Source organism: Jatrophihabitans sp. GAS493, assembly GCF_900230215.1.
In the GTDB taxonomy this organism is placed as follows: domain Bacteria; phylum Actinomycetota; class Actinomycetes; order Mycobacteriales; family Jatrophihabitantaceae; genus MT45.
Map to the genome: position 1 here is coordinate 3,555,403 of NZ_LT907982.1, position 115,343 is coordinate 3,670,745.

Consider the following 115,343-nt stretch of genomic DNA (forward strand, 5'->3'; position numbering starts at 1 on the left):
ACGGGTGGCCGGCGACGGGCCGACCGACCGGGAACGGCGGGAAGTCATTGGGTGATCCTACGGCCGACGAGTCTCGCGGGATGTCGCGACGAGGGCGATCGGCACGGTGGTGATCGCCGCGGCGAGGCCGAAGGACGCCGCGTAGCTGTGAGCATCGGCGACGGCCCCGGCGCAGAGCGGCCCGGCGAAGCTACCGACGTCGCCGGCCATCTGATACGTCGCGACCACGGTTCCGCCGCGGCCGCCGACGATGTCACCGAGCATTGCCCCAGAGGCGACCGAGAGCGCGGCACCACTGACTCCGAGCAGCGCCATCGCCAGTAGCAGCCCGACGGCGTTGGGCAGCAATGGGAGTGTCGCCAGGCCTACTCCACCCATGGCCAATCCGAAGATGAGCGCCGGCCGGCGCCCTTTGGTGTCGACGTAGCGGCCGAATGGCAGCAGCAGAGACCCGCTGACGACGCTGACGACGAAGAAGCCGATGTAGGTCCAGATGGAACTGAGACCGAGGCGGTCGGCCACGAAGAGCGGCACAAGCGCCGAACGCGTGCCGATAACCGCCCAGTCTTCGGCCAAATTGACGACCAGGGTCGCCCGGTACGCCCGGTCGCGCAGGGCCGTGCCGAGCTTGAGCACCGGGCCGTCCCGCGAGTCAGATTTGGCCGCCAGCGTGCTGGTGCGCAGCGCCCACAGGCCGACCCAGCCGGCGAACACCAGCGTGCCGGCATACAAGAAGAAGGGAGCACGGAGCGACACCGAAGCCACCACCCCCAGCGCCGGGCCGGCTATCGCCCCGAGCAGGAAGCCGCCGCCGAAGACGCCCTGGGCTCGGCCGCGAAGATGCCCGGGGGTGACCCGGATCAGCAGACTGGAGGCGCTGACGCTGAACATGATCGAGCCGACGCCACCGGCACCACGCAGTGCGAGCAATTGCCAGTAGCTCTCGGAGAATCCCGCCATCAGGCTGGAGACGGCCACGACGGCGATTCCGGTGGCTAGCATGATGCGCTCACCGAAGCGGTTCACCAGCCGACCGGTGAACGGCGCTGCGATCAGCCGAGCACCGGCGAAGACGCTGATGACCGCACCCGCCGCGGTTCGGCTTACCCCGAACTGCCGGGCGAAGAGCGGGATCGCCGGTGCCACCACACCGAAGCCGAGCGCCACCAGAAAGGCGACGGCAGCCAGCGCCAGCACCTCACTCGGCAGCCCGGCCAGCGCCACTGGGCGGCGGAAGCGAGGTGTGTGCGGGACGGGTGGGACAGCGGCTAGGTTCGGCCGGAGCGGATCGTCGGGCACTGAAGTCAGCGCGGAAGCCAGGCGTCGGGGGCGTCGACCATCTTGCGCACGTGGGCCGGCAGCTTACCGTTGAGAACCTGCTGCAGGGACGTCTCATCCAGGACTCGGCGCAGGCTGGCCCGGACCGCGACCCACACCTCAGGCAGATGCTCGGCCACACCGGTGTAGCTGGTCTCGTTGGGACGCAGCCCGCGGACCTCGGCCAGCGGCCCGTCAACGGCGCGGATCACGGCACCGAGGGTGATCTCGCTGGCCGGGCGAGCCAACGCGTAGCCGCCCTCCGCCCCCCGTTGACTGCGCACGATGCCGGCCCGACGCAGCTCACCGAGAATCGCCTCGACGAACTTGCGCGGAAGATTCTGCTCGCCGATGATCACGTCGACCTTGACCAGATCGGGCGCCCGCGCAGCTAAACCCAGTAGCGCGCGTACCGCATAGTCAGTCTTCGCCGAGATCTCCACAGATCCATCTTCGCAAACCCTAGCGGAAAATGGGGAATGCCTCGCCCATCAGTTGCTCGAAAGCGTGACGGTCTCCGGTCCGGCGAGCGTCGTCGCATGCGGCGCCTCACGGAGCCAGACTGTCTTGCCGACCTCGAGCCCGAGGGAATCGGACTGCTCCTTGTTCAGCTGAACCCAACTCTCGCCGCCCCCGCACTCGAGCTCCACGCGTACCTGGAATCCGATGCGCTGCAGCCGGGTCACCAACGCGGCGGAGGACCCCGTGCGGTCATCGGCCAGCACCTCGATGTCGTGTGGACGAACCAGCTTCCCGCCCAGCTTCGTTACCGGGCCGAGAAAACTCATCACGAAATCGTTCACGGGGTGGTCGTAGAGCTCATTCGGCGAGCCGACCTGCTCGATGACCCCGTGATTGATCACCACCAACTCGTCCGAGACCTCGAGCGCCTCCTCCTGGTCATGCGTGACGAAGACCGTGGTGACATGAACCTCGTCGTGCAGGCGGCGCAGCCAATCGCGCAACTCCTTACGCACTTGCGCGTCCAGGGCGCCGAACGGCTCGTCGAGGAGCAGCACCTTCGGCTCTACGGCCAACGCCCGGGCCAACGCCATCCGCTGACGCTGACCGCCGGAGAGCTGGGAGGGAAGTCGATCCGCGAACTGGTCCAGGTGCACGAGTTCGAGGAGCTCGTGCACGCGCTTGTTGATTTCGTCCTTGGGGCGCTTTCGGATCTCGAGGCCGAACGCGACATTGCGAGCCACCGTCAGGTGCTTGAAGACGGCATAGTGCTGGAAGACGAAGCCGACGTTGCGCCGCTGCGGCGGCAGGGCGGTGGCGTCGTTGCCCTCGATCTCCACCGTCCCGGAGTCGGGGCTCTCCAGGCCGGCGATGATCCGCAGCAGCGTCGACTTCCCGCCGCCACTCGGCCCGAGAAGCGCCGTGAGCTCGCCCGTTCGAACCGAGAGATTGATATTGTCGAGGGCAACGAAGTCACCGAATCGCTTGTGAATATTGCGAACTTCGATGCTCATGCCGACTCCTGCTTGGGGCTAATGATCGTGATGGCGATGATCGCGACAATGGCGACCGCAACCAGAACAAAGGTGATCGCATATGCCGCGTCGGTCTGCTGCGAGTATTCGTAGAGATTGTCGATCCGCAGGGTGGCGGTCTCGGTACTGCCCTCGATGTTGCCGGAGACGACCAGCACCGCGCCGTACTCGCCCAGCGCGCGGGCCAGGCTCAGCACGACCCCGTATGCGAGGGCCCAGCGGATGGTCGGCAGCGTGATCCGCCGGAAAGTCACGAATGAGCCGGCACCGAGGCACTGGGCAGCCTGCTCCTGCTCTATACCGGCCTCTTCGAGTACCGGCACGACCTCTCGCACGACGAGCGGTAGGGAGACGAAGACGGTGGCCAGCACCATGCCCGGGATCGCGCCTATGATGCTGAAGTTTGCGTCACTCAACGGCGTTGCGAACCATCCGTTCGGGCCGTAGACGAGGATCAGCGCCAATCCGACCACAATCGGGGAGATCGCGATGGGCAGGTCGATGAATGCCGATAGCAGTCGACGGCCGGGGAAGCTGTAGCGCGCCAGCAGCAGCCCGACGCCCACCCCGAAGATGGTGTTCAGGATTACGGCCAGCACGGCGATGATCGCCGTGAGTTTGAAGGCGTGCACGGTCAGCGGATCGGTGAGCGAGCTCAAGACTTCGCTCAGTCCGGGCTTGAAAGTGCGCCATACGACCAGAAGTAGTGGGACCAAGACGAGGATCCCGACATAGCCGACCGCGATGACCCGCAAGACGTTGCGCCCGGCACGGCTCTGACGGCGTGCTCGCGGTGCCGGTGTGGCGGCGCTTTTCACATCGGTCGCCAAATCGGCGTCGACGGTTGCCCTAGCCACGCCGGTTGACCCGCCGTTGCACGATCTCGAGCAGAATCAGTACGACGGCACTGGCCAGCAGCAGCAGCGTGGCAATGGCCGCGGCCTCACGGACGGACTGCGTCGGGTTGTCGGCGTCCTGCAGCTTTCCGTAGATGATGGCCGAGGCGATCTCGGTCTTGAACGGCAGGTTGCTCGAGATGAGCACGATCGAGCCGTACTCACCGAGCGCGCGGGCGAATGACAGCGACGTACCGGCCAGAATCGCCGGCAGGATCGACGGCAGGACGACGCGTCGGAAGACGGTGAAGGGACCCGCACCGAGCGATGCCGCCGCCTCCTCCACATCCTGATCCATATCGATCAGGACGGGCTGAACGGTCCGCACCGTGAAGGGAAGCGTGACGAACAGCAGGGCGACGAATATTCCGACCCGGGTGCCGACTAGGTGCACGCCGATCGGGCTGTCACCGCCGTAGAGCGTGAGCATGACCAGGCCGGCGACGATCGTCGGTAGCGCGAACGGCACATCAATGACCACGGCGACCACCCGCTGGCCCGGGAAGGAGTCACGCACCAGCACCCAGGCGATCAGCGTTCCCATCACGGCATTGACCACCGCGACTCCCAGCGAGAGGCCAACGGTAAGCCGAAAGGCACTGAGCACCTCGGGGCTCGTGATCGCATCCCAGAAGCCCTGCCAGCCGTCACTGAAACCCTTTCCCACGACGGCGGCGAGCGGCAGCAGCACGACCAGACTCAGCCAGAGTACGGCGATGCCAAGCCCGAGGCCCGACCCCAGCCGCAGTCGACTGCTCTCCGTGGAGTGGGATTTCCGACGCCAACGACGCGGCGCAGCAGAGGGCTGCACCGCGTCAGTGGCTTCTATCGTGTTGAGCGCCATCCTCAACGAAATCTATCAAGCGGGTAGAGCACGGTCAGCCGGTCTTCTCGATCTGGGTTACCAGTCCGTCGGTACCGAAGAACTTGGCGTTGACCGCCGTCCATCCACCGAGGTCGGCGATCGTGACCAGGTGCTTCGGGGTCGGGTACGGGTTCGCCGGGTCGTTGGCGCCCTCAACTGTGCCAACCGGAGTTCCGGTCACGACCGGCCGGAAGCCCTTGCTCGCGAAGATCTTCTGACCGTCGGTGCTGAGCAGGAAGGTCAGGAAGTCCTTGGCCTGGGTCGGGGCTGTCTTGGTGACCGCGGCCGGGTTCTCGATCAGCATCGTCTCGTCGGGAACGATGTAATCGAGCGACTTGCCGGCCTGGCGCGATGCGATCGCCTCGTTCTCGTAGGAGATGAGGACATCGCCGGTTCCGCCGAGGAACTGAGTGGTGGCGACGGCGCCGCTGGAGGCCCGGCTCACGACGTTGCCGAAGAACTTGGTGAGGTAGTCCTTGGCCTGTGCCTCGGTTCCACCGGCAGCCTCGACGTGGGAGTAGGCGGCGAGAATGTTCCACTTCGCCGAACCGGAGGAGGCCGGATCCGGGGTGACGATCTTGACGCCAGGCTTGATGAGGTCATCCCACCCGGTGATGTGCAGCGGGTTGCCCTTGCGGACGGAGATGACGACCACGGAGTCGGAGACGAGGCCCTTGGTCTCACCGGAGTCCCAACCGGCGTCGACGAACTTGGGGACGAGCTTGGTGAGGTCAGGGGTGACCGAGAAGGCGACGTAGTCGGCCTTCACCGTTCCGGCGCTGACGTTCTTGCTCTGGGTACCACTGGCCCCGTAGGAGGTCTTCCAGGTGACGCCCTTACCAGCGGGAGTCTTGCCGAATGCAGCCTGCAGCGCGTCGTAGGCCGGCTTCGGTACCGAGTAGGCGACCAACTTCAGCTCGGTAGAGCCCGAACTATTGGTGGCCGAACTCGACGAACAGGCGGTCGCCCCGAGCGCGACGATGGCGGCTGAGGCGACCAGCGTGGTGAGCTTTCGGTAGCTGCGAAAGCGAGTTCCTGTCATCGAGCACATACCCCTCAAGATTAATTCCATGGAGCCCATGTTGTCCATCGGCATACAAGACAATAGCCGAAATTTCATCCCGGATGAACAATGGGGTGAGCGAGGTTGGTCACGAGGCCCGGCAACGCCGAAGCGCCGGCGGGAAGACTCTCCCACCGGCGCTTCGAAGGTGCTACAGGCGGCTACAACTCAGTTCGGCCGCCCAGCAGCGATGCTGTTCAGGCGTCGACCGTCTCCGGCTCGGCCGAGTTGGCCGTGGCGGCGTCCTCGGAGACCAGCACCAGGCTGATCTTGCCGCGGGCATCGATCTCGGCGATCTCGACCTGGATCTTGTCGCCGACGTTGACGACATCCTCGACCTTGCCGATGCGCTTGCCGTTGCCCAATTTGCTGATGTGGATCAGGCCGTCCTTGCCCGGAAGCAGGGAGACGAAGGCACCGAAGGCGGCCGTCTTGACGACGGTGCCGAGGAAGCGCTCGCCGACCTTCGGCATCTGCGGGTTGGCGATCGCGTTGATGCGGTCGACCGCCGACTGGGCCGAGAGGCCGTCGGAGGCACCCACGTAGATGGTGCCGTCGTCCTCGATCGTGATGGAGGCGCCGGTCTCGTCCTGAATGGCGTTGATCATCTGCCCCTTCGGGCCGATCACCGCGCCGATCTTGTCGACCGGAATCTTGACGACGGTGACCCGCGGAGCAAATGGGCTCATCTCGTCCGGCTCGTCGATCGCCTCGGCCATGACGTCCAGGATGTGCAGGCGAGCCTCGCGGGCCTGGGTCAGCGCGGCGGCCAGAACGTCGGACGGGATGCCGTCCAGCTTGGTGTCCAACTGCAGCGCGGTCACGAACTGCCGGGTGCCGGCGACCTTGAAGTCCATGTCGCCGAACGCGTCCTCGGCTCCGAGGATGTCGGTCAGGGCGACGTACTCGGTGACCCCGTCGACGGTGTCGGAGACGAGACCCATGGCGATGCCGGCGACCGGCGCCTTCAGCGGCACACCTGCGTTGAGCAGGCCGAGCGTTGAGGCGCAGACCGAACCCATCGAGGTGGAGCCGTTGGAGCCGAGGGCCTCGGAGACCTGGCGGATCGCGTACGGGAACTCGTCGCGGCTCGGCAGAACCGGAATGAGGGCCCGCTCGGCCAGCGCACCGTGGCCGATCTCGCGACGCTTCGGCGAGCCGACCCGGCCCGTCTCACCGGTGCTGTACGGCGGGAAGTTGTAGTTGTGCATGTAACGCTTCGACTTCTCCGGCGACAGCGTGTCAAGCTTCTGCTCGAGGCCGAGCATGTTCAGCGTCGTGACACCCAGGATCTGGGTCTCGCCTCGCTCGAAGAGGGCCGAACCGTGGACACGTGGGACGACCTCGACCTCGGCCGAGAGGGTCCGGATGTCGCTCAGACCACGACCGTCGATGCGAACCTTGTCGCGCAGGATGCGCTGGCGCACCTGCTTCTTGGTCAGCGCGCGGTAGGCGGCGCCGATCTCCTTCTCGCGGCCGACGAACTGCGGACCGACGAGCTCCTTCGCGACGTCCTTGAGGCGATCGAGCTCGGTCTCGCGCTCCTGCTTGTCAGCGATGGTGAGCGCCTGGGCGAGCCCGGTCGCGACCTCGGCCGACACGGCGTCGAGCACGTCGTCCTGGTAGTCCAGGAAGACCGGGAACTCGGCGACCGGCTTGGCCGCAGCCTTCGCCAGTTCGGACTGGGCCCGGCACAGCTCTGCGATGAACTTCTTGCTGGCCTCCAGGCCCTCGGAGACGACCTCTTCGGTCGGGCGGGTGGCCCCACCGTCGATGAGGGCGATCGTGTTCTCGGTTGCCTCGGCCTCGACCATCATGATCGCGACGTCGCCGGAGTCGAGCACACGGCCGGCGACGACCATGTCGAAGGTGGCCTGTTCGAGTTGGCTGTGGTTCGGGAAGCCGACCCACTGACCCTCGATGAGGGCGACGCGGGTGGCGCCGATCGGTCCGCTGAACGGCAGGCCGGAGATCTGCGTCGAGGCCGATGCGGCGTTGATCGCCACGACGTCGTAGAGGTGATCCGGGTTGAGGGCCATGACGGTGATGACGACCTGGACCTCGTTGCGCAGGCCCTTCTTGAAGGTCGGGCGCAGCGGGCGGTCGATGAGACGGCAGGTGAGGATCGCGTCCTCGCTCGGGCGTCCCTCGCGACGGAAGAACGAGCCCGGGATGCGTCCCGCGGCGTACATGCGCTCTTCGACGTCGATCGTCAGGGGGAAGAAGTCGAACTGATCCTTGGGCGTCTTGCCCGCGGTGGTGGCCGACAGCAACATGGTGTCGTCGTCGAGGTACGCGACGACCGAACCCGCGGCCTGACGGGCCAGACGGCCGGTCTCGAAGCGGATGGTGTGGGTACCGAACTTGCCGTTGTCGATGGTGGCAACGGACTCTGTGACGCCGTCGGCGTCGGTGTTGGTCTTGAGCTGTTCGCTCATCTAGACCCCTCTCTTTGTGCCGGGCAGCGATCTGCCCAACAGGTGAGCCGGGGCGGGTGCATTTGCAGTCGTGACGCGCATCGGGTGATGCCGGCTCGCCGGGTAAAGCTACTCAGCGAACCCGGTCTTCGATCGAAGCTCTCGCCTACATCTGTTGAGGCGGCGGGAGCCACTACCGAGGACCGGAATTGTTGTCGGCTGGCGAGCAGTGTCACGGCGATCGCAAAGCAACCGCGTCCGGCAGTGAATATTCATTTTTCATGGTGCGGCGCCGTCGACGCATATCTCGGGCGCGTAAAGCGACGCCTCCGTCGGCGATGCCGGCGGAGGCGTCCAGACAGCTAGCGGCGCAGACCGAGCCGCTCGATGATCGACCGGTAACGGTTGATCTCGGTGTCGTGCAGGTGGTTGAGCAGCCGGCGGCGCTGGCCGACGAGCAGCAGCAGGCCACGACGGGTGTGGTGGTCGTGCTTGTGAGTCTTGAGGTGCTCGGTGAGGTCACTGATGCGACGCGAGAGCAGGGCGATCTGCACTTCAGCCGAACCCGTGTCGCTCTCGTTGGAGCCGTACTCGATTACGATTTGCTTCTTGACGTCGCTGGCGAGAGCCATGACTTCCTTTCTGCGTGACAGACCCCTGGTCGGCCACGATTCGGCTGATGCAGGCACGCCCCGCCGGTCGGAATCACGGCAGGCACGAAACGCGCTCCACATACGAGTGCAACATACTTCACGTCGCACTCACTCCACAGATTACCAGTCGGACGGATCAGTTCGCGCCACAGGCCGTGCAGCTGGCCGGCTCAGGACGGCTCAGCGCTGAGGATTTCCCGGGTCTGCCGCACGTCGGCGTGCATCTGGGTCACTAGTTCCTCGATCGATTCGTACTTCTCCATGCCGCGCAGGTGCTCGACGAATTCGACCCCCAGTTGATCGCCGTAGAGATCTCCTGCGAAATCCAGGACAAATGCCTCTATTCGCCGATTCTGTACCTCAAATGTGGGGTTCGTTCCGACCGAGATGGCCGCCGTTCCCAGTGGCGCGCCGGGAACGGTGCGGCCACGCTCATCCAGGCGCACCACCCGGCCCGCGTAGACCCCGTCGGCCGGTAGCGCCGTATACGGGGCAACCCGAAGATTTGCCGTCGGGAAGCCGAGTTCGCGCCCGCGCTGATCGCCCCGCTCGACGATTCCGTCTACCCGATGCGGCCGGCCGAGGGCACGGGCGGCGGCCCGCACGTCGCCGGCCTCGACACACGAGCGGACGTAGGTGGCGCTGATCGGTCCCTGATCCTCGGTCAGCAGTGCGGCCGCGGCGGTGGTGAAGCCGAAGGTCCGCCCCAGCCCGGCCAGCGTCTCGATGGTGCCGGCCGCTTTGTGTCCGAAGCGGAAGTTCTCACCGACGATGACGCCGGAGGCATGCAGCGACTCGACGAGCGTGTTGTGCACGAATTCGGCCGGCGGCAGCTTGGAGAACTCAAGGGTGAACGGCAGCCCGAAGAAGACGTCGATCCCGAGGTCGGAGACCAGTTCCGCCCGCCGGGCGAGGGTGGTCAGGGCCGGCGGATGCGAGCCTGGGCGAACCACCTCGGAGGGATGGGGAACGAAGGTCATGAGCACGCTCGGGACACCGCGTTCGGCGGCGAGCTTCACGGCCTCACCGATGATCTGTGCGTGGCCACGGTGCACCCCGTCGAATACACCGATGGTCGCCACGCAGCGACCCCAGCCGGTGGGGATTTCAGAGACGCTATGCCAACGCTGCACGCTGCCAGCCTACTGGCGTCGCCCCCGGGCGCCGACATCCGCGCAGTCGACCGGGCCGAAGCGGGCGGCCGATGTCTCAGCCGCGAGCGTTGAAGACGAGGACCGGCTGGGCCCGGCCCTTCATCTCGCGTAGCAGCCCGGAGACGGTGTCGTCGGGCGCGGTGACCGCGTACGTCCCCTCGATGCCTGCCGGCTCGATGGACTGCCCGTAGGTGAGGGTGGTCGCCTGCTGCTCGGTAATCGGACGCACCGGGAAGGCCAGCTCGACCGCCTGCCGCAGCGGTAGCGTCACCGGGTCGGCCAACTCGGCCAACTCAGCCAGCGTCTGGGCATCGTCAAGGGTGAAGGGACCGACCCGGGTGCGCCGCAGCGCGGTGAGGTGGCCGCCGACGCCGAGCGCCCGCCCGAGGTCACGGGCCAGCGCACGGATGTAGGTGCCCGAACTGCACTCGACCTCGACCTGCACGTCGAGCAGATGCCCGGCCGGCCGCGTATAGGAGAGCGCGGTGAAGCGTGACACGGTCACCGGCCGAACAGGCAGTTCGACCGCCTCTCCGTCTCGGACCCGCTTGTAGGCGCGTTCACCGTTGACTTTGATCGCCGACACCGCCGACGGGGCCTGCATGATGTCACCGCGCAATGGTGCGAGCGCTGCCTCGACGTCGACCTCACTGACCCTCGATGCGTCCCCCCGGTCGAGTAGCTCGCCCTGGGCATCGTCGGTGATCGTCGACTCCCCCAGCCGGATGGTGGCCGTGTAGGCCTTGTCGGCGAGCACGAGGTGATGCAGCAACCGGGTTGCCTTCTCGATACCCAGCACCAGCACCCCGGTCGCCATCGGATCGAGAGTTCCTGCGTGGCCGACCCGCCGGGTGTGTGCGAGCTTGCGCATCCGGGCCACGACGTCGTGGGACGTGCAATCGGAATCCTTGTCGACGATGACCAGCCCAGAGGTCGCGTCGCTGTCGCGCTTAGCCATCGATCGACCGATTTCGGTTGCCATTCATGCCGGTTCTCCTGTTCCCGTGATCAGCCAGCGGTCGGTGCGTACCCGAAGCAGCATCCCGACCAGCCGGACCAGGATGAACATGGTCAGGCCGAACCACACTCCACCGATCCCCCAGTTCCAACGCAGCGACGCCAGCGCCAGCGGGGTGAAGAAGCCAACTGCGGCGATCAGCGTCAAGGTCCGCATGAACCCAACGTCTCCGGCACCGATGAGCACGCCGTCGAGCGCGAACACCAGCCCAGCCGCCGGAAGCATACCGACGAACCAGGGCCAGAGCAGATGCACCTGATGCAGCACCGCGGGATCGGTCGTGAAGAGGGCGGGTATGGCGAACCATCCGGCGGCCATCAGCGCGGCGAAGCCGCAGCCGGCGATCAGGCCGTATCGGCCGACCTGCCAGGCCGTTCGCCGGGCCAGGGCTGCGGCCGAAGCGCCGAGCGCCGCCCCCACCAGCGACTGCGCGGCGATGGCGAAGGAGTCCAGTACCAACGCGCTGAATTCCCACAATTGCAGGCCGATCTGATGCGCGGCAATCTGAGCTGTACCCATTCTGGCCGCCACCGCGGCGGCGCTCAGAAAGGCGATCTGAAACCCGATCGATCGCACCAGTAGGTCGCGACCGAGCGCGGTCTGCAGGCGCATCACTCGCCACTCGGGTCTGGTCGAGGCGGCGCTGGAACGGAGCGCGCGGAGGAAGAGCAGCGCCCCGATCACCTGGGCGGTGACGTTTGCGATGGCTGAGCCGCGCAGCCCCAACCCGACCGGATAGACCAGAATCGGGCAGAGAATCGCTGACACGGCGTTGGCGATCAACACGATACGAACCGGTTGCCGTGTCTCCTGCACACCGCGCATCCAGCCGTTTCCGGCCAGCACCAGGAGCACTCCCGGCAGGCCCAACACAGCGATTCGAAACCAGGATTCGGCCGCGTCGGCGACGGCGGCGTCGTGGCGGCTGCCGGCCAGCAGCAGCACCGCCGGATGGGCCAGCAACTCCCCCACCACGACCGCGCCGCAACCGATGATGATCGCCAGCCAGGAAGCCTGGACGCCTTCGTTGACCGCGGCGGCCCGATCCCCGGCTCCGAACCAACGGGCGGCACGGGCGGTGGTGCCGTACTCGACGAACATGCCGAGCAAGAGGGCCAGGCCCATGAGCGCGCCGCCGATCCCCAGCGCCGCCAGTTGCTCACTACCTAGATGCCCGACGACCGAGGTGTCCACGAGAAGGTAGAGCGGCTCGGCGGCGAGGACGACAAACGCCGACGCCGACAGCGACAGCAACCGGCGGGTGGAGACCCCAGTCGCCGCCTCGCTGCCGCTCATAGCGGTCGGTACATGATGAGCAGGTCCACGAAGCCCGCCGCCGGGTGACGAAACCCGCCCGGAATGACACCGACGGTGCTGAAGCCGAGATCGAGGTACAGCGCGATCGCGTGAACATTGGTGGCGGCGACGGCGTTGAACTGCATGCCGTGATAGCCGAGCTCGCAAGCGCGCTCGAGACTATGAGTTACCAGCTGCCGCCCCACTCCGTGGCGGCGGGCCCCGGTCGCCACCATGTACGACCCGTTGGCCACATGCGAGCCTGGCCCCTGCTGGTTCGGTGAGATTCGATAGATCCCCAGCGGCGTCGGCGAACCGCGATCTTCCGCGATCCACACCTCGCCGGAGCCGAGCCAGGCCCGCTCCGCGGACGGGGAGTCGGTCGCCGGGTCGTAGGTATACGTATCACCGGCGGCGACCACGCCCGACCAGATCGGCCAGATCGCCGGCCAGTCAGAGGCCCCTGCGCGCCGCAGCTGAACTGAGCTCATTCTTCGTCGTCGACGACTTCCCGAGGCTTGCGATACGGATCGGCGTCACCGGCATAGCTGGCACCCATCCGCGCCCGGTCCAACTCGGCGTCGGCTTGGGCGGCGACCGTCAGCAGGTCGTCGATGTGTTTGGCCGTCTCCGGAACGGCATCCAGGATGAAGGTCAGGGTGGGGGTGAACCGCACGCCGGTCAGGCGTCCAACCTCGGTACGCATGACGCCCTTGGCCGACTCCAGCGCCATCGCCGACTCCCGCTGAGCATCCTCATCGCCGAACACGGTGTAAAACACGGTGGCATCGTGGAGATCGCCGGTCATTCGGACGTCGGTGATGGTGACCATACCAAGGCGTGGATCCTTGATCTGTGTCTCCACGAAGGTAGCGACGATCTGCTTGATTCGCCCCGCGAGGCGTCGTGCCCGACCCTGGTCAACCATCGTTCTTCCTTTCAGTCCAGATCATCATCGTCGAGAATCCGGTGTCGCGCCTGCAATATTTCCACCTCGGGAAACGAGGCGAGGAGGCGTTCGCAGTTCTCCAGAACCTCTCGCACGTGCGCGTGCTCACCCGCCACCACAGCCACTGACACCTCGGCTCGACGGTGCAGTTCCTGGTCGCCGGTCTCGGCCGCCGCCACATCGAAACGCTTGCGCAGCTGGCTGATGATCGGGCGAAGCACGGAGCGCTTCTCCTTCAGCGAATGAACATCACCGAGTAGCAGATCGAAGGTTAATGTTCCGACTACCACGTGACGCCCTCCTGCTCACGGACGGACCGGCCGTGTCCGTGCCGGCCGCTGGGATGCAACGGCCGGCACGGTTCACAGAGCGATCTGGCTCAGCTGCGCGCCTTCTCCTGTAGTTCGAACGTCTCGATGACGTCTTCGGGCTTGATGTCGTTGAACGACCCAAGACCGATACCGCACTCGAAACCGTCGCGGACTTCGGTCGCGTCGTCCTTGAACCGGCGCAGCGACTCCACCGTGAGGTTGTCGGCCACGACGACGCCGTCACGGATGAGACGCGCCTTGCTGTTGCGTCGGATCGTGCCCGAGCGGACCAACGAACCGGCCACGTTGCCGATCTTCGGCACCCGGAAGACCTCCCGGACCTCGGCCGTGCCGAGCTGCACTTCGTGGTACTCGGGCTTGAGCATGCCCTTGAGCGCAGCCTCGATCTCGTCAATCGCCTGGTAAATGACGGTGTAGTAGCGAATGTCGACGCCCTCACGGTCAGCGAGCTCACCGGCCTTGCCGGCCGGCCGGACGTTGAAGCCGATGATGACGGCATCCGAGGCGATCGCCAGGTTGACGTCGTTCTCGTTGATGGCACCGACGCCGCGACCGATCACCCGCAGTGAGACCTCGTCGGCGGTGTCGCCGATGTCGATCCCGACCAGGGCATCTTCGAGTGCCTCGACGGAACCGGAGACGTCACCCTTGATGATGAGGTTGAGCTGCTGCACCTCACCGGCGGCCAGTGCCTTGTCGAGGTCGTCGAGCGAGACTCGACGACGGGTCGAGGCCAGCTGGGCGTTCCGCTCGCGAGCGGCTCGGCGGTCGGCGATCTGACGGGCGATCCGGTCTTCCTCAACGACGAGGAAGGAGTCACCGGCACCCGGCACGGAGGTCAGACCCAGAACCTGGATCGGACGCGACGGGCCAGCGAAGTCCAGCGTCTCACCGTGCTCGTCGAGCATCGCCCGGACCCGGCCGAAGGCGTCACCGGCGACGACCGAGTCACCCACGCGCAGCGTTCCGCGCTGGACGAGCAGGGTGGCCACCGGGCCACGACCGCGATCCAGGCGGGCCTCGATCACGATGCCCTGAGCATCCTGATCGGGGTTGGCCCGTAGGTCGAGCGACGCATCCGCGGTCAGCAGCACTCCTTCGAGGAGACCGTCGATGTTCAACCCGGCCCGCGCGGAGACGTCGATGAACATGGTGTCGCCGCCATACTCCTCAGCGACCAGACCGTATTCGGTGAGCTGCTGCCGAACCTTCTGCGGGTTCGCGCCTTCCTTGTCGATCTTGTTCACGGCGACCACGATCGGGGCACCAGCGGCCTGCGCGTGGTTGAGCGCTTCGATCGTCTGCGGCATGACACCGTCGTCGGCCGCCACCACCAGCACGACGATGTCAGTGGTGGAGGCACCACGGGCACGCATGGCGGTGAACGCCTCGTGACCCGGGGTGTCGATGAAGGTGATTGCTCGCTCAGTGCCCTCGTGCTCGACGTGCACCTGGTAGGCACCGATGTGCTGGGTAATGCCGCCGGCCTCGTCCTCGATGACGTTGGTCTTGCGAATCGCATCGAGAAGACGCGTCTTTCCATGGTCGACGTGGCCCATCACCGTGACGACCGGCGGCCGGGCGACGATGAGATCGTCCGCACCCTCGTCCTCACCGAAGGTGAGGTCGAAGGACTCGAGAAGCTCACGGTCCTCGTCCTCCGGGCTGACGACCTGGATCACGTAGTTCAACTCGGCGCCGAGCAACTGCAGCGTCTCTTCGTTGACCGACTGGGTAGCGGTCACCATCTCACCGAGGTGGAAGAGGACCGTCACCAGCGCAGCTGGGTTTCCGTCGATCTTCTCGGCAAAATCGGTGAGCGAGGCGCCGCGCGGAAGGCGCAGCACCTCTCCACTGCCACGGGGAACCTGCACGCCGCCCAGCGAGGGCGCCTGCATGTTGTCGAACTCCTGGCGACGCTGCTTCTTGCTCTTGCGCCCACGGGCCGGACGACCACCCTGGCGACCGAACGCGCCGGCGGTACCAGCGCCGCGACCGCGACCACCCGGTCCACCGGGACGTCCACCGCCGCCGCCACCGCCACCGGGGCCGCCACCGGGACCGCCGCGGAAACCGCCGCCACCAGGCGCGCCACCGGGCGCTCCGCCCGGAGCACCGGCACCGCCGCGGTAGTTACCGCCGCCGCCACCGGGACCACCGGAACCGGGACGACCGGCACCAGCCGGACCACCCGGACGACCGGCGCCGGGAGCGCCGGGGCGACCCGGACCACCCGGACCGCCGGGACGCTGACCACCGAAGCCACCCGGACCGGGGGCACCGGCACCGCGGCCGGGCATTGAGCCTGGACTCGGGCGCGGCGGCATCATGCCCGGGTTCGGACGGGGCCCGCCGGAACCGGCGCTGCCGCCGGGACGAGCGGCCGGGCGCGGCGGCATACCGGGCGTGGGCGCGGCGCCGGCCGGGCGCGGCGCAGCTGGACGGGTGCTGGGTGAACTACCCCCCACACCGAAGGGGTTATTGCCGACTCTGGGGCCGGGGCGCGGGCCGGCGGCCGGACGAGCGGAGGGAGCCTCGGCGACCGGAGCCGCCTCGGCGGCGACGGGCGCCGGTGCCGGTGCAGCGGGTGCCTCCGGCGCGGCCGGAGCTGGGGCAGCAGCCTCGAACGCCGGTGCGGGAACGACCGGAGCCGTCTCGACGACGACCGGAGCGGCCGGGGCGGGAGCGGGCGTCGGAGGGGCCGACACCGCGGCCTCGACCGGAGCCGGGGCTGGTGCCGGGACGGCCTTCTTAGCCGGAGCCTTCTTCGCCGGTGCGGCGACAGCGTCCGGGAATGCCTCCCGAACGCGGCGGGCTACAGGTGGCTCGATCGTGGAGGATGCACTCTTGACGAATTCGCCGATCTCGCCGAGCTTGGCGAGAACATCTTTGCTGGTAACTCCGAGCTCTTTTGCGAGCGCGGACACGCGGGTCTTGCCGGTCACTGGACTCCTTTAGTAGGGACCGGACGGCAGAGCCGCGCGATCCCGTTAGATGGGGAACTTACTCATTGCTGGCGCTTCATCGAGTGCCCATAGCTTCGTTGCTCACTTTCGCGAGACGATCTGACGGCCGCCACGAACGTTTGCCGGGCGGGGTGTAGCCGGTGTTGCAAATTCAGTGCTTCTCTGCAGCGGGTACCTCGACAGCGTCATGGCTGATGCTGTCGACGTACTCATTCACAGACCTGCTGTCGATGATTCCGCTCAGGCGCAGGGCCCGACCGAATGCACGACGCCGGTCCGCGAGAGCAACGCACTCCGCGGTGGGGTGCACCCATGCACCTCGTCCGGGGAGACGGTGACGCGGATCGACGACGACGAGCTGGACAGCCGGATTCGCGGCGGAACTCGAGGACGCCAGCCCTGCGACAACGCGTAGCAGACCAGCGGTCTCCGAACGAGAACGACACCCGACGCAGGTTCGGATCGGCTGTGACGTCACGGCGACATCACTGGGATATCCTCCGCGAACCTCGAGCCGAACCGAGCCAATCTGAGCACTACAGCGCGTCAGGGCCACCGACGAGCGGAGGACCGTTGTACAGCTTACTCCTCGCGGTCGGGCGTGTCGTCGCCCTGATCATCGTGCCCACGGTCGCCGGAGCGCGCCGCTGGCGTAGCGGCGGCCTCGGAGTCGCTGTGGATGTCGATTCGAGCGCCGGTCAGACGCGCGGCGAGGCGGGCGTTCTGCCCCTCCCGGCCGATCGCCAGCGACAGTTGATAGTCGGCCACGACCACACGAACCGCCTGAGTGGCCTCGTCGACGATCTCGCTGCTGATGGCGTTCGCCGGTGACAACGCGTTGCCGACGTAGACGGCCGGGTCGGCATTCCAGTCGATGATGTCGATCTTCTCGCCGTGCAACTCGGCGACCACGTTGCGAACCCGCTGCCCCATCGGGCCGATGCAGGCCCCCTTGGCGTTGAGCCCGACCACGTCGGTGCGAACGGAGATTTTGCTGCGGTGACCGGCCTCCCGGGCGACCGCGACGATCTCGACGCTCTCGTCGGCGATCTCCGGCACTTCGAGCGAGAAGAGCTTGCGGACGAGGTTCGGATGCGTGCGGCTGAGCGTGACCTGGGGCCCTCGCATTCCCCGAGTCACCCCTACGACGTAGCACTTGAGTCGGGTGCCGTGGCTGTAGTCCTCGCCCGGAACCTGCTCGGACTGCGGGAGGATCGCCTCCAGCTTTCCGATGTCGACCAGCACCATGCCCTTGGTGGCGGCCTGCGCATCGGCCTGAATGACTCCGGTCACGATGTCACCCTCGCGGCCCGAGAACTCACCGAAGGTCAGATCGTGTTCGGCGTCCCGCAGGCGCTGAATGATGACCTGCCGGGCCGTCGCCGCGGCGACCCGCCCGAAATCGAGCGGCGTGTCGTCGTACTCCTCCTCGATGGAGCCATCCGGGCCGAGATCCTGGGCCCAGACCGTGACGTCACCGCTCTTGCGGTCGATGTCGACCCGGGCATGCGGCATGGAGTGGGGGGTGTGCCGGTAAGCGGTCAGCAGTGCCGTCTCCAGCGCCAGCATGATCGTCTCGAAGGGGATCTCCTTCTCCCGTTCGATGCTGCGCAGAGCGGCGATATCAACGTTGACCATCAGTCTTCCTCAGTTTCGTCGTGCTCTGTTTCGTCGTGCTCTGTTTCGTCGTGTTCTGTCTCGTCGTCGGCCAGGTCGTCGCTGTGCTCTGCACCAATGTCGCTGTGCTCTGCATCAAGATCGTCCGCGTCCGACCCGACGTTGTCCAGATCAGCGGCCGCGCCCCGATTGAATTCGACCTGAACCCGTCCCGGACCGAGATCGCCCCAGCTCAACGAGCGCGTGGAACCGTCACAGAGCAACTCGACTCCCCCGCTCCCGGCGCTGCTTACCCGGCCCACGAGTTCGGTTCCGTCCACCGTCACCTTCACCAGCCGGCCGGCAGCCCGGCGCCAGTGCCGCGGTTCGGTGAGCGGGCGGTCGACGCCGGGCGAGGTCACCTCGAGCACGAACGGCTCGTTGAATTGACCGCCGGCCGATGTGTCGTCGTCCAGGGCGTCGGACAGAAGTCGGCTGACCGAGGCGATCGCGTCCAGATCGATTCCACCGTCGGCATCGACGACGACGCGCACCAGGCTGCGTCGTCCGACGGACTTCACCGTCAGTTCCTCGAGGTCATACCCGGCCTCAGCCACGACGGGAGACAGAACCTCCCGCAGTTGATCGCGAACCTTCGCCGACCGTGCATCGGGTGGGCCAGCCTTCGCTGCTGACATCACAACGCTCCCTCGGGTGTGCAGTTGTACAGGACTAACACCGGCCACCGGCCCAGCACCGGTGACGATTGGCATTGAGCTTATGCGACTCTGCGACACTGTTGAACGAGATGACCGACATTTCCCCGCCGCCGGACCCCGAGAGGTCGGACGCAGCGCCGGTTCTGGAGCCGGGGCCAACGCCTGCCGGGCGGGTCACCCGTCGCTGGATCCTCGGTTCGACCGCGCTGCTGGTAGCCACCGCAGCCGGGGTAGCGGCCGGGCTGCGGCAACCGTTCGGCGGGTCGAATCCCTTTGATCGCCATGTCTCGCTGCCTGCCCCGCCGCCTTCGCTGGTGAGCGCGGCCGCCCGGGAGGCACAGCTGGTCGCCTCGCTTTCAGCGGCCCGAACTGCCTCGCCATCGGACTCCAGGCTGGCCCAGCTGCTGGCCGATCACCGGGCCCATGCGTCGGCGCTGGCCGGCGTACTGGCCCAATACTCGCCGGCCGAGCCCACGCCGAGCGCCGAACCGGCCGTGACCGGTACCGACGACGCGGCACTGCGAGCGCAGGAGGAGGCCGCGCAGTTGGCGGCTGCGCAGGAGTCTGCCGTGCTCGACGGCGAGTCGGCCGCTCTCCTGGCGAGCATCTCGGCCTGCGAGGCGAGCCACGTCGAGATACTTGGCGCCGCGAATGTCTAGCTCGCGAGGCGGCGCCCGATGACCGTGACTGAGAGTCTGCAGTCGCTGCTGGCCGCCGAACACGCCGCTGTCTTCGGCTATCGCCGTCTCGGGCCGCACGTCACCGACTCCTCAGGCCGGGAGCTGGCCCGCAGCTGTGAGGCGGCCCACCGGGCAGTTCGCGACGAGCTGACCGCCGCGTTACTCGCGGCCGGGGAGGTGCCGGTTCGACCGCTGGCCGACTACCCGCTGGCCGAGCCGCTGGCCGGCCCGCTAGCTGCGCCTCAAGCTGCGGTAAGTCTTGAGCAATCCTGCGCCGTAGCAGCCCGTCTGCTGCTGCTGAGCGCCGCGACGCCAACTGCAGCCCCGACAGCGACGCAGTTGAAGCGGCTGCGGGTGACGGCGCAGAGCGAGCTGAGCGACAGTGCGGTACGGGCCACCCGATGGCGGATTCGCTACGAACCCCACCAGGCGACGGTGGCATTCCCCGGCATCGGGTAACGCGTCAGAAGAGAATCGTCGTGAGCGTCGCGACCGCTCGCATACCCAGCCGGTCATAGAGGCGGCGGGCCGGGATATTGAAGTCGTTGACGTACAGGCTCGCGCTCGGGGCCAGCTTCAGCGCGTACTGGACGACACCAGCCATCGCCGCCCCGGAGATGCCGTGCCCGCGCAGGTCAGGCCGTACCCAGACCCCCTGAATCTGACACGTCTCGGCTGAGACCGCGGCGAGTTCGGCTTTGAAGATCACCTGCCGGTTGGCGTCGGTCAGGACCAGCGCCCGTCCGGCCGCGATCAACGAGGCGAGCCGCTCGCGGTAGGCGGCCCGGGTCATATGCAGGAACGGCGACAGTCCGAGCTCTTCAGTAAACATGGCCGCAGCCGCGGGGAGGTAGTTGTCAAGGTCCGCGATGACAGCCGGGCGCAGTGCTGCATCGACGAGTTCCGCGTCCACCGACGTCACGACGAGCAGGGGTTGCTGCTGACGGATCAGGCGCGGGCGCGCCCAAGCAGCGGCGAGGATGCTCCACAGCGGGGTCAGGACCTCACGACGCCCCACGACGGCCGAGCAGATTCGAGGATGTTCGGCCAGATGGTGGGCGAGCGGGGCGATCGCCCGCTCGTCCGTGCCGAACGGCATGAGGTTGCCTCCGTTGAAGCACCCGCCAACCAGCCGGCCCCCGATCTCCACGCCGATCAGAGAGCCGGCGAGCCCGGCGCCGTCGAGGTCGCTGACCTCGCGTAGCCGAGCCCCGACCACCGCGTTCACGATCGGGTCGGCGGCCACGAGTCCCTGGACGTCGTCCAGATCCGAGTTACCCAGCAACCGGACCCGCACCTTTGGCGGAGTGCGGGTCGACACCGAGACGTCGGGTCGGGTGATTGTCACGCCAGCGACACTACCGGCGCTTGTGCCAGATCGCGGCGCGCCGCGATCGACTGGCGAGGCTGATCGACCGGGGATCGGCGGCGGAACGGGTGGAACTGGGTCTAGGAGACGGCGACCGAAGGCGGCCCGGAACCGACGCCGGCCGCGCTCATCTCCTCGGCCATTCGCATCGCTTCTTCGATCAGAGTCTCGACGATCTGCGACTCCGGCACTGTCTTGATGACCTCACCACGGACGAAGATCTGCCCCTTGCCGTTGCCGGAGGCGACGCCCAGATCCGCTTCGCGCGCCTCACCGGGGCCATTCACGACACAGCCCATGACGGCTACCCGCAGCGGAACCTCAATCCCCTCCAGCCCGGCGGTCACCCGCTCGGCCAGTGTGTAAACGTCGACCTGAGCCCGACCACACGATGGACAGGAGACGATCTCCAGACGCCGCTGGCGCAGGTTGAGCGACTCGAGGATGGCCAGGCCAACCTTCACCTCCTCCACCGGCGGAGCCGAGAGCGAGACGCGGATCGTATCGCCGATTCCGCGCGACAACAGCGCACCGAAGGCGACCGACGACTTGATCGTCCCCTGGAACGCCGGTCCGGCCTCTGTGACTCCAAGATGCAGCGGGTAGTCGCAACGTTCGGAGAGCAGTTCGTAGGCCTTGACCATCACGACCGGGTCATTGTGCTTCACCGAGATCTTGAAGTCCCGGAAGTCGTGTTCCTCGAAGAGAGCCGCCTCGTTCAGGGCCGACTCGACGAGCGCCTCGGGCGTCGCTTTTCCGTACTTCGCCAACAGTCGCTTGTCCAACGAACCGGCGTTGACGCCGATACGCAGTGAGGTTCCGGTGGCGGTGGCGGCCCGGGCGATCTCGGCGATCTTGTCGTCGAATGCCTTTATGTTTCCCGGGTTTACCCGCACCGCAGCGCAGCCGGCGTCGATGGCGGCGAAGACGTACTTGGGCTGGAAGTGAATGTCGGCGATCACCGGGATCTGACTGTGCTTGGCAATCTCCGGTAGGGCATCGGCGTCGTCCTGGGAGGGAACGGCCACCCGGACGATGTCGCAGCCAGTGGCGGTGAGCGCCGCGATCTGCTGAAGGGTCGCGTTGACGTCAGAGGTCAGGGTCGTCGTCATCGACTGCACCGAGATCTGCGCGTCACCACCGACGGCCACCGAACCGACCTGGATCTTGCGGGTCTTGCGGCGAGGGGTGAGAACTGGCGGCGGTCCGGCGGGCATTCCAAGAGAAACAGTCACGGGTTCAGTATCCGCCTCCGAATAGGGTGCTGCATTCAGCTGATGGTGACCGGTTTCACGATGTCGGCGTACATGATCAGCAGTGTCACCACGATCAGCACCGACGCCACCGCGTAGACGAACGGCAGCATCGCGGCTGTGTCGACGTAGATGGGCTTGCGCGGAGCGGGCGCGTCGTCGACGAGGAGTGGCGAATCGGGGTCGGCCGCGCGGGCCCGAGCGCGAGCCCGAGCCGCGGCGCGGTCCTGCAGTCGAGCGCGTCCGCGCTTGGCTGCCTCGACCAGGGCACCGGCCACGTGACCACCGTCGAGGGGCAGCAGCGGCAACAGGTTGAAGAAGAAGAGCAGGAGATTGATGCTGGCCAGCAGGCTGATCAGGATGTAGATCTTGTCCTGCACGTCGAACTGGTGACTGGCCGCAACCTCTCCTCCGATTCGCCCGATGCCGACAACACCGACCGCACCCTCGGGGTCGCGCGCCTTACCTTCGAAGACGGTGTCCCACACGCTCTCCACCCGACTGGGGTAGTCACCGATGACACGTACGCCCTGGGCGATCTGGCTGACGACTTGGCCCGGCACTTGGTTAATCGGCGTAGCTGCGTAGTAGTTGTGGATGGTCGGCGACACCCCGATGAAGCCCGCGACCTTCGTCTTGGTGCCGTCGGCGTTGGCGTACTTGACGTTCTCCACCGGCGTGATGGTGACGGTGCGCGATGCCCCGTCCCGGGTGATCGTCATGGAGACCGGCTGGTTGGCCGACCGTTCGATCACGGAGACCGCGTCGGTCCAGGAGGCGACCGCGACACCGTTGATCGCGGTGAGCTGATCACCGGGCTGCAGCACTCCGTAGGCCGGCGAGGTGGGGGCAGTCGTTGGGCAGGTGTCGGAGTTGGCCGCCGCGTCGGTCGCCTTCACCACGCACTGGCTGACACTGCCCACGGTCGTGGTCGCGTCCTGGTGCTTCTGGCCGAGACTGACCGCGAGCAGCAGCGTCAGCACCAGATAGATCACGAAGTTCATGGTCGGGCCGCCGAGCATGACGATGATCTTCTTCCCCGGAGTCAGCCGATAGAACTGACGATCCTCATCTTCGGGGGTGACTTCGTTGCGACTCGTGGCCCGGAAGTCCTCGACCGCGGTCGCCATCCGCTTCGGCCACCGGGAGACCTTGCCGTCGGCCCGCGGCGGGACCATCCCGATCATCCGGATGTAGCCGCCGAGCGGAATGGCCTTGACCCCATACTCCGTATCACCGCGCTTGCGTGACCAGAGGGTAGGGCCGAAGCCGACCATGTACTGGGTGACCTTCACGCCGAACTTCTTGGCCGGCACCATGTGCCCAACCTCGTGCAGCGCAATAGAGCCGAGCAGGCCCAGAGCGAAGATCAACACGCCTAGCGCGTACAGCAAAACGTCACCTTTTCTTGCTCAGAGCAGTCTGCGCTTGACGGCGCGCCCATCTCTGCGCAGCTTCTATCTCCTCGACGGTACCGGGAACCGAGCCGGTGTGCTCGTCGGCCAACCAGCGTAGGAGCACCAACTCGATCAAGGTGACTATGTCAGTGAATCCAATGCGCCCGCTGTGAAATGCCCCTACGAGTTCCTCATTGGCGGCATTGAAGACGGCGGGTGCACAAGCACTGGCCTCACCGGCCAGTCGAGCCAGCTCGATGGCCGGGAAGACCTCGTTGTCCACCGGCTCGAACGTCCAGCTCTGGCGCTGACTCCAGTCGATCGGCCGGCTGGCCCCCGGCACCCGGTCCGGCCAGCCCAGCGCCAACGCGATGGTGAGTCGCATGTCCGGCGGGGAGGCCTGCGCGATGGTGGAGCCGTCGACGAACTCGACCATCGAATGCACGATCGACTGCGGATGCGTGACCACCGAGATCTGCGAGTAGGGCACGTCGAAGAGCAGGTGGGCCTCGATGAGCTCCAGACCCTTGTTGACCAGGGTCGCCGAATTCGTGGTGATCAGCGGCCCCATCGACCAGGTCGGATGGGCCGCCGCCTGCTCCGGCGTCACCGTGGCGAGTTCGGAGCGGCTACGGCCACGGAACGGCCCGCCGCTGGCCGTCAGAATCAATTGCCGCACCTCGGCCCGGGTGCCCGAACGCAGGCATTGGGCAATTGCCGAGTGTTCGGAGTCCACCGGCACCAACTGCCCCTCCTTGGCCCGGGAGGTCACCAACTCCCCGCCGGCCACCAGAGACTCCTTGTTAGCCAGGGCAACCGCCTGGCCGGCGTCCAGCGCAGCCACGGTGGCTCGTAGCCCCTGGTGACCGGCGACCGCGTTGAGGATCACGTCCGCATCGAGGGTGGCCAGTTCGACGATCGTCTCGCCCCCGCTCACCACCTGTGGCCGCGGCGTGTCAACCGGCCAGTCACGCTCGAGGAGAGCAACGAGTTCCTCCCTGGCCTCGGGCCGGCTCACGCCGACCGCGGTCACCCGGTGGGCGATGGCCTGAGCGGCCAGACTTGCGACGTCCGCGCCGCCGGCGGCCACCGCAACCACCTGGAATCGATCGGGCGCGGCGGTCGCCACGTCCAGGGCCTGCGTGCCGATAGAACCGGTCGAGCCGAGAACGACGACGCGTCGAACAGTCATCCCGCCATTGTGGCTGATCACCCCGCGCCCGGCGATGGGGTGGCCGGACGAGGTTGGCCCACTCCCGACCTCGACCGCTGTGGGCGCGATGAGATACTGAGCCAGATAGCGATTTCCAGACGGGAGTATTCAGGTGCCACTCAAGCCAGGTAGCGAACCGGCCAATGTCGGATCACCTGAGGACTACTCGGCCGACCACCCCGCTGAGCACCCCTCCGACTGGGGCTGGCACGGCGAATGGGGTGTGTGGCGTCAGATCGGCGGCTGGATCTCCGCGCTGATCCTGGTTCTCATGACCACCGCCACGCACTACAACGCGGCCGGCGAGATCGCCCTTCTCAGCACGGCAGCGTTGCTGGTTGTGGGTCTCATCTGGGACATCCAGCGCCAGCGCACTGCCTGGCGTCGGTAGGCGCCAGCCGGGAGACCCGGACGGTCAGCGTCGGTAGACCCGGCAGGTCAGGCCGGAATCTCCTGCAGTCGCCAGGGCGACTCGTAGTCCTTGGCCAGCAAGGTCAGGAACGGAACGGCGTCGAACGCCTCCGGGCCGAGCACGCCGACGCCTGACCACAGGCCGCTGCTGATCAACTCGAGCGCGACGATCGGATTCACCGCAGTCTGCCAATTGGCCGCCTGGGCGCCGTACTCCTGCAGTGACCATTCGTTGTCAACCGCGCGGTACAGGTAAGTCGACCGGGGTCGACCGTCCTTACCGGTGCCCCGCACCCAGAGCCCCGAGCAGGTCTTGCCCCGAGCCAGTTTGCCCAGCCCGGCCGGGTCGGGCAGGCAGGCGGCGACCACATCCCGCGGCGAGACGAGCACGCCGTTGACCACCACCGGCTCGCGGCGATCCAATCCGAGCTTGCGCAGCGTGCGTAGCGTGCTGACGAACTCGGCGCCGAGCCCGTACTTGAAGGTCACCCGCTTTGCCTCGACCCAGCGCGGGATGAGCAGGACCTCCTCGTGCTCGACGTTCACGCATTCGATCGGCCCTATGCCTTCAGGAAAATCGAAGATCTCGGCCTCGCTGAAGGGCTCGGTGGTGAACCAGCCGCGATCTCGCTCAAAGACGACGGGAGGGCTCAGGCACTCGTCGATTGCCGTCCACATCCCGTGCACCGGGGCAATGTCGCGTCCATTGATGTTGAGGTTCGCCGCGTCCCGCACTCCTGCCTCGTCGATCTCATCGAAGAGGTGGTCACTGGCGTAGCGGGCGAAGACATCAGCCAGGCCGGCCTCGACCCCCATACCGAGCAGGGCCAGCTGGCCACCCTGCGCCCACTCCTCGGCCAGTGCGAACTGCTCATCGCCCAGTTTGACGCCGGTCTCTCGGTAGGGGTGGACCGGATGCGGTTTGGACGAGGAGATCGCCATGTCAATGTAGAGGGTCCGGCAAGCCAGTGCCGCCCGGAAGGTCGGCATCGTGGACCGCGGATCGGTTACCCCCACTACCGCGTCGATCCGGTGCTCGGAGATGGTCGCTTCGACTGCCCGCTGGTTGGAGGCGTCGACCTGCGCTGCAGAGAAGCGCAGGTCGCGCGTGGACGCGGCCGCAGCCTCAGCCCGGAAGAGGTCGTAGTCGCCGATCACGACGGCCTCAGCAAATGAACGCCGGGCGAGAATCCTCGCTGCGGCGCAGCCGACCCCGCCCGCGCCGAGAAGAAGCACCCGCATGCCTCCATGAAAGCACCAATGTCAATGGATTCCATCGGCGAAACAAAGTTGGAACACGGAAACCCTTGCATCATGTCTGAAAAGCTGCGATAAACGCACAACGGGAGATCTTGCTCGACGAGAACGATGGAGATGCACCGATGACCACCGAAGCAGTACCGCACGACACCGTGTCCTCCGATGACGGGGGCAAAGGACTCAAGACCGGGGCGATCGGGCTCGCCTCCAGCATCGTCATCGGCGTCGCCTCAACGGCGCCGGCCTATAGCTTGGCCGCCACTCTCGGCTACATCGTCATCCTGGTCGGACTGCAGGCGCCGGCGATCGTAGTGCTGGCCTTCGTACCGATCCTCTTCGTCTCCATCGGGTACCAGCAACTGAACAAGCGCGAGCCCGACTGCGGCACCACCTTCACCTGGGCCACCAAAGCCTTCGGCCCCAAGACCGGCTGGATGGGCGGCTGGGGCATCATTGCCGCCGACCTGCTGGTGATGGCCTCGCTGGCCCAGGTAGCCGGGCAGTACGTCTTCCTGCTCTTCGGGGCCGAGGGGATCGGAAGCAACTCAAGCAGTGTCTGGGTGCTCATCGTCGGCCTGCTGTGGATGGCTGTGATGACCTATATCTGCTACCGCGGCATCGAGGTCTCGGCCCGGATCCAGCAGGCGCTGCTCTCCCTCGAGGTTGTCGTGCTGGTGATCTTCGCGGTTACCGCGCTGGTGAAGGTGTACGGCTCGAATCCGCCGGCCACGGCGATCCACCCCGCACTCTCCTGGTTCAACCCCTTCCACGTAGCAAGCGTCAGCACGTTCTTCCAGGGCATCGTGCTCATGCTCTTCATCTACTGGGGCTGGGACTCGGCGGTCTCGGTGAACGAGGAGACCAAGGACCGCGACAAGACTCCGGGGCGCGCCGCGATCATCTCCACCGTGCTGCTGCTGGTCACCTATGTCATCGTGACGCTGGCCGCGCAGTCGTTCGCCGGTGTCGGGGAGAAGGGAATCGGTCTCTCCAACCCGGACAACTCGACCGACATCCTGAGCGTCGTCGGCAACGCGGTCTTCGGAACGACCGGCTTCGGCGCGGTGATGGGGAAGCTGCTTATCCTGCTGGTGCTCACCTCGGCGGCGGCCTCCACCCAGACGACGATCCTGCCGACGGCTCGCACCAGCCTTTCGATGGCCGCCTTCAAGTCGATCCCCGGGCGCTTCGCGCACATCCACCCGAAGTACCTGACGCCGACTCAGTCGACGGTCTGGATGGGCGGCCTCTCGGCCCTCATCTACCTGGCGATGAACTTCTACTCCGACGGAAACCTCATCGCAGATGCGGTCACCGCCATCGGAATGATGATCGCCTTCTACTACGGACTCACCGGCTTCGCCTGCACGTGGTACTACCGCCGCGAGCTCTTCGACGATGCCTACAGCTTCTTCATGAAGGGCCTCATCCCGCTGCTCGGTGGGATCATGCTCTTCGTTGGACTGGTCCTCACCGTCGTCCAGGACTGGAAGCCGGAGAACAGCTATGTAGTCTGGACCACCCCTTGGGGCTGGGTCATCGGGTGGGCCTTCCTACTGGGCGTCGGCACAGTGATCGTCGGGGTGGTCCTGATGCTCATCTGCGCCCGGGTCTACAAGCCGTTCTTCGCGGGGCTGACGCTGAATCGCGATACCCCGATCTTCCTGGCCGAGGGCGAGCCGATCACCGTCGCGCACCTTCTTCCGGACGACCAGACGGACTCCGTGGTGATCGCGTCGGACTTCTCCAACCTGCCGCACGGCGCGGCCGCCATCGACCCGCTCACCGGCGAGGAGCGCCGCAAGGACTAGCGGTCTTGCGGGACCTGCGTCAGCGGCCGTCGAGCAGCGGCTGGCGCCGGTCCCAGGTGGTGCCGTCGGCGGCATCGCGCCGGCGCCGGGCGATGCCGGAGAGCACTTCCAGAACGACCCGATTGGCCAGGAACGAGGTGATCTCAGCATGGTCGTAAGGCGGCGACACCTCAACGACATCGACACCCACCACCGGCAATTCATAGGCGATTCGCCGAACCGAGTCCAGCAATTGACGCGCGGTGAGACCGCCGGGTTCGGGCGTTCCGGTGCCAGGCGCGTGCCCGGGATCGCAGACGTCGATGTCAACGGAGAGGAAGACGCCGTCGCAGTCGTCCGTCGCGATGACGAAGGCCTCGGTGAGGCAATCGTCGAGGCCGCGTGTCGTTATCTCGGTCATCTCATAGGAGCGCATCTGCTGGTCGGCCATCCAGTTCAGCGTCTCCGGCGGTGGCCAGTACCCGCGCAGGCCGATCTGCAGAAAGCGGTCTCCGCGCAGAGCGCCGGACTCGATCAGGCGTCGCATCGGCTGACCGTGCCCAACCAGCGATCCGAAAGTGATGTCACCGGTGTCGGCATGGGCGTCGAAGTGAATCATCGATACGCGCCCCTGGCCCAGATGCTGGGCCACTCCGGCGGCGTCCGGCCAGGCGATCGTGTGGTCGCCACCGAGAATCAACGGGATGGCACCAGTTCGGGATACGGCGTAGACCGCCTCCTGCAGGTCACGCACCGATCGCTCGGCATCGCCGGAGAAGAGTTCTACGTCGCCGGCGTCGTACACCCGCAGATCCTGCAGTGCGTCCACCCGCATCGCCAGCGACGGCCGGGAGCCGTCATGGGGGAGGTAACAAGACTGGCGGATGTACTGCGGCCCGAACCGTGTCCCCGACCGGTGGGACGTGCCCCCGTCGAAGGGGGCGCCGAGGATGACCACATCGGCGTCGGCGAAGGTCTCCGGCTCCGCCCAGTCGCAGCGATCGACGCCGAGAAACGTGATGTCCGGTCCGAATTGCGCGCCATATCGTGCCATCACAGGAACCTACAGGAAGCATGCGCCTCGCAGCGGACCCGAGGCCCACAGACGGTTTTCGTGTTCGTTCAGCGTCCATACGATAGATTCAGCGGAAATTTATGCCTCCGGCAACGAATTCGCTTGCACACCGTCGACAGAACAGGAAGACTCAGGTCATGGCACGTAATCCGGCCCGGACAGAACTCGATGAAGTGAACCGAGCCATCATCGCCCAACTCCAGGAGGATGGGCGGCGGCCGTACGCCAGCATCGGAAAGGCCGTCGGACTCTCCGAGGCAGCGGTGCGGCAGCGCGTCGGCAAGATGGTCGAGTCCGGAGTGATGCAGATCGTGGCGGTCACCGACCCGACCCAGGTCGGCTTCGATCGTCAGGCGATGATCGCGATCACGGCCTCAGGCGACCTCGAGGCGCTGGCCGCGAAGCTGGCCGAGATCCCCGAAGTCGTCTACATCGTCGTGATCGCCGGTGGGTTCGACATTCTGGCCGAGGTCGTCGTAGCCGGCGACGACCACCTGCTGCGACTGGTCAACGGCCAGATTCGCGCCATTCCCGGTGTCACTCGAACCGAGACCTTTCTCTACCTCAAACTCGCAAAACAAACCTATGACTGGGGTGCACGATGACCACTACACCGGAGACCACGACCATGGCCGCTTCGGCCAACATCGACGCGGCGGCGCTGGACGCGAAGGCCCACGACCACCTCTGGATGCACTTCACCCGCCACTCCTCCTATGCCGAGTCGCCCGTACCGACCATCGTGCGCGGCGAAGGTTCTTATATTTACGACATAAACGGGCGTCGCTATCTCGATGGACTCTCCGGTCTCTTCGTCGTGAACGCAGGCCACGGACGTCGCGAACTGGCGGAGGCGGCCTACAAGCAGGCCAGTGAACTCAGCTTCTTCCCGCTCTGGTCCTACGCGCACCCGCCGGCTATCGAACTGGCCGATCGACTCGCTGACTACGCCCCCGGCGACCTGAACAAGGTCTTCTTCACCACCGGGGGCGGCGAAGCGGTGGAGACCGCGTGGAAGCTGGCCAAGCACTACTTCAAACTCATCGGAAAGCCCATGAAACACAAGGTTATCTCGCGCGCCATCGCCTATCACGGCACGCCGCACGGTGCCCTGTCGATCACCGGAATCCCCGAACTGAAGCAGATGTTCGAGCCGCTGGTCCCCGGCGCCCACAAGGTGCCGAACACCAACTTCTACCGGGCACCGGAGTTCGGCGACGACCTCAAGGAGTTCGGCCGCTGGGCAGCCGACGCGATCGAGCAGGCGATTCTCAACGAAGGTCCGGACACGGTGGCCTGCGTCTTCCTCGAACCGGTACAGAACGCCGGTGGCTGCTTCCCGCCGCCGCCCGGGTACTTCCAGCGTGTCCGCGAGATCTGCGACCGCTACGACGTGCTGCTGGTCTCCGATGAGGTGATCTGCTCCTTCGGGCGGCTCGGCCCGATGTTCGCGTGCGACAAGTTCGACTACATCCCGGACATGATCACCTGCGCGAAGGGGATGACCAGCGGCTACTCCCCCATCGGTGCTTGCATCGTCAGTGACCGCATCGCTGAGCCGTTCTGGCAGGGCGACACGATCTTCCCGCATGGCTTCACCTTCGGCGGGCACCCGGTCTCGGCCGCGGTTGCGCTGGCCAACTTCGACATCTTCGAACGTGAGGGGCTCAACCAGCGGGTACTCGACAACGAGCAGGCGTTCCGGGCCACCCTGGAGAAGCTCAACGATCTGCCCATCGTCGGCGACGTCCGCGGCGACGGATACTTCTACGGAATCGAGATGGTCAAGGACAAGCACACCCGTGAGACGTTCAACGACGACGAGGCCGAGCGACTTCTGCGTGGTTTCCTCTCCAAGGCGCTCTTCGAAGCCGGCCTCTACTGCCGGGCCGACGATCGCGGCGACCCGGTGATCCAGCTGGCGCCGCCGCTGATCTGCGGCCAGGGCGAGTTCGACGAGATGGAGCAGATTCTGCGCTCTGTACTCACCGAGGCATGGACGCGGCTGTAGCAAACGCCGAAGAACTACCGTAGATCCCAGAGGCTGTGGAACGACATCGGAGGCGCTATGAAGGTCGGAATTCCCCGCGAGATCAAGAATCACGAGTACCGGGTGGCGATCACGCCGGCCGGGGTGCACGAGCTGGTGACGAACGGCCATCAGGTCATCATCGAGCGCGATGCCGGAGTCGGTTCCTCGATTCCGAACGAGGACTACACGGCGGCCGGGGCGAAACTCCTCGATTCAGCCGATGACATCTGGGCCGACGCCGACCTGGTGCTGAAGGTGAAGGAGCCGATCGCCGAGGAGTATCCCCGCATGCGGCGCGATCAGGTGCTCTTCACCTACCTGCATCTGGCCGCCTCCAAGCCGTGCACCGATGCGCTGCTGGCCGCCGGTACCACGGCCATCGCCTACGAAACCGTGCAATTATCGGATCGTTCGCTGCCGCTGCTGGCCCCGATGTCCGAGGTGGCCGGCCGCCTCGCGCCGCAGGTCGGCTCGTATCACCTGATGCGTCAGGGCGGCGGCCGCGGCGTGCTGATGGGTGGCGTGCCCGGGGTCTACGCCGCTCGCGTCGTCGTCATCGGCGCCGGGGTCTCCGGCCAGAACGCGGCGGCCATCGCGATCGGCATGCAGGCCGAGGTGCTGCTGCTGGACCGCAACGTCGCACGGCTGCGGCAGATGGACGCGATCTACCAGGGCCACTGCCAGACCATCACCTCCAACAGCTACGAGATCGAGAAGGCGGTGCTGGATGCCGACCTGGTGATCGGCGCGGTACTGATCCCCGGGGCAAAGGCGCCGACGCTCATCAGCAACGAGTTGGTGTCGCGGATGAAGCCCGGGTCGGTGCTGGTCGACATCTCCATCGACCAGGGTGGCTGCTTCGAGGACTCACGCCCCACCACCCACGACGACCCGACCTATCAGATCCACAACTCGATCTTCTACTGCGTCGCAAACATGCCGGGCGCGGTCCCGCACACCTCGACCTACGCCCTCACCAATGTGACGCTGCCCTACGCACTTGAGTTGGCCAATCAGGGCTGGCGGGATGCGTTGCGCAGCGACCCGGCGCTCGCCCTGGGGCTCAACACCCACGAGGGCGCGGTCACCAACGAGCCGGTGGCCGCGGCCCAGGGTTACAGCAGCGTCTCCCTCGCCGACGTCCTCGGGTAGTCGATGTCGCTGCGGGATCTCTCGCTCTGGCACGAGACGGTGCCCGGATCGCTGCAGCCACGGGCCGCGCTGGACAGCGACCAGCGCGTGGACGTGGCGATCGTCGGTGCCGGCTACACCGGGCTCTGGACGGCGTACTACCTGCTCGAGAGCGATCCTTCCCTGCGGATCGCCATAGTCGAGTCCGAGATCGCCGGATTCGGCGCATCAGGTCGCAACGGTGGCTGGTGCTCGGCGCTCTACCCCGTCGGTGCCGCGTCGATGGCCCGTGAGCACGGGAAGGCCGCAGCCGTCGCCCAGTTGGCAGCGATGCGGTCAGCCGTCGACGAGGTGGTGCGGGTCGATGCCGTGGAGGGTCTGGACGCCGACGTGACGCGAGGTGGCACCGTCGTGCTGGCCCGCTCGGCCGCCCAGTTGCATCGGGCCCGCGACGAGGTCAGCGAGGCCGCGGACTTCGGCATCGACCTGCAGCTTCTCGACGCCGAAGCCGCCCGCGGCCGGCTGGGGGCCTCGGAGGTGTTGGGCGCGACATTCACCCCCGACTGCGCCGCGCTGCACCCGGCCAAGCTTGCTCGCCGGCTGGCCGAGGTCGTCGAGTCCCGCGGCGCGACGATCTATGAGATGACAGCGGCAACCAGCATCGAACCGGGCGCCGTTCACACCGCACGAGCGACCCTGCGGGCCGACACGGTGATTCGGGCCACCGAGGGATTCACCCCGCGGCTGCCGGGGTACCGTCGCGCCCTCGCCCCGATCTACTCGCTCATGATCGCCACCGAACCGCTTTCGCCGGCCGTCTGGGACGAGCTGGGTCTGCGGCACCGGGAAACCTTCTCCGACTTCCGGAACCTCATCATCTACGGGCAACGCACCGCCGACGATCGGATCGTCTTCGGCGGCCGGGGTGCGCCCTACCACTTCGGGTCGCGAATCGATCCGGCCTTCGACCGCAATGACGCCGTATTCTCCGGCCTGCAGCGGACGCTGGTCGAGCTCTTCCCGGCGCTGAGGCGGACCAAGATCACCCACCGCTGGGGCGGCCCGCTCGGCGTGGCCCGGGACTGGCGGCCGTCGGTTGGTCTGGATAGAACCACGGGCATCGGGTGGGCCGGTGGGTACGTCGGCGATGGGGTCTCGACCACGAATCTGGCCGGGCGCACACTGCGCGACCTCATCCTGGGCCGGGACTCCGAACTGACGGGGCTCAGCTGGGTCGGGCATCGGTCGCCGAACTGGGAGCCGGAACCGTTGCGCTGGCTAGGGGCCAACGCCGGACTGCAGGCAATGACCTGGGCCGACGCGGCCGAGGCCCGGGGTGGCCGGCCGTCTCGGGTTGCCGCCACGGTCAACCGGATCATCGGCCGCTGATGCTCAACCCCGCGGGCGCACGACGAGTTCAGTGACGACTGAGTCAGACGGGGTGGCCAGGATCTGCGCGATCATGACGGCCAGGGTCGCCGGCTGAATGTACTTCTGTGGCTCGTACTCCCCCGCCTCCTGAGCGCGGAGTTCGCGCTGCATCTCGGTGGCAACCCGCCCCGGGTACACGGTGCTCACTCGAAGCGCAGGCTCTTCTGCGCGCAGCGAGTCGGCCAGGCCGCGCAGACCGAACTTGCTGGCCGCGTAGACCGCGCTGTCGGCGCTCGCGTTCAGCCCCTGGCCGGAGTTGATGAGCACGACACTGCCCCGCCCCGCTCGCAGCCCAGGCAGGAGGACCCGGGTGAGCTCGGCCACGGCCGTGACGTTGAGGGTGAAGTGCTGCTCCCACAGCTCGGGCGAAGAGTTGGCCAGGCTGGCCCGCTGGGCTATGCCGGCGCTGTGCACCAGGCCGTCCAGGTGCCCGAGGTAGGGGCAGGCGTCGACGACGGCGGCGAAGCTGGCTGGCCGGCTCAGATCGAGCAGTATTCGCTCGGCGACAGGCAATTCCTTTAGCGCTGCTTCGTCCCGCCCGACGGCGATGATGTCGTGCGCGGGCGACAGCAGCTCCACCAGCGCCCGCCCGATGCCACGGGTGGCACCGGTGATCACATAGCGACCCATCGCGGCGTGACTCTCAGCCCGATGCCGCGAGCTGGCCGCAGGCGCCGTCGATCTCCCGACCCCGGGTGTCGCGGACGGTGACCGAGACTCCGTGCTGCTCGAGGCCACGGACGAACTCCCGCTCGACCGACTTCGGCGATGCGTCCCACTGCGACCCCGGTGTGGGATTGAGCGGGATGAGGTTCACGTGGGCCAGCCGGCCACGCAGCATCTCACCGAGGAGGTCGGCCCGCCAGGCGTGGTCGTTCACATCGCGGATCATCGCGTACTCGATCGAGTACCGGCGTCCGGTGCGGTCCGCGAACCCGTCGGCGGCCTCGAGTACCTCTTCGACGTTCCAGCGGGTGTTCACCGGCACCAGGGTGTTTCGCAATTCGTCGTCCGGCGCGTGCAGGGAGACGGCCAGGGTCACGTTCAATCCTTCGTCGGTGAGCTTGCGGATTGCCGGGACGAGCCCCACGGTGGAGACGGTGATCGAGCGCTGGGCCAGACCGAGTCCGGCCGGCGACGGATCGATGAGCCGGTGCAGCGCCGCCACCACCCGGTTGTAGTTGGCCAGTGGTTCACCCATGCCCATGAAGACGACGTTCGACAGCCGGCCCACCCCGCCGCCGAGCTCCCCGCGAGCCGCCGACCGGGCCGCCGCGGCGACCTGCTCCACGATCTCGCCGGTCGAGAGATTGCGCTTGAGGCCCCCCTGCCCGGTGGCGCAGAACGGACAGGCCATCCCGCACCCAGCCTGGCTGGAGACGCAGACCGTCATCCGCCCCGGGTAACGCATCAGCACACTCTCGACCAGGGTGCCGTCATGCAGCTTCCAGAGGGTCTTGCGAGTCGTTCCGGCATCGGTCTCCAGGTGCCGAACCTCAGTGAGTAGTGATGGCAGCAGCGCCGCGCCAAGTTCGCTGCGGGCGGCGGCCGGCAGGTCGGTCATCTGCGCTGGGTCGTTCTCCAACCGCGCGAAGTAGTGCCGGGAGAGCTGGTCGGCGCGAAACGCCGGATAGCCGAGTTCGGCCGCAGCTTCGCGGCGTTCGGACTCGGAGAGGTCGGCCAAGTGTCGGGGCGGCATGCCGCGTTTGGGGGCGTCGAAGATGAGCGGCAGCGAAGTCATAACGTATCCAGTGTGCCAGGCTCAGCCGCCCAGGATCGCCGTCAACACCAGGTAGGCCACGGCCGCGCACGGAAGCAGCGAATCCAGACGGTCCATCAGCCCGCCGTGGCCGGGAAGCAGACTCCCCATGTCCTTGATCCCGAGGTCGCGTTTGATCAATGATTCACCGAGGTCGCCGAGGGTCGCCGTCACCACCAGAGCGAGCCCGAGGAGCACCCCCTGCCACCAGGCGTGGTGAAAGGTCAAGGAGACGATGAGACCGCCGCAGATCGAGCAGGCCAGCACCGAGCCCGCGAAGCCCTCCCAGGTCTTGCCCTTGGAGACGATCGGAGCCAGCAGGTGCTTGCCGAAGAGCACACCGGCGGCGTAGCCACCGGTGTCGCTACAGACAACGATCGCGATGAACGTGATCACGCGCGCGACCCCGTCGTCGGCCCGGTCGAGCAGAACCGCGAAACTGGCCAGCATCGGCAAGTAGGTGAGGACGAGGATCGAACCGGCGACGTCGCGTTGATAGCCGGCCATGCCGTCGGCCAGCCGCCAGACGACCAGGGCCGCGACGGTGATCAGCAGCGCAACCACCAGCCCGTTGGGGCCACGCTGCCAGGCCGCCGTCTCCATCGCGATCCCGCCCACCAGCACCGGCACCAGGGGAACCCGCACGCCGGATGCCGACAGCGCCTTGACCAGCTCGTAGGCGCCGTAGCTGATCGCCACCATGATCACGATGACGAACGACGGCTTGTAGAGGAAGAGCGAGCCGAGGACCAGGGCGGCCAGGGCTACCGCGACCCCGATCGCGGCCGGCAGGTTGCGTCCGGCGCGCGATTTCGGCGGATCCGGCGGGTAGAGCTCGCGGACGTCGGCGTCGTCGTCGATGACCGCTGCGTGGCGTCCTCGGCGGCTGACGACGGCAGAGTCGACGACGGCCAGCGCGGTCGCGGGCTGGTCGGCGTCGGTGTCGTCGTCTGGCGCCGCGTGTCGATGGCGACCCGAACGGGTGCCGGCGACCCGCGGGACGCGAGTTGTCTCGGGATCAGTCACAGGCCACCGCCTGGGCGCTGACCACAGCGGGGGCTCATCAGATCTCGAGGAGTTCCGCTTCTTTGGCCTTCACGATGTCGTCGATGGACGCCGTGTACTTGCCAGTGGTCTTGTCGAGCTCCCCCTCGGCGCGGTGGGCATCGTCCTCACCGACCTCGCCGTCCTTGGCCAGCTTGTCGAGGGTGTCCTTCGCGTGGCGGCGAACGGCACGAATGGAGACCTTGGCGTCCTCACCCTTGCCCTTGGCGACCTTGACCATCTCGCGGCGCCGCTCCTCAGTGAGCTGCGGGAACACGATCCGGATGAGGGTGCCGTCGTTGCTCGGGTTCACGCCGAGGTCGCTGTCGCGGATGGCCTTCTCGATGGCGGCCAGCGAACTGACGTCGTAGGGCTTGATGATCGCCATGCGCGCCTCGGGGATAGAGACCGACGCCAGTTGCGGGATCGGGGTCATCGCGCCGTAGTACTCGACGTTGATGCGCGAGAAGGCGTTCGGGGTGGCGCGCCCGCTGCGGATTCCACCCATTTCGTCGCGGGCGACGGAGACGGCCTTCTCCATCTTCTCTTCAGCATCAAAGAGTGTCTCGTCGATCACGAAGGTTCCTCCACTAACACATGGGATGGGACGTCGGGCGTGGCAAAGGTGCCGATAGATGGTGTATCACTCACGACTGTGCCGATGCGCTCGCCGCGCACGACGCGGCCGATATTGCCGTCGTCCAGGCTGAAGACGACGATCGGCATCGTGTTCTCGCGGCAGAGACTGAAGGCCGCGGCGTCGGCGACCTGCAGGTCGCGACCGAGGACCTCGTCGTAGCTGATCTCGGAGAACTTCTGCGCCGCCGGGTTCTTGCGGGGATCGCTGTCGTAGATGCCATCGGTGCCGTTCTTGCCCAGCAACAGCACCTCACAGCCGATCTCCAACGCCCGCTGGGCCGCGACCGTATCGGTGGAGAAGTACGGAAGGCCCGCGCCGGCGCCGAAGATGACGACGCGTCCCTTCTCCAGGTGCCGGACTGCCCGCAGCGGAATGTACGGCTCGGCTACCTGGCCCATGGTGATCGCGGTCTGCACTCGCGTCGGTACGCCGTCGCGCTCGAGGAAGTCCTGCAGAGCGAGGCAGTTCATGACGGTGCCGAGCATGCCCATGTAGTCGGCGCGCGCGCGGTCCATGCCCAACTGGCTCAGCTCGGCGCCGCGGAAGAAATTGCCACCGCCGACGACGATCGCCACCTGGACCCCGGCCGCCCGGATGGTGGCGACCTGACGCGCGATGCTCGCCAGTACGACGGGATCGACTCCGATTGCTCCGCCGCCGAACACCTCACCGGAGAGTTTGAGCATGACCCGCCCATATACGGCTGGGCTCGGCATCGACTCCGCGCCTGCTGTCTGCTGGACATTCATCAGCGGCTCCCGTCGAGTCTGGTATCGAATGAGTGCGTAGGTGCCACCCGATTCAACGGCCGCCCGGGGCGGCCACTCAATCGAGCGCTCGGGTGAGTATGCCCATGCATACCCACCCGAGCCAAGGTTTTGCTTAGGCGGTGCCAACCTCGAAGTGCGCGAACTTGGTGACCTTCACGCCGGCGTCGGCCAGGAACGCCTCGACCGTCTTCTTGTTGTCCTGGACCGAAGCCTGCTCGAGCAGAACGTTCGCCTTGAAGAAGCCGTTGACGCTGCCCTCGATGATCTTCGGCAGTGCGGCCTCCGGCTTGCCGTCTTCACGGGCCTTGGCCTCGGCGACGCGCTTCTCGGTCTCGATGGTCTCAGCCGAGACCTCGTCGCGGGTGAGGTATGCCGGCCGCATCGCGGCGACCTGCATGCCGGCGCCGCGGGCGGCCTCGGCGTCGTCACCGGTGAACTGAACGAGGACGCCGACCTGCGGCGGAAGGTCAGCGGCCTTCTTGTGCAGGTAGGTGGCGACCTTACCGTCGAGCTTGGCCACTCGCCGCAGCTCGATCTTCTCGCCGATGATCGCGTTGAGCGACTCGATGCTCTCCGAGACGGTGCGGCCGTCGGCCAGCGTCTCATTGAGCAGCGACGCCAGGTCGGTGACATCCGACTTGGCGAACTGGGCGACGATGTCGCCGGCCAGGGTCTGGAACTGCTCGTTCTTGGCGACGAAGTCCGTCTCCGAGGCGAGTTCGATCATCGCACCGTCAGCCGCGGCCACCAGGCCATTGGAGGTGGTGCGCTCGGCGCCACGCTTGGCGGCCTTGGCGCCACCCTTGACTCGCAGCACCTCGACGGCCTTGTCGAAGTCGCCGTCAGCCTCGTCGAGGGCCTTCTTGCAGTCCATCATTCCGGCGCCGGTGGCGTCGCGGAGCTTCTTCACATCTGCGGCGGAGTAGTTCGCCATGTTGTCTATGTCCTCATCTTCGAGAGCGTGTCTGTGGTGGTATCGAGCTCGATCAATCGAGGCTCGCGATGGTCTTGCTTACGGTCAGGAGGTGACGGTCTCGTCGATCGCCTCGGCCACGACGCCGGCGTCCGCGACGCTGGGCTCACCCTGCGGCACGTCGGTGGCGGTGGTGTCGGACTGCTGGGCACCGGCCGGCTGGAGCAGGTCGCGCTCCCACTCGGGCAGCGGCTCACCAGCGGCGACCTCGGGCTTCTCGTCCCGACCGGCGTTCGCGGCGGCCGAGGCGCGGGCCATGAGGCCCTCGGCGACGGCGTCGGCCACTACTCGGGTGAGCAGGCCGGCGCTGCGGATCGCGTCGTCGTTGCCCGGGATCTTGTAGTCGACCTCGTCCGGGTCGCAGTTGGTGTCCAGGATCGCGATGATCGGGATGTTGAGCTTGCGAGCCTCGCCGACGGCGATGTGCTCCTTCTTGGTGTCGACGATCCAGACGGCGCTCGGGACGCGGGTCATCTCGCGGATGCCGCCGAGGGTCTTGGTCAGCTTGGTCATCTCACGGGTGAGGATGAGCTGTTCCTTCTTCGTCGCGGTGCCGGCCCAGCCGTTCTCCTCCATCGCCTCAAGTTCCTTGAGGCGCTGAATCCGCTTGAAGACGGTGGAGAAGTTGGTGAGCATGCCACCCAGCCAGCGCTGGTTGACATACGGCATGCCGACGCGGGTGGCCTGCTCGGCGATGGCTTCCTGCGCCTGGCGCTTGGTGCCGATGAACATCACGCTGCCGCCGTGGGCAACGGTCTCCTTGACGAACTCGTACGCGCGGTCGACATAGCTCAGCGTCTGCTGCAGGTCGATGATGTAGATGCCGTTGCGCTCAGTGAAGATGAAGCGCTTCATCTTCGGGTTCCAGCGGCGGGTCTGGTGACCGAAGTGCACACCGGAATCGAGCATTTCCCTCATTGTTACTACGGGCATGCTGGTATTGCTCCTTGTTTCTCTCGCACGGCAGTGTGCCGTGCGTCCTCGGTTGTCGCGGCCTGACCGGGTGGTCGACCGCCCTGGTGCTCGGCGTCACGGAGAGGGCGGGCCGGTACGCACCCGCAGGCGCGATATGGACCGAGGATCTCGCCGTCAACCTGAGGAAATCGACCTCAGGCGAGCACGCGAAGTCAATCCACTTGCGTGGATTGCTGTTGGCGGTGTCGTGAATGTTCTCGACACCGTCGTTCAGTCTAGCTCGGTCGGGACCAGAACCACGAATCTGCTCATTCGCGAGCATCAACCTGTGGATAACCTGCCCCCAAGCCACACCACGGACCGGCGCTGTACACAGGCCGGCGATCTCGCTGGCGACGGTGCAGCTCGGAGGTCAGGCTCAGTGCCATGTCCAACTTTGAATCACGCTCCGGGCGGGCGCGCCGGTTCCGTCGGGGTGCGCGCTCGGGATCGGTCGCGGTACTGATAGGGGGGTTGCTGACATTGCTGCTGATTCCCGCCGCCGCCTCTACCAGCAGCGCCAGCACGGCTCCAGCTGTGCCGTCAGCACTCTCGTATCGGCTTCCGGTCGGGCCGCCCAGCGCGGTAGTGCGACCGTTCTCAGCACCGACGAGCCGCTATGCGGCCGGCCATCTCGGGGTGGATCTCGCGGCCGACCAGGGCGCGGCGGTCTCTGCCGCCGCCAGCGGCGTCGTGGCCTACGCCGGCCAGGTCGCCGGACGCGGGGTGGTGGTCATCCGCCACCGGGACGGAATCCGCACCGAGTACGAGCCGGTTCGACCGTCGGTTTCGGTGGGTCACGCCGTGGTAGCCGGGCAGCAGATCGGGATTGTCCAGGGCGTACATGCCGGCTGCCCGGTGCAGGGTTGTCTGCACTGGGGCGCTCGACGGGGTGAGGTTTATCTGAATCCGCTACGGCTGCTGATGCGGCTTGGCCCGGTACGGCTGCTCCCGGGAGCGTGAGGTGGGCGTCCGGGACTCAGGCCCGCGGGTGCGCCTGGGTGTAGGTCGCACGCAGTCTCTCCACCGAGACGTGCGTGTAAATCTGGGTGGTGGCCAGGCTCGCGTGCCCGAGCAGTTCCTGCACCGCACGCAGGTCCGCCCCGCCATCGAGTAAATGTGTCGCCGCCGTATGTCGCAGGCCGTGCGGTCCGAGGTCCGGTGCGCCGGTGACTCTGTTCAGTCGAGCGTGCACGACGCTTCGCACCGTCCGCGGATCGATCCGTCCGCCCCGGACGCCGAGAAGCAGCGCAGCACCACTGGCCGGGCCGCTCAGGCTGCCCCGAGCTGCGGGTAGCCACGCGCGCAGTGCTCGCTCAGCGGCCACCCCATAGGGAACGGTTCGCTCCTTCGAGCCCTTGCCGAGAACTCGGAGCACTCGGCGGGATTGGTCGAGGTCATCGACGTCCAGTCCGACCAGCTCGCCGACCCGGATCCCAGTGGCGTAGAGCAGTTCCACGATGAGGCGGTCCCGGATAGCGATCGGCGACTGGTCAACGGCATCCAGTTCCATCAGCTCCTGCGCCTCGGCCGCCGCCAGCACCGGTGGGAGCGAGCGGTGAGGTCGCGGGCTGACCAGTAACTGTCCGGGGTCATGATCGCTGCGCCCGACCTTCATGCACCACGCGGTGAAGGTGCGGGCCGAGGCGACCCGTCGAGCGATCGTGGTTCGGGAGACCCCTTCTCCGCTGAGCTTGGCCAACCAGCCGCGTAGGGATCTCAGCTCGATATCGGCCACCGACCGGCCGCCCAGCTTGGCGACGTGGTCACAGAGGCTCGTCGCATCACCGAGGTAGGCCCGCACGGTGTGCGGAGATCGGTTGCGCTCGAGCAGCAGATGACTTCGGAACTCGCCCAGGGCCGAACGCATCTCACCCGGTAGCGCGTCAGCGAGTTGGCCGAAGCTGACTCGTTCGGTGCGTCGGGCTGCCATGAGGCCACGGTGCTCGCCACCGCTGCGCCGGTCAAGACGCCACGCCCGGCGATCCGGCGGAGGGTGGTCGGGGCGGTCCTCATTCTCCAGCGGGTCTTGGCCGGGATGGCTTCGATCTGCGGGGCGCACGCTGCAGTACCCAGCCGCTCTCGGTCGAGTCGACCAATCCGGCATTGCGCAGCGCCGGAAGTGCTCGGATCACCTCAATTGGCGACACCCCACTCCGGCGGGCCAACTCATCCTCACCCACTCCGCCCCTTGCCGGCAGCCCGTCGAAGACCCGGCGCGCCGTGGCATCAAGGTGATCCAGGGTCCGACGCAGATCGCCCTCCGGCGCATCGTTGCCGGCCGGTTCGGACAACCCTTCGCCACTGGAACCGACGATCGCCAGCACGTCTTCGATGGAGGAGACGAGGATCGCCGGATCCTGCTCACGACGCAGCAGATCGTGGCAGCCGGCCGACATCGCTGAGGTGACGGGTCCGGGCACGGCCAGCACCGGGCGGCCGAGATTCCGACAGTGCTTGGCCGTGTTGAGCGCGCCGGAGCGCCGAGCCGCCTCGACGATGACGGTCGCGGTGCAGAGCGCGGCGATGAGCCGATTTCGACTGAGGAAGCGTTGCCGCTGCGGCGCAGCGCCGGGCGGGCTTTCACTGACCAGCAGGCCGTCGGCTGCCACTCGCGAAAACAGCTCGGCGTTCGCCTGCGGGTAGGGCCGATCCAATCCGGCGGCTGAGACCAGCACCGTAGCGCCCCCAGCGGCCAAGGCGCTGCGGTGCGCTACCGCGTCGATGCCGTAGGCACCGCCGGAGACGATCGTCACGTCATGGCGGGCGAGTCCGTAGCTCAGATCCGTGGTGACGTGCTGACCGTAGGAGGTCATCGCCCGCGACCCGACGACGCCCAGAGCGCGAATCCCGAGCGTGGACAGCGGAGCCTGACCCCGGTACCAGAGGGCGAGCGGCGGGATCGTCTCGCCACCCGGATCTACCTTGGTCAGATCGGGGGTGGTGGTCATCAGTCGGCGCTGCGCGTGCGCGTGCAATGCCGCGAAGGCCAGATGCGGCCACTGCGGTGATTCGGGCGTCGCCAACTGAATCCCCTGCGCGGCGGCGGCCTCCAGATCCTGCTCGGGATCGGCGCTCTGCCTTCTGGCCGCCGTCGCCCGGGCCACGCCGTGGGGCACGTCGCCGCTGCGGATCGCTTCGGCGGCCGCCAGCGGGCCGTACTCGGCGACGAACGCCCAGACCGCCAGATTCGCCGGCTCACTGACCCGGCTCAGGTAGGCCCGAGCCAGCAGTACGTCCTCAGAGCGGTCCCGATCCCCATTCACGCCGCCCATGAATTCACCAACCCGGTCCGTAGATAGATCGCTTCGCTGACGTCTGCGGCGTCCGGCGCGCTGTGACCCTCCAGATCGGCGACCGTCCAAGCCAGCCGCAGCACCCGATCGAAGCCACGGGCACTCAGCTCTCCACGCTCCAAGTACGACTCAGCCGCGGCCAGCACGGACCGGCCGAGGCGCCAACGTTCGGAACGCAGCGCAGTGCCCGGCACCTCGCTGTTGGCGGCGATGCCCAGTGATCGCCACCGTTCGCCGGCCGCACCACGGGCCTGGGCAACACGACGGGCCACGACGGCGCTCGTCTCCCGGACCTCACCGTCGTGCAGCAGGGTGGCGTGCGGGACCGCTTCGACCTGCACCCGCAGGTCGACCCGGTCCAGCAGCGGCCCAGAGATTCGCTGAAGGTAGCGACGCCGGGTGTGCGGCGTGCAAGTACAGTCGCGGTCCCGGGCGCCGCATGGACAGGGATTCGCCGCGAGCACCAGCAGGAAGCGCGCCGGGTAGCTGACCACCCCACCGCTGCGGTGCAGGACGACCCGTCCCGCCTCGAGCGGTTGGCGTAGTGAGTCAAGCGTGCTCGGCGCAAACTGGGGCGCCTCGTCCAGGAAGAGAATTCCGTGATGAGCCAGACTGATCGCGCCCGGGGCCGCCAGGCCTGAGCCGCCCCCCACGAGCGCGGCGACCGAGGCTGAGTGGTGCGGCGACTGCATAGGAGCCCGGCGGACCAGTTGGGCGTCGCGTCCCATCGCGCCGGCGACCGAATGAACGGCACTCACCTCGAGCGCGGCGTCGTCCTCGAGAGGAGGCAGCAGACTGGGTAGTCGCTGGGCGAGCATTGTCTTGCCGGCGCCGGGACTTCCCACCATGTACAGGTGGTGGTTGCCGGCCGCGCTGACCTCTAATGCTCGCTTGGCCGCCGTCTGACCGGCGACGTCAGCCAGGTCGAGTAGGGATTGCGCGCCGGGCGTGGCGGGAGCAGCGATCGCCCGCGGCGGTGGCGGAGCTTGACCGCTGAGCCAACCGATCACCGCGCGCAGGTCCGGCAATCCCCGAACATCGATACCACCGACGAGGGCGGCCTCGGCGGCGTTGGAGGCGGCGACCACGACCCGTCCGATCCCGGCCCGACGGGCGGCCAACACCGAGGGCAGCACACCACGAACCGGGCGCAGTTCACCATCGAGGCCGAGTTCGGCGATCCACGCACAGCCGTCTGGACCGGCGCGGTCGGCCGTGGCGGCCGGCACATGGCTCGCCGTCCCGGCCGCGATCAGGACCGCCACCGCCATTGCCAGGTCGAAGCGCGATCCAATCTTGCGAACGTCGGCCGGTAGCAGGGCCACCGTGATTCGGCGGTCCGGCCAGGCGGCACCGGAGTTCAGCAACGCGGCGCGGATGCGATCGCGGGCCTCGACCACCGCCGCATCGGCCAGCCCGGTGAAGGACATGCCTGGCAGCCCCGGTGAGATGTCGGCCTGGACTTCCACCAATTCGCCGTCAATTCCGCGCAGGGCAACGGCCAAGGTGTGCGCGACCGTCATCTAGAACGCCGCCGTGACGTGGGTGACCTCGGCTGCGCCGCTGCGCGCCCGGAGTACCGCGACTACGTCGAAGCGCAACCCGCGGTGGTACCTCAGCTGCTCCGACTGCCGCTTCTGGTTGAGCCACTGGACGGCGAGGCGACGAATCCGAGCCGCCTTCACCGGCGTGATCGCCTCCAACGGCGTACCGAATCCAACGCCTGATCGCGTCTTTACTTCGCAGAAGACGAGCGTCTCGCCATCGAGTGCAACTATGTCGAGCTCGCCGGCTCGGCAGCGCCAATTCCGCTCAAGGATCTCCAGACCGGACTCCTGGAGGTGACGGGCGGCGACGTCCTCGCCGTACTTACCGATGGCATCCTTGGCTCGCATGACAACGAGCTTCGCCGAGCAAGTGGCTCAGCGGGAGGCCGTCAGTCAGGTTGTGGACAGCGGTGCTGGCTGTGGAAAGTTACTTGAGCCCGAGAGTCTTGGCGAAGGTGGCCGCGATGAGCTGGTACCCCGTCACCGTCGGGTGGATGTTGCGCAGCGTGCACATGTAGGTGAGCGTGCAGATCGTGGCCACGTTCACCGGGACAGCACCGATGCCGGGGAGGGTTGCCTGATCGGTGAAGTCTCCTGAATTGTAGGCCGCGTAGACATTGGCAACCTGGCCACCGAAGACCTGGTATTCAGAGCTCAGCACCAGGTTGAGCAGCTGGGTGAGCAGATCCGACAGGCGGGCCGTGCTCTGCCCGTCGGCTCCGGTGAGCCACGCGGCCAGGAACGGGTTGTAGTAGGTCATGCCGACCAGGTGGGGAGTGAAACCGCCGGCCAGCCGAAGCGACGCGAGGATCTTGGCGGTGTTCGTGCCGACTGCCGACACCCCGTTGAGGGCGCAACTGACGTCCACGCTTCCGCCCGGTGCGCACTTGTCCACGTCATTGGCGCCGATGTCGAGCGTCATGTATTTGACCGCACCCCGGTGGGCCTTCAGGAAGGCCGTCGCGGCTTGAAGCTGCGAGGCGGCACCGGAGTAAGTGCAGACCCCACCGTTGATCATGGTCGCTGAGGTCTCCCCGGAGCATCCGAGCTTCACCAGTTGCAGTGCGCTGTTCTCGGCATGCAACGCTGCGTAGAGCCCGTCGACGTAACCCTGGTCGGTATCGCCCGGTCCCGGCATGTAGCCCTTCGACAACGAGTCACCCAGGGCCAGGTAGTACTGGGCTGGGGCGGTCGACGCCGGCGCCGCGGCCGCGCTGACCGTCGAGGCCACCAAGGTGAAGAGGACTACCGCTGACGCAACCAAGCTCCGACGAATCATGCTTACTCCCCCGTGCCGGGATCACCACGATGTGATCCGCCTCACCGGAGTATGCACCCCGGTCCGGACGGTCGGGAAGAGGTCGTCAGCGAAGAGTTCAGTTCGAAGCCAACCGCCGCGAGCCGTCTACGCGCCGAAGCCGTCCTTCGTATCGGGTAATGCCAGATCGGGCTTGTCGAGCTCTTCGATGTTGACGTCCTTGAACGTCACCACGCGAACCGTCTTCACAAAGCGAGCCGGCCGGTACATGTCCCAGACCCACGCGTCGCGCATCGTGAGCTCGAAATAGACCTCGCCATCGGCACTGCGCGGTTGCAAGTCGACATCGTTGGTGAGGTAGAAGCGTCGCTCCGTCTCCACCACGTAGCTGAACTGCGTGACGATGTCCTTGTACTCGCGATAGAGCTGAAGCTCCATCTCGGTCTCGTAGTTCTCGAGATCCTCAGCGCTCACGCACTCTCCTGCTCGCCGGCGCTGAGCTCTTCAGCTCGGCTGGTTAGGGTTTGCCTGTAGTCATTCTTACGCACCGGCGCCTCGGCGCGCACCCGGGTGTCGGGATCGAGAACCGAACCGGCGGCGCCGCCACCGACGGCCTGTCGCACGTTGATGTAGGAGAAGCGGTGCTGCGGACACGGGCCGAAGCGCCGAAGTGCGGCCGAATGAGCCGAGGTGACGTAGCCCTTGTGCTTGGCGAAGTCGTATTGGGGGAACGATTCGTGCAGTTCCGTCATCATCCGGTCGCGAGTCACTTTGGCCAGGATCGAAGCGGCCGCGATGCAGGCAACCACCGCGTCTCCCTTCCACACCGCGGTAGTCGGGACTCCCACGCCCGGTACCGGGAAGCCGTCGGTGAGCGCGTAGCTCGGCCGCGGATGCAGGCCGGCGATAGCTCGGCGCATGCCGGCGAGGTTGGCCACATGCAGTCCGAACGCGTCGATCTCGGCCGCCGGAATGACGACGACGGAGTATGCGGCGGCTCGACCGACAATCTGGTCGTAGAGGCGCTCACGCGTGGCCGCGGAGAGCACCTTCGAATCGGCCAGACCCTCGACTCGGCCCCGGCGGCCCGGGGCAAGGATGCAGGCGGCGACAACGAGTGGCCCGGCGCAGGCCCCGCGCCCCGCCTCGTCGGCGCCGGCGATCCCGGCGAAACCAGCACGGGAGAGGGCGTCCTCGTAGGCATCGAGGCCTGCGGCGTCGCGCCGCACCAGGACTCGAGGAGTCCGGAACGGAAGCACGTCCGACGCTGCTTGAGCACCGATTCTGCTGGAAAAGGCTGAGGGCATGACCCCGGCTACGTTACCTGGTTGGAGGCTGCCTCGGAGTTGATCCCGGCCAACAGATCCGCGATGTCGGGCGGCAGTAGCCGCTCCTGCGTGGCCGACAGCTCCGCGGCGCTCCACCAGCGGTATCCGATAACGGCCTCGACCTCCGCCGGCGTCGGACTCGCAGCGACCACGGCTGGTGCGGCGTCAAGCGTGACGACGAAGAAGTGATCGACTTGGTCGTAGACGTTCCCGCCACCGGACCAGATTCGGCGGCTCTGGTGCACCGGTGCGAGAGCCGCCACCTCGACCACGATGCCGGTCTCCTCGAACACTTCGCGCGCTGCCGCCTGCTGGAGTGTCTCGTCGGCCTCCACGCCGCCACCGGGGGTGATCCAATGCGTGCGGCGCTCCTGACCGAAGTAGTCGAAGTGCTCATGAATGAGAAGCACCCGCCCAACGGGATCGATCAGCAGGACGCGCGCACCGATCCGAGGTATTGGTGGTGCTGAGTCAGTCATCGGCTGTGGGCTGAAGCAGCCGGGGGCGCCGGCGGCGGCGGCGCAGGCCGGCGATGGGCAGTACTACGGCCGCTCCGGCCAACACCGGAATCGAGCCGTCACCGATGGCGGCGGCCTGCTCGAAGGTGCTCGGGGTGCCGAGGGTTCGCCAGCGTGACGGCGGCCAGGCGATGACGACCGCCTTGCCGATGACGCTGTCGACCGCGACGGTCGAGGTATCCGGATTGCAGATGTGTGTCCCCGGAGCGTCGTTTATGCAGTGATAGCGCGAGTCGGCCGAATCACTGCGATGGTCGCCCATCACCCAGAGCCGCCCCTTCGGAATGGTGATCGGGCCGAAGGTGGCGTTGTCACCGGCCGCGGGGGCACCCGGCTTGCTGCTCGGAGCCGGAACGAGCGGTTCGAAGATGTACGGCTCGTCCAACGATCGCCACGGGCCACTCGCACCGTCGTCGCTGATCTGGACGTTTCCGTTGGCGTCGCAGCATCGGATCGTCTCGCCACCGACAGCGATCACCCGCTTGACGAGATCCTTCTCGTCGGGCGGAACAACTCCGACCAACTGGCCGAACCAGCGCACACCCTTGGCGATCGGATTCTTCGGCGGCGCGACGCCGGCCTCGCTGTCCCAACCGTCCGGTGCACGGAAGACGATGATGTCGCCCGGATGCGGGTCGCGGATGTCATAGACCGGCTTGTTGACCAGAATCCGGTCTCCGGAACAGGTGCTGCAGCCATGCAGCGTCTTCTCCATCGACTCCGAAGGGATGTAGAACGGCTGCACCAGGAACGACTTCACCAGGATGGCGACCGCGATTGCGACGGCGATCAGCGCTGGGAGTTCCCACCACGGCGCCTTCGAGCCCCGCGGACGCAACAGACGCCGCGATTTGATGTTGCTGTACACAGGCTGGGCCGGAGCGGCCCCAGCGGGAGCGTCAGGTTGGTACGCCCAGATCTGGGCGCTCGGCGTCCCTGCCTCTCCCGAACTGTCTTCGGGAGGCTGAAAACCAGGCGAGCCGCCGTCGTCCTTTGAGTGTCGCGCCATACGGCGGAGTGGTCGACCGCTTAGCGGGCGACGATGTCCCGCTTCTCCTTGATCTTCGCGGCCTTGCCACGCAGATCACGCAGGTAGTAGAGCTTCGCGCGACGGACGTCGCCACGGCTGACGATCTCGATCTTCTCGATGACCGGCGTGTGCACCGGGAAGGTGCGCTCGACGCCCACACCGAAGCTGACCTTGCGGACCGTGAAGGTCTCGCGCAGGCCGCCACCCTGGCGGCGAATGACGTGGCCCTGGAAGATCTGAACACGCGAACGCGAGCCTTCGATCACTCGCACGTGCACCTTGAGCATGTCGCCCGGTCGGAAGTCGGGGACGTCCGCGCGCAGCGACTCGGCGTCGAGGATGTCGAGGGTGTTCATCGTGGGATCGCTTCCTTTTCGAAATTCTGGTCAATAGCCGATGGGCGTGGCGATACTTGCGGCGTCCAAATCATCTCGGCGTCACAGGCATGGAGACACACATCGGTACGGTGGGTGGCTGCTGGGTGCACAGTCCGCGCAACCGGCCGGTTACGGCAAGTCGGCACCAGTTCGTGCGAGCAACCCTCTCATGGTGCCACATCTGACAACGATTGCGAAAACGCGTCACTCAGGAGGCCGGCCCGGCGGCGCGGTTCAGCCGCTCGACCGAGTGAGGTCAGAGTAGATCCGGCCGCCGCTGCGCAGTGCGACGCTGGGATTCCGCGGCCCGCCAGCGGGCGATTTCGCCGTGGTTGCCCGAGAGCAGCACCGCGGGCACCTCCATTCCGCGCCAGGTCGCCGGCTTGGTGTAGGCCGGTGCCTCCAGCAGGCCGTCCACGCTGTCGGTGAAGGAGTCCTCACGGGCGGAGAGCACGTTGCCCAGCACTCCGGGCAGCAGCCGGGCGATCGCCTCCACCATGACCAGCACCGCGACCTCGCCCCCGCAGAGCACGTAGTCACCGAGGCTCACCTCGTCCACCGTCATCCGGGATGCGGCGTAGTCGACGACCCGGGCGTCGATCCCCTCGTACCGCCCGCAGGCGAACATCAACCACGGCTCGGCCGCGAGTTCAGCCGCAACGGTGGCGCTGAACCTCCGCCCGGACGGGGACGGAATCACCAAACGGGGTTGGGTGGGGTTCGTCGCCGGAGCAACCTCGTCCAGGGCACGACCCCACGGTTCCGGCTTCATGACCATGCCCGGCCCACCGCCGTAGGGCGTGTCGTCGACGCTGTGGTGGATGTCATCGGTCCACTGACGCAGGTCGTGAATCCGGGCCGCGAGCTGCCCCCGTTCGATCGCCTTCCCGACCAATGACTCGTGCAGCGGCGCGAGGTAATCGGGGAAGATCGTGATGACGTCGAGCGTCAGCTGGGGATGCGGCCGCATGGCCTCTGCGTCCGGGTCGCTCATAGCTCCAGAAGCCCTTCCGGAGGGTCGACGATGACCCGTCCGGCGGCCACATCGACGGTCGGAACGATCTCGGCCACGAACGGAACGAGCACTTCGCGCTCCTCATGGAGCAGCACCAAGTACTCCGAACCGGGGGCGTGCACGACATCCTTGATGGCACCCAGCGCGAGCCCGGCCGGGGTCACCGCCGCCAGACCGATGAGGTCGGTGTCGTAGAAATCATCGGGATCCTCGAGCACGGGGCGAGCCGATGCCGCAATGAGCAGTTCGGTGTCACGTAGCGACTCGGCCTGGGTGCGCCCGTCATAGCCGTCGAATCGGATGACGAAGCGTTTTCCGTGCGCCCGGAATTCGGCCACCGTGAGCGGCCCTCGCTCGCCCGGCTCGGTGCTGAGCACCGAGCCGGGAGCGAAACGTTCTTCGGGCGAGTCCGTCCAAGGCTGGACGTAGACCTCGCCCTTCAGCCCGATAGCCGGGCCGATCTTGCCAACCGCGAGCAGTCGCGGCGGGTTCTGCGGTTCAGTCACAGAGCTGCATCTACCGGCGTCAGTGCCGGTCGACGTCGATCACGTCGACGCGGATGCCCTTGCCACCGACACCATTGACGACCTGTCGCAGCGCCTGGGCGGTACGCCCGCTACGACCGATGACGCGCCCGAGATCGTCCGGGTGAACCCGGACCTCGAGACGCTGGCCCCGGCGATTGTTGACCATGTCGACCTGCACATCGTCCGGGTGATCGACGATCCCCCGGACTAGGTGCTCGAGGGCATCCTCGAGCATCTCAGGCCTGCTCTGCGGGCGATTCAACCTCGGCAGCCGGCGCATCAGCCGGTGCAGTGGTTTCCTCAGCGGCGTCGGCGGTCTCGGCCTTGTCGGCGGTCTCCGCCTTGTCGGCGGTCTCGGCCTTCGCAGCGGCCTTCGTGGCCTTCTTCTTCGGCGTAGTAGCCGGCGCATCGAACTCGCCCGACGTCTCAGCCAGCGCGGCGTTGAAGATCGCCAGCTTGTCCGGCTTCGGCGGCGCGACCAGCATGGGCGCCGGCGCCGGGAGGCCCTTGAACTTCTGCCAGTCACCGGTGACCTTGAAGATCGCGGCGACGGCTTCGGTCGGCTGCGCGCCGACTCCAAGCCAGTACGCGGCGCGCTCTGCGTCGACGCGGATCACGGACGGGTCGTTCTTCGGGTGGTACTCGCCGATCGTCTCGATCGCGCGGCCGTCACGCTTGGTGCGGGCATCGGCGACGACAATTCGGTAGTGGGGCTCGCGCATCTTTCCGCGACGCATGAGCTTGATCTTGGTTGCCACGACTGTTGTTGCTCCAGACTTCATTTTAGGGATTGGGAACACGAACTGTGGGTGGGGACCTCACTGCCGTACTCCCGGATGGACCTGCCTGCGCGGGGAGAGGGTCCGCTGCAGGCCGGTACTCAGCTAGCAATTGTGCCACGTCTCGGCGGTACGGCCGACACCAGCCGTCCGATTCGCCCGTGAACGAGGCGCAGCGACCGATCGCGGGCGCCGATCAGTGCCCCGGTACGCGAGCCGGTTGTCGGAATTGTTTGACATCCGCCCCGTACTGAGAAACGCTCTACGTCGCCGACTGGAAGCGCTCTCACCGCCGTCGGCTGTGCCCTGACCAGATAGACGAGCCGGTCCCGCCGACTCACCGCCCGCCACCCGCCCGCCGACGACCCCAGGAGCTGAAGCCCCCGATGACCGCCACCAATCCCCCAGTCCGCGCCTTTCCGGACGGCTTCGTCTGGGGCTCGGCAACCTCGTCCTACCAGATTGAGGGGTCGGTCGACGTCGACGGGCGCAGTCCGTCCATCTGGGACGTCTTCAGCCACACGCCCGGTCGAGTCGTCGGTGGCGACACCGGCGACGTCGCGGTCGAGCACTACCAGCGCTATCGCGACGACGTCGCGCTGATGTCCGAACTCGGCCTGCGCGGGTACCGGTTCTCCATCGCCTGGTCGCGGGTGCTTCCCGGCGGTACCGGAGCCGTCAACGAAGCCGGGCTGGACTTCTACTCGCGGCTGGTCGATGAACTCCTGGCCCACAACGTCGATCCACTGGTGACGCTGTACCACTGGGACCTGCCGCAGGTGCTGGAGGAGAAGGGCGGCTGGCTCAACCGCGACGTCGCCGGGTACTTTGCCGAGTACGCCGCCGCGGTAGCCGGGCGTCTGGGTGATCGTGTAACCACCTTCACCACGCACAACGAGCCCTGGTGCGCGGCGTACCTCGGATACGCCACCGGAGTGCATGCCCCCGGACACACGAACAATGCCGAATCGCTGGCCGTGGCGCATCACTTGAACCTGGCTCATGGCGAAGCGGTTGGCGCGCTTCGCGACACGCTGCCGGCCACCGGGCAGGTCTCGATCACCCTCAATCTGCAGAACGTCCGTCCGGTCAGCGATTCGGCCGCCGACGTCGCCGCCGCCGCACACGTCGAACGCCTCTCCAACGACATTTTCCTCGACCCGATCCTGCGCGGTCACTACCCCGAGGAGCTGATCCGGGAGACGAGCCACATCACTGACTGGTCCTTCGTCCACGATGGCGACCTGGAGCAGATCAGCCGCCCCATCGACATCCTCGGGGTGAATTACTACAGCCCCGCGCTTGTCGCGGCACCGACCGACGACCTGCGCACCCGGGCTGCGGCCGGCGGGGAGTGGATCAACGACCCGCAGAGCGGTGATCGCCCCTCGCTCTGGCCCGGCACCGACCTGGCCTACGCCCTCCCGCAGGAGGGGCCGTATACGGCCATGGGTTGGCGCGTCGAGGCGGACAGCCTGCGTGAACTGCTGGAGCGCGTGCACGCCGACTACCCCGGCATCCCGCTGATCGTGACCGAGAACGGCGCCGCCTACGACGACCAGGTCGGCAGCGATGGTGTCGTTCACGATGACGACCGAATCGCTTATTTCGACGGTCATATCGGCGCGATCCTCGACGCGGTCACCGCCGGCGTACCGGTGACCGGGTACTTCGCCTGGTCGCTGCTGGACAACTTCGAATGGGCCTGGGGCTACTCCAAGCGCTTCGGCATCGTCCACGTCGATTTCGACACCCAGCAGCGCACCCCGAAGGACTCAGCCCACTGGTACAGCAAGGTGATCGCCGCGAACGGGCTCTCCAGCTAGCAACTCCCGACTCACACCTGATCCAGCTAGGGAGCGATCTCCAGGAGCAGCACCCAATCGGCACCGTCGCGCATGAGGTGGACATCGGTGTTGGGCAACTGGCCCGCCGGCTGCACGTCGCTGTTGAAGCCGATCATCGGTTGACCGTCGAAATCCTGCGCATCGAAGGTCAGCTGCACGTCGGCGCCATTCGGCCCGGGCGGAATGAATCCATAGTGCACGGTGATCGCGCCGCTGAACGGCAGCGCGCCATCCAGCAATCCGACGATGCGCTGACCCGCGGCGATCGGCTGATTCACGGCCAGCCCCTGACCATCGATCCAATTCGCATTGTTCAGATTCACTACAGTCAGGTACGGCGTGAAGGTGGTGCTGTTCTTGATCGAGATGGCCAGATTCATGACTTCGCCGCCAGTGCCGCGACCTTGAGCTGGTCGACCTTCTTCTTGACGGCTTCGATCAACTTGTCGTAGATCGCGTTGGCTGTCGCGTAAGCGGCGTCGGTGAGTGTTTTCTTCACCAGTTGGTCCAGCAGGTCCTCCTCCCGCGCTTTGAACGCGGCCAGCTGGTCCTCATAGAGTTCGATGAGGGTCTGGGTCATCTCCGCCTTCGCTTGCTGGGCCGAGAACCTGACGTCGTAGAGATACAGATACTCGTGGATGTACTCCTTGTCGAAGAACGCCTGGGCCTGGTAGCTGTCGGCCGCGACCGCGGTAAACATCTGCATGCCGTAGCCGAGTGGCTTCGACTGGAGGTTGGTGTTGAAGTTGATCGTCGTCGATGTACCGAAACTGAGAATCACGCTACTCAGCACATCGAAGACCTGCCCGGCGATGTACAACTCCAGATTCGCCATCTCGCCGACCTCCGGTCCGAGGCTGGTGGCAGCCGCGGCAGCGCCGTCCTTCGACACCTTGGCACCGTCCGGTGACTTACCGCCGGCGAAGACCGACTTGGAGATCGCATCGATGATGCCCTGCATGTTCTCTAGGCTGAACTCGGCCTCGTGCATGAAGTCGTAGTTCATTCCCGAAACGAGGTCTTTGGCGTCGGTGTACTTGTTGCCGTCGTAGAACTCGGCAATCTTGTCCTTCAATTTCGCCGCTTCGGCCGCGCTCTTCGTCGCGAGTTCGGTCTGCAATTGCGAGAGATAGGCGCGAAACTCCGTCTCCTTCGCTTCGAGCTGCTTGATGCTCGGTGACATTCCCATCGGATGGCTCCTGTCGATTGATGAGGGTGCGTCGGGTTTGAGGCGTCGTATCCGCAGCCGAACCGGGCGCACTGGACGTAGCCAACTTCACACCTACAGTTACCGCCAGCCATCACCAAAATTGGTGAAGTCAGCGCTGACCGGCAACCAGTCGGGCCAGCCTGCGCGGTGGGCCAGAGCAACCGCGGCTACCTGCGACGTCACTCCGAGCTTGCTGAGCACAGCCTTTATCTGGCTGCGGATCGTGTGCACTGAGTGTTGGGTTCCATCGGCGATCTGGATGGCGGTCAGACCGTTCACCAACGCACGCAGGGTCTGCGTCTCAGACCGGGTCAGCGTTCCCAGGGCCGTCGCCTCACTGAAGCGGGTCCGCAGCAGCGTCGCTGTCGATTCGGCCGACCGTGACGCGGTCGCCTCGCCTAGGCAGACTAAAAGCGCCTGTTCGACCAGTCGGACCAGACCCGAGAACGGAATCGCCTGGTTCAGCACCAACGCCCCGCGCGCGGCGAGGGGAATCAGTAGCGGCAGCGAGCGAACACTCCCGAGGCAGACGAAGCCACGCAGCGTTGAGTAGGCCGAAACTCCCACACCGGTGCGGCCGGTGCTGACCGCGCCGGCGTCGTCCTCGACCAGGAACAGCGCCGGAAGTGCAGTGGGCCGATCGGCGGACCCGCTAGCCGCCGATTCGCTCGGCTGCCAGCCACGAGCGGCCAGCGTCGCCCACAGTGCCACGCCGAGCGAGGAAGTAGCCGGGGCTATGACACTGAGGTGGCGAGACACCGGAGCAGTCGCGGGATCGGCGGGGGCTGGCTGTCCCGCGCCCGGGCCAGCTGTACCCGGACCAGCTGTACCCGGACCACTAGCACCCGGACCGCTAGCACCCGGACGACTGACTGCCGGACGGCCAGCATTCGGACGGCCTGCAGCTCCGCGCGGAGGACCCCGGTCCGCACCCATCTAGAGATGTCTCCGCCCTCAATGTAGATCCAGAGACCCCTATTGAAGCCGAGCGTAATGCGGTTGTCACTTGTAGTAGTCACGTGCTGGGGAGCGCACTACGCCGGGATTGGCGCGCCTCGCAGGACGGTGCGTAGGGGTGCCTGGAGCGCGTCGAGGTGCACCCGAGGGTCGGCCGAGAGCACGAGCAGGTCCGCCGGTGCCGCCTCGACCAGACCCGGCAGGCCGAGCCACTCACGGCCTCGCCAGGATGCCTGCGCGATCACCTCCGGCTGCGGGATACCGGCCTCGACGAGGGAGCGGATCTCGTCACGGATGAGACCGTGCGGCAGCATGCCGCCGGCGTCCGTACCGGTGTAGATCGGCACGCCGGCCTCCCACGCATCACGCACCCGGGGCCGCGACGATGCGAAGAGCGCCCGCATATGAGCGGCGTAGCGGGGAAACTTCGCCTCCCCGTGGGCGGCGATGGACGGGAAGTTGTCGATGTTCACCAGGGTCGGCACGATGGCTATCCCGCGGGCCGCGCACAAGTCGACCAGGTCCGCCGTCAGCCCGGTCGCGTGTTCGATCGAGTCGATTCCGGCGGCGATCAGGCCTGGGAGCGCGTCCTCGCCGAAGACGTGCGCGGCGACCCGTGCCCCGAGTTCATGGGCCCGGCCGATCGCTGCCACCAGCACATCATCGGGCCAAACCGGCGCCAGATCGCCGACCTCACGGTCGATCCAGTCCGCCGCCAGTTTCACCCAACCGTCTCCGGCTGCGGCCTGGATCTCGATCTGCGCGACCAGCGACGGCGGCTCCACCTCGACCCCCAGCCCACGTATGTAGCGGTGCGGTCGAGCGATGTGGCGACCGGCCCTGATCAACCTCGGCAGGTCATCGCGCGATTGGACGCTGCGATTGTCGACCGGCGAACCGGCGTCGCGCATCAACAGCACGCCCGCATCGCGATCGGTGATCGCCTGCGCAGCCTGGTCCTGCGGGTCGTCGAGATGGCCGTTCGGCGCGAGACCGACATGACAGTGGGCGTCGACCAGGCCGGGGATGATCCAGCCACCGGAGGCGATCGTCTCCGACGCCCCGCTGTAGCGCTCGAACGTGAGGCGTCCGTCGATGATCCACGCGTCGCGCTCGATCTCATCAGGGAGGAAGACACCTCGCAGGTGGAGCACCGTCATGCGATCGGCTCCGATGCCGCCGCGGCGCCGGAGTGCTTCGTCGGCCAGGCCTGCGCCAAGGCGGCCCGTGTGTCGGAGAGCAACTGGGGCAGCACCCTGGTGTGCGCCACGATCGGTATGAAATTAGTGTCGCCACCCCATCTCGGCACGACGTGCTGGTGCAGATGGGCCGCGATGCCGGCCCCGGCGACCTCACCCTGGTTCATCCCGACGTTGAACCCGTGCGGGGCGGCCACGCTGCGGATCGTGCGCATCGCGGTCTGGGTCAATTCCGCGATCTCGGCGACCTCGTCGTCTCGAAGCTCGGTGTAGTCGGCCACGTGCCGGTACGGCACCGCCATCAGATGACCCGAGTTGTACGGGTACAGGTTCAAAACCGCGTAGGCCACCTCTCCGCGCGCGACGATCAGTCCGTCGACGTCAGACAATGTCGGGACCCGACAGAACGGGCAGTGGTCACCGGCCGAGGGATGCGCCGGCTTGCCCTCACCTTTGATGTAGGCCATCCGGTGCGGTGTCCACAACCGGCCGAATCCGTCAGCCTCTCCGGCGAACGCCTGCGCCGGCACTATCTCCGGCTCGCCGGCAGCGGCCGCCATTAAAAGAGCGCCGACGTCGGCGACGTGTTGTTCCGAGAGCCGATGAATTCGGCGATCTCCCTCACCGCCTGCTCAACCGGGATCGCGTTTCGCTGCTCGCCATCGCGGTAGCGGAAGGAGACCGCGCCGCTGTCCGCGTCGGTCTCCCCCGCGATCAGCATGAAGGGGACCTTCGACTTCTGGGCAGTGCGGATCTTCTTCTGCATCCGGTCGGCTGAGTCGTCGACCTCGACCCGCACACCGGCGGCGCGGAGCTTGCCGGCAATCTCGTGCAGATACTCGACCTGCGATTCACTGACCGGGATACCGACGACCTGGACCGGCGACAGCCAGGCCGGGAAGGCGCCGGCGTAGTGCTCGGTGAGTACTCCGATGAAGCGCTCGATCGAGCCGAAGAGGGCGCGGTGGATCATCACCGGCTGGTGTCGCTCGCCGTCATTGCCCTGGAATTCAAGCTCGAACCGCTTCGGTAGGTTGAAGTCGAGCTGGATGGTCGACATCTGCCAGGTGCGCCCGATCGCGTCTCGAGCCTGGACTGAGATCTTCGGCCCATAGAAGGCGGCACCACCTGGATCGGGCACCAGCTCCAGGCCCGACGCGGTCGCAACCTCGGCCAGCGTCTGCGTCGCCACCTCCCAATCCTCGTCGGATCCGACGTACTTGACTGGGTCCTTCGTCGAGAGCTCCAAATAAAAGTCGTCCAGGCCGTAGTCGCGGAGCAGGTCGAGGACGAAGCCGAGCAGCGAAGTCAGCTCGTCGCGCATCTGTTCGCGGCTGCAGTAGATGTGGGCGTCGTCCTGAGTCATCCCGCGGACCCGGGTGAGCCCATGGATGACCCCCGACTTCTCATAGCGATAGACAGCACCGAATTCGAAGAGGCGCAGCGGCAGTTCACGGTAGGAACGCCCACGGGAGCGGTAGATCAGGCAGTGCATCGGACAGTTCATCGGCTTCAGGTAGTAGTCCTGACCCGGCTTACGCACCTCACCGTCCGGGCCGTACTCCGCATCCAGATGCATCGGCGGGTACATGCCGTCGGCGTACCACTGCAGATGACCGGATATCTCGTAGAGCGCGCCCTTGGTGATGTGCGGGGTGTTGACGAACTCGTAGCCCGCCTCGACGTGCTTGGCCCGCGAGTAGTCCTCCATCTCCTTGCGCAGCACACCCCCCTTGGGGTGGAAGACCGCGAGGCCGGAACCCAATTCATCGGGGAAGCTGAAGAGATCGAGTTCGGAGCCGAGCTTGCGGTGGTCGCGCTTGGCCGCCTCCTCCAACTGGGCCAGATAGGCCTTCAGATCGTCTCGTGACGCCCAAGCGGTGCCGTAGACCCGCTGCAGCTGGGGGTTCTTCTCGCTGCCCCGCCAGTAAGCGGCCGCCGTGCGCATCAGCTTGAAGGCGGGAATCCGGCGAGTGGTCGGCAGGTGCGGTCCGCGGCACAGATCGGTCCAGACCCGCTCGCCAGACTTGGCGTCCAGGTTGTCGTACATGGTCAGCGCGCCGGCCCCGACCTCGACCGACTCCTCCGCGGCGGCGCCGCCCTTGAGGCCGATGAGCTCGAGCTTGAACGGCTCGTGGGCCAGCTCCGCGCGGGCCTCTTCGTCGCTGATCGGGCGGCGCGAGAAGCGCTGACCCGACTTGATGATCTCGCCCATGCGCTTCTCGATCGCGGCCAGATCCTCGGGGGTGAATGGGCGCTGCGGCATGAAGTCGTAGTAGAAGCCGTTCTCCACCGGCGGCCCGATTCCGAGGGTGGTACCGGGGAAGAGCTGCTGGACGGCTTGGGCCGCCACATGAGCGGCCGAGTGCCGGATCACGGCCAGGCCATCCGGTTCGGCGGCGAAGACCGCCGTCACCTCGACGTCCGTCTCCGGAACCCAGGCCAGGTCATGCAGTTCGCCCTCGCTGTCACGTACGACAACGACCCCGCCCGGTCCGTTCAGGTCGGCGCCGGCCTCCAGCAGCGCGTCGAGCGCGCTGGTTCCCGCGGTGACCTTCACCACAAGGCGGGGCGCAGGTTGAACAGAACTGACGGACACAATGACTCCCTGTAAGCAGACAGCGGCGACGAACGTCGCCAACACCGATCAACATCTCCCTGAATGCTAGTGGTCGCCGTTCGAGGCGTTTCGGATTTACACGTCGGTCACGCCAATCCCCCTAGACTTTTCGGTACGACAAGTAGTAGGAACCGGTGTTAACCTTCTGGCGACCAGTGGTCCTATCGGGGGATGGAACTATTTTGAGTACTTTTCTGCGGCCTATTCGCGCTCGCCAAAAGCAATTTCTCGCGCTGATTCTCGCGCTGGCGCTCGCGGTCGGCGGCCTGCTGGCCTACACCGCGAGCCGGGCCGGTGCCAAAGACATCACCAACGCCATCACCTCGGTCGATGTCAGCCCTAAGAACCCGAAGCCGACCGACACCGTAACGGTCAATCTCACCTGGTCGGTGCCGACTGGTACCGAGGCCGGAGACACCTTCGATCTGGTGATCCCGTCCGTGCTCGGCGACTTCCCCTCCGGATTCGATCTGCGCGACCCAGCCAACAACCTGGTCGCCACGGCCAAGATCGTCGGCCACAAGGTCACCTTCACGCTGACCGACTACGCGGCAACGCATCAGCACGTCACCGGAACCGCCTTCTTCACCAGCCAGGTCACGCCCGGCACCGCGCCCGGACTCACCCACCTGCACTTCACCGGCTCGATCGACAAGACGGTGGACATCACCATCGGCGGAACGTTCGGCCGCGACCGCACCGTCCCGGACAAGTTCGGCTACTTCTACCGCAACGATCAGGGCACCTCGAACCCGACGGACGCCGTGATCTGGGCGATCGAGACGCCCGTCGGGCCCTTCGACACGACCACCATCACCGATAAGGCCAGCACCGGGCAAGCGTTTGACTGCGCCAACGTGCAGGCCCGCCTCGGCGATGCCACCGGCCCCAACGGCGCCTTCAACAACGGCGTGTTGCTGCCACTCGGTACCGATCTGACCTGCTCGACTACGTCGCTGAGCTACACCTACGACACGAAGCCGGTGCCCGCCGGCAAGCTCATCCAGTTGGCGGTTCCGGTGACTCTCACCAACCCCAGACTCACCACGTTCGAGGACACAGCCACCGTCACCACCGACGGCGTCGTCAAGACCGCCGGGGCCAAGCCGGTCATCCGGACCTCGGCCGGCGGCACGGGCAACGGCGACCTCTCGACACCGGGCGTCAAGATCGTCAAGAAGGATGCGGCCGGCAATGACGCTGACACCGCGGCCGACAAGGTGACCCTGCCGACCGGAAGCACCCAACTCGTCTACACCATCACCAACGCTCACCCCGACGGCACGGTCTCCAATGAGGCTCTGGTCAACGTTCACGTCTACGACGAGGTGCAGAGCAACGGCACGGTAAGCGACCTCAGCTGCAACCTTCCGGATGGCACCACGCTGGCCAATCCGGACGCGGCGGCCGGCATCACCTGGCCCGGCCCGTTCGCGATCGGTGACTCGTTCACCTGTACGGCCAACCTCGCCGGTGTGGTTCCGGGCACCGACCACCAGGACACCGGCCACGTCAACGGCGCCGGTGAGTTCTCCGGGGTTCCGGTCTCGGACACGAACCCCTACTTCGCCAGCAACCCGGGCAAGGTGAATGTCGGCGACTACGTCTGGATCGACACCAACCATGATGGGATCCAGGACGCCGACGAGAAGGGCATCCCGAACGTCAAGCTGACGCTCACCGATGCCGATGGGAAGTCGGTGACGGACATCAACGGCGACGCGGTCGGCAGCGCCACCACCGACAGCAACGGCAAGTACGGCTTCGGCGAATTACCTCCGGGGCAGTACATCGTCACGATTGACCAGGCGTCGGTTCCCACCGGCCTCTTCCCGACCGTGGCCGAGGCCGGCAACGATCGGGAGAAGGATTCGAGCACCGGGTCGGCAACCAGCAAGACGCTCGTCGGTGGCCAGCAGGACCTCAGCCTCGACTTCGGATTCTGGACTCCGGCGCCCACGATCCTGATCGTGAAGAAGGACGCCGCCGGCAATGACGCCGACACGGCCGCAACCAAGGTGATCCTGCCCAACGGCAGCACCGATCTCGTCTACACCGTCACCAACACCGGTAACGAGGCGTTGAAGAACATCGTCGTCTCCGACACGGTGGTCAGCAATGGAAGGGTGACCGGCCAGACCTGTGACTTCAGCAAGCTGGGCGGCCCGTCCAGCGGCCTCACCTGGGCCGCCGGCCCGCTGCTTCCTGGAGCGAGCGTTACCTGCACGGCGACCCTCTCCGACGTCGCCCAGGGCGACGACCACCAGGACGTCGGGAACGTCACGGCCGTCGGCGTGGTCTCCGGGCTGCCGGCGGAATCGCACAACCCCTATTTCGCCAGCAACCCGGGCAAGGTCAGCGTCGGTGACTACGTCTGGTTCGACAGCAATCACAACGGGATTCAGGACACCGACGAGCCGGGCATCCCCGGTGTCACGCTGACCCTCACCGACGCCGCTGGGCAGCCGGTGACCGACATCAAAGGCCAGCCGGTCGGGCCGCAGGTCACCGACTCCACGGGCAAGTACCTCTTCAGCGACCTGCCGCCGGGCCAGTACGTCGTCACCATCGACAAGACGTCGCTTCCCACCGGCGATGTGGCGACGCTGGCCGACCAGGGCAGCGATCGAACCGTCGACTCCGATACCGACTCCGCCAAGAGCAGCGTGCTCAGCGGTGGCGAGAACGACCTGTCACTGGACTTCGGCTTCGTCTCGCCGGTATCCGTCGGTGACTACGTGTGGATCGACAAGAATCACAACGGGATTCAGGACGCGGGCGAGAAGGGTCTGCCGGGTGTCACGCTGACCCTGACCGACTCCGCCGGCCAGCCGGTCACCGACCTCACCGGCGCGCCGGTAGCCCCGACCGAGACCGACGCCGACGGCAAGTACGGGTTCAGCAATCTGCCTCCCGGCACTTACACGGTGAGCGTGCTCTCTTCGACGGTGCCCGACGAATACCAGACGACGGTCACCGGCGCGGGGACCCGCGAGACGGATTCCTCCGACGGTAGCGCGACCAGCCTCGCACTGGCCGGCGGCGACAGCGACCTCAGTCTCGACTTCGGATTCTTCCTGACCGAATTCGGTGTGGATGCAGTCGCGCTGACGCCGCCCAGCAGCGGGACCGACGATCTGGCCTTCACTGGAGTGAACTCGGTCGGACCACTGGCCCTCGCGGCCGCGATGCTCGGACTCGGTATCGGGTTCCTGCTCTTCGCGCAGCGGCGCCGCCGTTCGCTCCGGGGCTAACGGCCCAGAGTCGCGGGCGGTTAGCCGTCGCGGGTGGCGGCCGGCGGGCGATGAAGGCAGCGATGCCCTCGCGCCCGCCGGCCGCTGTACCGACGAGGCCTGCCGCGGTACCGACAACTCCGGCCGCAGTACAGCAACGACGAAGGCCCCCGACCGATCCAAACGGATCGGTCGAGGGCCTTCTATGCCTTCTAAGGTGGGCACGGCTGGGTTCGAACCAGCGACTTCTCGCGTGTGAAGCGAGCGCTCTCCCACTGAGCTACGCGCCCTAGGGCCTGATAAGGATACATGCACCGCAGACCCGGGTTGCGCACCATACCCATCGCTGGGATGCCGGCTGCCAATCGTCAGAGTGCCCGCGAAACCCGCCAGGTTCCGTAGATTACGGCGGCCAGGAAGAGAATTCCCAGCAGGCCGATAAGCAGCTGAATGACTCGGGGCTGCCGGAGAATCCAATCCGTCCAGCGCCGCACCTGCTCGCGGGCGAAGGAGAGGAGTCGAGAGGCCCACTCGAACTCGGTGGCCCAGACCCCCAGCCCGAGGAAGATGATGACCCAGCCCGGCCCGGGAAGGGGTAGTAGCACGATGCCGGTGAGGATGATCAGCAGACCGAGGAGGCCGACGCCGATTCTCCAGGCGAGCGCTCCGCCGGGCAACGCACGCACCCCTCGCCGCAGCCGCTTCAACCAGCCGAAGCGCTCATCGGAGCCCGGAGCATCGCCTCTCTCGGTTGCGCTCATGACGCCTGCGCCGCCGAGCGGCTTCGCGCGATTACCCGCGGTCCGACAAGGCGGGCCACCAGATAGAAAGCGAAGCTGATGGTGGAGATCAGCGCGCTCGCTTTGACATCGGTCTGCAGGCTCAGCAACAGCCCGCCGTCGCTGGCGATGAGGGCGAAGACGACCGAGAGCACGGTGACCACACCCGGGCGGGCGCTGAGGCGCTGAGCCGCCGCGGCGGGAGTGATCGCCAGGCTGAGCACAAGCAGTGTGCCGACGATCTGGGCGGCTTCGGTGACCGTGATGGAGAGTGCGAACAGGAAGATCAGGCCGACGACGTTCACCCGTACTCCTCTGGCCTGAGCGACCTGAAAGTCGATAGACGCGAACATCAACGGACGGTAGATCAACGCCGTCACGACCAGTACACCGATGGCGATGACGACCAGCAGAGCGATCTGTCCAGTGCTGACGCCGAAGATCTGACCGAAGAGGATGCTCGTTGCCTCGGTCGCGAAACCCTTGTAGCGGCTGAGCAGGTACACACCCACACCGAGCCCGAAGGCCAGGATCACCCCGATCGTCGAGTCGATCTCGCGTTCCCGGGTGCCGAGCGCGGCGATCGCCGCCGCGACGACCAGGCTTCCGATTAGGGCGCCGAGCACCGGATCGTCGGCGATCAACAAGCCGGCCGCGGCCCCGGTGAAGGAGAGTTCAGCCGTGCCGTGCACGACGAAAGCGGCGCGACGAAGCATCACGAAGGGGCCGATGATGCCGCTGATGACGGCGACCAACGTCGCTGCGATGAGCCCATGCTGGACGAACCCGAGCTGCAGATAATCGAAGATGTTCACCGCAGTCTCCGCTCGCTGCCAATGCCGTCGCCGTTGTAGCCGTCGGAGTGATGGTGGTGATGGTCGGACCCGAGATCGGCGCTGGCCGCCTCTGGGGCGCCGACGACGATGATGCGATCACGGATGCGCAGAACGTCGACCTCGGTCTGGTACAGCGCGCTCAGGCGTTCGCTGGTCATCACCTCGTCCGGAGTGCCGATAGCCCAGCGGCCGCCGACGAAGTAGAGGATGCGATCGACGATCGGCAAAATCGGATTGATCTCGTGGGTCACGAAGAGCACCGAATTCTCCAACTGGTGGCGACGGCGATCGATGAGCGCGGTAACCGCCTGCTGGTGCTGTAGATCGAGGCTGAGCAGCGGCTCGTCACAGAGGAGCACCTTCGGGTCGCCGAGTAGTGACTGAGCTATCCGCAACCGTTGCTGCTCGCCGCCGGAGAGCATCCCCAGCGGCGCGTCGGCGTACCCGGATGCACCGACCTCGTCGATCACCTGATCGATCCGATCGCGATTCTCTCGATTCAGCCGCCCGATCCCCCAGCGATGACCGTCCAGCCCCATCCGCACCAGATCACGACCGCGCAGAGGCACATCCCGATCGAAGGACTTCTGCTGCGGGACATACCCGACCAGGTTGCTCCCCCGCCGCGGGGTACGCCCGCACACCTCGACCCGCCCGGCAGTGAGCCGGTTCAGACCGAGCAGGACCTTGAGCAGGCTGGTCTTACCGGCGCCGTTCGGGCCCAGAACCGCGATGAACTCGCCCGCGGCCACGCTGAGGTCCAACCCCTCCCAGAGGGTGCGGCCACCGAGTTGCAGGGTCGCTGCCTCGAGCCGGACACTCGGGGCCGTCGGAATTCTCGGGCCGGGCCCCGCGCGGAAGCTCTGAGTCTCGGACACCTAGTTGACCTTAGGGCAGCGGGAGTCAGCCACCGAGGGCCTCCAGCAACGCGCGGGCCTGGCTGCCTTGCCACGTCTGAAAGTTCCGGGCGCCCGGGGGCAGCGTCTCCGTAACCGCCAGCACCGGCACCGCGTTCGACTTGGCCAGGGCCCGAAGCCGTTCGGTGGCCGGACTGGTGACCTGCGCGTTGTAGAGCAGCACCTTCACCCGATGGTCGGTCAGCGCGGACTCAAACGACCTCTCATCTCCCGGGGAGGGGTCGTTACCGTCCTCGATCGACTGGGCGAAGGTCGCTGGAACGCCGAGGGTCAGCCCGGCTGCCTCGATGAGATATCCGGGCACACGCTCGGTATAGGCGATCGCCTCGCCCTGGTACTTCGCTTTGATCTGATCGATCACGTCGACCACCTGGCTGCGCTCGGCTGCGGCGAAGCGGGCGAGATTGACCTTGAAGGTGCTCGCCTGCGCCGGCACCAGCTCGGCCAGTTCAGCCTCGATCGCGGTCGCAGCGCGCAAAACATACCCGGGCTGGTACCACAGATGCGGGTTCGGATTCTCCCCCGCCGGCTTGACGACATCCTCGACGTTGACGACGTGCCGAGAACCACTGGGACTCGCCTTCATCAGTTTCTGCATGAAGGAGTCGTAGCCGACACCGTTGGTGATCACTAGCGCTGCCCTCGCAACCGCCGCCGCGTTCTTCGCGCTGCTCTCGTATTCGTGGGGGTCGGTGTTCGGATCACTGAGGATCGAGGTGACCGACACCGCGGTGCCGCCCAGCTGCGAGGTGATGTCGCCCCAGAAATTCTCGGCGGCGACGACCCGAAGCGCACCGCTGCCGGCGCCGCGGTCGCTCGCGTCGGAGCCGCAGGCGGCGAGCAGGAGTGTCATCAGGGTCGCGACGGCAAGGGCGCTGAGGCAACGGAGACCGCGTCGGTCGGTTTGGCTGACACGGTTGGTCTGGCCGGCCCAGCCACGACGCAGCACGTTCTGGGCCGGGCGAGTCATGACAGTGGATTCCATCCTGCGCGGCGACTCGACTCAGTCAATTCACCGCGTATTGAAATTGGGAACGGTTCCCACTATTGATACCACAGTCGATCAGCGAGACGCACGCCTGATGATGGCCGCTCTCAGCGAACGCAACTGCCGCAGGTACCGAACACTTCGACCGTGTGCTCCACGTCGGTGTAGCCGTACCGCTGCGCCACCTCGGCCGACCATCGCTCGAAGGCTCTCGCTTCGATCTCTTCGGCGCGCCCACAATGGCGACACACCAGATGGTGATGGTGCTTCTTCTCGGTCGCATCGCCACAGAACCGATAGGTCGCCTCACCTTCGGGGGTCTGGATGACGTCCACGAGGCCGGAGTCGGCGAAGGCCTGAAGATGACGGTAAACGGTCGATAGACCTACCGAATCGCCCGCCGACCGCAGGGTGGCGTAGACGTCCTGCGCGCTTCGAAAGCCGTCCAGGCCCAGCAGTGCGGCCTTGACGGCGTCGCCCTGACGGGTCTTGCGGTGCTTGGTCTCCGGAGCCACGACCCCCATGCTACTAGGAATCGTTACCAAAAAGCGTTGACTGCCGCGCCGTCGGGCAAGGGCGCAGCGCCGGGCCGGCGAACTCGGCACGAGTCCCCCACCCGGCGCTGCGCGGGCTGATCGAGTCGCTACTAGCGCGGCGGGAGGGCACCGGCGAAGGTGCTTGACTCCTTGGCGAAGCCGAAGTTGGCGACCTTGAATCCGGTCGCCATCGGAGCGCCGTAGATCCCGAACTTCGGGTAGCTGACGGTCGGGGCTCCGGCCGCCGTCCGGTAGAGGGTTCGCATGGTGGTCGGCGTGACCAGTTGGTTGTCATTGCCCCAGAGCGCCACCTGACCCTTGCTGGCGTCGGTACTCCAGTTGACCCCCACCTCGAAGCGCAGCCACTGGCCGGTGATCACCGGGTAGCTCCAGAGCAATCGGTACTGCACCGATGCCGACGAGGCGTCAATCGTGCCTGATGGCGTGGTGTAGTTCCAGAAGTGAAACTGATCGCCCTGCACGGTCATCTGAAAGGAGGGAGCCCAACTAGCGGCAGTGGCGTCATAGTCGACCAACTGAAAGATGACCGTCGAGGAGTTTGTCGGCCAGGACTTGTCGAGAAAGATGCTGAAGCCGTAGTACTTGGTGGTACCGGACGTCTGCTCGGGGGCCCCTGCGAACTCGAGACGACGGTCGGTGGCGGCGGAGGAGAAGCGAGCCGAACACGGCATAGATCCGGCCTTCAGGCCACGATCAACGGTGACAGAACTCTTCGTGTTGGCAACGGTCACGCTTGGATCGCTGCTGACGTACTCCGGATGTGAGTCGGCTAGCCAGGTCGGAACCGAGCAGGCCGTCACATCGAACTGCGATGGTGTTGCGGCATCGGCAGAGACTGCGGAGCCGATGGTGGCGGTCGCCGCTATTCCCAGGGCGGCGACAAAACGAACAATGGACCGGCGATTCGGGATCATACAAACTCCTGCTGTTTCGGCCCCAGCGGCTTGATCGTAGGGGACGAGCCCGAAAATTTCGTGGTGAAGTACGAACTTCATCACCGTTGCGCGTCCGGCGCGGGACGCAGAGTAGCCATCGTCACGCCCTTCCGTCCGGGCAGAATTCAGCTAGACTCTTCACACGATCAACACATCGTCATGGCCGGCCGAGTGACCCAGGTGGGGACCTGAGATCACTCGAAGCTTTGAGTCGGCCAGCGGCGATCACGCAGATTTCGGGGGAAATCATGCTTAACGGGGCTGACTCTTGGCATCGACCAACGCCTATCCGCTCGCGCCGGGAGCCCGTGGTCACCACACGTACTCCGCAGCCCCCACCGATCAGCGTCCAGACCTTCTCGACCGGTGACGTCGAGCCGATCGACGCCGCCGCGGCACTGCGCCAGCGGGCCGAACTCCTTATGCAACTGGCCACCACGCAGACCCAGGCCGCCGCAGTGAAGGCGATCGGCGAAGTCTCCGACCATGCATCCCGCAGCCGCAGCCGCAGCAATGCCCGGCGCCAGATTCGTGGCGCGATTCGCGACAGCGGTGGCGACGCGCATTCGCTCAGCCGCGAGGAGGCCGTCCATCTGGCCGCTGGGCGACTGGTCGCACTAGCCGCCGAACACGCCAAGCGTCGCGGCTAACTCTGCTAGCTAACGTCGCCCGCGGCCAGAGCTTCCGTGCCGTTGTTGATGACTCAGGCGAGATGCGTTAGCTCAGCTGAAATCTCCCACAGACGGCGGGCATCGTCGGCGTTGCGAGCCCGTCGGGACGGCCTCTCCCGCACCGGCCAGCCGGCCACGACGAAGCGGGGCCCGTAGAAGTCACCACCGACTACGTCCGGGTCGGTGACTGCCCTGAGCATCGGCAGCGCTCCCTTCGCCACCGACTGGCTGAAGATCGGGTAGAGGAGCGTCGTCACTCGGTTCGTCACTCCGCTCCCCTCGGTGCCGAGGTCAGTGTGGGACGAGCCGGGGTGCGCCGCCACCGCTATCGTCGTCACCCCCTGCGCCGCCAATCGGCGCTGCAGTTCGCTGGTGAAGAGGATGTTCGCCAACTTGCTCTGGGTGTAGGCGAGCCAGCGATTGTACTTTCGCTTGCGCATGAGGTCGTCGAACCGCATCCGGCCACCTCTATGCCCCATGCTCGCCATGGTCGCCACCCGGGACCCGGCCGTTCGCACGAGGGTCGGCAAAAGATGCTCGGTGAGTGCGAAGTGGCCGAGATGGTTTACGCCGAACTGCATCTCGAATCCCTGAGCGGTGCGGGAGTGGTCCACCGCCATCAACCCCGCATTGTTGATGAGAAGATCCAGACGGTCATGACTAGCCGTAAAACTCTGGGCAAAAGCCGCGACACTCCCCAGATCCGCCAGGTCCAGTTCGGAGACTTCAACGCTCGCCTGCGCAACGTCGCGGCGAAGCTGCTCCGCTGCCCGCCCGGCCTTCGCCACATCGCGGCAGGCCATCACGACGTGGGCCCCATGCTCGGCCAGACGGCTGGAGATCTCCAACCCGAGGCCCGAGTTCGCGCCGGTGACGACGACCACGCGCCCGCTCTGGTCACCGATGTCAGCTGCCGTCCAGTGCCTGGAGCCAGCGGTGGCGCCGGTCATTGCGAGGTGTCCCAGCAGGGTTCCATGCCCGGTACTTTAGAGCACCCATCGCCTCAGCACGCCCGCCCGGCAGCGAGGGCCACCAGGTAGGCCAGCCAGTCGATCAGGGAGGCCTTCGGCCCCGGCACCGGAACACAGGCCTTCTGCACCTGCAGGGATGCCGAGACGCTCGTGCCGTCGGCGGTGGTGGCGGTCACGGTGTGCCGACCGACGGTGGTGGTCCGTGGGATAAGCGCGGTGAGGGTCCCGGCCCCGTGCGCGTCGGTCGTGACCGAGCCGAGCGTGGTCGCGTCGAGGCGGATCGCCAACTTGGTCGCCGATGCCCAGCCGGCCAGCCGCACCGTGACCGACCGCCCGGCCGGCAACGTCGTCGGTGAGAGGGTGACGGTCCCCTTCTGGGTCGGCTTGGCGGTGATGCTGAGCGGGATGGTCACCACCGTGCCGCTCGGGGCGGCGGTCAGAGTGAGGGTCTGCGCCCCCGAGATCGAGTCGGGGATCTTGACGCTCACCGAGGTGGCACCGGCCGAGACCGGAAAACTGCCCAGCGAGGATGCGCCGATCGCGGCGCTGAGTGAGGTGTTGGCCGGGCTGCCGAGGCTCGTCAGATCCAGCTTGCTCACCGCGAAGGTAAGGGTCTCCCCCGCCTTGACGGCGCCCGGCAGTGGCGACACGACCACACCGCGGCGGGCGAAGCTCGGGCTCACCGGGCTGTTCTTACCCAGGTAGTCGATCCAGGCGTCGCGATCGACCAGACCAGTGTCCTGCACATTCGTGGCTGCGGTGAACGCGGTGAAATTGTCCCCACCGGTTGCGAGGAAGGAGAACGTTCCGATGCGGTAGGAGGCATTCGGATCAAGCGGCTTTCCGTCGATTGTCACCGAGGTGATGTGGCTACCCACAGCCGCGGAGGGATCGAGGGTGTAGGTGACATTGTCGGAGAGCCCGAGGTTGAGGAATGGACGCGACGCGCCCGCTGGCTGCCACATCTGCTCCAGCACCTGCTTGAACTGGGCCCCGGTGAGGGAGAGCGTCCACAGATTGTTGACGAAGGGCAGCACCGAGTTCGCCTCGGCGTAGGTGACGGTCCCGTCCGGGGCGTAGAGCAGATCGGCTCGCAGGCCGCCCGGATTCACCACGCCGATCTGGGCCCCACCCCGCTCGGGCGCTGCGAGTTCATCCCGCAGAGCGTTGCCGACCAGGTTTCCGAGCGTCGACTCCGATGCCCGGTCGTCCCGGTCGGTTCCGGTGAAGGCCGTCGTGATGTCCGCCGTCACCTTGCCGATCGGTTGCCCACCGACCACCGCGGCCTGGGCCAGCGCCGCGGTCACGATGCTCTGCACGGCGGCGACCCGTGGATAGGCGGCCACCAGGGTCGCGTCATCGGTATCGGTGCGAGGCACGTTTCGGCTCGCGTAGCCGGTGACCTGTTTCGTCGCACGGTCGATGGTGAGCACGACCTGCCCGACATTCGCTCCGTAGTCACCGGTCTGCAGGATCGGACGCGTCTTGCCGGCCTCGCCCGGGATCGGTGCGTCCCAGGCGTAGACCTTGTGGGTGTGGCCGGTGAAGATCGCGGCGACCTTGGGACTGGTCTGCTGGACGATCTCGGCGAACGCGCCGCCCGCCGCGACCTCCTGGTCGAGGGTGGCTCCGTCCGGAGTGCCCTCGCTGGCTCCCTCGTGGTATTCGGCGATCAGCACGTCCGCCTCACCGTTGGCCGGGTCGCCGTCGGTCAACTCGGCCGCGACCCGGTTCACCGCGACCACCGGATCACCGACATCGATGCCGGTGATACCCCCCGGGCTGACCAGGGACGGCGTCTCCTGCGTGACCGCACCGATCACCCCGACTCTGAGGCCGTTCACCGTGACGATCTGGTACTGCGGCAGGGCGGGCGTGGTGGTCCCCTTCTGGTAGACGTTGGCCCCTAGGTAGGCCCACTTGGCGTTCGGCGGGTCTCCGACGACCCGATTCACCAGGTCGTCGTACCCCTTGTCGAACTCGTGGTTGCCCACAGCCGAGGCATCCAGACCCATCGCGTTGAGCACGTCGATGGTGGGCTGGTCGTTCTGGGATGCCGAGGCGAATAGCGACGCGCCGATGTTGTCACCAGCGGAGAGCAGCAGCGAATTCGCCGATCCTGCGGCGGCCCGAAGCTGCTCGACGGTGCCGGCGAATTTTACGGTGTTGGCATCGATCCGGCCGTGGAAATCGTTGATGTTCAGCAGGTTCAGGCTGGTGGTCGTGGGCGTGGCGACCGGCCGGATCCTGACCACCTGCGGGTCGTGATCGGAGGCTTGGTCGGAGAACTCCGAGTTGACGTGAATGACGCTGTACTGCACCGCGTCGGCCGTTGCACTCAGCGGTTTGGAGACGAAGATGTGATCGAGCACCTGCGAGATTCCGTTGAAGTTATAGGTGTATCGCTCGTTCTCCGGGAGGGTGTTGATCAGGTCGGTGAGGGTCGCCCCGTCATCGGTGAGCGTCTTGATCGGTGCCGAGAACTGGTAGTCGTTGAAGTCGCCGGCCAGCACGACGTTGGCAGACGGGTCGGCGGCCAGAATCTGCTTTACGAAGCCGTTGAGGACCGTCGCCTGCTGCGTCCGCTGGACCTCGGAGATCCGAGCGGGCGGCTGGTAGCGGCCATCTGAGTTCTGATCACCACCCTTGGAGTTGAAGTGGTTGGCGATGACGATCACCTTCTTGCCATCGAAGGTGAACTCACCGGCGAGCGGTTTACGACTGTCCGTCCACGCAGCGTTCGTCGGATCGACCCGGCCCGGGGAGGCTGAGAGTTCGGCCGTGAAATCAGCGCCGGTCGAGACGGTGACACCACTGGTCGAGTCGCCACCGGCCTTGGCGTCGAAGGTGACGCGAGCCGGGTTGTAGAGAAAGACCACCCTGATATTTCCGCCTGGTTGGCCACCATCCTGGTCGTTCACCGGATCGATCGAGGCCGAGGAGTAGGCCGGCCCACCCTGGGCGGAGATCGCTGCGATGAACTTGGCGATGGTCTGGTCCGCAGCCACCACACCGTCATCGATCGCGCCGTCGTTGTCCTGGATCTCCTCGACGGAGATGACGTCCGGCGAGGCGAGGTTCTTCACGACCCCGGTCGCCAGCCGATCGAACTTGCTCTGCGGGTCCGACGGAGCCAGGTTCTCCACGTTGTAGGTGGCCACCGCCAGCTGGTCGGTCGCCTGGGCGGGCGCGACGTTGCCGGTCAGCCCGTTGTCCTGATAGGTGCCGATCTGGGTTGCCGCGATGTCGTAACCACCGAAGGTCGACCAGTCGACCGGCCCAACGGTAGGGCCAACCAGTTCGTCGCCGACGTTGGCCGCGGGCACGGTGCCGTTCACCGGGGCGACAAGGGTGCGGCCGGCCGGAACCGCGTCGTAGTCGGCGATGTAGGTGCCGCCCCGCGGCGTCATCTGCTGATCCGGCTTGGAGGTTACGTAGATCTCGCCGTACTGCGGCGACCCCGGTCCGACCACCTTGGCGTCGTTCACCTGGACGAGCATGCCCTCGTGGGCCTCGAAGAACTCCTGGGCCGAGCGGGCCGGGTCGAGCGCATCCGTGCTCTCCACACTGTGCGGATCGGCGCTGGCGCCGGGTGCGGCGAACCGGCCCGGCACCGTCGTCGGCGTCAATAGCAGGGCGGCGGGAAGCGACACGCCCTTGGCCAGCGTGGTGATCTGCGTCGGTCCACTGATCTCGGTCGTCGACAGGCTCGAGGTCGTGGCCACGGTTTCGCCCGACGCGAGCGGGTAGAACTCCTTCACCGGCCCGCTGACCAGCACCGAATCGCCGACTGCGACGGTCGGCGACGAGGTGAAGACAAAGATTGCCGAGGATGCGGCTGGGCGGCTCAGGTCAGGGTTCAGCTCCTGGAGAAAGAAACCCCGGCTGCTTCCGGCGGTCCGCACGGCGGTCACCACGCCGGCGACCTTGGCGACGTTCTCGCCGTCCAGTGGAGACTTCCAGCTCGATCCCTGAATGTCCTGGATCGTCGTGGTCCCGGGGATGCAGGCATCTGGCGGGGGCGTGGTGGTGCAGTCGGTTCCGCCGCCACCCCCACCGCCGGAAACGGCAGCCGGCGTCGGTGCGGCCACGACGAAGTCCGCACTGTTCTGATCGGAGTCGACGGCCGCACTGCGCTGATCCGAGAGCGCTGCCGACGGAGCCGGGGCGGCAGCGGCGCCTTCGAAGGTAGTTGCGCCGCCGAACCCGACCAGGTCGGCCACCGACGGGTCACTCGCGCAGGCCGCCAGCAGACAGGTGAGCGTCGTCGCGTTGCTGACCAGCGCCACGGTGCCGGTGGTGGCTGAGAGGTTCACGGTTCCGGTGACGTCCGGCGCCGGCAGCGGCGCTCCGTTGGCCCCACCCGAGGCCTCCTGGATCAGGTAGAACTTGCCGGGGTCCAGCGACACGCTGCCCAATGGGGTCTTACCCGTCCAACTGGTGCCGGTCGCCGACTTGTACTGCACCGAGTATCCGGTGAGATCCACCGCCGCCGGACCGCGGTTCTGCAGTTCGACGAAGTCGTTGGCCAAGACGGCTGAGCTGTTGCCGCCGCCGCCGTAGACCTCGGTGATCACCAGTCCGGTACTCGATGCCGCGCTCGCCGGCGGGGCCAGGGTGAGTGGCAGTAGCAGCGCCACGACGACGGCGGAGACGGTGGCGAGAATGGTGACAACGGTTCGGCTGACGATCGGCACGAGGCCTCCACAGGTTCTTGGTCGATGCTGCGCTGTGTATCCGGTAAGAGCACTCAATCGCATCGTAGGTAGGTGCCGGTGAACACGAAGTGATGCATCGTGCACGGAGAGGTTACGTCGCGATGAAGTCCTTGAGTTTGCTGGGTTGAATTGGCCGAACAGGACGGCTTGGCTCACCCCTCCAGCGGTCTGCCGCCACCGGTGACTTCACGGTGTAGACGCCCGGGCGCCACCCTGCCTTCACCTGATGTTCGTGCTGCACACACCATCGTCACGCCCACGAAACCGACCCGAACTACCTTGCGACGATGAGATACCCGGCAATGGCAGGCGGCAGTGGCCGGCCGGGACGTGACCTATTCGCGGCTGACGCCGACCGGGATTGACTACGTGATCGGGAAGTTCGTCGGCTACGTGCCGCGCCACGACCGGCTCTATGACTACCTGCGCGGCATCCTCGTCGACCGTATGGGGATTCATAACCCACATCCGGCCTTCCGCGCCTTCCGGCTCGTAGGCAGCAACGAGGTCTACGGCTACGAGGAGAAGGCCAGTGGTGCCCGCCTGATCTGTAAGTTCTACGGTCCCAAGTTCGGCTGGGACTCCGACCGTGCGAGCCATGCCGCCCACCAGGAGTACGAAAGCCTGCAGACGCTGCGAAGCTTCAACCTCGTCGGTTCGCCGCACCATGTCATCGCACCGCTCGGAGTGAATCGCGATATCAACAGCGTCCTCGCCGTCGAGTACTACCCGGGTGAGCAGTTCAGCCAGGCGATCGCCCGCTCGATTCACCAGCGCGACAGCAGCCATCTCTTCTGGCGACTCAAGGCGCTCGCGTACTTCCTCGCGACGCAGCACAACCGCACGGCCAACGGCGACGGCGTCAATTTCGACGCCGACACGCGGTACTTCAACCGTGTGGTGGGGCGGCTTCGGCGCGACGACCGGGTCGGCGCGTGGGATGTCGATGAGTTCGAATGGCTGCGCGATCGCTGGCGGGAACGGGCCCGGATGTGGCAGGACCAGCAGGTGTGGCTGCACGGTGATGCCACTCCGGCCAACTTCCTCTTCGGGAACGGTCTGGATGTGGCCGCCATCGACCTCGAACGGATGAAGCGGGGAGACCGGATGTTCGATGTCGGCCGAATCGCCGGGGAGCTACAGCATTCGTTCATGTCGGCGACCGGTGACCGCCGCCGGGCCGAACCCTTCATCGGCCACTTCCTGTGGGAGTACAGCTGCCACTTCCCCGATCGCGACAGCGCGTTCGCCTCGATCACGGCGCGGGCGCCCTACTACATGGGCATGAACCTTCTCCGGATCGCACGCAATGACTACATCAGCAGTGAATACAGTGGAAAGCTCGTGGCTCAGGCCAAGCGCCTGCTTCGCGCCGGCTGACTTCAGCAACCGAGATCTTTTTCGAGAAGAGGAGCGCCGCACGTGGGCATGGAGATTCGGGCGATCGCCTTCGATGTGAACGGCACCCTGATCGAGATCCGGACCGACGAGCATGTGGATGAGATCTTCCGGGCCGCTGGGCACTTCCTCACCTATCAGGGAATCGACCTGCGTCGTCATCAGGTCCGCGACCTGTACTTCGAGTTTCTGAAGCAGCAGCGCAGATCGAGCGGGGAGGAACACCCGGAGTTCGATGCGGTCGAAATCTGGCGGCGAATCATCGATGAGAACATGACCGACTTCACCCGCGCCCTGCCGCCGGAGAAACTCGCCCAGATGCCGCTTTTCATGGCCGAAATGTATCGGGGCATCTCGCGGCGCCGGCTGAAGCTGTACCCACATGTGCGCAAAATGCTGAACATTCTGCGGCAGCACTACCCGCTTGCCCTGGTCACCGATGCGCAGAGCGCCTATGCCCGTGGCGAGTTGCATCGGGCCGGGATCCTCGACTACTTCGACCCGATCATCGTGTCGGGCGACCACGGCTACCGAAAGCCGGATCGTCGCCTCTTTCAATTCGCCATCGACGCGCTGGGGGTGGCGGCGGAGCAGACGCTCTACGTCGGCAACGACATGAAGCGGGACATCTATGGTGCCCGGGAGGCCGGGATGCGCACGATGCTGTTCAACTCAGATCAGGGGACGAAGGAGTATCTCGGCTGCGTCGCCGAGCACACCATCACCGATTACCGCGAACTTCTCGCGATTCTCGGAGTTGGCTGACTCCGTCGTCCCCTGATCTGAGTGTGTTACTGCGGCGGACCTTACTTAGATGGCCGGCCCCGTCGCGAGAGTGATCTTCGTGCGGTGCGAGCTGCCCGAGGCGTCGGTCCAAGTCACCGTCACCGAGTCACCCGGGTGTGCATCGGCCAGGGCTGAGGTCAGGTCATCGGCACTGGAGATTGATTTCCCGTTGACCGCGGTGATGGCGTCACCGGCGACGATGCCGGCCTTGGCCGCCGGTCCCGAGTCGACGACGCCAGCGACGGCGAGGCCGCTGCCTGAGCTAGTTGAGCCGTCGGCCGCGGTGGCCGAGAGCTGCACGCCGAGGAACGGGCTGTCGCCGATGTGGATGGTCGAGCTGCTCTTACCCTCGACGATCTGCGTGGCGATGGAGAGTGCCTTGGTGATCGGAATCGCATAGCTCTGCGGGCTGGCGTTGAAAGTACTGCTGTCCGAGCTTGAGGCCGCGGTGTCCATGCCGATGATCGACCCGTTGCCGTTGTACAAGGGTCCACCCGAGTCGCCGGCCTGGACGTCGGCGTTGGTCTCGATCAAGTCCGTCAGGTTCTCGGCGTCGCTGCCATCGGAGTCAGTAGCGGTGATGCTCTGGCCGAGCGCCACAACCTGACCGGCGGCCGCACTCGGCGTGCCACCGGTGCCGCCGGCGTTTCCGACGGCCACAACTGAGTCGCCGACGCTGGCACTGTTGGAGGTGATCTTGGCTGTGGCCAATCCACTCGCCCCGGACAGTCGCAGCACGGCGACGTCATCGGTGACGTCGGTTCCGACGACCTTCGCGCTGTAGGTCTTGCCGGTGCTGACGACGGTCACGGTGATCTTGGTCGAGCCCCGCACCACGTGGTTGTTGGTGAGGATCTCGCCCGAGGAGGTGAGGACGATGCCGGTTCCGGCCGCCTCCGCACTCTGGTAGCCGAGTTCGGTGTTGATGTCGACGACCCCGACCGATTGGGTGGCGGTGGCCTTGGTCGCAGTCGAGGACGCCGAGTCATTGCCGCCGCTCGTCGAGCCTGAGCCGTCAGAGCCGGATCCGTCCGAACCCGAGCCGTAGCCGTTTGAGGAACCGAAGCCGTTGCCGAAGCCGCCCAGCGAGCCTCCGTCGGAGCCCGAGCCAGACGAGCCGTCGCTCGACGAACCACTGCCGGAGCCGGAGTTGGAGCCGGCTACTGGCTGCGATGCAACTCCATTGACCGTGTCATTGTGAGTCGCGATCAGCGTCCCACCGACGCCCAGGGCGCCGGCGACCAACGCCGCGGCGACCGCGATGTAGGTCGAACGGTGCGCGTGCGGCGACTTGGTGGTGGTAGCCCCAGCGGCCGGCGCGGTGGGAGCGGCGGTGAGGTACGGAGACTGGTACGGGGACTGGTACGGCGACTCGTAGAAGGGCTGGTAGGGAGCATCGGCCTGGTACTGACCCTGGTAGGGCGGCTGATACTGCTGGTACGGCGTCTGCTGGTACGGCGTCTGCTGGTAGGGCACCTGCTGATACGGCGTCTGCTGGTAGCCAGCCTGCTGGTACAGCGGCGGGTGGGGGTTGACTACGTTCGAGTCGGCCGGAGCCGTCCCGTCGGCGGGAAGGATCTCGGTCGGCTGGTCGGGGAACTGCTCGCTCATCTGCTCACGCTCTCTCGTCGGTGGTTGTATCAAGAGAACGGCATGAATCTGATGAGTGGCCATAGATACGCTGTATGCAACCTGAGAATTTGGAGCGACTCTAGGCCGGGACGGAATCCGCCGGAGATGGCCCCTTGAAGCGCCGGCGAAGGGTCAGGCCGAGCAACGGATAAAGCAGCACGGAGAAGATGCCCGCACCAACCAGCGCCGCCGCGGTCGAAGTGCGGAGGTCCCCGTGGTCGACCCCGATCGTGGTGACGGCCACGATGATCGGCAGTCCGGTCGCTCCCAGCAGCACGATCGCCCCGCGGTCGTACCAGCTCGAGCCCGGTGGCGCGGCGAGAGTCGCCGGGATACCCCGCACGACGAGGAAGAGGAGAGCAAATATCGGGACGAGGGCCATCGTTGACGCTTTTTCGGTGAGCGCGTCGAGATCGAACCCCAGCCCGGTGTTCACGAAGAAGATCGGCACCAGGAATCCGAACCCGACGGCATCGAGTTTCGTCTCGATAACCCGCGCAGCCTGCGGATCGGCCCCGGCCAGCAGAAGGTTGATCAGGACACCGGCACCAAAAGCCCCAAGCAGCATGTCGAGCCCGAACGAAGTGGCGAGAGCGACCAACGCGGCAAGGATCAGGATGACCAACCGCACCGCGAATTGCCCGCTGGTGTGCAGGGTTGCCTCGATCAATCGGTGGACCCGGGCGTGTTCGAAACGCACCGTGACCACGAGCGCTGCGACGATCAACAGCGCGAACACGATCAGAATCACCGCGGCGCGGAGCGGGCTGCGGCCGCTCAGGAAGAGCGCGACCGCAATGAGCGGGCCGAACTCACCAACGGCGCCGACCGCAAGCATGGCCGCTCCGAAGGGCGTCGACAACTCGTCGCTATCACGCAGTACGGGAAGCAACGTTCCGAGTGCGGTGCTGGTCAGGCAGATCCCCACCAGCACACCGGCCGCGACGGTGGGTGACAGCAGTACGCCCAGCCCGACGCCAAGGGCGAGGGAGAGCAGCCACCCGATTGCTGACTGCCGCAGCGGGCGCCCACGAATCCGGGCGAAGTCGATCTCGTAACCGGCGAGCAGGAAGAGCATGGCCAGGCCGAACTGGGATAGGAACTCGATCTGCGGTCCGGGTTCGACCCATCCGAGTACCTGTGGGCCAAAGAGGATCCCCAGCACGATCTCGAAGACGACCAAGGGGATGGCGATCCACCGCCCGAACGCGCTGGCCAGCAGGGGCGCGACCGCAGCGATCGCGGCGACCACGACGAGGTTCTCCACGGGCCCTCCCCGGCCGGCTGCGGCGGCGCCGCAGGCGAATAGTAGTTCGAGCCTCCCAGTCCCCACTCGTGGGTGGCTCATCCGAAGACGGTGAGAACGAGGTCGGCTTTCATACTGCCGGGATGATGCGCACGCCCCCGCGCTGGTCGAATCTGAGAGCGTGTGCAGACGAGACGAGCTGGCGGAGCACCCCAGCCCGCAGACGCGCGAGCGAGGAGCTAAGTAATGGTTACCAAGTTGGGCCCAATCGAGGTCATCGTAGTGAGCTTTCCTGACAGCGATTTCAACGGGAGCATAATCACCGAGATTCAGTCGCTCGTTGATCGCAACATCATCAATGTCGTCGACGGACTGCTCGCGAAGAAGGACCTCGACGGAAGTATTGAGCTCATCGAGTTCGAGCAGACGAATCTAGAGTCGGACGCAGCCGCGCTGGCCGCTCTGGTCGGCGAGATCCACCCCGACCTCATTTCGGATGAGGATGTCGATGAGCTGGCCGCCGCCCTCGAGCCAGGGGCATCGGCCGCGATTCTGGTCTTTGAACACGAGTGGGCCAAACCGCTGCGCAACTCCATTGTCGATTCGGGCGGCGTGCTGGTCGCGAACCTTCGTATCCCGGGCTTGGTCGTCGACGAGGTGCTCACCGCCCTGGACGAATTGTCGGAGATCAGCTGACTGCTGAGCCGCACCACGAGAACAATCCGAATCAATAGAAGCCAAAGAGAAGCTAGGGAGCAGTTTGATGAGACGACGTATGGGGCGACCAGGACTGGTCGGCACAATGGCTCGCACGGCGGTTGTCGCCGGTACCGCTACCGCGGTGGCGGGCGGGGTTCAGCGGCACCAGCAGAACAAGGCGATGGCTGCTCAGGACGAGCAGCAGGCCGAGTACGACACCCAGCAGGCGGCCACCCAATCCCAGTCCGAGATCGCAGACCTGCAGCGGCAAGTGGCCGAGATGAAGGCGGCACAGACGCCAGCGGCGGCCCCCGTCGCAGCGCCGGCCGCCGGCGGTCAAGGCGATGTTATATCCCAGCTCGAGAAGCTGGCGTCGCTCAAGCAAGCCGGAATCCTCGACGACGCCGAGTTCGCCTCGGCCAAGGCCAAGCTGCTCGGCTGATCGAGCAGTAGCGTCCATATCGAACGCCGCTGGCCGTCTCTACCTATGCTCTCGCCGTCGCGAGACATCGGCGCAGATGGCCAGTGGCGCGGCGATACCTCAACCTGCCGCAGGGTTGGAGCTGACCGCGAGTTACCCGCCGAAGGCCGGTCGCTCAGGCTGCGCGAACGGGAATCGGGCCCGGAAGTCCGTTGCCGCCTCCTCGAAGGTGACGAAGCGAACTCCGTCGTGCGAACCCCAGTACTTCAGCAGCCGCTCCAGCATGAGTAGGACCTGCGGTCGACCGGAGACGTCGGGGTGCAGCGTCACCGGGAACACCCCGTACTCCAGTTCCCGGTAGACCCAATCGAACTGATCGTTCCAGAGCTGCTCGATGTCGCGCGGGCTGACGTAGCCGTGCGAGTTGGGCGCGTGCTTGTTGAACATCATCGGCGGCAGATCGTCGACGTACCAGTTCCCGCAGAACTCGACCAGATCCACCTCGTGACCGTGCTGCAGGGGCTTCATCCAGGCTGACGCCGGCTTGTCGAACTGGATCTTCGTCCACTCGTCGCCCACCCGGGCGTAGAACGGAACGAAGTCGTTGTAGTTCTGCGAGTGGTCATAGCTGAAACCGGCCTCCAGCAGCAGCGCCGCGGTGTGCTCGCTCATCTCCCACCAGGGGGCGACATACCCACGAGGACGCCGCCCCGACATCTTCTCGATGATCTCGATGCTGTGCATGAGCACGTCGCGCTCCTGCTCAGCCGACATCGCGACCGGATTCTCGTGACAGTAGCCGTGGGCTCCGATCTCGTGCCCGGCGTCGGCGACGGCCTGCATCTGAGCAGGGAACGACTCTAGCGAGTGGCCCGGGATGAACCAGGTAGTGGGGATGTCGAACGTGTCGAAGAGCTTCAACAAACGTGGGCTGCCGACCTCTCCGGCAAAGACTCCGCGTTGGATGTCGTTCGGGGAGTCCTCGCCACCGTAGGAACCGAGCCAGCCGGCAACAGCGTCCACGTCCACACCCACACAGATCTGAATGTCCTTAGTCACGCTCAATCTCCTTGGAAGTAGCGATTATGGCGGCGTTCATCGCCGCGCGGTCGGACTCCGACCAGAGTCGCTCGACGAGGCTGTGGGCCGATAGCCAGGCAATCATGGATGAATCGCGTTCAACGGGGCCGAGCAGCTGCGCTCTGACGCCGTAGATATCGCGGAGAGCCGGCGGCGGAAACGGATCCTGGGTGAAAGCAGGCTGGATGAGGAGTTGGCGGTGTCTCTCCAGCCACTGCACGGTATCCAGCGCTCGTTGGTCCAGGCTGGCCTCCCAGCGGATCGAGCGGACCCCTGGCCGCCGGCTCTCCGCCGCCGCGAGGTCAACCCCCAGATGGTGCGCGGGCAGATCAATGCGCAGCGTGGTTCGGTCGGCGCCGGTGGCCACTAGGAGGTCATCGGTGATCTGCTGCAGCCTTTCCCGCAGGTACCCCCCGGCCAGCAGGCGACCGTCACCGGAGAGCGTCCCACTCCAGCCACCGAGCGTCAGGGCGTGCCAGAGCGTAGCGCTCACACTGTCGAAGACCGGCACCCCCAGCGCAGCCTCGATCTTCTCCGCCGATTCGCACCCGAGGACGTTCGTACAGACCACCGCCACACCCTGCGCACCAGAACCGACCTCCAACAGTTGACGCTCGACCACCTCGGCGGAGACCTGCGCGAACGAGTGGTTGTCGGTCCGGCCGAGTCCGTCGGCGGAGACCACCTCAATCCCCTCGCCTGAATAGCACCGGGCGATCTCGCGGTTGACGTCCTGGGTGTAGGGCGTGGCGATGCCCAACCGCGAGACACCGAACGCACGGCAGGCGGCCAGCAGCGCGAGCGTGCTGGTGCTCGCCGGGATACCGGTGAGCTGCCGGATTCGATCAGCGACCTCCCGGTCGTGCTCCACCCCAAGCCACGATCCGGACGTGCCGGCCCAGACGATGGCGTCCACCTTGGCATCGGCCAACGCCTCGGCCGCCGGCAGGAATCGCTCGACGGCGAACTGGTCCGAAGCCTCTGAGTCGAGTCCGATTCGCTGTACGACCACACGGGCGAAATGCGCCGAGACGCTGCCCCCGAGCAAGCGGAGCAACCGGCTGATCGCCGGCTCCAGCACGGTGTTCGACGACGGCACTATCAGGCCGATGCGCACCTGCCCGCCCCTCAGCCAGACGTCCCGAAACGTTCCCGGAACTGCTCGGTCATCGCCGGCCAGACGTGCGGGTCGTGCCCGGGGATGAGTTGGAAGCCGCGCTCGGCGGAGAGCTTCTTCAACCGACGAATCGGCTCGATCGTCTCCATCGGATCGATGTCGACGACTCCCCCGATCGCCAGCTCCTGCTCGATGTTCTCGGTCAGGTCGGCGGCGTCGAAGGCGAAGACGAAGCCTCCGCCGCCCACCGACTCATCCAGCTCGACCATGAAACTCTGATGTCCCGGGGTGTGCCCGTAGGTCGGGATCGCCGTTACACCCGGTGCGATCTCGGCCTCACCGTCGGCGAGCCGCCAATCGATGCGCGGATCGTCGTAGTCGATCCGTGCCATCGCATGCTTCTCCGGCTCCGGGGTGTTGAGCATGCCGTACTTCAACTCGCGTCGCTGCGCATGCACCGGAACGCGCCCCGCGAAGAGCTTGATTCCGCCGGAGTGATCGTGGTGCAGGTGGCTCACCGCGATCGCCTGAATCGAATCGATGTCAACGCCTACCTGCGCCAGTCCCTCTTCGATCGGTTCACCGGGGCCTGGAAGCACCGGCAGGTACTCCACGCTGGGGTAGAAGCGCCGGTAGAGGACCGGGTCGCGGATCAACGCGGTGTTGAATCCGGTGTCGAGCAGTATCCAGCCGCCGTCACACTCCAGCAGCACTCCTGGAACCGGCTCCCTCATCCGGAGCTCGGGAGGAGCGCCGAAGACCGAAACGGACTTCGGCAGCTCCTCCCAGCCAAGGGTGAGCAGGATGATCCGACGGACCCCTGAACTCATCTTGCAACCTCTTCCATCTAGTTTTCCTGGCTTACCCTTGGGTACTGCTGGTGACCGAGTGTTGCCCGCACCCGCCGACGATTGCTACGCCGACAGGTACTTCAGCAGCAGGGTGTTGGGCGCATCGACCTGGTGTGCCTCAGCGACGCCCTTGAGCCACGGCTGCGCCACCATGTAGTCGGTCACGTTGACCATGTTGAGCCAGCAGCCGGTGGCCGACGCGGTCGCGGCCGCCGTCGAGTAGTCGGCATCCTTGCCACTGGCCAGGGCGGTGGCGAGCTGAGCCGGGATCTCCGGTGAATCGCAGCCGAAGTAGTTCAGCCCACCGGTCTTGTCGAAGCTGATGTGAGCCCAGGTGTACGGCGACGGCGAGTCCGGCCAGCCGAGCGTGGCCAGCAGGTCCGGAGCACCCTTGGCGTTTCCGATCCAGCCGAAGATCTGCGAAGTCGGGTAGGCCTGCACCTTGACGGTGATGCCTAGCGGTGCGAGCTGGGCCGAGATCAGGTTGGAGACGATCTGGTTGTCCGGCTGACTCGAGTCGTAACCGATGGTGATCGTCTTCTCGTTGGCCGGCAGCGAGGAGGCGATCGACTTCAGCGTCGAGGTGTCATAGCTGATGTCCTGCTTGGCGAACTCGGAGGTCATCATGTTGTACGGGTAGACCTGGGTGGCCTTGGTGCCGTGGCCGAAGTAGACCTGCTTGACGATCGAGTCGATGTCGACGGCCTTGAGCAGTGCCTGCCGCTTGGTCTGGTCGGTCAGGAAACCGTTGCCCGGGTTCACGTACAGATACTCGGAGATCATCGAGGGCTGGGTGTAACTGCTGTACTGCTTCTTCGACAGGTACGAGGTGATCGCCGACGACGGCAGATCATGCAGGATCATCGCCAGCTGGCCGCTGTTGAACTGCAGCTGCTGTGAGGAGGTGTTATCGATGACCGGCAGCTCCACCGTGGTGAAGTACGGCGCGCCGCCCCAGTACTTGGCGTACGCCTTGAGCTCATATTTGGAGCCGACCTGGGCCTCGGAGAGCGTGTAGGGGCCGGTTCCGACGTCATGGGTGGCCAGGTACGTCTGGGCGTTGTCCGTCCCCTTGTGCGCGGCGAGAGCGGTCGGGCTCATCATCTTCGGACCATAGGGCGATCCGAGGTAGCTCAGGAACGCCGAGTTCGGGGCCTTGAGCGTGATGACCGCCTTCAGCGGGTCACTCGAGTTGATGGAGGCGATGTCGCTGACCATGTAGGCCGGCCCCTGGTTCACCGCCGCCCGGCGATCGAAGGATGCCTTGATGGCGGCCGACGTGAACGGCGTGCCGTCGTGGAAGGTGACGTTCGGACGGAGGGTGAAGGTGAACGTCTTGTTGTCCGGGGAGGCGGTCCAGGCCGTGGCCAGGGACGGCTCGAGCGTGGGCGTCGCGGTTCCACCCTTGTAGGTGATGAGCCCCTCGTAGGTGTTGTTGGTCAGGATCAGTCCCTGGCCGGCGTAGTAGATGTCCGGGTCCGGTGGCTGGCCCGGGTCCTGCAGGAACGACAGATGCAACACGTGATCGGTCGGCGCCGCGGCAGCGGAGCCGCCACCACCGCCTCCGGAGGAGGAGCTACAGGCGGTGAGGGCGAGCGCTGCGGTGGCCGTTGCGGCCAGCAGCACCTTGCTCTTGGTGAATTTCGTTCGTGAATTCATATCAGACCTCCGCGAGAGTTCGGGTTGGTAGGGATTCCGCGAGCTCAGCGAAGGCGCTGATGATCTCGTCAGTTGTGCGTACTGCGCCTGCTTGCAGGTACTCCATTGCGTCCAACGAGGCGAGATGCCGAGCAACGCTCGAGCCTCCAACGCAGTCGCCGACCACCCGGACGTAGAAGTCCCGCTGGTGCGCGTCGGCGAATGTGTAGTGGACACAGACGTCGGTTAGGCCCCCGACGAGGATGAGCGTGGAGGCTTTCAACGCCCGTAGCACGATCTCGAACTCCGTACCGATGAATCCTGAGTAGCGTCGCTTCACAATGTGAAACTCACCCTCGATCGGGCGTAGCGAGTCGATCAGCTCGGTGGACGGGTCCCCGTCGACACAATGCACCGACTCGGCGCCGTCGAGCTCCCGGCCGAAGTCGATGCCGCTCGGACGGTGCACCTCTTGGAAGAAGACCACCGGGATATGGGCCTCCCGGGCCGCCTGCAGGATTCGCTCGGCGCGGGCGATTCGCTCCGCCGCGCCGGGCATGATGGCGATGCCCGTCTCTTCGGCCGGCCGGTCGGATCCCTTCTGGTAGTCCACGACCACCAGCACGGGCTGGTCCACGATCATTGGCTGTCGAGGCAATTCGGCTCCTTCTTATCAGGCAGTACAGCGACGATGTGTCATGAGTTGCGCGTGAAAGACGGCGGGTTGAGCATCAGACCCGGATTCGCGGATCAGCCGCTCCTTGGAGGAGGTCGACGATGGTGTTGATGATGACGTACCCGACCCCGAGCAGCAGGGTCACTCCGGCGATCGCCGGGAAGTCGGCGACCGGAATGCTCTCGGCCACGTAGAGGCCGATGCCGGGCCAGGCGAAGACCTGCTCAATGACCAGTACGCCGGCGAACATGAGGCCGATCTGCAGGCCGGTCATGGAGAGCGCAGCGCCGACCGAGTTACGCAGAATGTGCTTGACAAGTAGGCCCATCTCGCTCAGTCCCTTGGCTCGTCCGGTGCGCGCATAGTCACTGCGCAGCTCCGTGATGAGGCTCGAGCGAAGCACCCGGCCGATGGCCACCGCAGGGATGAGTGCGATAGCGGTGGCGGGCAGAATCAGGTGCTGCAGCCCGTCGACGAAGACGTCGAAGCGGCCGTGGAGGACTGAGTCGACCAGTAGCAGCCTGGTCGGACCGGTGGGCGCGTCACTGATGTCGGTACGTCCACTGGCCGGAAGCCAGCCGAGCTTTGAGTAGAAGAGCAGAATGCCGAGAATTCCCAACAGGAACGCCGGCGAGGAGGCGCCGACCATCAGGATCATTCGGAAGAACGAGCTACCCGGCCAGCGAAGCACCGATCCGAAGGCGAAGAGCGCGGCTAGGACGAGCGCGATCGCCATCCCGGCGGCCGCGAGCTCGATGGTGGCCGGCAGGTACTCGGCCAGGTCGGTGCTGACCGGACGGCGTGTGCGGTACGACGTCCCCATGTCACCGTGCAGCAGGCCGGTCAGGTAGTTCCAGTACTGGTTGATCACCGGCTCGTCCAGGCCGAGCTTGTGCCGCTCCTGGGCGACGGCCTCCTGCGATGCCTGTCCACCAAGCTGGGCGTGCACCGGATCCAGCGGCGAGATGTGCTGAAGGTAAAAGACAATGGCCGAGAGCACGATGATGATCACGATCATCGAGGCCAACCGCTTGGCGATAAGAGTAGTCATCGGCTCAATCCGGATCGATGAGGTTGCGGACGCCGTCCCCGGCGATGTTGGCGGCAAGGGCCAGCAGCACGACGGCGAGACCCGGCATCACGGGAATCCACCACTGCTGAAGCAGGTAGCTGAGGTTTCTCGCACTGTCGGCGCCGAGCTCGGGGGCCGGGGCGGACTCACCGAGGCCGAGAAAGGACAGCCCGGCGAGGGTGAGGATCAGGCCACCGATATCGAGACTCGCGGTCACGACGATCGCCGGGATCGCCCCGGGAAGCAGATGTCGGCCGATGACCCGGATCCGTCCGGTGCCGGCCAGACGCGCCGCTTCGATATGAGGCCGGGCCGCCAGCTTTCGGATCTCTCCGCGCACGATGCGCGCGTAGAAGGGCCACCAGACGATGGCGACCGCGAAGAGCGTGTGCGCGAAGCTCGGGCCCAGTGCCGCGACCACCGCGATGGCCAGTACCGGTCCGGGCAGGGCGAGGAAGGTATCAGTAATGCGCATCAGGACGTCATCGACCCAGCCACCGGCCGCACCCGCGATCAGCCCGACCAGACCGCCGATGATCACGCCGCTGGCCACCACGATCAAGGCGGCGAACCAGCTGGCCCGAGCACCGTAGAGGCAGCGGCTGAGGATGTCACGCCCGATTCCGTCCGAACCGAGCAGGAACCCGCTCTGCCCCGGTGCCTGCAGCGGCAGTCCGATCGGCGTGAGCGGATCGTGCGGACTGAGCACAGGGGCGAGCAGGCAGATGAGAGTCACCACGGCGAAGAGCGACGCCGCGGCGATAGACACTCCACGGGACACGTGGACGTTCAGTACGCGATCGAAACGGAGTCGGGACACGACCGGTGCTGATCTGACCGGTTCGGCGACGGCCATCTCAGTTTCCCTTCGGGTTGATGCAGGCGACCTGGTGAAGTTCGTTCTCGCCGAATGCCGTCAGCTTGACGTCCAGCATCGGATCCGCACACCCGTCGACCGACTGGAGGCAGCGCGGGTTGAAGGCACATCCGGGTGGTGGCCGCAGTGCACTGGCCGGCTCCCCGGGTAGAACCACCGGTTCGACTCCGACATCGGGCACCGCGCTGATGAGCGCCTTGGAGTAGGGATGGACCGGATCGCCGGTGATCTGCTGGGCGTCGCCGATCTCGACGATTCGTCCGAGATACATGACGGCGATCCGATCGGCCACGATCCTGGCCACCGACAGGTCGTGGGTCACGAAGAGCACCGACATCCCCAACTCGCGACGCAGTCTCGAGATCAGGTTGATGACCGACGCGGCGAGCGAGACGTCCAGCGCACTGGTCGGCTCGTCGCAGAGCAGGATCGAGGGCGGAACCACGGTGGCCCGAGCCAGACAGACGCGCTGCCGCTGGCCACCGGACAGTTGCGTCGACTTGGCCTTCGCCACCTCGGCCGGCAGTCCGACCAGCGCCAACGCGTCGCGGATCTTCTCCGCCTTCGCTTTACGCCCCAGCCCCTTGACCCGCTCGCCGATGATCTCCTCGACCGTCATCCATGGCGTGAGGGAAGCGCCACTGTCCTGAAAGACCATCTGCGGCCGCTCGCCCGCGAGATCCAGCGAACCGCCATCGTGTGACTCGAGCCCGGCGACGACCCGCAGCAGGGTCGACTTTCCGGAGCCGCTCTCGCCGACCAGCGCGACTGACTCACCCCGCGCGATCTGCAGATTGACCCCCCGCAGGGCCTGCAGGCGGTTGCTGTGGCGAAAGCCCGACTTGAGTACGAAAGACTTGGTCACCGCCCGGACGGTGAGCGCGGCTGACTCGGCGTCGATCTCCGGCGCCTGTTGTGCCGCGATCATGGTGCGCTCGATCTCGGCGGTCCGGGTGCGCACCTCGGCCATCGGCAGGATGCAGGCGCTGAGATGCCCGGGGGCAACCTGCACCGGAGGCGGCGGGGTGATCTCGCAGTCCGGACCGGCGAGTTCGCAGCGCGGCGAAAAGGCACAGCCCGGACGAGGGTCGGCCGGGCTCGGGACGTCCCCGCCCAGGGCGATCAAGGGGCGGTCGCGGTCCACGTTGAGTGAGAGCCGGGAGCGCATCAGGGCCAGCGGGTAAGGGTGGGCCGCAGAGTTCAGGACGGTCTGCGTCGCACCCAGCTCAGCCAGTCGCCCGGCGTACATGACCGCGACCCGATCGGCGACCTGGGCGGCGACGCCGAGATCGTGAGTGATCATCAGGACGCTGCAACCGATCTCGTCCCGCAGCGAACGGAGCAGCGTGAGTACCTGGGCCTGGACGGTTACGTCGAGCGCCGTGGTCGGCTCGTCGGCGATCACCAGTGAGGGTCCGCCGGCGACCGCCATCGCGATCATCACACGCTGCCGAAGACCACCGGAGAGTTCGTGCGGATAGGCCGCCAGTCGCTGCTTGGGCTCCGGGATGCCTACCGCCGTCAGCAGCCGCAACGCCTCCTTCTCGCTGCCGGCCGCCTCCGCTACCTGACGCCCCACGCGCATGGTCGGGTTGAGCGAGGTCATCGGATCCTGAAACACGGCACCGAGGTGCAGCTTGCGCATTTCCCGCCACTTGGCGTCGGAGGCCTGAGCCATATCCGTGCCACGAACCAGGACCCGGCCGGTGATGGTCGCCCGGTGATCATGCAGGCCGAGCAGTGAGAGCCCGAGAACGCTCTTGCCGGATCCGGACTCACCAACCAGCCCGAGAATCTCACCTCTACGAATCTGAAGGCTCACTCCGCGTAACGCGAAGATGTCACGTCCCGCTCTGCGGAACGTGACATTAAGATCCTCAGTGGCCGCCACGATGTCGTCGTCGGCGACCGGGGCCGGAGTGGTTTCGAACGTGGGGGCTGTTGTGGTCACCCGCGTCCCCTCTCTCTTCGCCGTAGGCAGAACCTGCGCTGTGCTGGCACGACGATGCGGAATATCTGTCGTTCGACAAACAGTAGGGCTCGCTACGTGAACGGAAGCTACTCTCATGTAACAATTTCGTTTCCAGGATGGACAGATCCACCCGTCTGATCGCTTCGGGGCCTTACAGCGACCGATACCTGTGTAAGGATCGATCACATGACAGGTATCGGCAGCGGAGCGGGACGCCCGAGACATGCCCCAGTGCAGCGCGAAGGAAGCACCGGGCGCGAACAGATTCTGGACGCGGCCTCCGAACTCTTCAGCGAGTGGGGCTATGGCGCCGCTTCGACACGACGAATCGCCGAAGCAGTAGGGGTAAAGCAAGCGTCCATCTACTACCACTTCAGTAACAAGCAGGAGATTCTTGCCAGTCTGTTGGCCGGCACCGTACGACCGTCTCTGGACTTCAGTCGTCGCCTCGCCCGCACCCACGAGCCGGCCCACGTGCAGCTCTATGCGTTGACGCATTTCGATGTCGAACTCCTCAGCTCGGGCAAGTGGAACGTCGGCGCCCTTTACACGCTCCCCGAACTACGCGCGGAGCAGTTCGCCCCGTTCCGCCACGAGCGCGAGCTGCTTCGACGGGCGTACGGACGGCGAGTCGAGAGTGGCGCGACCAGTGGATCGTTCTGCCTAGACGACGCCGACGTCGCCACCTCACTGGTCTTCGCCCTGGCCGAGAGCGTCATCGCTCGACGAGCGGATGGACGTCGGCCGCATCCCGATCTCCCCGATCTGGTCGCTACCGCCGCATTGCGACTGCTGCACTGCGAAGTGGACGACCTCGCAACCGCCGCCGTCGAATGCAAGCGGATGCGAGCACTCGCTCCACCGATTCCGAAGTAACTTCGGCGCCGTCTCGGATCAATCGCCCTATAAACACGGCACAATCCTGGATCACCATCGATCCCGTTTGCGGTGGCTGTCTCGGGGACTTGCGGTGGTTGTCTCGGCGATCTGCGGTAGCTGTCTCGGCGACGATCAGACCACACCCTCCGGGGCGGGCAGATGGTCTTCACAACATGCCTTATTTCACAGGGCATTCGCTTGCGCGACTATTCGAACCGATGTATTATTAGTGCATGGACGATGACTCACGCGACCCCGCGGATGGTGCTCTGCCGCCTCCGGAGTGGAGCGCCGCATCGCTGCCTCAGGGTGATGCGGTCGAGCTGGGTGAGCCGTTCTGTGATGAGAGCATCGCGGGTTTACTTGATGATTCGGCCGCCGGGTCGGTTTCGACGTCGGGGTCGTTGTCAGTGTTGCATGGGTCACCGACAACGGTCCTGGATGTCCTGGCTGCTCCTGACGCGTTTGCCCGGCACTTCGCGCACAGCGACCCTGACCCCGCCGATCTGGCCCTGCTGAGCATCCTCGATCCGTGTTCGCTCTCCCCGGCCGGACGAATCGATCTCCTCACTGCGCTGCGCCGGCAGTCGGGGGCGGTGACGGCGGCCATCACTGAAGACATAGCGGTGGTGCAGGAACGCCTCACCGAGGGTGTGCCGTCCCAGGAGATGGGGCGCGAGTGCGCCAACGCGGAGATCTCGACGGCGTTGATGATCTCCCCACGGGTCGCCGCGAACGAACTGTCCCGGGCCGCGCAGCTGGTGACGAAGCTCCCCGGCGCGCTGGACCTGCTCAAGCGGGGTGTCATCACCGAGCGTCACACCACGGTCCTGGCCCGGGAGACCATCGGCATCACGGATCGGTCGGTGCTGGCTGCGGTCGAGAAATCCGTACTCCCGCGGGCCGCGGATCAGACCCCCCAGCTATTCGCGAGATCCGTCAAACGTGCCGTGTTGAAACACAACCGGGTCACCGCCGAGCAGCAACACCAGGACGCCTTGGCTAAACGAACGGTGGAGCACACGCCGCGACCGGACGGGATGGCCGAGATCTGGGCACTCCTGCCCGCCGAAGACGCTGCCGCCGTGATGACCGCGGTACGTGCCCTCGGGTGGCACAAGCATGCCGAGGATTCCCGCACCGCCGACCAGCGTCGCGCCGACGCGTTCAGCACCGTCTTCGTGGATGCACTGAACACCCCCGGTCGGGTGCCGACCCAGCATGGCCTGCGTCCCAGCATCCAGGTCACCGTCGCGGTCACCACCCTGATGGGAGCCAACGACCTCCCAGGCGAACTCGACGGACACGGACCGATCCCAGCGTCCGTCGCCCGGCGGATCGCCGCCGACCCGACCGGCACCTGGCGGCGGTTACTTACCGAGCCCGCCACCGGGGAACTGCTGGAATACGGACGGACCAGATACACACCGCCCCAGGATCTCGCCGACTTCGTCATAGCGCGGGACCAAATCTGCTCATTCCCGACCTGCAACGTCTCAGCAAAGCAGTCTGACCTCGACCACCGGGTCCCGTTCCCGCAGGGCCCAACCAACAAAGCCAACATCGACCCGAAATGCCGACGCCACCACTGTCTCAAACACCAAACCCACTGGCAGACCACGGTAACCCGCGACGCAACCGGGACACACTACGAATGGCGATCACCCACCGGCCACATCTACCGCAACCACACACCACCAATCGCCGACCCCGACGCCAACGACTGGGAGTTCCGCGGCGCCGGCAGCTACGGTCCACCTGCCGACTCCCCGGAATACGACAACCCGGAATACGACGACCCGGCGCCCTTCTAACCGGGTCGAGGCAGCCCCGACCGGGGCTACCGATGTCGATCGAAGTCGACCGCGCTCAGGCCTCGTGTCCCCCAATCGGTGGAGCAGCTTTTCATCTGGTCGCTCCCCCACCTGGAGGACACAGAAGAGCCTTCCGATCAAGCAGATTTGTCTTGTCACCCGGAACGTCCGGAGGCAAATCTCAGGAGGAAGTCATGAACACGAACACCACCCCGCAGAACAACATCCCGCAGAGCACCACCGCCCGGACGACGGGTCGGGCCAAGAAGTCACCGGCATTGATTGCGGTCGTCTCGGCCCTCGGAGTCGCCGCCCTGGCCGGCGTCATCGGCACCCTGATGTTCGCATTCAGTGCCCCCGCCTCCGCTCATCACGACCCCGCCCAGCACAAAGCACCCGCTGCTGCGGTGACACCGGTACGCCCGGCGGCCCCGGGACAGATCACCCCGATTCGCCCGGTGCCGGCGCACCACACAATCTCCCCGGCCAACCCCGCCACCCCGACCAATGCGAAGCCGACAGCCGCGGTGCGCCTGCTGCAGCAACAGCTCGGACAGCTCAACTACTACGAAGGACCAGTCAACGGGGTCATGAATGTCCAGACGGTCCAGGCGATCGAATACCTCCAGCGGGACGCTGGGCTGACCCAGACGGGAACCCTGAACGCCCCGACCGACGTTGCCCTCGCCCACTACCTGGTCGACGGCAACAACCAGATGGCGGGCTGATCTCCCCGCGCCGTATGGCGTCCGGCCGCTCACGCCGGGCGCCATACTCGCATGCCCGCGGGCGCAGGTATTCGGGGCTGCGGCACGCACTCGCCCCCCGATTCAGCTCCCAACTCCACATCTGGGCGAAATATGAGAGGGCTATCTTCGCTTCGTGCCTGACTCAACCTCCCCCATCGGTCCCATCGGTCCCATCGATCCCACGGTCAGTCCGCGATTCGCCGGCTTCGCCACCTTCGCTCGGCTACCCCGGTTAGCCGATGTCGAACACGCGGACATCGTCGTCGTCGGCGTGCCCTTCGACAGTGGCACGACCTACCGCCCAGGCGCGCGCTTCGGCCCCGCGCATGTGCGCGAGTCCTCTCGGCTGCTCCGTCCGTACAACCCGTTGCAAGATATCGAGCCGTTCGCAACGCAGCAGGTCGTCGACGCCGGTGACATCGCGTGCACCCCGTTCGACATCGTCGCGGCGATATCGGCAATCGAAGCCGGTGCTCGCGAACTCACAGCGAGCGGTGAACGCCTACTCACAATCGGCGGTGACCACACCATCGCGCTGCCGCTGCTGAGAGTGGCCGCTGAACGCTACGGACCGCCGGCGGTCATCCACTTCGACGCCCACCTCGACACCTGGGATACCTACTTCGGAGCGCCTATCACCCACGGGACGCCGTTTCGCCGTGCCTCCGAAGAGGGGCTGATCGATCAGACGGCCAGTATGCATATAGGCATCCGCGGTCCGCTCTACGCCCGGCAGGACCTCTTCGACGACGAGCGACTCGGCTTTTCCATCGTCTCCGGCGACGACATTGCGACGGCCGGCGTCGCTGCCGCCATCGACCGGATCCGATCGCGGATCGGCGACCGCCCGGTGTACGTGTCGATCGATATCGACGTCCTGGACCCCGCTCACGCTCCCGGTACCGGCACCCCGGAGGCCGGTGGGATGACCAGTCGGGAGCTGCTCAGCATCGTCAGGTCGTTCAGCGAGCTGAACCTCATCGGCGCCGACGTCGTCGAGGTCTCACCCGCCTATGACCATGCACAGATCACGGGGATAGCCGCGGCCCACGTCTGCTACGAGCTCATCTCCGCGATGGCTCCGCGCCCAACCGGCGGGTAGTGGTTGCTGCAACTTCGGCGCAATCGCTCAGGTAGCCGCTCGCACGACGCGCGCCAGCGGCGCACACTTGACGGCTACGGGGCGGTCCTTGACGGCTACGGGGCGGTCCGGTTGCCTCATTCAGGCAGATCCCCCACCGATGGAGCGACGATGACTGAAGAGGATGAACCGCCAACCGCAATCCCACCGACCTCGGCTGTGGCCCGGCTCAGCCGTCGGCCCTACGAGCGGGAACTCAAGCGGCTGCAGGCGGAGCTGGTGGCCATGCAGGACTGGGTGCAGGCATCCGGAGCGAGGCTGCTAATGATCTTTGAGGGGCGCGACGCCGCGGGTAAGGGCGGAAGCATCAAACGCATAACCGAGTACCTGAATCCCCGCGTTGCCCGAGTTGTGGCCCTTCCGGCGCCCACTGAGCGTGAGCGGGGTGAGTGGTACTTCCAGCGCTACATCCAGCATCTTCCCTCGCGGGGCGAGATCGTGCTGATGGATCGTTCCTGGTACAACCGCGCCGGTGTCGAGAAGGTGATGGGATTCTGCACTCCGGCGGAGCACCGTCGGTTCCTTGCGCAGTGCCCGGTCTTCGAGCGGCTGCTCGTCGAGGACGGCATCATGCTGCGCAAGTACTGGTTCTCGGTCAGCGATGCCGAACAGCAGCGACGATTCCAGTCACGCCTGGAGGACCCGATGCGCGGCTGGAAACTATCCCCGATGGACGTCGAGTCGATCTCCCGATGGGAGGACTACTCGCGCGCCAAGGACGAGATGTTCGTGCATACCGATACCAGCGAGGCCCCCTGGTTCGATGTCGAGGCCGACGACAAGCGCCGGGCCCGGATAAACATGATCGCCCACTTGCTTTCCACCGTGGCCTACAGCCAGATCCCTCGCCCACCGATCACGCTGCCGGCGCGGCCGCCGGCGGTGAACTACATCCGGCCGCCACGGGAACTGGTGAAGGCGGTGCCTGACCATGCAGCAACCCTGAAGTAGCCCCACGGGGCGCCCGGTCAGATTTGGAAGTTGCTGACCACGCTGGTGAGCTCATCCGACAGAGCCGAGAGTTCCTCGGCCGCACTTGCTGCGCGCGCGATGTCATCCCTGGCTCGTGCTGTCGCGTCAGCGACATTCCCGACGTTGTCGGCGATCGCCGCCGCTTGGGTGGCCGCCTCGCCTACTCCGCGGCTCATCTCCCGCGTCGTCGCACTCTGCTCCTCCACCGCCGCGGCGATCGTCGACTGGAAGGTGTTGATCTCCGCAATGATCGCCGAGATTTCTGAGATTGTGCCGATCGCCGCTGCTGTCTCGGCGCTGATACTGGCGACCTTTCCGCTGATGTCGGTGGTCGCTCCGGCTGTCTTCTGCGCGAGCTGCTTCACCTCTCCGGCGACCACAGCGAACCCCTTGCCGGCTTCGCCGGCGCGCGCCGCTTCGATCGTCGCGTTCAGCGCGAGCAGGTTCGTCTGGGCGGCGACGGCGTTGATCGTGCTGGTGACGTCGGCGATTGATAGTGATGAGACGTCGAGTCGATCCATGAGTTCGGCGGCACTGTTCGCCGCAACGACAGCACTGCCAGCCACCCGTGCCGCTTCGCTCGAATTGCGGGCAATGTCGGCAATGGAGCTACCCATCTGCTCGGCGCCGGCCGCGACACCCTGTACTGCGGCCGACACATCGGAGGCCGCGAGCGCCGCCCGGGACGCCAGCTCGCTCGCCTCTTCAGCGCTCGCGCCGACTGCGCGGCTGATCTCAGTGAGCTGGCTGGACGAGGCAGCCAGAGCGGCTGCGCTGCGCGCCAACGCCACAACGGTGTGACTCGTCGCCGCTTGAGCTTGTACGAATGCAGCGGCCATCTGGCCCACCTCATCGTTCGAATCGAGCTCGACCTTGGATGTCAGGTCTCCACGCGCCATCGCTGAAAGCGCGCGCCCGACTGCCGCGAGCGGTCGGGTCAGGAAGACGGCCGCCAACGCGCCGAGCGCGGCCGACAGCGCGACTCCGACAATTCCCAGAATCAGCAACAAATTGCGGGCCACGCTCGCCGTGCGCTGAGCCTCTGCGGCGGCATGCGCAGCATCCTTCCCCTCCAAAGTGTCGAGGGCATCCATTGCTCCCCCGAACTGGTCATCGGCCTTGGTCAACGGCCCGCTGAGTAGCTGACCGACGAGCTGGGTGTTCTCGGCGTCGGCGGCCGGAAAGAGCTGACCATCTCGAAGCTGGCGCCAATCGGCGACGGCGGCTGCAAACTGATCGATTAACTGCCCGTGCTGACCGTCTAGGGCGGAGCCCTTGGTCGTGCGGTATTCGGCGACCGCGTCATCGAGCATGGCGTCCGCCGCGGACACGTCCTCTTTCACCGAGGCTCGGGACTGCGCGTCGGCGGCCAGAAGGTAGTCGCGGACCGCGACTCTCGAGTCGCCTTCGCCATCCCGAATGTGGCCGAGGGCAGCCAACGGTCGTGCCGTGTGTGCGTAGAGGTTGGTCGCCGCGGCCGCGGTCGAGCTGACCGCGGCCATCCCCACACCGCAGAGCAACACGATGGCTGTCGTGGCGATTCCAAGTGGTAGAAGCATCTTGGTGCGCACCCGGCGATCGGCGAACCACCGCCGCAACCGGGGGCGGTTCTGGTCGGAACCGCTGGGTTCGGTTGGGGATGAAACGCGGCCTATCGGGGCTGAGTCGGTTCTCACCCCATCCTTATCGACCGGCGCGATCCGGAACGAAGCAATTCGGAGAAGCGGACCCTGTCACCCCCGGGCTCAATGCCCGAGTGCCGGCAGCGAACCTCGACGGGCTCGAAGTTCGCCCGGCCGGGGTGAAGCGTCCGCGGTCGCCCACCGTCGAGGGGCAGAGCAGGTCAGACGCCGGCGCGCGGGGCGGCGCCGCGAAGCGCGTCTCGCATCTCCTGCAGCGGCGCCGATGCACCGGTCATCAACTCGACTTGGGCCGCCGCCTGATGCAGCAGCATCAGGGCACCGCTGACCACGGTCGCCCCGTCGGCCTGGGCGGAGTTCGCCAGTGCGGTCGGCCACGGGTCATAGACGACATCGAGGATCACCTGATCACGATGCCAGGTTCGGATAGCCAACAGGTCCGCAGCGTGGGCTGGAAGTGTGCTCAACAGCAGGTCCGAACCCAGCGCCGGGTGGGCGTCGGTGAACGTCTCGATCGCGAGTTCCACGCCTACTCGAAGCGCGGTCGCTTTCAGGTCTGCGGTGCGGCTCGGGTCGCGGACCAGGACCGTGCAGCTGCTCAAACCGAGCTCGCCGATGGCCGCAACGGCGGCTTGCGCCGTCCCGCCCGCGCCCAGAATGGTCGCTGTCCGCGGTTGGGCACCCACCTCAGCCAGCGCACGGAGAATTCCGTCTACATCGGTGTTGGTGGCCCGCCACCCCGGCGCTGCCCGGTCTCGTAGCGGGAGCAGGGTATTGGCCGCTCCGACCGCCACGGCTCGCGGTTCGACCACATCGGCCAGCGCCAGCGCCACCCGCTTCAACGGCATCGTCACGCTGAATCCGACCCATTCGTCGCCGGCCGATGCGAGCAGGTCACCGAGGTCCTGTTCGCCGCAGTCAATCGCCTCGTAGTGCCAAGGACGGCCCAAAGCCAGGTAGGCCGCGTTGTGCAGCACTGGCGACAGCGAATGCGACACCGGACGTCCGAGTACCGCGGCCCGCCCAGTGAGCCCAGTGAGCCCAGTGGGTCCCGTCAGCCCAGTGGGTCCAGTGAGCCCCGTAGGCCCAACTGCATCGCTACCCACTGCTGTCAGTCACAGCCCCAGTGGTTCTGGACGCAGGCGAGTCGGGCCGCCTCGAACCCGGCTTCGTCAGTGAAGACAAGGTGACCGTCGGCATCGCCGTTCACGTAGTGCGTCCAGTCACCGGCCGCCGGGTTCACCGCAGCCTGCAGCGACGCCGCGCCGGGGTTGTCGATCGGCGTGGGCGGAAGGCCAATGGTGTTTCGGGTGTTGTAGGGGTCGGCCTCGTTATAGCTGAGCGTCTTCGGGTCGCGGCCGGCCAGAATCGCTCCATAGACGCTGGTCGCGTCGATCTGTAGAGGACGGTTTGCCGCGAGGCGGTTGAGGATGACCCGGGCAACCTTCGGACGGTCGGCGTCGAACTTCGCCTCGCCCTCGACCATCGAAGCAACGATCAGCGCCTGGTACGGGGTCAGCCCAACCGCCTTGGCCTGGTCGGAGAAGTGCGTGCTGCGGTCGGTACTGATGAATTCGTTCACCATCGTCGAGATGGCGTCCGAGGCGGAGGTTCCGGGATCGAACGTGTAGGTGTCCGGGAAGAGCAGACCCTCCAGGGAGGTGAGTTTGCCGTCCGCCGGCGCATAGGCCGCCGGCAGACCCAGACTGGACGGGTTCGAGGTGACAGCGTCGAAGTCGGCTTGGGTGAGTTTCAACGGCCCGACGAGCTTGGCGACCATCTGCTTGACCGTGCTCCCCTCCGGGAAGGTCAGCGTGTTGGAGACCTTCGACTTGGGGTCGAGGAGCATCGTCAGCGCGGCGCTGGCCTGCATCTTCATGTTCAGGCGGTAATACCCCGGCTGAATCGACTTGGCGTCTTGGTTGGCCGCAGCCGCCATCACGAAGGAGCGATCACTCTTGATCACTCCCTGCGAGTGCAGGGTGCTGGCGATCGCCGCCGCCCCGTCGCCGGGATGGATCTGCACCAGCACCGACCCGGTGCCGTTGCCCTTGTAGTCGCTTGCACCGAGGGCGTTGGTGAGGGCCGGTCGGACAACGAACCAGCCCGCACCGGCTACGGCCAGAATGAGTACCAGGCCCAGCGTGACAACAAGGCGTCCTCGACGGCGCTGCTTGGACGCACGCTGCAGTCGACGGGCCTCGGAGCGGCTCCGGCGATGCTCCTCGTGCCCGTTGACGGGGTGGGCGAACTCGCCGTGATGGGAGTCGTGGTCGTCGTGCCCGAATACGGATGTGACATCGAGATGCTCATGGTCGGCGTCCGCGAGGCCAACCTCATCGCCGTACGGGTATTCGCCGTGACGGTATTCAGAGTCGTGAATCGCCTCGTCAATCGGCTCGTCAATCGCCTGGTCAATCGCGTCGTCGCCATGCGCCGTGTAGGCGCCGTGCGGCTCCGCGACCTCACTCGGCTGGGCGCCGCCGGCGATGTCATGAATTTGATAAGCATCGACGGGCACGTGTCCGTTTTCAGCAGTTTGCCCATATAACGGATCGGCGTAAGCACGATCGCCGTTTACCTGGAAACCACTATTCAAATGCCGGTTGCCCGCAGTGGAATTTACTGAGCCGACCGGCACCGCAAGGGGATTGGCGGAGACGTCAGGATCGGCAGGGAATGCTGCGCGCACATCGTCGTGCTCGTCTGCCACACCTTCTCCATCCAAATAATTGCGAAGCGTCCGCTCAGTTGGGCCGTTCACTCAGTCGCTCGCGGGTGCTCGCGCTATCGAGCCAGTGTTGCAGAATTACCACGGCCGCCGCCTGATCAATCACGGCGCGGCTCTTACGGGTATTGCGACCGGCCTGAATGAGTTTACGCTGCGCGCTCGTGGTAGAGAGGCGCTCATCGGACAATTCAACCGGAAGCGGTCGGATCGCCACGGCCACCAGATCCGCGTAGCCGCGGGCCATCTGCGCCGACGTCCCCTCGGCCCCGGCCAGCGTCCTCGGTAGTCCAATGACCACTCCGACGGCCTCGTGCTCGGCAACGAGGTCAACCAGCGCCGCGATATCCGAGTTGCCCTTTTCGTCGCGATTCAGGGTGGTCAGCGGGGTGGCGAGCATCCCGTGCGGATCACAGCGAGCGACACCGACCCGAACGGTGCCCACGTCCACTCCGAGCCAGACCCCGAACATCAGCCGGGCGTGCCCGCGAGCGAGGCCCGCACTGAAGCGAACCCATCCTCCACCTTCGCCACTTCGCCGCCGGCGCCCTGAGCCAGATCTGGCTTGCCCCCGCCGCGGGCACCGATCACCGGAGCGAACACCTTGACCAGCTCGCCGGCCGCGAGACCGGCCGAACGCCCGGCCTCGTTGACCGCGGCCACGAAGCTCACACCGCCGTCATCCTTTTCAGACGTGAGCAGCACCGCCGCCGGCGAGGCTCCAAGACGGGCCCGGACGTCCAGCGCCAGTGACCGCAGGTCGTTGCCGGTCACACCCTTCGGAGCCTGGGCCGCCACGAACCGCGTGCCGGCGATATCGCTGGACTGTGCCGCCAGCTCACCGGCACTCTCCAGCACGGCGGCGGCACGCAGACGGTCAAGTTCCTTCTCAGCGGCGCGCAGGCGCGTCACCAGCGCCTCGACCCGCTCGGGCAACTCGGCGGCCGGAACCTTCAGGTTCTCGGTGAGCGCCGTGACCAGGGCACGTTCCGTCGCGAGGTAGCGAAGTGCCTCCAGGCCGACGTAGGCCTCAAGGCGCCGGACCCCGGCACCGATCGAGGCCTCACCGACGATGGTCAATGCCCCGACCTGCGAGGAGTGCTCGACATGGGTGCCGCCGCAGAGCTCGCGGGACCAGGCTCCACCGATGTCGACGACTCGGACGGTCTCGTCGTAGGTCTCCCCGAAGAGGGCGAGCGCGCCCAATTCGCGGGCCTGGGCCAGGGTCATGTGCCGAACGTCGACCGGCAGGTCCTCGCGCAACGCGATATTCGAGACGTCCTCGATCTGCGCCCGGGTGGCCGCGTCCAGCCCGGCGTTCCAGGCGAAGTCGAGGCGCAGGTAGCCGGGCTTGTTGTACGAACCGCTCTGCAGCGCCGACGGCCCGAGCACCTGGCGCAGCGCGGCGTGCACGACGTGGGTGCCGGAGTGAGCCTGCCGGGCCGACCGCCGCCACTCCGGATCGACCGAGGCGACGACGCGCTGGCCGGCGTGCAATTCCCCCTCCTCAACCTGCACGCGGTGCACGATGAGGCCCTTCACCGGACGCTGCACGTCCAGCACCCGCAGCCGGGTGTCGTCGGCGGTGATCACGCCCTCGTCGGCGATCTGGCCGCCGGATTCGGCGTAGAAGGGGGTGCGTTCCAGCACGACTTCGACGATCTCGCCGGCACCGGCCGTCGGCACCGACTCGCCGTCGCGGACCAGGCCACGCACGTGCGATTCGGTGATCAGCTCGCCGTAACCGGTGAACTCGGTGACCCCGCGCTCGCGCAGATCCCGGTAGGCCGGGCTGTCGGCGTGGGCGCTCTTCTTACCCCTCGCATCGGCCTTTGACCGGGCCCGCTGCTCCTGCATCAGGCGGGCAAACCCCTCGGTGTCGACGGCCAGGCCCTGCTCGGCCGCCATCTCAAGGGTGAGGTCGATCGGGAATCCGTAGGTGTCATGCAGTGCGAAGGCCTGCTCACCCTGCAGCGACTCGGCGCCGGCCGCCTTGGCCTTCGTGACGGCGGTGTCGAGGATCGTCGTGCCGGCGACGAGGGTGCGACGGAATGCCGCCTCCTCGGCGTAGGCGATCATCGCGATGCGGTCGTATTCGCTGGCCAGCTCCGGGTAGGAGGCCGACATGCAGTCGCGGGCCACCGGCAGCAGTTCCGGTAGCGCGGGATCGTCGTAGCCGAGCAGGCGCATCGCCCGCACCGCCCGCCGCAGGATGCGGCGCAGCACGTAGCCACGCCCCTCGTTGTCGGGGGTTACCCCGTCACCGACGAGCATCAGCGCCGTACGGATGTGATCGGCCACAACCCGCAGCCGCACATCGTCGGGAGCAGACTCGGTGGCCGCATGTCCGGAGTGCAGACCGTATTGCTTACCGGTCAGCTCGGCGGCGCGGTTGAGGATGGGGCGCGTCTCGTCGATCTCGTAGAGGTTGTCGACTCCCTGCAGCAGCGTCGACATTCGCTCCAGGCCCATCCCGGTGTCGATGTTCTTGGCCGGCAGCTCGCCCAGGATCGGGTAGTCGTCCTTGGTGGTGCCGGCGCCGCGCTCGTTCTGCATGAAGACGAGGTTCCAGAACTCCATGAACCGGTCTTCGTCGACCTCCGGGCCGCCTGGACGGCCGTAGTCGGCGCCCCGGTCGTAGTAGAGCTCACTGCAGGGCCCGCATGGTCCGGGAATGCCCATCGACCAGTAATTATCGGCCTTTCCACGGCGCACGATCCGCTCGTGGGGCAGGCCGACGACCCGGTGCCAGATGTCCACGGCCTCCTCGTCGTCGAGGTAGACGGTGGCCCAGATTCGCTCGGCGTCGAGGCCGAAGCCGCCGTCGGAGATGGACTTCGTGGACAGGTCCCACGCCATCTTGATGGCGTGCTCCTTGAAGTAGTCACCGAAGCTGAAGTTGCCGTTCATCTGGAAGAACGTGCCGTGCCGGGTGGTCTTGCCGACCTCTTCGATGTCCTGCGTGCGGATGCACTTCTGCACGCTGGTGGCCCGCTGCCAGGGTGCGTTCAGTTGGCCAATGAAATACGGCACAAACTGCACCATGCCGGCGTTGACGAAGAGCAGATTCGGGTCGTCGAACGGAAGCGGCGCACTCGGCACGACGGTATGCCCGTCGGCCTCGAAGTGGGCCAGGAAGCGGCGGCGGATCTCTGAGGTCTTCACGGCTGCTCACCCACCGGCCGGACGACGATGGACGGTTGGCCCTGCTCGATCCGGCCGATCTGCCCGTCCAGGCCGGTGCCCTCGCGAAGCTCGGCCTCACGCTCATGCATCGCCTCGCGCACCTCCGTTGTGAAGTCTCGGATGGAGATCGAGAGGTCGGTGAGGCCGGTGCCGATCGATTCGGCCAGCCCACGCGGGGTGAGCCGCTGCGCGGCGGCACTGAGCTTGCGCACGATCAGAGCCCCGATGGTGATCCCCATCGCCAGCCAGAAGAGTCGTCGAGTCATCTACAGCGCCTTCCGGGCCCGACGGGACGCACGGTGACGCCGGTTGGCCGCCCGAATGGCCTCGGCGTCACGGCGCTGGGTGACGGTGCGGCGGACACCGTAGGAGAACGCAGCGACCTTGATCAGCGGGCTGCCCACTGTGCTGGAGACGATGGAGGTGAGCGCGGCCGCATTGGTCGTCATCGAACTGACGCCCTTGGTGATGCCGTCGACCTGGTCCAGTTGGGCATTCACACCGGCGAGGGTGGTCTGCGCATCAGCCAGCAGCGGCGCCGCACCTTCGTGCGTCTTGCGGATCGCCAGGGTCGCCTCGTCCAGGGTGCGCCCCAGCTTCAGCAACGGGATGGCCAGCAACAGCACCAATAAGAAGAACGCCACCGCAGCCACTAGGGCCGCAATACCTGAGGCAGACACACTTTCTCCTAATTTCGATCCTGCAACCAATGCCGTAACCAAAAAGACCCTACCGGTCGCGCCGCGGACGGAGTTCGCTCACTCGTTGCGTACGACGGCGCGCAGCCGCGCCACCCGCTCCTGCAGTTGCCGCTCGGCGCCGCGGGAGGTGGGGTGGTAGTAGTCGCGACCAAGCAGTTCATCCGGCGGGTACTGCTGCGCCAGCACCCCCTCCGGCTCGCTATGCGGATACCGGTAGGCCGCAGCATGCCCTAACTTGGCCGCGCCGGGATAGTGCCCGTCCCGCAGCGCCGGGGGCACCGCTCCCCCCAGCCCCTGCTTGACATCGGCGAGCGCCTCGTCGATCGCTCGGACGACGGCATTCGACTTGGGGGCGAGCGCCAGGTGCATCGTGGCCTGTGCCAGGTTGATCCGCGCCTCCGGCATCCCGATCAGCTGCACGGCCTGAGCTGCCGCGGTAGCCACCAGGATCGCGGTCGGGTCAGCCAGGCCGATGTCCTCGCTGGCGTGCACCACCAAGCGGCGCGCGATGAAGCGGGCGTCCTCACCGGCCTCGATCATCCGGGCCAGGTAGTGCAGCGCCGCATCCACATCCGACCCGCGGATCGATTTGATGAAGGCGCTGATGACGTCATAGTGCTGGTCGCCGTCCCGGTCGTAGCGGACCGCGGCGGTGTCGACGGCCTTCTCCAGGGTCACCAGGTCGATGCTCGGCTGCCCGGCCGCCACCGCGCTGCCCGCCGCCGCCTCCAGCGCGGTGAGCGCGCGCCGGGCGTCGCCGTCGGACATCCGCAGCAGGTGATCGAGGGCATCGTCCTCGATCTGTACCGCGCCGGCCAGTCCGCGCTCGTCGACCAGCGCCCGACGTACCAGTTCGGCGATGTGCTCGCCGGTGAGCGGCTGCAGATTCAGCAGCAGGCTGCGCGAGAGCAGCGGTGAGACGACGGAGAAGTACGGATTCTCGGTGGTGGCCGCGACCAGCGTGATGACCCGGGCCTCAACGGCACCGAGCAGCGAGTCCTGCTGGGTCTTGGAGAAGCGATGTATCTCGTCGATGAACAGCACCGTCTGGTGCGAATTCATGGTGAGGTCGTGGCGGGCCCGTTCGATCACCGCGCGGACGTCCTTGACCCCGGCATTCAGCGCCGACAGCTGAACGAAGCGGCGATTGGTCGAACTCGAGACGATCTGCGCGAGCGTCGTCTTACCGCTGCCGGGAGGTCCGAAGAGGATCAGCGACATCGGCGCATCGCCCTCAACCAGCCGTCGCAGCGGTGAGCCCGCACTGAGCAGATGCTCCTGCCCGAGGACCTCATCGAGGCTTCGGGGACGCATCCGGGCGGCTAGCGGTGCCCGTGGGTCAACCGCGCCGGACTGGCCCCCGGACGCACCGGCCAACCCCGTGGACGGCGCATCGCCGTCGGAGGTCTCGAAGAGCGTCATGGGCCAAGCTTAGGACCGCCCGGCGACTGCAATTGCCCGCCATCTCGCTGCAGCCCCGCAGTCCCCGGCCGCCGGCGATCAGAGGCCCGATCGGGCCACCCCGATCAGCTGAGGTGACCGCCCACCTTCGTGTAACCACGGAGCAGGTCGCGCGAGATGATGAGGCGCTGCATCTCGTCGGTTCCTTCGAAGATTCGCCAGAGACGGGCCTCGCGGTACCAGCGCTCGATCGGCAGCTCCCGGGTGTAGCCCATGCCGCCGTGGATCTGCATGACCTTGTCGACGACGTCGTTGGCCATGGTGGCTCCGTAGAGCTTGGCCATCGACGATGCGTGCCGGGCATCGCGCCCCTGGTCGACGGTCCACGCCGCATGCATCACCAACCAGCGCGCGGCCTCCAGTTCCACCTCGGCATCGGCGATCATCCATTGGATCGCCTGATTGCTGCCGATCTTCTTGCCGAAAGTCTCACGGGTGGTGGCGTACTCGATGCCCATCTGCAGCAGTCGCTCGGCCGCACCCAAGGCCCGGGCCGGGATGATGTACCGCCCCTTGCCGATCCACTTCATGCCGAGTTCGAAACCCTGTCCCGGCTCACCGAGCATGTTGCGCGCCGGCACCCGGACGTCGTCGAAGACGAGCGAGGCCGGTCCCCCCTCACCCATCGTCTGGATGAAGTGCGAAGTCCAACCCATGTCCCGGTCCACCAGGAACGCAGTGGCGCCGCCGTGCGCGCCCTTCTCCGGGTCGGTTACCGCGATGACGATCGCGAAGTCGGCATCGTTGCCGCCGGTGATGAAGGTCTTCTCACCGTTGATGATCCAGTCGTCGCCATCGCGCTTGGCGCTGGTCTTGATGTTGGCCGCGTCCGACCCGGCGCCGGGTTCGGTGATCGCGAAGCAGGAGAGTTTCTCGCCCTCAATGGTGGGGATGAGGTACTCGTCTCGCTGCTCATCGTTGGCGAAATACAGAATGTTGTCGGCTTCGCCGCCGAAGCGGAACGGGATGAAGGTGCGCCCGGTCTCGGTGGCCAGCAGAGCCTGCGAGACCGCGGGCAGATCCATGCCGCCGTACTGCTCCGGCGTCGAGACCCCCCAGAACCCGAACTTCTTGGCCAGCTGCTGCAACTCGCGCACTTCAGAGATCTCCAGGCCGGGCAGCCCCTTGCGCTCCCGACGCAGCGCCTCCGGTTCGCGGCTGATCAACTCCTTGGCGATGAAGTCACGCGCAGTCTGTCGTATGGCCTTCTGCTCGTCGCTGAACGAGAAATCCATCGCAGCTCATCCTCTCGGGCTCTGAGACACCTTCGTGAAGTGTCTGATACATCTTCCGCAGACGTTACCCCGACTGAGGCCGCCATACACCTGCTCTGAATGCGTGACTTTCCTCGATCGGTGGTGCATATTCATCTTCCCCATCAACGTCGATGGTCTGACTGCTAGTCCCCGGCCCGCTCCGCACCTCGGGCCACCCTCGAACGGGAGGCGGACATGATCGTCAACAGTGGCGGCGGCTTCGGCGTCGCAGCAGCAGGCCCAGACGGGCCAACCTGGGGAGTCGCCGGTCCGACCGCGCTGAAATTGTTCTGGTTCGCGGCCGTGGTCGCGATCACCGCGAGCTTCTGGCTACGCCGACAGCTCACCCGCGCGATCACGGCCCGCAGCAGTGTCGCTTCAGGTGTGGGGACGATCGAACTCTCGGCAGTCGACGCCGGGATGCTGCGGAGCACCAAGTCGGCGCTCGTCGTCTGCCTCACCCAACTGCACACCGCGGGGTTGATCAACTCCAACGGCGATGTGTTGCGGGCGCCGACGCAGATCGACGGGCTCGATCCGCTTGGGCACCACGTCTACGCCGAGCTTCGCCAGGACGGCCGACCACGCACCTTCAAAACCGTGCTCACCGGCAGCCGATCGGCGCTCCAGGAAAAGGCCACCCAGCTGAGCCAGCGTGGCCTGATGTACACCGACACCGAGCGGACGAGCATCCGGCTCTGCGTCTGGCCGATGGTCGCCGTCGCGGCGGTCGGCATCGTGCGTCTGCTCGCCGGCCTCGACAACAACCGACCGGTCGGATACCTCGCTCTGAGTCTGGCCGTACTGCTGGTGCCCGTCGGCCTCGGGCTGATGGTGCCCCTCGCCACCGTTGTGGGCGAGCGGCGGATAAGCGAGCTGAGGTCGAGGTTCGCGTACCTGGCCGCGCACAATTCGCCCGACTTCCAGACCTATGGACTCGAGGCGGTGGCGCTATCGACGGCGCTCTTCGGCCCGAGCAGTCTCGTGCTCTACGACCCCACCTTCGCCAACGCCGCGGTCATGCGAATCAGTCCCGGGTCCGACGGCGGTGGCGCTGGCTTCGGCTGGTGGAGCACCGGCTCAAGCTGCAGCGGTGGTGGCGGTGGCGGATGTGGCGGTGGTGGCGGATGTGGCGGTGGTGGCGGATGTGGCGGCGGGGGCGGCTGCGGCGGCGGGGGGTGTGGCGGATGAGCGCCCGCGCGCAGACCCGCGACAACCAGCACAGCCGGGCTGGCCTCCAGGGGGTCGGAATCGGCTGGCGTCCGGAGATCTCCGGCGCGATCGCCCGGCTCCCCGACCTCGGCTTCGTCGAGGTGATCGCCGAGTCGCTACCGCACGGTCGCCGGGCGCCACTCCCGGAGACACTCCAGCCGGAGCTCACCGCATTGCTCGAGGCGGGGGTCACCGTCGTCCCGCATGGCATCGGTCTCTCCCTGGGTGGCGCCGAGCCGGTGGACGCCCGACGGGTGGCCCACCTGGCTCGCTGCGCCGAGCTGGTCGGCGCGCCCCTGGTGAGCGAGCACGTCGCCTTCGTCCGCGCCGATGACCTCGAAGCCGGGCACCTGCTTCCCATCCCGCGGACACGCGAATCGCTGGCCGCGGTGACCCGGAATATCCGTCGCACCCAGCGAGAGCTACCGGTGCCCCTGGCCGTCGAGAACATCGCCGCCCTCTTCGAGTGGCCGAACGCCGAGTTCTCGGAGTCGGAGTTTCTCGCCGCTATCGTGGCCGAGACCGGCGTCCGGCTGGTCCTCGACGTCGCGAACCTCTACGCCAACGCGGTCAACGCGGGGCTGGACCCGGCCGCGGAGCTGGAGCACATGCCGCTGGAGCACGTTGCCTACTGCCACGTGGCCGGCGGCGCAGTGATCGACGGGCTCTACCAGGACACCCATACCAACCTGGTTCCGCCTGAGGTTCTGCGCCTGGTCACGGCCGTCGCGCAGCGCTCGATCGCCGACCGGGGCGAGGCTGGTGCCTTCATGCTCGAGCGGGACGGTCACTATCCGCCCGAGGATGAGCTGCGGGCGGAGTTCCAGGCGATCCGCATCGCGGCCAGTGAGCCGCTCGCGACACCCCAGGCGCCGGCGCGATGACAACGCCGACGCCCCCAGGCGCCGGCGCGATGACAACGCCGCCGCCCGCCACCACAATGGCCCAGCAGCAGCGTGAGTTGGTGGCCGCGCTGGTCAACGGCGGCCCGACGCCGGCCGGATTCAACGCCGGCCGCGTCGAGGCAGCCGCCCGGGCGCTACTGCGCAAGCGAGCCGGCGAGGTCGGCCGGGCGTGGCCGGGTCTGCGGCACGGACTCGGTGAGCAGTGGCAGCCCGGATTCATCCGCTGGGCGCGTCACCGCCCGAAGGCCGGCTCCTTCGCCGACGGGTTCGCCTTCGCCCTGGAGCGGCAGCACTATGGCCGTCTCCCGGCCGGGGCCCGCCTGGAGTTGGCGACCGCGCTGCTCGACTGGCGGCTTGACGCTGCCGGCGACCTCGTACGACGGCGCTGGTTTATCGTCCGGACGACCCGGGTTGACCGGCTGCGGTTGTACGCGTTCGGCGGCGGCCGCCGCCGGTGGCGCTGGGTTCGTAGCGCGGACTAGGCAGTCGGCTCAGGATCCTTCGGCCGGCTTGGGTTCGGCCGGCTTGGGCTCGGCCGGCTTGGCTTCAGCCGGCTGGGCGTCTACTCCGGCCTCCTTGCGCTGGGCGGCGGTGATCGCGGCCGGCGCCGCGGTGAGCGGGTCGACGCCGCCGCCGCTCTTCGGGAACGCGATCACATCGCGGATCGATTCGGTTCCCGATAGCAGGGCGCAGATCCGGTCCCAGCCGAAGGCGATTCCACCGTGCGGGGGCGCGCCGAAGGCAAAGGCGTCCAGGAGGAAGCCGAACTTCTCCTGGGCCTCGGCCTCGGATAGCCCCATGACTGCGAAGACACGCTCCTGGACGTCCCGGCGGTGGATTCGAATCGAGCCACCGCCGATCTCGTTGCCGTTGCAGACGATGTCGTAGGCGTAGGCCAGGGCCGAACCGGGGTCGGTGTCGAAGGTGGCCAGCGAATCGGGCTTGGGCGAAGTGAAGGCGTGGTGCACCGCGGTCCAGGCGCCGCTGCCGACGGCAACGTCACCGCTGGCAGTTGCGTCCGAACTCGGCTCGAAGAGCGGAGCGTCGACGACCCAGAGGAACGACCAGGCCGACTCGTCGATCAACCCGCCGCGGCGAGCGATCTCCAGGCGGGCGGCCCCCAGTAGGGCCCGCGACGTCTTCGCGGCACCGGCAGCGAAGAAAACGCAGTCACCGGGCTTGGCGCCCACCGCAGCGGCCAGCCCAGCCCGCTCGGACTCGGAGAGGTTCTTCGCGACCGGGCCGCCGAGTTCGCCGTCCTCGCCGACGAGGACGTAGGCCAGCCCTCGGGCTCCGCGCTGCTTGGCCCACTCCTGCCAGGCGTCGAGCTGCTTGCGGGGCTGCGAAGCCCCGCCGGGCATGACGACGGCGCCGACGTAGGGCGCCTGGAAGACCCGGAACGGGGTCTCGGCGAAGTAGGGGGTCAGCTCGACGAGCTCCAGCTCGAAGCGCAGGTCAGGCTTGTCAGAGCCGTAGCGGCGCATCGCTTCGGCATAGGTCATCCGCGGAATCGGCGTCGTGATCTCATGGCCGATGAGCGCCCAGACGGCGGTGAGGATCTGCTCGGCCAGCGCGATGACATCGTCCTCCTCGACGAAGCTCATCTCGATGTCGAGCTGGGTGAACTCCGGCTGCCGGTCGGCCCGGAAGTCCTCATCGCGGTAACAACGCGCGATCTGGAAGTACCGTTCCATGCCGGCCACCATCAGCAGCTGCTTGAACAGCTGCGGCGACTGGGGCAGGGCGTACCAGGTTCCGGGGCGCAGCCGGGCCGGAACCAGGAAGTCGCGGGCACCCTCCGGGGTGGAGCGGGTCAGCGTGGGCGTCTCGATCTCGACGAAGTCGTTGTTGTAGAGCGTCTCCCGGGCGGCCCGGTTCACCTGACTGCGCAGGCGCAGCGCCGCCGCCGGCTCGGCCCGCCGCAGGTCCAGGTAGCGATACTTCAGGCGCGTCTCCTCGCCGACCGAAGAGTGCTCGTCGATCGGGAAGGGCAGCGGCCCGGCCTCATTCAGCACGTCCAGACCGGTGGCCACCACCTCGATCTCACCGGTTCCGATCGCCGGGTTGACGTTGCCCTCGGGGCGCACCCGGACCTCACCGGTGACGGCGACACACCACTCGCTACGCAGGTCGTGAACCAGCTCGTCCTCCCGGATCACCACCTGCACCACCCCAGAGGCGTCCCGGAGATCGATGAAGGCCACTCCCCCGTGGTCGCGACGGCGCGCCACCCAACCGGCGAGGGTTACCGTCTGGCCAGCGTCGGCGGCGCGCAGGGTCCCAGCGCCAGCAGTGCGGATCACGAGAGTTTCTCCTTAAGAAATACTGCGATTTCGTCGAGATTGATCGGCGATTGGTCGCCGGTGTCTAGCTGCTTCACCTGGGCTGTTCCGGCTTCGATATCCCGGTCGCCGATGACGACGGCGAATCGCGCACCGGAGCGATCGGCCCCCTTCATCGCGCCCTTCAACGCACGTCCACCGTAGGCGATGTCGACCCGAACACCCGCGGCGCGTAGCTGAGCGGCCAGGCGCACCGCGGCCGAGCGGGCGGCCTCACCCAGCGGTACCAGGTAGGCCTCGACCCGAGGGGCGGTTCCGATCGGCAGCCCCTCGGCCTTGCAGGCCAGCAGGGTGCGGTCGATGCCCAGCCCCCACCCGATGCCCGACAGCGGCTGCCCACCGAGCTCCTCCATCAGGCCGTCGTAACGACCGCCGCCGCCGACCGCCGACTGCGCGCCGAGCCCGTTGTGCACGAACTCGAAGGTCGTCTTCGTGTAGTAGTCCAGGCCGCGAACCAGGCGTGGGTTGAGCTGGTACGCCACGCCCAGATCGTCCAAGTAGGCCCTGACCTCAGCGAAGTGCGCCGCGCAGCTCGGGCAGAGGTTGTCGAGCATGAGGGGCGCATCCACGAGCTGCTTCTGCACCGACTCACGCTTGTCGTCCAGGACGCGTAGCGGATTGATCTCGGCCCGGCGCCGGGTGTTCTCGTCGAGATCAAGCCCGGACAGAAACTTGATCAGCTTCTCCCGGTAGGGCGGCCGGCATTCCGCATCGCCGAGTGAGGTCAGTTCCAGGCGGTAGTCGCGCAGCCCGAGGCGCCGGAAGCCGGCATCGGCCAAGGCGATCACCTCGGCGTCCAGGGCCGGGTCGTCGACCCCGATCGCCTCGATGTTCACCTGGCTGAAGACCCGTCCGCGGCCGGCCTGGGGCCGCTCAGCCCTGAAACACTGCCCGCTGGTCGCCACCTTGACCGGAAGCTGGCCCCGGTCCAAGCCGTGTTCGATGACCGAGCGCATGACGCCGGCGGTCAGCTCCGGCCTGAGCGTGAGCGAGCGATCACCCCGGTCGGCGAAGGTGTACATCTCCTTGCTGACCACATCCGTGGATTCGCCGACTCCTCGCACGAAGAGTTCGGTGTGCTCGAAGACAGGCGTCTCGATGTAGCTGTAGCCGGCCAGTGCCGGTTCAGCCAGTAGCGCATCCCGAACCTCGACGAAGGCCGCCGACTCCGGCGGGACGTACTCCAGCACGCCCTTGGGGGCGTTCACAATACTCATCCGACCTCCGCTCCGGTGCGCCGGCTGTCGCCACCGTGCAGTCTCATTGCAGCTCCATCAGATACGGATTGCTGATCCGCTCACGGCCGATCGTGGTGCTCGGCCCGTGCCCCGGGTACACCGTGACGGCGTCATCCATCGGCAGGATGACGTCGCGTAGCGAGGCGGTCATCGCCTCCATCGACCCGCCGGGCAGGTCGACCCGTCCGATGCTGCCCTGGAAGAGGACGTCGCCGCTGAGCAGCAACTCACCCTCGGAGACGTCGTCATCGAGGGTGAAGATCACCGATCCGGACGTGTGACCCGGCGCATGGCGAACACCCAGGCTCAGTCCGGCGAGTTGGAGGGTCGCGCCGTCGGTGAGTTCGCGCACGTCATCGGGCTCGGCAAAGCTGATCTGGCCGAAGAGCGGGGTGCCCGGGCGCATTCCCACGCCCGTCCACGGGTCCTTGAGCTGGTCGCGGTCGCTCGGGTGGATATAGGCGGCGACGTCACGGGCCTGGCAGACCGGGAAGACTGAGAAGCTGTGGTCGAAGTGGCCGTGGGTCAGGATCACCGCCGCCGGGTGCAGCCGGTGCTCGGCGATGACCTCGTCCAGCTGCTTGACCACCTCGATGCCGGGATCGACGATGACGCACTGCTCGCCGGCCGCAGGGGCCAGGACGTAGCAGTTCGTACCGGTGTAGGCCGACGGGAACCCCGCGATGAGCACAGCGTGCAACTTTCGACAGTGACTGACGTGATGATTGAGGCCAGCCTACCCAGCGCCACCACACACATTGCGTACCCACAGCCCCCACAGCCCGGCCCACGCCACTTGCCACAGTCGCATTACGTACACTTTCGCAGAACTTCATTCTGTGGGAAGGATCCGTCGTGGCGACGAACAATCAGCGTCGAGAGGCTGCCAAGCGTCAGCTCGAGCAGCAGTTGGCGCAGCGTCAGCGGCAGCAGTCCCACAAACGTGGGCAGATGCTGATCATCTCGATCGGCGGGTCGATCTTCGTGGTGCTCCTGCTCGTTCTGGGGCTGGCCATCGCCGAGCACCACAGCGATGACAAGAAGAGCACCGCCGCAGCGGCCACCGGCGCCGCGAGCGACACCTCGGCCCCGACCAGCGCGGCCCCGACGAGCGCGGCGCAGTCGCCGACCACGCCGGGCGACTGCGACTTCACCAAGGACAGCAGCGCGGCGGCCAAGGCCGTCACGCTCCCACCACTCACCGGCAATCCCGTCACCGGCACGGCCAAGGTCACGATGAACACGTCGCAGGGAGTCGTCGCGGTCACGGTTGACCGGGCGCTGGCGCCGTGCACCGTCGAGAGCTTCCTCTCCCTGTCCAAGCAGAAGTACTACAACGACACCCCATGCCACCGGCTGGTCACCAGCGGAATCTATGTCCTGCAGTGCGGCGACCCGACCGGCAGCGGGTCCGGCGGTCCGGGCTACACGATTCCGGATGAGGCGACCGGCAACGAGGCCTACCCGGCCGGCACGCTGGCCATGGCGCGTACCTCAACCGCGCACAGCGGCGGCAGCCAGTTCTTCTTCGTCTACAAGGACTCCCCCAGCCTGGCCCAGAACCTGGGAACCCTGCAGTACACGGTCTTCGGCAAGGTCACGACCGGCCTGGACGTGCTGCAGAAGATCGCCGCCGGCGGGGTCGCCGATGGCAGCACCGACGGTTCACCGAAGCTGCCGGTTCAGATCAAGACGGTGACGGTCAGCTAGCCCGCGCGGGCCGTTCGGCTAAGCGGTGTGGCCGACTTGGCGGTATGGCCCGTCAGTGGGTGTGGCCCGTCAGTTCGAGTGCACCCGGTACACGTCATAGACGCCGTCCACGTTGCGGATTGTCCGCAGCAGATGGCCCAGGTGTTTCGCCTCGCCCAGCTCGAAGGTGAATTTGCTGACGGCGACGCGATCACGATTCGTGCTCACCGATGCCGACAGGATGTTCACCCGCTCGTCTGAGAGCACCCGGCTGACATCCGAGAGCAGCCGATGGCGGTCCAGCGCCTCGACCTGGATCGACACCACGAAGACCGACTCGGACGACGGCGCCCACTCGACCTCCACGTTGCGATCCTGCTGCTCTAGCAGCACGGCGGCATTGGTGCAGGCCAGCCGGTGTACCGAGACTCCCCCGCCACGAGTGACGAAGCCCATGATGGCGTCACCCGGAACCGGAGTGCAGCAACGGGCCAGCTTGACCCAGACATCGCTGACGCCCTTGACCACGACGCCCGCGTCCCCTGAGGAGCGCTTGATGGTCGAGCCGGGCGGATCCATCGACGGCCGGGTGGTCTCGGCGAGGTCCTCAACCGCGCCCTCCAGCCCACCCAGCTGCGCGACGAGCTTCTGGACGACCGCCTGGGCCGAGACGTGGCCCTCGCCGATGTTCGCATAGAGCGCAGTGATATCGGCCAGGTGTAGATCGCGGGCGATGGTGAGCAGCACATCCCCGCCGAGCATTCGCTGCATCGGCAGTGCCGCCTTGCGCATCGCCTTGGTCAGCGCGGTCTTTCCGGCATCCACCGCATCCTCACGGCGTTCCCGGGCAAACCACTGCCGAATTTTGGTCTTCGCCCGGGGCGACTTGACGAAGGCCATCCAGTCCCGCGACGGTCCGGCGTTCTCAGCCTTGGAGGTGAAGATCTCGACGGTGTCCCCGTTGTCGAGCTCCCCCTCCAGGGCAACCAGCTTGCCGTTCACCCGGGCCCCGATACAGCGGTGCCCGACCTCGGTATGCACGGCGTAGGCGAAGTCGACCGGGGTGGAGCCGGCCGGCAGCGCGACCACCTCGCCCTTCGGTGTGAAGACGTAGACCTCGTTGGCGCCGAGGTCGTAACGCAGCGAGTCGAGGAACTCGTCGGGCTCCTGCGTCTCGCGCTGCCAGTCCAGCAGCTGGCGCAGCCAACCCATCTCATCCGAGACGGCCGACGGCTCGGCAGCGGAGACGTTCTTGATCTCCTTGTACTTCCAGTGCGCGGCGATGCCGTACTCAGCGGTGCGGTGCATCGCGTGGGTGCGGATCTGCAGCTCCACCGGCTTGCCGCCCGGCCCGATCACTGTGGTGTGCAGCGACTGGTACATGTTGAACTTGGGCATCGCGATGTAGTCCTTGAACCGCCCCGGTACCGGCTGCCAGTTCGCGTGGATCACCCCGAGGGTTGCGTAGCAGTCCCGCTCGGTGTCGACGAGGACACGGATTCCGACCAGATCGTAGATGTCGGTGAAGTCACGACCGCGCACGATCATCTTCTGGTAGATCGAGTAGTAGTGCTTCGGACGGCCGGTGATGGCCGCCTTGATGGCGCCCTCTTTCAGGTCGTTGTTGACCCGTTCGATGACCTCGTGGAGGTAGGTGTCGCGGGACGGAGCACGGTCGGCGACGAGCCGCACGATCTCGTCGTACCGCTTCGGGTACAGCGTCGCGAAGGCGAGGTCCTCGAGCTCCCACTTGACCGTGTTCATACCCAGTCGATGGGCCAGTGGAGCGAGAACCTCCAGCGTTTCACGGGCCTTTCGCTCCTGCTTGGCCGGTGGGAGAAAGCGCAGAGTACGCATGTTGTGCAGCCGGTCGGCCAGCTTGATGACCAGCACCCGCGGGTCACGGGCCATCGCCACGATCATCTTGCGAATC

107 protein-coding genes, 1 tRNA gene and 1 pseudogene (2 of these 109 only partly in view) are annotated in these 115,343 nt (G+C 66.4%); 25 read left to right on the plus strand and 84 right to left on the minus strand.

Annotation, left to right across the window (positions count from 1 at the left end; genetic code table 11):
* The 19 genes from CPH63_RS16500 to rimP form a co-directional block, all read right to left on the minus strand.
* Window positions 1-48: the beginning of a pitrilysin family protein gene (locus tag CPH63_RS16500; protein ID WP_096303922.1), read on the minus strand. The gene continues 1,329 nt to the left of window position 1, outside the view; 48 of the gene's 1,377 nt are visible here — the first part of the coding sequence; the start codon lies at window positions 46-48; its stop codon lies beyond the left edge, outside the window.
* Window positions 49-57: 9 nt separating this feature from the next.
* Window positions 58-1,299 carry an MFS transporter gene (locus CPH63_RS16505; RefSeq protein WP_157749611.1) on the minus strand — a complete coding sequence of 414 codons (1,242 nt, stop codon included), beginning with the start codon at window positions 1,297-1,299 and terminating at the stop codon, window positions 58-60.
* A gap of 5 nt (window positions 1,300-1,304) precedes the next feature.
* Complete coding sequence (locus CPH63_RS16510; protein WP_096303924.1) at window positions 1,305-1,760, minus strand: Rrf2 family transcriptional regulator; 456 nt, start codon at window positions 1,758-1,760, stop codon at window positions 1,305-1,307.
* Window positions 1,761-1,808: 48 nt separating this feature from the next.
* The gene (locus CPH63_RS16515; protein WP_096303925.1) at window positions 1,809-2,792 is read right to left on the minus strand and encodes a sulfate/molybdate ABC transporter ATP-binding protein; all 984 of its coding nucleotides are present in this window, start codon (window positions 2,790-2,792) and stop codon (window positions 1,809-1,811) included.
* Entirely contained in the window at window positions 2,789-3,670 is an 882-nt protein-coding gene (locus CPH63_RS16520; RefSeq protein ID WP_206745571.1) for a sulfate ABC transporter permease, read from the minus strand. The genes CPH63_RS16515 and CPH63_RS16520 overlap by 4 nt, the downstream gene beginning before the upstream one ends.
* On the minus strand, window positions 3,663-4,553 hold the full coding sequence (cysT, locus tag CPH63_RS16525; protein ID WP_096303926.1) for a sulfate ABC transporter permease subunit CysT: 891 nt from the start codon (window positions 4,551-4,553) through the stop codon (window positions 3,663-3,665). Before cysT ends, CPH63_RS16520 begins: the two co-directional genes overlap by 8 nt.
* Before the next feature lie 34 nt (window positions 4,554-4,587).
* Window positions 4,588-5,616 carry an extracellular solute-binding protein gene (locus CPH63_RS16530; RefSeq protein ID WP_096305222.1) on the minus strand — a complete coding sequence of 343 codons (1,029 nt, stop codon included), beginning with the start codon at window positions 5,614-5,616 and terminating at the stop codon, window positions 4,588-4,590.
* A 218-nt stretch (window positions 5,617-5,834) separates the two neighbouring features.
* Entirely contained in the window at window positions 5,835-8,075 is a 2,241-nt protein-coding gene (locus CPH63_RS16535) for a polyribonucleotide nucleotidyltransferase (RefSeq protein WP_096303927.1), read from the minus strand.
* Window positions 8,076-8,416: 341 nt separating this feature from the next.
* Window positions 8,417-8,686 (minus strand): 30S ribosomal protein S15, encoded by a 270-nt coding sequence (gene rpsO / locus CPH63_RS16540; protein ID WP_091357127.1) that lies wholly within the window; start codon window positions 8,684-8,686, stop codon window positions 8,417-8,419.
* A 191-nt stretch (window positions 8,687-8,877) separates the two neighbouring features.
* The gene (locus CPH63_RS16545; protein ID WP_096303928.1) at window positions 8,878-9,840 is read right to left on the minus strand and encodes a bifunctional riboflavin kinase/FAD synthetase; all 963 of its coding nucleotides are present in this window, start codon (window positions 9,838-9,840) and stop codon (window positions 8,878-8,880) included.
* A 76-nt stretch (window positions 9,841-9,916) separates the two neighbouring features.
* Window positions 9,917-10,843 carry a tRNA pseudouridine(55) synthase TruB gene (gene truB, locus CPH63_RS16550; RefSeq protein WP_241895703.1) on the minus strand — a complete coding sequence of 309 codons (927 nt, stop codon included), beginning with the start codon at window positions 10,841-10,843 and terminating at the stop codon, window positions 9,917-9,919.
* A complete protein-coding gene (locus CPH63_RS16555; protein WP_096303929.1) occupies window positions 10,844-12,175 on the minus strand; it encodes an MATE family efflux transporter in 1,332 nt (443 codons plus the stop codon).
* Window positions 12,172-12,666: a GNAT family N-acetyltransferase gene (locus CPH63_RS16560; RefSeq protein WP_096303930.1), complete on the minus strand. Its 495-nt coding sequence runs from the start codon at window positions 12,664-12,666 to the stop codon at window positions 12,172-12,174. Before CPH63_RS16560 ends, CPH63_RS16555 begins: the two co-directional genes overlap by 4 nt.
* Complete coding sequence (gene rbfA / locus CPH63_RS16565) at window positions 12,663-13,103, minus strand: 30S ribosome-binding factor RbfA (RefSeq protein WP_096303931.1); 441 nt, start codon at window positions 13,101-13,103, stop codon at window positions 12,663-12,665. Before rbfA ends, CPH63_RS16560 begins: the two co-directional genes overlap by 4 nt.
* An 11-nt stretch (window positions 13,104-13,114) precedes the next feature.
* A complete protein-coding gene (locus tag CPH63_RS16570; protein WP_096303932.1) occupies window positions 13,115-13,414 on the minus strand; it encodes a DUF503 domain-containing protein in 300 nt (99 codons plus the stop codon).
* Between the two features lie 89 nt (window positions 13,415-13,503).
* The gene (gene infB, locus CPH63_RS16575) at window positions 13,504-16,401 is read right to left on the minus strand and encodes a translation initiation factor IF-2 (protein ID WP_096303933.1); all 2,898 of its coding nucleotides are present in this window, start codon (window positions 16,399-16,401) and stop codon (window positions 13,504-13,506) included.
* 172 nt (window positions 16,402-16,573) lie between these two features.
* Window positions 16,574-16,978: a YlxR family protein gene (locus CPH63_RS23785; RefSeq protein WP_371363325.1), complete on the minus strand. Its 405-nt coding sequence runs from the start codon at window positions 16,976-16,978 to the stop codon at window positions 16,574-16,576.
* A gap of 26 nt (window positions 16,979-17,004) precedes the next feature.
* Entirely contained in the window at window positions 17,005-18,060 is a 1,056-nt protein-coding gene (nusA, locus tag CPH63_RS16585; protein ID WP_096303934.1) for a transcription termination factor NusA, read from the minus strand.
* On the minus strand, window positions 18,060-18,716 hold the full coding sequence (rimP, locus tag CPH63_RS16590) for a ribosome maturation factor RimP (RefSeq protein ID WP_096303935.1): 657 nt from the start codon (window positions 18,714-18,716) through the stop codon (window positions 18,060-18,062). Before rimP ends, nusA begins: the two co-directional genes overlap by 1 nt.
* Before the next feature lie 110 nt (window positions 18,717-18,826).
* Between rimP and CPH63_RS16595 the strand changes: the two genes are divergently transcribed.
* Together CPH63_RS16595 and CPH63_RS16600 are read left to right on the plus strand one after the other, a co-directional pair.
* Entirely contained in the window at window positions 18,827-19,396 is a 570-nt protein-coding gene (locus tag CPH63_RS16595) for a hypothetical protein (RefSeq protein ID WP_096303936.1), read from the plus strand.
* 18 nt (window positions 19,397-19,414) lie between these two features.
* Window positions 19,415-19,876 carry a DUF4439 domain-containing protein gene (locus tag CPH63_RS16600; protein ID WP_096303937.1) on the plus strand — a complete coding sequence of 154 codons (462 nt, stop codon included), beginning with the start codon at window positions 19,415-19,417 and terminating at the stop codon, window positions 19,874-19,876.
* A gap of 4 nt (window positions 19,877-19,880) precedes the next feature.
* On the opposite strand, the gene CPH63_RS16605 is transcribed toward CPH63_RS16600, so the two are convergent.
* The 4 genes from CPH63_RS16605 to dxr all read right to left on the minus strand — a co-directional run bounded on the left by CPH63_RS16605 (window position 19,881) and on the right by dxr (window position 24,628).
* Window positions 19,881-20,765 carry a DUF4081 domain-containing GNAT family N-acetyltransferase gene (locus CPH63_RS16605; RefSeq protein WP_096303938.1) on the minus strand — a complete coding sequence of 295 codons (885 nt, stop codon included), beginning with the start codon at window positions 20,763-20,765 and terminating at the stop codon, window positions 19,881-19,883.
* Window positions 20,766-20,866: 101 nt separating this feature from the next.
* Complete coding sequence (ispG, locus tag CPH63_RS16610; protein WP_096303939.1) at window positions 20,867-22,021, minus strand: flavodoxin-dependent (E)-4-hydroxy-3-methylbut-2-enyl-diphosphate synthase; 1,155 nt, start codon at window positions 22,019-22,021, stop codon at window positions 20,867-20,869.
* Window positions 22,022-22,056: 35 nt separating this feature from the next.
* Window positions 22,057-23,433, minus strand: a complete 1,377-nt coding sequence (locus CPH63_RS16615; RefSeq protein ID WP_096303940.1) for an RIP metalloprotease — start codon at window positions 23,431-23,433, stop codon at window positions 22,057-22,059.
* Window positions 23,434-23,437: 4 nt separating this feature from the next.
* Complete coding sequence (gene dxr / locus CPH63_RS16620; protein WP_096303941.1) at window positions 23,438-24,628, minus strand: 1-deoxy-D-xylulose-5-phosphate reductoisomerase; 1,191 nt, start codon at window positions 24,626-24,628, stop codon at window positions 23,438-23,440.
* A gap of 133 nt (window positions 24,629-24,761) precedes the next feature.
* Here dxr and CPH63_RS16625 point away from each other — a divergent pair, with 133 nt between their 5' ends.
* Complete coding sequence (locus tag CPH63_RS16625; protein WP_096303942.1) at window positions 24,762-25,040, plus strand: DUF2631 domain-containing protein; 279 nt, start codon at window positions 24,762-24,764, stop codon at window positions 25,038-25,040.
* A 47-nt stretch (window positions 25,041-25,087) separates the two neighbouring features.
* Here the strand turns inward: CPH63_RS16625 and CPH63_RS16630 are convergent, their stop codons facing one another.
* A complete protein-coding gene (locus CPH63_RS16630) occupies window positions 25,088-26,302 on the minus strand; it encodes a saccharopine dehydrogenase family protein (protein ID WP_096303943.1) in 1,215 nt (404 codons plus the stop codon).
* A gap of 140 nt (window positions 26,303-26,442) precedes the next feature.
* Between CPH63_RS16630 and CPH63_RS16635 the strand changes: the two genes are divergently transcribed.
* Window positions 26,443-28,131: an APC family permease gene (locus tag CPH63_RS16635; RefSeq protein WP_096305225.1), complete on the plus strand. Its 1,689-nt coding sequence runs from the start codon at window positions 26,443-26,445 to the stop codon at window positions 28,129-28,131.
* Between the two features lie 19 nt (window positions 28,132-28,150).
* Here CPH63_RS16635 and speB (CPH63_RS16640) read toward each other — a convergent pair whose 3' ends face one another.
* Complete coding sequence (gene speB / locus CPH63_RS16640) at window positions 28,151-29,164, minus strand: agmatinase (RefSeq protein ID WP_096303944.1); 1,014 nt, start codon at window positions 29,162-29,164, stop codon at window positions 28,151-28,153.
* A gap of 158 nt (window positions 29,165-29,322) precedes the next feature.
* Here speB (CPH63_RS16640) and CPH63_RS16645 point away from each other — a divergent pair, with 158 nt between their 5' ends.
* Genes CPH63_RS16645 through CPH63_RS16660 form a run of 4 tightly spaced genes read left to right on the plus strand, consistent with a single transcriptional unit; the run spans window position 29,323 to window position 33,737 of the window.
* Entirely contained in the window at window positions 29,323-29,790 is a 468-nt protein-coding gene (locus tag CPH63_RS16645; RefSeq protein ID WP_096303945.1) for an Lrp/AsnC family transcriptional regulator, read from the plus strand.
* A gap of 23 nt (window positions 29,791-29,813) precedes the next feature.
* Window positions 29,814-31,196 carry an aspartate aminotransferase family protein gene (locus tag CPH63_RS16650; RefSeq protein WP_096305226.1) on the plus strand — a complete coding sequence of 461 codons (1,383 nt, stop codon included), beginning with the start codon at window positions 29,814-29,816 and terminating at the stop codon, window positions 31,194-31,196.
* A 57-nt stretch (window positions 31,197-31,253) separates the two neighbouring features.
* Window positions 31,254-32,369 (plus strand): alanine dehydrogenase, encoded by a 1,116-nt coding sequence (ald, locus tag CPH63_RS16655; protein WP_096303946.1) that lies wholly within the window; start codon window positions 31,254-31,256, stop codon window positions 32,367-32,369.
* Between the two features lie 3 nt (window positions 32,370-32,372).
* Window positions 32,373-33,737, plus strand: coding sequence for an FAD-binding oxidoreductase (locus tag CPH63_RS16660; RefSeq protein WP_096303947.1), 1,365 nt, complete (start codon window positions 32,373-32,375; stop codon window positions 33,735-33,737).
* Between the two features lie 3 nt (window positions 33,738-33,740).
* On the opposite strand, the gene CPH63_RS16665 is transcribed toward CPH63_RS16660, so the two are convergent.
* From CPH63_RS16665 to rpsB, 7 genes are all read right to left on the minus strand, one after another.
* Window positions 33,741-34,409 (minus strand): SDR family oxidoreductase, encoded by a 669-nt coding sequence (locus CPH63_RS16665; protein WP_096303948.1) that lies wholly within the window; start codon window positions 34,407-34,409, stop codon window positions 33,741-33,743.
* A 13-nt stretch (window positions 34,410-34,422) separates the two neighbouring features.
* Window positions 34,423-35,520: a 23S rRNA (adenine(2503)-C(2))-methyltransferase RlmN gene (gene rlmN / locus CPH63_RS16670; protein WP_096303949.1), complete on the minus strand. Its 1,098-nt coding sequence runs from the start codon at window positions 35,518-35,520 to the stop codon at window positions 34,423-34,425.
* Window positions 35,521-35,541: 21 nt separating this feature from the next.
* Window positions 35,542-36,564, minus strand: a complete 1,023-nt coding sequence (locus CPH63_RS16675; protein ID WP_096303950.1) for a phosphatidate cytidylyltransferase — start codon at window positions 36,562-36,564, stop codon at window positions 35,542-35,544.
* 37 nt (window positions 36,565-36,601) lie between these two features.
* Window positions 36,602-37,159 (minus strand): ribosome recycling factor, encoded by a 558-nt coding sequence (gene frr / locus CPH63_RS16680; RefSeq protein WP_096303951.1) that lies wholly within the window; start codon window positions 37,157-37,159, stop codon window positions 36,602-36,604.
* Entirely contained in the window at window positions 37,156-37,971 is an 816-nt protein-coding gene (gene pyrH, locus CPH63_RS16685) for a UMP kinase (RefSeq protein WP_096303952.1), read from the minus strand. Before pyrH ends, frr begins: the two co-directional genes overlap by 4 nt.
* Window positions 37,972-38,104: 133 nt before the next feature.
* Complete coding sequence (gene tsf, locus CPH63_RS16690; protein ID WP_096303953.1) at window positions 38,105-38,926, minus strand: translation elongation factor Ts; 822 nt, start codon at window positions 38,924-38,926, stop codon at window positions 38,105-38,107.
* A gap of 84 nt (window positions 38,927-39,010) precedes the next feature.
* Window positions 39,011-39,898 carry a 30S ribosomal protein S2 gene (gene rpsB / locus CPH63_RS16695; protein ID WP_096303954.1) on the minus strand — a complete coding sequence of 296 codons (888 nt, stop codon included), beginning with the start codon at window positions 39,896-39,898 and terminating at the stop codon, window positions 39,011-39,013.
* Between the two features lie 408 nt (window positions 39,899-40,306).
* On the opposite strand from rpsB, the gene CPH63_RS16700 reads away from it, so the two are divergent.
* The gene (locus CPH63_RS16700) at window positions 40,307-40,882 is read left to right on the plus strand and encodes a M23 family metallopeptidase (RefSeq protein WP_096303955.1); all 576 of its coding nucleotides are present in this window, start codon (window positions 40,307-40,309) and stop codon (window positions 40,880-40,882) included.
* Window positions 40,883-40,898: 16 nt separating this feature from the next.
* Here the strand turns inward: CPH63_RS16700 and CPH63_RS16705 are convergent, their stop codons facing one another.
* From CPH63_RS16705 to rpsP, 14 genes and pseudogenes are all read right to left on the minus strand, one after another.
* Window positions 40,899-41,852, minus strand: coding sequence for a tyrosine recombinase XerC (locus tag CPH63_RS16705; RefSeq protein WP_096303956.1), 954 nt, complete (start codon window positions 41,850-41,852; stop codon window positions 40,899-40,901).
* Window positions 41,853-41,931: 79 nt separating this feature from the next.
* Window positions 41,932-43,194: a DNA-processing protein DprA gene (dprA, locus tag CPH63_RS16710; RefSeq protein ID WP_096303957.1), complete on the minus strand. Its 1,263-nt coding sequence runs from the start codon at window positions 43,192-43,194 to the stop codon at window positions 41,932-41,934.
* Window positions 43,182-44,738, minus strand: a complete 1,557-nt coding sequence (locus tag CPH63_RS16715; protein ID WP_096303958.1) for a YifB family Mg chelatase-like AAA ATPase — start codon at window positions 44,736-44,738, stop codon at window positions 43,182-43,184. Before CPH63_RS16715 ends, dprA begins: the two co-directional genes overlap by 13 nt.
* Window positions 44,739-45,110, minus strand: coding sequence for a YraN family protein (locus CPH63_RS16720; protein ID WP_096303959.1), 372 nt, complete (start codon window positions 45,108-45,110; stop codon window positions 44,739-44,741). It abuts the gene before it with no gap.
* A gap of 79 nt (window positions 45,111-45,189) precedes the next feature.
* On the minus strand, window positions 45,190-46,041 hold the full coding sequence (locus CPH63_RS16725) for a GDSL-type esterase/lipase family protein (protein ID WP_096303960.1): 852 nt from the start codon (window positions 46,039-46,041) through the stop codon (window positions 45,190-45,192).
* 126 nt (window positions 46,042-46,167) lie between these two features.
* Window positions 46,168-46,494 carry a DUF2469 domain-containing protein gene (locus CPH63_RS16730; protein ID WP_096303961.1) on the minus strand — a complete coding sequence of 109 codons (327 nt, stop codon included), beginning with the start codon at window positions 46,492-46,494 and terminating at the stop codon, window positions 46,168-46,170.
* 131 nt (window positions 46,495-46,625) lie between these two features.
* Window positions 46,626-47,327, minus strand: a pseudogene (locus tag CPH63_RS16735) (ribonuclease HII); the annotation flags it as partial.
* Window positions 47,328-47,335: 8 nt separating this feature from the next.
* The gene (locus CPH63_RS16740; RefSeq protein ID WP_096303963.1) at window positions 47,336-47,827 is read right to left on the minus strand and encodes an NUDIX hydrolase; all 492 of its coding nucleotides are present in this window, start codon (window positions 47,825-47,827) and stop codon (window positions 47,336-47,338) included.
* Window positions 47,820-48,875, minus strand: a complete 1,056-nt coding sequence (gene lepB / locus CPH63_RS16745) for a signal peptidase I (protein WP_096303964.1) — start codon at window positions 48,873-48,875, stop codon at window positions 47,820-47,822. The genes CPH63_RS16740 and lepB overlap by 8 nt, the downstream gene beginning before the upstream one ends.
* Before the next feature lie 20 nt (window positions 48,876-48,895).
* Window positions 48,896-49,252, minus strand: coding sequence for a 50S ribosomal protein L19 (gene rplS, locus CPH63_RS16750; RefSeq protein WP_096303965.1), 357 nt, complete (start codon window positions 49,250-49,252; stop codon window positions 48,896-48,898).
* Between the two features lie 277 nt (window positions 49,253-49,529).
* Complete coding sequence (trmD, locus tag CPH63_RS16755) at window positions 49,530-50,267, minus strand: tRNA (guanosine(37)-N1)-methyltransferase TrmD (protein ID WP_241895706.1); 738 nt, start codon at window positions 50,265-50,267, stop codon at window positions 49,530-49,532.
* A complete protein-coding gene (gene rimM, locus CPH63_RS16760; protein ID WP_206745572.1) occupies window positions 50,264-50,794 on the minus strand; it encodes a ribosome maturation factor RimM in 531 nt (176 codons plus the stop codon). Before rimM ends, trmD begins: the two co-directional genes overlap by 4 nt.
* Before the next feature lie 19 nt (window positions 50,795-50,813).
* On the minus strand, window positions 50,814-51,050 hold the full coding sequence (locus CPH63_RS16765) for an RNA-binding protein (protein WP_091356997.1): 237 nt from the start codon (window positions 51,048-51,050) through the stop codon (window positions 50,814-50,816).
* A gap of 1 nt (window position 51,051) precedes the next feature.
* On the minus strand, window positions 51,052-51,573 hold the full coding sequence (gene rpsP, locus CPH63_RS16770) for a 30S ribosomal protein S16 (RefSeq protein ID WP_096303966.1): 522 nt from the start codon (window positions 51,571-51,573) through the stop codon (window positions 51,052-51,054).
* Window positions 51,574-51,980: 407 nt separating this feature from the next.
* On the opposite strand from rpsP, the gene CPH63_RS16775 reads away from it, so the two are divergent.
* The gene (locus CPH63_RS16775; protein ID WP_096303967.1) at window positions 51,981-53,420 is read left to right on the plus strand and encodes a glycoside hydrolase family 1 protein; all 1,440 of its coding nucleotides are present in this window, start codon (window positions 51,981-51,983) and stop codon (window positions 53,418-53,420) included.
* Window positions 53,421-53,446: 26 nt separating this feature from the next.
* Here the strand turns inward: CPH63_RS16775 and CPH63_RS16780 are convergent, their stop codons facing one another.
* The 6 genes from CPH63_RS16780 to thrS all read right to left on the minus strand — a co-directional run bounded on the left by CPH63_RS16780 (window position 53,447) and on the right by thrS (window position 59,409).
* Complete coding sequence (locus CPH63_RS16780; protein WP_096303968.1) at window positions 53,447-53,821, minus strand: hypothetical protein; 375 nt, start codon at window positions 53,819-53,821, stop codon at window positions 53,447-53,449.
* On the minus strand, window positions 53,818-54,630 hold the full coding sequence (locus CPH63_RS16785) for a hypothetical protein (protein WP_157749612.1): 813 nt from the start codon (window positions 54,628-54,630) through the stop codon (window positions 53,818-53,820). The genes CPH63_RS16780 and CPH63_RS16785 overlap by 4 nt, the downstream gene beginning before the upstream one ends.
* A gap of 99 nt (window positions 54,631-54,729) precedes the next feature.
* Window positions 54,730-55,410, minus strand: a complete 681-nt coding sequence (locus CPH63_RS16790; protein ID WP_096303970.1) for a LuxR C-terminal-related transcriptional regulator — start codon at window positions 55,408-55,410, stop codon at window positions 54,730-54,732.
* A 275-nt stretch (window positions 55,411-55,685) separates the two neighbouring features.
* Window positions 55,686-56,768, minus strand: a complete 1,083-nt coding sequence (locus CPH63_RS16800; protein WP_096303972.1) for an amidohydrolase family protein — start codon at window positions 56,766-56,768, stop codon at window positions 55,686-55,688.
* Window positions 56,765-57,367 (minus strand): HIT domain-containing protein, encoded by a 603-nt coding sequence (locus CPH63_RS16805; protein WP_096303973.1) that lies wholly within the window; start codon window positions 57,365-57,367, stop codon window positions 56,765-56,767. The genes CPH63_RS16800 and CPH63_RS16805 overlap by 4 nt, the downstream gene beginning before the upstream one ends.
* Entirely contained in the window at window positions 57,367-59,409 is a 2,043-nt protein-coding gene (thrS, locus tag CPH63_RS16810) for a threonine--tRNA ligase (RefSeq protein ID WP_096305228.1), read from the minus strand. The genes CPH63_RS16805 and thrS overlap by 1 nt, the downstream gene beginning before the upstream one ends.
* A 200-nt stretch (window positions 59,410-59,609) precedes the next feature.
* Here thrS and CPH63_RS16815 point away from each other — a divergent pair, with 200 nt between their 5' ends.
* On the plus strand, window positions 59,610-62,681 hold the full coding sequence (locus CPH63_RS16815) for an SdrD B-like domain-containing protein (protein ID WP_157749613.1): 3,072 nt from the start codon (window positions 59,610-59,612) through the stop codon (window positions 62,679-62,681).
* A gap of 197 nt (window positions 62,682-62,878) precedes the next feature.
* On the opposite strand, the gene CPH63_RS16820 is transcribed toward CPH63_RS16815, so the two are convergent.
* The 7 genes from CPH63_RS16820 to CPH63_RS16850 all read right to left on the minus strand — a co-directional run bounded on the left by CPH63_RS16820 (window position 62,879) and on the right by CPH63_RS16850 (window position 67,651).
* A tRNA-Val gene (locus CPH63_RS16820) sits at window positions 62,879-62,950 on the minus strand.
* 78 nt (window positions 62,951-63,028) lie between these two features.
* Complete coding sequence (locus CPH63_RS16825; RefSeq protein WP_096303975.1) at window positions 63,029-63,421, minus strand: TIGR02611 family protein; 393 nt, start codon at window positions 63,419-63,421, stop codon at window positions 63,029-63,031.
* Window positions 63,418-64,254, minus strand: a complete 837-nt coding sequence (locus tag CPH63_RS16830) for a metal ABC transporter permease (RefSeq protein WP_096303976.1) — start codon at window positions 64,252-64,254, stop codon at window positions 63,418-63,420. Before CPH63_RS16830 ends, CPH63_RS16825 begins: the two co-directional genes overlap by 4 nt.
* On the minus strand, window positions 64,251-65,153 hold the full coding sequence (locus CPH63_RS16835) for a metal ABC transporter ATP-binding protein (protein WP_197704397.1): 903 nt from the start codon (window positions 65,151-65,153) through the stop codon (window positions 64,251-64,253). The genes CPH63_RS16830 and CPH63_RS16835 overlap by 4 nt, the downstream gene beginning before the upstream one ends.
* A gap of 25 nt (window positions 65,154-65,178) precedes the next feature.
* The gene (locus CPH63_RS16840; RefSeq protein ID WP_197704398.1) at window positions 65,179-66,162 is read right to left on the minus strand and encodes a metal ABC transporter solute-binding protein, Zn/Mn family; all 984 of its coding nucleotides are present in this window, start codon (window positions 66,160-66,162) and stop codon (window positions 65,179-65,181) included.
* A 125-nt stretch (window positions 66,163-66,287) separates the two neighbouring features.
* A complete protein-coding gene (locus CPH63_RS16845) occupies window positions 66,288-66,704 on the minus strand; it encodes a Fur family transcriptional regulator (protein ID WP_096303977.1) in 417 nt (138 codons plus the stop codon).
* A 122-nt stretch (window positions 66,705-66,826) separates the two neighbouring features.
* Window positions 66,827-67,651 carry a heparin lyase I family protein gene (locus tag CPH63_RS16850; RefSeq protein ID WP_157749614.1) on the minus strand — a complete coding sequence of 275 codons (825 nt, stop codon included), beginning with the start codon at window positions 67,649-67,651 and terminating at the stop codon, window positions 66,827-66,829.
* A 329-nt stretch (window positions 67,652-67,980) separates the two neighbouring features.
* On the opposite strand from CPH63_RS16850, the gene CPH63_RS16855 reads away from it, so the two are divergent.
* Window positions 67,981-68,322 carry a hypothetical protein gene (locus CPH63_RS16855; RefSeq protein WP_096303979.1) on the plus strand — a complete coding sequence of 114 codons (342 nt, stop codon included), beginning with the start codon at window positions 67,981-67,983 and terminating at the stop codon, window positions 68,320-68,322.
* A 53-nt stretch (window positions 68,323-68,375) separates the two neighbouring features.
* Here the strand turns inward: CPH63_RS16855 and CPH63_RS16860 are convergent, their stop codons facing one another.
* Both CPH63_RS16860 and CPH63_RS16865 read right to left on the minus strand, forming a co-directional pair.
* Window positions 68,376-69,293, minus strand: a complete 918-nt coding sequence (locus CPH63_RS16860; protein WP_096303980.1) for an oxidoreductase — start codon at window positions 69,291-69,293, stop codon at window positions 68,376-68,378.
* 53 nt (window positions 69,294-69,346) lie between these two features.
* Window positions 69,347-74,011 carry a 5'-nucleotidase C-terminal domain-containing protein gene (locus tag CPH63_RS16865; RefSeq protein WP_197704399.1) on the minus strand — a complete coding sequence of 1,555 codons (4,665 nt, stop codon included), beginning with the start codon at window positions 74,009-74,011 and terminating at the stop codon, window positions 69,347-69,349.
* 336 nt (window positions 74,012-74,347) lie between these two features.
* On the opposite strand from CPH63_RS16865, the gene CPH63_RS16870 reads away from it, so the two are divergent.
* Window positions 74,348-75,412, plus strand: coding sequence for a phosphotransferase (locus CPH63_RS16870; protein ID WP_197704400.1), 1,065 nt, complete (start codon window positions 74,348-74,350; stop codon window positions 75,410-75,412).
* A 48-nt stretch (window positions 75,413-75,460) separates the two neighbouring features.
* The gene (locus tag CPH63_RS16875) at window positions 75,461-76,195 is read left to right on the plus strand and encodes an HAD family hydrolase (RefSeq protein WP_096303982.1); all 735 of its coding nucleotides are present in this window, start codon (window positions 75,461-75,463) and stop codon (window positions 76,193-76,195) included.
* Between the two features lie 45 nt (window positions 76,196-76,240).
* On the opposite strand, the gene CPH63_RS16880 is transcribed toward CPH63_RS16875, so the two are convergent.
* Both CPH63_RS16880 and CPH63_RS16885 read right to left on the minus strand, forming a co-directional pair.
* Window positions 76,241-77,827, minus strand: coding sequence for a S1C family serine protease (locus tag CPH63_RS16880; protein ID WP_096303983.1), 1,587 nt, complete (start codon window positions 77,825-77,827; stop codon window positions 76,241-76,243).
* 100 nt (window positions 77,828-77,927) lie between these two features.
* Window positions 77,928-79,115, minus strand: a complete 1,188-nt coding sequence (locus CPH63_RS16885; protein WP_197704402.1) for a cation:proton antiporter — start codon at window positions 79,113-79,115, stop codon at window positions 77,928-77,930.
* Window positions 79,116-79,340: 225 nt separating this feature from the next.
* Here CPH63_RS16885 and CPH63_RS16890 point away from each other — a divergent pair, with 225 nt between their 5' ends.
* Window positions 79,341-79,790 carry a DUF6325 family protein gene (locus CPH63_RS16890; RefSeq protein WP_096303985.1) on the plus strand — a complete coding sequence of 150 codons (450 nt, stop codon included), beginning with the start codon at window positions 79,341-79,343 and terminating at the stop codon, window positions 79,788-79,790.
* Between the two features lie 79 nt (window positions 79,791-79,869).
* On the plus strand, window positions 79,870-80,235 hold the full coding sequence (locus CPH63_RS16895) for an SHOCT domain-containing protein (RefSeq protein ID WP_096303986.1): 366 nt from the start codon (window positions 79,870-79,872) through the stop codon (window positions 80,233-80,235).
* 132 nt (window positions 80,236-80,367) lie between these two features.
* On the opposite strand, the gene CPH63_RS16900 is transcribed toward CPH63_RS16895, so the two are convergent.
* From CPH63_RS16900 to CPH63_RS16935, 8 genes are all read right to left on the minus strand, one after another.
* Window positions 80,368-81,273 carry a polysaccharide deacetylase gene (locus CPH63_RS16900; protein ID WP_096303987.1) on the minus strand — a complete coding sequence of 302 codons (906 nt, stop codon included), beginning with the start codon at window positions 81,271-81,273 and terminating at the stop codon, window positions 80,368-80,370.
* Window positions 81,266-82,411: an aspartate/glutamate racemase family protein gene (locus CPH63_RS16905; protein ID WP_096303988.1), complete on the minus strand. Its 1,146-nt coding sequence runs from the start codon at window positions 82,409-82,411 to the stop codon at window positions 81,266-81,268. Before CPH63_RS16905 ends, CPH63_RS16900 begins: the two co-directional genes overlap by 8 nt.
* Window positions 82,412-82,422: 11 nt before the next feature.
* Window positions 82,423-83,241 (minus strand): N-acyl homoserine lactonase family protein, encoded by an 819-nt coding sequence (locus CPH63_RS16910; protein ID WP_096303989.1) that lies wholly within the window; start codon window positions 83,239-83,241, stop codon window positions 82,423-82,425.
* Between the two features lie 84 nt (window positions 83,242-83,325).
* Entirely contained in the window at window positions 83,326-84,921 is a 1,596-nt protein-coding gene (locus CPH63_RS16915; protein WP_096303990.1) for an ABC transporter substrate-binding protein, read from the minus strand.
* 1 nt (window position 84,922) lies between these two features.
* Window positions 84,923-85,558, minus strand: coding sequence for a cysteine hydrolase family protein (locus CPH63_RS16920; RefSeq protein ID WP_096303991.1), 636 nt, complete (start codon window positions 85,556-85,558; stop codon window positions 84,923-84,925).
* A gap of 73 nt (window positions 85,559-85,631) precedes the next feature.
* Window positions 85,632-86,627, minus strand: coding sequence for an ABC transporter permease (locus tag CPH63_RS16925; RefSeq protein ID WP_096303992.1), 996 nt, complete (start codon window positions 86,625-86,627; stop codon window positions 85,632-85,634).
* 4 nt (window positions 86,628-86,631) lie between these two features.
* On the minus strand, window positions 86,632-87,504 hold the full coding sequence (locus CPH63_RS16930; protein ID WP_096303993.1) for an ABC transporter permease: 873 nt from the start codon (window positions 87,502-87,504) through the stop codon (window positions 86,632-86,634).
* Between the two features lies 1 nt (window position 87,505).
* Window positions 87,506-89,476: an ABC transporter ATP-binding protein gene (locus tag CPH63_RS16935; protein ID WP_197704404.1), complete on the minus strand. Its 1,971-nt coding sequence runs from the start codon at window positions 89,474-89,476 to the stop codon at window positions 87,506-87,508.
* Between the two features lie 207 nt (window positions 89,477-89,683).
* On the opposite strand from CPH63_RS16935, the gene CPH63_RS16940 reads away from it, so the two are divergent.
* From CPH63_RS16940 to ppk2, 5 genes are all read left to right on the plus strand, one after another.
* Window positions 89,684-90,373 (plus strand): TetR/AcrR family transcriptional regulator, encoded by a 690-nt coding sequence (locus CPH63_RS16940; protein ID WP_096303995.1) that lies wholly within the window; start codon window positions 89,684-89,686, stop codon window positions 90,371-90,373.
* A 236-nt stretch (window positions 90,374-90,609) separates the two neighbouring features.
* Window positions 90,610-92,190 (plus strand): HNH endonuclease signature motif containing protein, encoded by a 1,581-nt coding sequence (locus CPH63_RS16945; RefSeq protein WP_096303996.1) that lies wholly within the window; start codon window positions 90,610-90,612, stop codon window positions 92,188-92,190.
* A gap of 194 nt (window positions 92,191-92,384) precedes the next feature.
* The gene (locus CPH63_RS22400; RefSeq protein ID WP_157749615.1) at window positions 92,385-92,918 is read left to right on the plus strand and encodes a peptidoglycan-binding domain-containing protein; all 534 of its coding nucleotides are present in this window, start codon (window positions 92,385-92,387) and stop codon (window positions 92,916-92,918) included.
* A gap of 154 nt (window positions 92,919-93,072) precedes the next feature.
* The gene (gene speB / locus CPH63_RS16955; protein ID WP_241895709.1) at window positions 93,073-94,041 is read left to right on the plus strand and encodes an agmatinase; all 969 of its coding nucleotides are present in this window, start codon (window positions 93,073-93,075) and stop codon (window positions 94,039-94,041) included.
* A 150-nt stretch (window positions 94,042-94,191) separates the two neighbouring features.
* A complete protein-coding gene (ppk2, locus tag CPH63_RS16960) occupies window positions 94,192-95,031 on the plus strand; it encodes a polyphosphate kinase 2 (protein WP_096303998.1) in 840 nt (279 codons plus the stop codon).
* A 17-nt stretch (window positions 95,032-95,048) separates the two neighbouring features.
* On the opposite strand, the gene CPH63_RS16965 is transcribed toward ppk2, so the two are convergent.
* From CPH63_RS16965 to CPH63_RS17005, 9 genes are all read right to left on the minus strand, one after another.
* The gene (locus CPH63_RS16965; protein WP_371363356.1) at window positions 95,049-96,728 is read right to left on the minus strand and encodes a methyl-accepting chemotaxis protein; all 1,680 of its coding nucleotides are present in this window, start codon (window positions 96,726-96,728) and stop codon (window positions 95,049-95,051) included.
* 167 nt (window positions 96,729-96,895) lie between these two features.
* Entirely contained in the window at window positions 96,896-97,798 is a 903-nt protein-coding gene (locus tag CPH63_RS16970; RefSeq protein ID WP_305778083.1) for a shikimate dehydrogenase, read from the minus strand.
* Window positions 97,799-97,803: 5 nt separating this feature from the next.
* The gene (gene mltG, locus CPH63_RS16975; protein ID WP_157749617.1) at window positions 97,804-99,213 is read right to left on the minus strand and encodes an endolytic transglycosylase MltG; all 1,410 of its coding nucleotides are present in this window, start codon (window positions 99,211-99,213) and stop codon (window positions 97,804-97,806) included.
* 226 nt (window positions 99,214-99,439) lie between these two features.
* Window positions 99,440-99,892 carry a Holliday junction resolvase RuvX gene (gene ruvX, locus CPH63_RS16980; protein WP_096304001.1) on the minus strand — a complete coding sequence of 151 codons (453 nt, stop codon included), beginning with the start codon at window positions 99,890-99,892 and terminating at the stop codon, window positions 99,440-99,442.
* Window positions 99,892-102,585 carry an alanine--tRNA ligase gene (gene alaS / locus CPH63_RS16985; protein WP_096304002.1) on the minus strand — a complete coding sequence of 898 codons (2,694 nt, stop codon included), beginning with the start codon at window positions 102,583-102,585 and terminating at the stop codon, window positions 99,892-99,894. The genes ruvX and alaS overlap by 1 nt, the downstream gene beginning before the upstream one ends.
* A complete protein-coding gene (locus CPH63_RS16990; RefSeq protein ID WP_197704407.1) occupies window positions 102,582-102,872 on the minus strand; it encodes a hypothetical protein in 291 nt (96 codons plus the stop codon). Before CPH63_RS16990 ends, alaS begins: the two co-directional genes overlap by 4 nt.
* Window positions 102,873-103,286 carry a DUF948 domain-containing protein gene (locus tag CPH63_RS16995; RefSeq protein WP_096304003.1) on the minus strand — a complete coding sequence of 138 codons (414 nt, stop codon included), beginning with the start codon at window positions 103,284-103,286 and terminating at the stop codon, window positions 102,873-102,875.
* 78 nt (window positions 103,287-103,364) lie between these two features.
* Window positions 103,365-104,729, minus strand: coding sequence for a replication-associated recombination protein A (locus CPH63_RS17000; RefSeq protein ID WP_096304004.1), 1,365 nt, complete (start codon window positions 104,727-104,729; stop codon window positions 103,365-103,367).
* Window positions 104,730-104,833: 104 nt separating this feature from the next.
* On the minus strand, window positions 104,834-106,003 hold the full coding sequence (locus CPH63_RS17005) for an acyl-CoA dehydrogenase family protein (RefSeq protein WP_096304005.1): 1,170 nt from the start codon (window positions 106,001-106,003) through the stop codon (window positions 104,834-104,836).
* Window positions 106,004-106,219: 216 nt separating this feature from the next.
* On the opposite strand from CPH63_RS17005, the gene CPH63_RS17010 reads away from it, so the two are divergent.
* The 3 genes from CPH63_RS17010 to CPH63_RS17020 are packed head-to-tail and all read left to right on the plus strand — an operon-like array spanning window position 106,220 to window position 108,623.
* Window positions 106,220-107,215, plus strand: coding sequence for a TIGR04222 domain-containing membrane protein (locus CPH63_RS17010; RefSeq protein ID WP_096304006.1), 996 nt, complete (start codon window positions 106,220-106,222; stop codon window positions 107,213-107,215).
* Window positions 107,212-108,120, plus strand: a complete 909-nt coding sequence (locus tag CPH63_RS17015) for a DUF692 domain-containing protein (protein WP_096305234.1) — start codon at window positions 107,212-107,214, stop codon at window positions 108,118-108,120. Before CPH63_RS17010 ends, CPH63_RS17015 begins: the two co-directional genes overlap by 4 nt.
* A 29-nt stretch (window positions 108,121-108,149) precedes the next feature.
* The gene (locus tag CPH63_RS17020) at window positions 108,150-108,623 is read left to right on the plus strand and encodes a hypothetical protein (RefSeq protein ID WP_157749618.1); all 474 of its coding nucleotides are present in this window, start codon (window positions 108,150-108,152) and stop codon (window positions 108,621-108,623) included.
* Window positions 108,624-108,632: 9 nt separating this feature from the next.
* Here the strand turns inward: CPH63_RS17020 and aspS are convergent, their stop codons facing one another.
* From aspS to CPH63_RS17035, 3 genes are read right to left on the minus strand one after another with little or no spacing between them, the layout of a single operon-like run.
* Window positions 108,633-110,444, minus strand: coding sequence for an aspartate--tRNA ligase (gene aspS, locus CPH63_RS17025; protein WP_096304008.1), 1,812 nt, complete (start codon window positions 110,442-110,444; stop codon window positions 108,633-108,635).
* The gene (hisS, locus tag CPH63_RS17030; RefSeq protein ID WP_096304009.1) at window positions 110,441-111,700 is read right to left on the minus strand and encodes a histidine--tRNA ligase; all 1,260 of its coding nucleotides are present in this window, start codon (window positions 111,698-111,700) and stop codon (window positions 110,441-110,443) included. Before hisS ends, aspS begins: the two co-directional genes overlap by 4 nt.
* Window positions 111,701-111,743: 43 nt before the next feature.
* Window positions 111,744-112,412, minus strand: a complete 669-nt coding sequence (locus tag CPH63_RS17035) for an MBL fold metallo-hydrolase (protein WP_096304010.1) — start codon at window positions 112,410-112,412, stop codon at window positions 111,744-111,746.
* Between the two features lie 164 nt (window positions 112,413-112,576).
* Here CPH63_RS17035 and CPH63_RS17040 point away from each other — a divergent pair, with 164 nt between their 5' ends.
* Window positions 112,577-113,431 carry a peptidylprolyl isomerase gene (locus CPH63_RS17040; RefSeq protein ID WP_172892229.1) on the plus strand — a complete coding sequence of 285 codons (855 nt, stop codon included), beginning with the start codon at window positions 112,577-112,579 and terminating at the stop codon, window positions 113,429-113,431.
* Between the two features lie 69 nt (window positions 113,432-113,500).
* Here the strand turns inward: CPH63_RS17040 and CPH63_RS17045 are convergent, their stop codons facing one another.
* On the minus strand, window positions 113,501-115,343 hold the 3' portion of the coding sequence (locus tag CPH63_RS17045; RefSeq protein ID WP_096304011.1) for a bifunctional (p)ppGpp synthetase/guanosine-3',5'-bis(diphosphate) 3'-pyrophosphohydrolase. 461 nt of this gene lie beyond the right edge of the window; 1,843 of the gene's 2,304 nt are visible here — the last part of the coding sequence; its start codon lies beyond the right edge, outside the window; it ends in the stop codon at window positions 113,501-113,503.

What these genes read in the sequence shown, in the direction of transcription:
- CPH63_RS16515 (WP_096303925.1), bottom strand. Translation starts at nt 2,792, where the DNA reads ATGAGCATCGAAGTTCGCAATATTCACAAGCGATTCGGTGACTTCGTT.
- cysT (WP_096303926.1), bottom strand. Translation starts at nt 4,553, where the DNA reads ATGGCGCTCAACACGATAGAAGCCACTGACGCGGTGCAGCCCTCTGCT.
- CPH63_RS16530 (WP_096305222.1), bottom strand. Translation starts at nt 5,616, where the DNA reads ATGACAGGAACTCGCTTTCGCAGCTACCGAAAGCTCACCACGCTGGTC.
- CPH63_RS16535 (WP_096303927.1), bottom strand. Translation starts at nt 8,075, where the DNA reads ATGAGCGAACAGCTCAAGACCAACACCGACGCCGACGGCGTCACAGAG.
- rpsO (WP_091357127.1), bottom strand. Translation starts at nt 8,686, where the DNA reads ATGGCTCTCGCCAGCGACGTCAAGAAGCAAATCGTAATCGAGTACGGC.
- truB (WP_241895703.1), bottom strand. Translation starts at nt 10,843, where the DNA reads ATGGCAACCGAAATCGGTCGATCGATGGCTAAGCGCGACAGCGACGCG.
- CPH63_RS16555 (WP_096303929.1), bottom strand. Translation starts at nt 12,175, where the DNA reads ATGAGCGGCAGCGAGGCGGCGACTGGGGTCTCCACCCGCCGGTTGCTG.
- CPH63_RS16560 (WP_096303930.1), bottom strand. Translation starts at nt 12,666, where the DNA reads ATGAGCTCAGTTCAGCTGCGGCGCGCAGGGGCCTCTGACTGGCCGGCG.
- rbfA (WP_096303931.1), bottom strand. Translation starts at nt 13,103, where the DNA reads ATGGTTGACCAGGGTCGGGCACGACGCCTCGCGGGGCGAATCAAGCAG.
- nusA (WP_096303934.1), bottom strand. Translation starts at nt 18,060, where the DNA reads ATGGTCAACGTTGATATCGCCGCTCTGCGCAGCATCGAACGGGAGAAG.
- rimP (WP_096303935.1), bottom strand. Translation starts at nt 18,716, where the DNA reads ATGTCAGCAGCGAAGGCTGGCCCACCCGATGCACGGTCGGCGAAGGTT.
- CPH63_RS16595 (WP_096303936.1), top strand. Translation starts at nt 18,827, where the DNA reads ATGACCGACATTTCCCCGCCGCCGGACCCCGAGAGGTCGGACGCAGCG.
- CPH63_RS16600 (WP_096303937.1), top strand. Translation starts at nt 19,415, where the DNA reads ATGACCGTGACTGAGAGTCTGCAGTCGCTGCTGGCCGCCGAACACGCC.
- dxr (WP_096303941.1), bottom strand. Translation starts at nt 24,628, where the DNA reads ATGACTGTTCGACGCGTCGTCGTTCTCGGCTCGACCGGTTCTATCGGC.
- CPH63_RS16630 (WP_096303943.1), bottom strand. Translation starts at nt 26,302, where the DNA reads ATGCGGGTGCTTCTTCTCGGCGCGGGCGGGGTCGGCTGCGCCGCAGCG.
- CPH63_RS16635 (WP_096305225.1), top strand. Translation starts at nt 26,443, where the DNA reads ATGACCACCGAAGCAGTACCGCACGACACCGTGTCCTCCGATGACGGG.
- speB (WP_096303944.1), bottom strand. Translation starts at nt 29,164, where the DNA reads ATGGCACGATATGGCGCGCAATTCGGACCGGACATCACGTTTCTCGGC.
- CPH63_RS16645 (WP_096303945.1), top strand. Translation starts at nt 29,323, where the DNA reads ATGGCACGTAATCCGGCCCGGACAGAACTCGATGAAGTGAACCGAGCC.
- CPH63_RS16650 (WP_096305226.1), top strand. Translation starts at nt 29,814, where the DNA reads ATGGCCGCTTCGGCCAACATCGACGCGGCGGCGCTGGACGCGAAGGCC.
- ald (WP_096303946.1), top strand. Translation starts at nt 31,254, where the DNA reads ATGAAGGTCGGAATTCCCCGCGAGATCAAGAATCACGAGTACCGGGTG.
- CPH63_RS16660 (WP_096303947.1), top strand. Translation starts at nt 32,373, where the DNA reads ATGTCGCTGCGGGATCTCTCGCTCTGGCACGAGACGGTGCCCGGATCG.
- CPH63_RS16665 (WP_096303948.1), bottom strand. Translation starts at nt 34,409, where the DNA reads ATGGGTCGCTATGTGATCACCGGTGCCACCCGTGGCATCGGGCGGGCG.
- rlmN (WP_096303949.1), bottom strand. Translation starts at nt 35,520, where the DNA reads ATGACTTCGCTGCCGCTCATCTTCGACGCCCCCAAACGCGGCATGCCG.
- pyrH (WP_096303952.1), bottom strand. Translation starts at nt 37,971, where the DNA reads ATGAATGTCCAGCAGACAGCAGGCGCGGAGTCGATGCCGAGCCCAGCC.
- tsf (WP_096303953.1), bottom strand. Translation starts at nt 38,926, where the DNA reads ATGGCGAACTACTCCGCCGCAGATGTGAAGAAGCTCCGCGACGCCACC.
- rpsB (WP_096303954.1), bottom strand. Translation starts at nt 39,898, where the DNA reads ATGCCCGTAGTAACAATGAGGGAAATGCTCGATTCCGGTGTGCACTTC.
- CPH63_RS16700 (WP_096303955.1), top strand. Translation starts at nt 40,307, where the DNA reads ATGTCCAACTTTGAATCACGCTCCGGGCGGGCGCGCCGGTTCCGTCGG.
- CPH63_RS16705 (WP_096303956.1), bottom strand. Translation starts at nt 41,852, where the DNA reads ATGGCAGCCCGACGCACCGAACGAGTCAGCTTCGGCCAACTCGCTGAC.
- dprA (WP_096303957.1), bottom strand. Translation starts at nt 43,194, where the DNA reads ATGGGCGGCGTGAATGGGGATCGGGACCGCTCTGAGGACGTACTGCTG.
- CPH63_RS16715 (WP_096303958.1), bottom strand. Translation starts at nt 44,738, where the DNA reads ATGACGGTCGCGCACACCTTGGCCGTTGCCCTGCGCGGAATTGACGGC.
- CPH63_RS16720 (WP_096303959.1), bottom strand. Translation starts at nt 45,110, where the DNA reads ATGCGAGCCAAGGATGCCATCGGTAAGTACGGCGAGGACGTCGCCGCC.
- CPH63_RS16725 (WP_096303960.1), bottom strand. Translation starts at nt 46,041, where the DNA reads ATGATTCGTCGGAGCTTGGTTGCGTCAGCGGTAGTCCTCTTCACCTTG.
- CPH63_RS16740 (WP_096303963.1), bottom strand. Translation starts at nt 47,827, where the DNA reads ATGACTGACTCAGCACCACCAATACCTCGGATCGGTGCGCGCGTCCTG.
- lepB (WP_096303964.1), bottom strand. Translation starts at nt 48,875, where the DNA reads ATGGCGCGACACTCAAAGGACGACGGCGGCTCGCCTGGTTTTCAGCCT.
- rplS (WP_096303965.1), bottom strand. Translation starts at nt 49,252, where the DNA reads ATGAACACCCTCGACATCCTCGACGCCGAGTCGCTGCGCGCGGACGTC.
- trmD (WP_241895706.1), bottom strand. Translation starts at nt 50,267, where the DNA reads ATGAGCGACCCGGACGCAGAGGCCATGCGGCCGCATCCCCAGCTGACG.
- CPH63_RS16765 (WP_091356997.1), bottom strand. Translation starts at nt 51,050, where the DNA reads ATGCTCGAGGATGCCCTCGAGCACCTAGTCCGGGGGATCGTCGATCAC.
- CPH63_RS16775 (WP_096303967.1), top strand. Translation starts at nt 51,981, where the DNA reads ATGACCGCCACCAATCCCCCAGTCCGCGCCTTTCCGGACGGCTTCGTC.
- CPH63_RS16780 (WP_096303968.1), bottom strand. Translation starts at nt 53,821, where the DNA reads ATGAATCTGGCCATCTCGATCAAGAACAGCACCACCTTCACGCCGTAC.
- CPH63_RS16785 (WP_157749612.1), bottom strand. Translation starts at nt 54,630, where the DNA reads ATGGGAATGTCACCGAGCATCAAGCAGCTCGAAGCGAAGGAGACGGAG.
- CPH63_RS16800 (WP_096303972.1), bottom strand. Translation starts at nt 56,768, where the DNA reads ATGACGGTGCTCCACCTGCGAGGTGTCTTCCTCCCTGATGAGATCGAG.
- CPH63_RS16805 (WP_096303973.1), bottom strand. Translation starts at nt 57,367, where the DNA reads ATGGCGGCCGCTGCCGGCGAGCCGGAGATAGTGCCGGCGCAGGCGTTC.
- CPH63_RS16825 (WP_096303975.1), bottom strand. Translation starts at nt 63,421, where the DNA reads ATGAGCGCAACCGAGAGAGGCGATGCTCCGGGCTCCGATGAGCGCTTC.
- CPH63_RS16840 (WP_197704398.1), bottom strand. Translation starts at nt 66,162, where the DNA reads ATGACTCGCCCGGCCCAGAACGTGCTGCGTCGTGGCTGGGCCGGCCAG.
- CPH63_RS16845 (WP_096303977.1), bottom strand. Translation starts at nt 66,704, where the DNA reads ATGGGGGTCGTGGCTCCGGAGACCAAGCACCGCAAGACCCGTCAGGGC.
- CPH63_RS16850 (WP_157749614.1), bottom strand. Translation starts at nt 67,651, where the DNA reads ATGATCCCGAATCGCCGGTCCATTGTTCGTTTTGTCGCCGCCCTGGGA.
- CPH63_RS16860 (WP_096303980.1), bottom strand. Translation starts at nt 69,293, where the DNA reads ATGACCGGCGCCACCGCTGGCTCCAGGCACTGGACGGCAGCTGACATC.
- CPH63_RS16875 (WP_096303982.1), top strand. Translation starts at nt 75,461, where the DNA reads ATGGAGATTCGGGCGATCGCCTTCGATGTGAACGGCACCCTGATCGAG.
- CPH63_RS16880 (WP_096303983.1), bottom strand. Translation starts at nt 77,827, where the DNA reads ATGAGCGAGCAGTTCCCCGACCAGCCGACCGAGATCCTTCCCGCCGAC.
- CPH63_RS16890 (WP_096303985.1), top strand. Translation starts at nt 79,341, where the DNA reads ATGGTTACCAAGTTGGGCCCAATCGAGGTCATCGTAGTGAGCTTTCCT.
- CPH63_RS16895 (WP_096303986.1), top strand. Translation starts at nt 79,870, where the DNA reads ATGGGGCGACCAGGACTGGTCGGCACAATGGCTCGCACGGCGGTTGTC.
- CPH63_RS16910 (WP_096303989.1), bottom strand. Translation starts at nt 83,241, where the DNA reads ATGAGTTCAGGGGTCCGTCGGATCATCCTGCTCACCCTTGGCTGGGAG.
- CPH63_RS16915 (WP_096303990.1), bottom strand. Translation starts at nt 84,921, where the DNA reads ATGAATTCACGAACGAAATTCACCAAGAGCAAGGTGCTGCTGGCCGCA.
- CPH63_RS16925 (WP_096303992.1), bottom strand. Translation starts at nt 86,627, where the DNA reads ATGACTACTCTTATCGCCAAGCGGTTGGCCTCGATGATCGTGATCATC.
- CPH63_RS16930 (WP_096303993.1), bottom strand. Translation starts at nt 87,504, where the DNA reads ATGGCCGTCGCCGAACCGGTCAGATCAGCACCGGTCGTGTCCCGACTC.
- CPH63_RS16940 (WP_096303995.1), top strand. Translation starts at nt 89,684, where the DNA reads ATGACAGGTATCGGCAGCGGAGCGGGACGCCCGAGACATGCCCCAGTG.
- CPH63_RS16945 (WP_096303996.1), top strand. Translation starts at nt 90,610, where the DNA reads ATGGACGATGACTCACGCGACCCCGCGGATGGTGCTCTGCCGCCTCCG.
- CPH63_RS22400 (WP_157749615.1), top strand. Translation starts at nt 92,385, where the DNA reads ATGAACACGAACACCACCCCGCAGAACAACATCCCGCAGAGCACCACC.
- ppk2 (WP_096303998.1), top strand. Translation starts at nt 94,192, where the DNA reads ATGACTGAAGAGGATGAACCGCCAACCGCAATCCCACCGACCTCGGCT.
- ruvX (WP_096304001.1), bottom strand. Translation starts at nt 99,892, where the DNA reads ATGTTCGGGGTCTGGCTCGGAGTGGACGTGGGCACCGTTCGGGTCGGT.
- CPH63_RS16990 (WP_197704407.1), bottom strand. Translation starts at nt 102,872, where the DNA reads ATGACTCGACGACTCTTCTGGCTGGCGATGGGGATCACCATCGGGGCT.
- CPH63_RS17000 (WP_096304004.1), bottom strand. Translation starts at nt 104,729, where the DNA reads ATGACGCTCTTCGAGACCTCCGACGGCGATGCGCCGTCCACGGGGTTG.
- CPH63_RS17005 (WP_096304005.1), bottom strand. Translation starts at nt 106,003, where the DNA reads ATGGATTTCTCGTTCAGCGACGAGCAGAAGGCCATACGACAGACTGCG.
- CPH63_RS17010 (WP_096304006.1), top strand. Translation starts at nt 106,220, where the DNA reads ATGATCGTCAACAGTGGCGGCGGCTTCGGCGTCGCAGCAGCAGGCCCA.
- CPH63_RS17015 (WP_096305234.1), top strand. Translation starts at nt 107,212, where the DNA reads ATGAGCGCCCGCGCGCAGACCCGCGACAACCAGCACAGCCGGGCTGGC.
- CPH63_RS17020 (WP_157749618.1), top strand. Translation starts at nt 108,150, where the DNA reads ATGACAACGCCGCCGCCCGCCACCACAATGGCCCAGCAGCAGCGTGAG.
- hisS (WP_096304009.1), bottom strand. Translation starts at nt 111,700, where the DNA reads ATGAGTATTGTGAACGCCCCCAAGGGCGTGCTGGAGTACGTCCCGCCG.